99 protein-coding genes and 2 pseudogenes are annotated in these 105,854 nt (G+C 65.9%); 50 read left to right on the top strand and 51 right to left on the bottom strand.

Features of this window, described 5'->3' with window-relative positions:
* The 9 genes from AWB66_RS23425 to AWB66_RS33760 form a co-directional block, all read right to left on the bottom strand.
* The coding region (locus AWB66_RS23425) for an electron transfer flavoprotein subunit beta/FixA family protein (RefSeq protein ID WP_143328358.1) at positions 1-477 on the bottom strand (477 nt) is incomplete at its 3' end.
* Positions 474-1,307 (bottom strand): HpcH/HpaI aldolase/citrate lyase family protein, encoded by an 834-nt coding sequence (locus tag AWB66_RS23420; RefSeq protein WP_087632490.1) that lies wholly within the window; start codon positions 1,305-1,307, stop codon positions 474-476. The genes AWB66_RS23425 and AWB66_RS23420, both read right to left, overlap by 4 nt.
* A gap of 18 nt (positions 1,308-1,325) precedes the next feature.
* On the bottom strand, positions 1,326-2,075 hold the full coding sequence (locus tag AWB66_RS23415; RefSeq protein WP_062639881.1) for a GntR family transcriptional regulator: 750 nt from the start codon (positions 2,073-2,075) through the stop codon (positions 1,326-1,328).
* A gap of 85 nt (positions 2,076-2,160) precedes the next feature.
* Entirely contained in the window at positions 2,161-3,351 is a 1,191-nt protein-coding gene (locus AWB66_RS23410; protein WP_087632489.1) for a CaiB/BaiF CoA transferase family protein, read from the bottom strand.
* Positions 3,348-4,523, bottom strand: a complete 1,176-nt coding sequence (locus tag AWB66_RS23405) for an acyl-CoA dehydrogenase family protein (RefSeq protein WP_087632488.1) — start codon at positions 4,521-4,523, stop codon at positions 3,348-3,350. Before AWB66_RS23405 ends, AWB66_RS23410 begins: the two co-directional genes overlap by 4 nt.
* Positions 4,524-4,535: 12 nt before the next feature.
* Positions 4,536-5,930, bottom strand: coding sequence for an MmgE/PrpD family protein (locus AWB66_RS23400; protein ID WP_087632487.1), 1,395 nt, complete (start codon positions 5,928-5,930; stop codon positions 4,536-4,538).
* Positions 5,927-7,273 carry an MFS transporter gene (locus AWB66_RS23395; RefSeq protein WP_200819050.1) on the bottom strand — a complete coding sequence of 449 codons (1,347 nt, stop codon included), beginning with the start codon at positions 7,271-7,273 and terminating at the stop codon, positions 5,927-5,929. Before AWB66_RS23395 ends, AWB66_RS23400 begins: the two co-directional genes overlap by 4 nt.
* A gap of 141 nt (positions 7,274-7,414) precedes the next feature.
* Positions 7,415-7,918: a MaoC family dehydratase gene (locus tag AWB66_RS23390; protein WP_087632485.1), complete on the bottom strand. Its 504-nt coding sequence runs from the start codon at positions 7,916-7,918 to the stop codon at positions 7,415-7,417.
* A gap of 119 nt (positions 7,919-8,037) precedes the next feature.
* On the bottom strand, positions 8,038-8,202 hold the full coding sequence (locus AWB66_RS33760) for a hypothetical protein (RefSeq protein ID WP_159462932.1): 165 nt from the start codon (positions 8,200-8,202) through the stop codon (positions 8,038-8,040).
* A gap of 285 nt (positions 8,203-8,487) precedes the next feature.
* On the opposite strand from AWB66_RS33760, the gene AWB66_RS23385 reads away from it, so the two are divergent.
* From AWB66_RS23385 to AWB66_RS23360, 6 genes are all read left to right on the top strand, one after another.
* Positions 8,488-8,856 carry an H-NS histone family protein gene (locus tag AWB66_RS23385; RefSeq protein WP_235021210.1) on the top strand — a complete coding sequence of 123 codons (369 nt, stop codon included), beginning with the start codon at positions 8,488-8,490 and terminating at the stop codon, positions 8,854-8,856.
* Positions 8,857-8,900: 44 nt separating this feature from the next.
* Complete coding sequence (locus AWB66_RS23380; RefSeq protein WP_087632483.1) at positions 8,901-9,161, top strand: hypothetical protein; 261 nt, start codon at positions 8,901-8,903, stop codon at positions 9,159-9,161.
* Positions 9,162-9,323: 162 nt separating this feature from the next.
* A complete protein-coding gene (locus AWB66_RS23375; protein ID WP_087632482.1) occupies positions 9,324-10,013 on the top strand; it encodes a DUF3348 domain-containing protein in 690 nt (229 codons plus the stop codon).
* A gap of 10 nt (positions 10,014-10,023) precedes the next feature.
* Complete coding sequence (locus tag AWB66_RS23370; protein WP_087632481.1) at positions 10,024-12,381, top strand: DUF802 domain-containing protein; 2,358 nt, start codon at positions 10,024-10,026, stop codon at positions 12,379-12,381.
* Positions 12,378-13,025 carry an OmpA family protein gene (locus tag AWB66_RS23365; protein WP_087632480.1) on the top strand — a complete coding sequence of 216 codons (648 nt, stop codon included), beginning with the start codon at positions 12,378-12,380 and terminating at the stop codon, positions 13,023-13,025. Before AWB66_RS23370 ends, AWB66_RS23365 begins: the two co-directional genes overlap by 4 nt.
* Positions 13,018-13,626, top strand: a complete 609-nt coding sequence (locus AWB66_RS23360; RefSeq protein WP_087632479.1) for a DUF2894 domain-containing protein — start codon at positions 13,018-13,020, stop codon at positions 13,624-13,626. The genes AWB66_RS23365 and AWB66_RS23360 overlap by 8 nt, the downstream gene beginning before the upstream one ends.
* A 12-nt stretch (positions 13,627-13,638) precedes the next feature.
* Here AWB66_RS23360 and AWB66_RS23355 read toward each other — a convergent pair whose 3' ends face one another.
* The gene (locus AWB66_RS23355; protein ID WP_087632478.1) at positions 13,639-14,097 is read right to left on the bottom strand and encodes a type II 3-dehydroquinate dehydratase; all 459 of its coding nucleotides are present in this window, start codon (positions 14,095-14,097) and stop codon (positions 13,639-13,641) included.
* Between the two features lie 33 nt (positions 14,098-14,130).
* Entirely contained in the window at positions 14,131-15,498 is a 1,368-nt protein-coding gene (locus AWB66_RS23350; RefSeq protein ID WP_087632477.1) for an MFS transporter, read from the bottom strand.
* A 148-nt stretch (positions 15,499-15,646) separates the two neighbouring features.
* On the opposite strand from AWB66_RS23350, the gene AWB66_RS23345 reads away from it, so the two are divergent.
* On the top strand, positions 15,647-16,429 hold the full coding sequence (locus AWB66_RS23345; RefSeq protein ID WP_087632476.1) for an IclR family transcriptional regulator: 783 nt from the start codon (positions 15,647-15,649) through the stop codon (positions 16,427-16,429).
* A 127-nt stretch (positions 16,430-16,556) separates the two neighbouring features.
* On the opposite strand, the gene AWB66_RS23340 is transcribed toward AWB66_RS23345, so the two are convergent.
* The 3 genes from AWB66_RS23340 to AWB66_RS23330 all read right to left on the bottom strand — a co-directional run bounded on the left by AWB66_RS23340 (position 16,557) and on the right by AWB66_RS23330 (position 19,267).
* Positions 16,557-17,855 (bottom strand): SUMF1/EgtB/PvdO family nonheme iron enzyme, encoded by a 1,299-nt coding sequence (locus AWB66_RS23340; RefSeq protein WP_087632504.1) that lies wholly within the window; start codon positions 17,853-17,855, stop codon positions 16,557-16,559.
* 143 nt (positions 17,856-17,998) lie between these two features.
* Positions 17,999-18,709 (bottom strand): helix-turn-helix domain-containing protein, encoded by a 711-nt coding sequence (locus AWB66_RS23335; RefSeq protein WP_235021209.1) that lies wholly within the window; start codon positions 18,707-18,709, stop codon positions 17,999-18,001.
* A 93-nt stretch (positions 18,710-18,802) separates the two neighbouring features.
* Entirely contained in the window at positions 18,803-19,267 is a 465-nt protein-coding gene (locus AWB66_RS23330; RefSeq protein WP_087632474.1) for a universal stress protein, read from the bottom strand.
* Positions 19,268-19,514: 247 nt separating this feature from the next.
* Here AWB66_RS23330 and AWB66_RS23325 point away from each other — a divergent pair, with 247 nt between their 5' ends.
* The 3 genes from AWB66_RS23325 to AWB66_RS23315 all read left to right on the top strand — a co-directional run bounded on the left by AWB66_RS23325 (position 19,515) and on the right by AWB66_RS23315 (position 23,940).
* The gene (locus AWB66_RS23325; protein ID WP_087632473.1) at positions 19,515-21,047 is read left to right on the top strand and encodes an MFS transporter; all 1,533 of its coding nucleotides are present in this window, start codon (positions 19,515-19,517) and stop codon (positions 21,045-21,047) included.
* A gap of 316 nt (positions 21,048-21,363) precedes the next feature.
* Complete coding sequence (locus AWB66_RS23320; RefSeq protein ID WP_087632472.1) at positions 21,364-22,941, top strand: aldehyde dehydrogenase (NADP(+)); 1,578 nt, start codon at positions 21,364-21,366, stop codon at positions 22,939-22,941.
* Between the two features lie 60 nt (positions 22,942-23,001).
* Positions 23,002-23,940: an SMP-30/gluconolactonase/LRE family protein gene (locus AWB66_RS23315; protein WP_087632471.1), complete on the top strand. Its 939-nt coding sequence runs from the start codon at positions 23,002-23,004 to the stop codon at positions 23,938-23,940.
* A gap of 6 nt (positions 23,941-23,946) precedes the next feature.
* Here AWB66_RS23315 and AWB66_RS23310 read toward each other — a convergent pair whose 3' ends face one another.
* Complete coding sequence (locus AWB66_RS23310) at positions 23,947-24,969, bottom strand: DUF2891 domain-containing protein (protein ID WP_087632470.1); 1,023 nt, start codon at positions 24,967-24,969, stop codon at positions 23,947-23,949.
* 262 nt (positions 24,970-25,231) lie between these two features.
* On the opposite strand from AWB66_RS23310, the gene AWB66_RS23305 reads away from it, so the two are divergent.
* Both AWB66_RS23305 and AWB66_RS23295 read left to right on the top strand, forming a co-directional pair.
* Positions 25,232-26,527 (top strand): MFS family transporter, encoded by a 1,296-nt coding sequence (locus tag AWB66_RS23305; protein WP_087632469.1) that lies wholly within the window; start codon positions 25,232-25,234, stop codon positions 26,525-26,527.
* A 287-nt stretch (positions 26,528-26,814) separates the two neighbouring features.
* Positions 26,815-27,474 (top strand): hypothetical protein, encoded by a 660-nt coding sequence (locus AWB66_RS23295; protein ID WP_087632467.1) that lies wholly within the window; start codon positions 26,815-26,817, stop codon positions 27,472-27,474.
* A 7-nt stretch (positions 27,475-27,481) separates the two neighbouring features.
* On the opposite strand, the gene AWB66_RS34075 is transcribed toward AWB66_RS23295, so the two are convergent.
* Positions 27,482-27,643: a hypothetical protein gene (locus tag AWB66_RS34075; RefSeq protein WP_200819047.1), complete on the bottom strand. Its 162-nt coding sequence runs from the start codon at positions 27,641-27,643 to the stop codon at positions 27,482-27,484.
* A 73-nt stretch (positions 27,644-27,716) separates the two neighbouring features.
* On the bottom strand, positions 27,717-28,739 hold the full coding sequence (locus AWB66_RS23290; protein WP_087632466.1) for an AraC family transcriptional regulator: 1,023 nt from the start codon (positions 28,737-28,739) through the stop codon (positions 27,717-27,719).
* 179 nt (positions 28,740-28,918) lie between these two features.
* On the opposite strand from AWB66_RS23290, the gene AWB66_RS23285 reads away from it, so the two are divergent.
* The 4 genes from AWB66_RS23285 (at position 28,919) to AWB66_RS23270 (ending at position 33,747) form a co-directional block, all read left to right on the top strand.
* On the top strand, positions 28,919-30,052 hold the full coding sequence (locus AWB66_RS23285; protein ID WP_087632503.1) for an acyl-CoA dehydrogenase family protein: 1,134 nt from the start codon (positions 28,919-28,921) through the stop codon (positions 30,050-30,052).
* 31 nt (positions 30,053-30,083) lie between these two features.
* Positions 30,084-31,790, top strand: coding sequence for an AMP-binding protein (locus AWB66_RS23280; RefSeq protein ID WP_087632465.1), 1,707 nt, complete (start codon positions 30,084-30,086; stop codon positions 31,788-31,790).
* A 14-nt stretch (positions 31,791-31,804) separates the two neighbouring features.
* Complete coding sequence (locus AWB66_RS23275) at positions 31,805-32,926, top strand: enoyl-CoA hydratase/isomerase family protein (protein ID WP_087632464.1); 1,122 nt, start codon at positions 31,805-31,807, stop codon at positions 32,924-32,926.
* A 101-nt stretch (positions 32,927-33,027) separates the two neighbouring features.
* A complete protein-coding gene (locus AWB66_RS23270; RefSeq protein WP_087632463.1) occupies positions 33,028-33,747 on the top strand; it encodes a hypothetical protein in 720 nt (239 codons plus the stop codon).
* 97 nt (positions 33,748-33,844) lie between these two features.
* Here AWB66_RS23270 and AWB66_RS23265 read toward each other — a convergent pair whose 3' ends face one another.
* Positions 33,845-34,390, bottom strand: coding sequence for a DUF6572 domain-containing protein (locus tag AWB66_RS23265; protein WP_087632462.1), 546 nt, complete (start codon positions 34,388-34,390; stop codon positions 33,845-33,847).
* A 237-nt stretch (positions 34,391-34,627) separates the two neighbouring features.
* Positions 34,628-35,782 carry an AI-2E family transporter YdiK gene (ydiK, locus tag AWB66_RS23260; protein WP_087632502.1) on the bottom strand — a complete coding sequence of 385 codons (1,155 nt, stop codon included), beginning with the start codon at positions 35,780-35,782 and terminating at the stop codon, positions 34,628-34,630.
* Positions 35,783-36,121: 339 nt separating this feature from the next.
* Between ydiK and AWB66_RS23255 the strand changes: the two genes are divergently transcribed.
* From AWB66_RS23255 to AWB66_RS23245, 3 genes are all read left to right on the top strand, one after another.
* Positions 36,122-37,867, top strand: coding sequence for a pyrroloquinoline quinone-dependent dehydrogenase (locus tag AWB66_RS23255; protein ID WP_087632461.1), 1,746 nt, complete (start codon positions 36,122-36,124; stop codon positions 37,865-37,867).
* A 61-nt stretch (positions 37,868-37,928) separates the two neighbouring features.
* Positions 37,929-38,498: a c-type cytochrome gene (locus AWB66_RS23250; RefSeq protein WP_087632460.1), complete on the top strand. Its 570-nt coding sequence runs from the start codon at positions 37,929-37,931 to the stop codon at positions 38,496-38,498.
* Between the two features lie 7 nt (positions 38,499-38,505).
* Complete coding sequence (locus AWB66_RS23245; RefSeq protein WP_087632459.1) at positions 38,506-39,162, top strand: ankyrin repeat domain-containing protein; 657 nt, start codon at positions 38,506-38,508, stop codon at positions 39,160-39,162.
* A 7-nt stretch (positions 39,163-39,169) separates the two neighbouring features.
* On the opposite strand, the gene AWB66_RS23240 is transcribed toward AWB66_RS23245, so the two are convergent.
* A complete protein-coding gene (locus AWB66_RS23240; RefSeq protein ID WP_087632458.1) occupies positions 39,170-40,075 on the bottom strand; it encodes a DMT family transporter in 906 nt (301 codons plus the stop codon).
* 275 nt (positions 40,076-40,350) lie between these two features.
* Here AWB66_RS23240 and AWB66_RS23235 point away from each other — a divergent pair, with 275 nt between their 5' ends.
* Positions 40,351-40,593 (top strand): hypothetical protein, encoded by a 243-nt coding sequence (locus AWB66_RS23235; RefSeq protein ID WP_087632501.1) that lies wholly within the window; start codon positions 40,351-40,353, stop codon positions 40,591-40,593.
* Positions 40,594-40,606: 13 nt separating this feature from the next.
* Here the strand turns inward: AWB66_RS23235 and AWB66_RS23230 are convergent, their stop codons facing one another.
* From AWB66_RS23230 to AWB66_RS23215, 4 genes are all read right to left on the bottom strand, one after another.
* On the bottom strand, positions 40,607-41,524 hold the full coding sequence (locus AWB66_RS23230) for a LysR family transcriptional regulator (RefSeq protein WP_087632457.1): 918 nt from the start codon (positions 41,522-41,524) through the stop codon (positions 40,607-40,609).
* A gap of 90 nt (positions 41,525-41,614) precedes the next feature.
* The gene (locus tag AWB66_RS23225; protein ID WP_087632456.1) at positions 41,615-42,907 is read right to left on the bottom strand and encodes an NAD(P)/FAD-dependent oxidoreductase; all 1,293 of its coding nucleotides are present in this window, start codon (positions 42,905-42,907) and stop codon (positions 41,615-41,617) included.
* Positions 42,908-42,913: 6 nt separating this feature from the next.
* A complete protein-coding gene (locus AWB66_RS23220) occupies positions 42,914-43,822 on the bottom strand; it encodes a 3-hydroxybutyryl-CoA dehydrogenase (RefSeq protein ID WP_268811161.1) in 909 nt (302 codons plus the stop codon).
* Positions 43,823-43,836: 14 nt separating this feature from the next.
* Positions 43,837-45,627 (bottom strand): acyl-CoA dehydrogenase, encoded by a 1,791-nt coding sequence (locus tag AWB66_RS23215; RefSeq protein WP_087632454.1) that lies wholly within the window; start codon positions 45,625-45,627, stop codon positions 43,837-43,839.
* 305 nt (positions 45,628-45,932) lie between these two features.
* On the opposite strand from AWB66_RS23215, the gene AWB66_RS23210 reads away from it, so the two are divergent.
* Positions 45,933-47,552 carry a 3-(methylthio)propionyl-CoA ligase gene (locus AWB66_RS23210; protein ID WP_087632453.1) on the top strand — a complete coding sequence of 540 codons (1,620 nt, stop codon included), beginning with the start codon at positions 45,933-45,935 and terminating at the stop codon, positions 47,550-47,552.
* Between the two features lie 18 nt (positions 47,553-47,570).
* Here the strand turns inward: AWB66_RS23210 and AWB66_RS23205 are convergent, their stop codons facing one another.
* Together AWB66_RS23205 and AWB66_RS23200 are read right to left on the bottom strand one after the other, a co-directional pair.
* Positions 47,571-48,542, bottom strand: coding sequence for an AraC family transcriptional regulator (locus AWB66_RS23205; RefSeq protein WP_087632500.1), 972 nt, complete (start codon positions 48,540-48,542; stop codon positions 47,571-47,573).
* 91 nt (positions 48,543-48,633) lie between these two features.
* A complete protein-coding gene (locus AWB66_RS23200; RefSeq protein WP_087632452.1) occupies positions 48,634-49,104 on the bottom strand; it encodes a 2,4'-dihydroxyacetophenone dioxygenase family protein in 471 nt (156 codons plus the stop codon).
* Between the two features lie 106 nt (positions 49,105-49,210).
* Here AWB66_RS23200 and AWB66_RS23195 point away from each other — a divergent pair, with 106 nt between their 5' ends.
* From AWB66_RS23195 to AWB66_RS23180, 4 genes are all read left to right on the top strand, one after another.
* Positions 49,211-50,137 (top strand): ABC transporter ATP-binding protein, encoded by a 927-nt coding sequence (locus AWB66_RS23195; protein WP_087632451.1) that lies wholly within the window; start codon positions 49,211-49,213, stop codon positions 50,135-50,137.
* On the top strand, positions 50,134-50,895 hold the full coding sequence (locus AWB66_RS23190; RefSeq protein WP_087632450.1) for an ABC transporter permease: 762 nt from the start codon (positions 50,134-50,136) through the stop codon (positions 50,893-50,895). Before AWB66_RS23195 ends, AWB66_RS23190 begins: the two co-directional genes overlap by 4 nt.
* Before the next feature lie 76 nt (positions 50,896-50,971).
* Positions 50,972-51,484 carry a peptide-methionine (R)-S-oxide reductase MsrB gene (gene msrB / locus AWB66_RS23185; RefSeq protein ID WP_087632499.1) on the top strand — a complete coding sequence of 171 codons (513 nt, stop codon included), beginning with the start codon at positions 50,972-50,974 and terminating at the stop codon, positions 51,482-51,484.
* A gap of 38 nt (positions 51,485-51,522) precedes the next feature.
* Positions 51,523-52,104, top strand: coding sequence for a hydrolase (locus AWB66_RS23180; RefSeq protein WP_087632449.1), 582 nt, complete (start codon positions 51,523-51,525; stop codon positions 52,102-52,104).
* Positions 52,105-52,116: 12 nt separating this feature from the next.
* On the opposite strand, the gene AWB66_RS23175 is transcribed toward AWB66_RS23180, so the two are convergent.
* From AWB66_RS23175 to AWB66_RS23160, 4 genes are all read right to left on the bottom strand, one after another.
* Entirely contained in the window at positions 52,117-53,460 is a 1,344-nt protein-coding gene (locus AWB66_RS23175) for an MFS transporter (protein WP_087632448.1), read from the bottom strand.
* A 123-nt stretch (positions 53,461-53,583) separates the two neighbouring features.
* On the bottom strand, positions 53,584-54,516 hold the full coding sequence (locus AWB66_RS23170) for a 3,5-dioxohexanoate:acetyl-CoA acetone transferase (protein ID WP_087632447.1): 933 nt from the start codon (positions 54,514-54,516) through the stop codon (positions 53,584-53,586).
* Between the two features lie 20 nt (positions 54,517-54,536).
* On the bottom strand, positions 54,537-55,328 hold the full coding sequence (locus AWB66_RS23165; protein ID WP_087632446.1) for an SDR family oxidoreductase: 792 nt from the start codon (positions 55,326-55,328) through the stop codon (positions 54,537-54,539).
* Positions 55,329-55,409: 81 nt separating this feature from the next.
* A complete protein-coding gene (locus tag AWB66_RS23160) occupies positions 55,410-56,129 on the bottom strand; it encodes a GntR family transcriptional regulator (protein WP_235021208.1) in 720 nt (239 codons plus the stop codon).
* Between the two features lie 307 nt (positions 56,130-56,436).
* Between AWB66_RS23160 and AWB66_RS23155 the strand changes: the two genes are divergently transcribed.
* A complete protein-coding gene (locus AWB66_RS23155; protein ID WP_125469773.1) occupies positions 56,437-56,910 on the top strand; it encodes a hypothetical protein in 474 nt (157 codons plus the stop codon).
* A 265-nt stretch (positions 56,911-57,175) separates the two neighbouring features.
* On the opposite strand, the gene AWB66_RS23150 is transcribed toward AWB66_RS23155, so the two are convergent.
* The gene (locus AWB66_RS23150) at positions 57,176-58,342 is read right to left on the bottom strand and encodes a metallophosphoesterase (protein ID WP_087632444.1); all 1,167 of its coding nucleotides are present in this window, start codon (positions 58,340-58,342) and stop codon (positions 57,176-57,178) included.
* Positions 58,343-58,612: 270 nt separating this feature from the next.
* Here AWB66_RS23150 and AWB66_RS23145 point away from each other — a divergent pair, with 270 nt between their 5' ends.
* Positions 58,613-59,203 (top strand): hypothetical protein, encoded by a 591-nt coding sequence (locus tag AWB66_RS23145; RefSeq protein WP_087632443.1) that lies wholly within the window; start codon positions 58,613-58,615, stop codon positions 59,201-59,203.
* 52 nt (positions 59,204-59,255) lie between these two features.
* Here the strand turns inward: AWB66_RS23145 and AWB66_RS23140 are convergent, their stop codons facing one another.
* Both AWB66_RS23140 and AWB66_RS23135 read right to left on the bottom strand, forming a co-directional pair.
* A complete protein-coding gene (locus tag AWB66_RS23140; RefSeq protein WP_087632442.1) occupies positions 59,256-60,704 on the bottom strand; it encodes an NAD-dependent succinate-semialdehyde dehydrogenase in 1,449 nt (482 codons plus the stop codon).
* A gap of 16 nt (positions 60,705-60,720) precedes the next feature.
* Positions 60,721-62,004, bottom strand: a complete 1,284-nt coding sequence (locus AWB66_RS23135) for a 4-aminobutyrate--2-oxoglutarate transaminase (RefSeq protein ID WP_087632497.1) — start codon at positions 62,002-62,004, stop codon at positions 60,721-60,723.
* 129 nt (positions 62,005-62,133) lie between these two features.
* Between AWB66_RS23135 and pdxR the strand changes: the two are divergent.
* Both pdxR and AWB66_RS23125 read left to right on the top strand, forming a co-directional pair.
* A pseudogene (pdxR, locus tag AWB66_RS23130) lies at positions 62,134-63,605 on the top strand (MocR-like pyridoxine biosynthesis transcription factor PdxR).
* Positions 63,606-63,701: 96 nt separating this feature from the next.
* Complete coding sequence (locus AWB66_RS23125) at positions 63,702-64,892, top strand: M20 aminoacylase family protein (protein WP_087632496.1); 1,191 nt, start codon at positions 63,702-63,704, stop codon at positions 64,890-64,892.
* Between the two features lie 60 nt (positions 64,893-64,952).
* On the opposite strand, the gene AWB66_RS23120 is transcribed toward AWB66_RS23125, so the two are convergent.
* From AWB66_RS23120 to AWB66_RS23100, 6 genes are all read right to left on the bottom strand, one after another.
* Positions 64,953-66,494, bottom strand: a complete 1,542-nt coding sequence (locus tag AWB66_RS23120; protein ID WP_087632495.1) for a methyl-accepting chemotaxis protein — start codon at positions 66,492-66,494, stop codon at positions 64,953-64,955.
* Between the two features lie 162 nt (positions 66,495-66,656).
* Positions 66,657-66,809, bottom strand: a complete 153-nt coding sequence (locus AWB66_RS34070) for a hypothetical protein (protein ID WP_200819044.1) — start codon at positions 66,807-66,809, stop codon at positions 66,657-66,659.
* 39 nt (positions 66,810-66,848) lie between these two features.
* Positions 66,849-67,439 (bottom strand): glycosyltransferase family 9 protein, encoded by a 591-nt coding sequence (locus AWB66_RS23115; RefSeq protein ID WP_087632441.1) that lies wholly within the window; start codon positions 67,437-67,439, stop codon positions 66,849-66,851.
* A 123-nt stretch (positions 67,440-67,562) separates the two neighbouring features.
* Complete coding sequence (locus AWB66_RS23110) at positions 67,563-69,866, bottom strand: FdhF/YdeP family oxidoreductase (protein ID WP_087632440.1); 2,304 nt, start codon at positions 69,864-69,866, stop codon at positions 67,563-67,565.
* Positions 69,867-70,023: 157 nt separating this feature from the next.
* Positions 70,024-70,518 carry a hypothetical protein gene (locus AWB66_RS23105; RefSeq protein ID WP_087632439.1) on the bottom strand — a complete coding sequence of 165 codons (495 nt, stop codon included), beginning with the start codon at positions 70,516-70,518 and terminating at the stop codon, positions 70,024-70,026.
* Positions 70,519-70,626: 108 nt separating this feature from the next.
* Positions 70,627-72,093: a UdgX family uracil-DNA binding protein gene (locus tag AWB66_RS23100; RefSeq protein WP_087632438.1), complete on the bottom strand. Its 1,467-nt coding sequence runs from the start codon at positions 72,091-72,093 to the stop codon at positions 70,627-70,629.
* 232 nt (positions 72,094-72,325) lie between these two features.
* Here AWB66_RS23100 and AWB66_RS23095 point away from each other — a divergent pair, with 232 nt between their 5' ends.
* Positions 72,326-73,033 (top strand): glycosyltransferase family 2 protein, encoded by a 708-nt coding sequence (locus AWB66_RS23095; protein ID WP_087632437.1) that lies wholly within the window; start codon positions 72,326-72,328, stop codon positions 73,031-73,033.
* Between the two features lie 5 nt (positions 73,034-73,038).
* On the opposite strand, the gene AWB66_RS23090 is transcribed toward AWB66_RS23095, so the two are convergent.
* The 8 genes from AWB66_RS23090 to AWB66_RS23050 form a co-directional block, all read right to left on the bottom strand.
* On the bottom strand, positions 73,039-73,626 hold the full coding sequence (locus tag AWB66_RS23090) for a nucleotidyltransferase family protein (protein ID WP_087632436.1): 588 nt from the start codon (positions 73,624-73,626) through the stop codon (positions 73,039-73,041).
* Positions 73,627-73,707: 81 nt separating this feature from the next.
* Entirely contained in the window at positions 73,708-75,930 is a 2,223-nt protein-coding gene (locus AWB66_RS23085; RefSeq protein WP_087632435.1) for a xanthine dehydrogenase family protein molybdopterin-binding subunit, read from the bottom strand.
* On the bottom strand, positions 75,927-76,925 hold the full coding sequence (locus AWB66_RS23080) for an FAD binding domain-containing protein (RefSeq protein WP_087632434.1): 999 nt from the start codon (positions 76,923-76,925) through the stop codon (positions 75,927-75,929). The genes AWB66_RS23085 and AWB66_RS23080 overlap by 4 nt, the downstream gene beginning before the upstream one ends.
* 8 nt (positions 76,926-76,933) lie before the next feature.
* Entirely contained in the window at positions 76,934-77,632 is a 699-nt protein-coding gene (locus AWB66_RS23075) for a 2Fe-2S iron-sulfur cluster-binding protein (protein ID WP_087632433.1), read from the bottom strand.
* 352 nt (positions 77,633-77,984) lie between these two features.
* The gene (locus tag AWB66_RS23065; protein WP_087632431.1) at positions 77,985-78,278 is read right to left on the bottom strand and encodes a DUF4148 domain-containing protein; all 294 of its coding nucleotides are present in this window, start codon (positions 78,276-78,278) and stop codon (positions 77,985-77,987) included.
* 222 nt (positions 78,279-78,500) lie between these two features.
* A complete protein-coding gene (locus tag AWB66_RS23060) occupies positions 78,501-79,301 on the bottom strand; it encodes a transporter substrate-binding domain-containing protein (RefSeq protein WP_087632430.1) in 801 nt (266 codons plus the stop codon).
* 111 nt (positions 79,302-79,412) lie between these two features.
* Complete coding sequence (locus AWB66_RS23055; protein WP_235021207.1) at positions 79,413-79,940, bottom strand: isochorismatase family protein; 528 nt, start codon at positions 79,938-79,940, stop codon at positions 79,413-79,415.
* Complete coding sequence (locus AWB66_RS23050; RefSeq protein WP_235021206.1) at positions 79,930-81,219, bottom strand: inositol monophosphatase; 1,290 nt, start codon at positions 81,217-81,219, stop codon at positions 79,930-79,932. Before AWB66_RS23050 ends, AWB66_RS23055 begins: the two co-directional genes overlap by 11 nt.
* A 148-nt stretch (positions 81,220-81,367) precedes the next feature.
* On the opposite strand from AWB66_RS23050, the gene AWB66_RS23045 reads away from it, so the two are divergent.
* From AWB66_RS23045 to AWB66_RS23000, 11 genes are all read left to right on the top strand, one after another.
* Complete coding sequence (locus AWB66_RS23045; RefSeq protein WP_087632427.1) at positions 81,368-81,760, top strand: GFA family protein; 393 nt, start codon at positions 81,368-81,370, stop codon at positions 81,758-81,760.
* Between the two features lie 16 nt (positions 81,761-81,776).
* A complete protein-coding gene (locus AWB66_RS23040) occupies positions 81,777-82,655 on the top strand; it encodes a DUF72 domain-containing protein (RefSeq protein ID WP_087632426.1) in 879 nt (292 codons plus the stop codon).
* 251 nt (positions 82,656-82,906) lie between these two features.
* The gene (locus tag AWB66_RS23035) at positions 82,907-84,466 is read left to right on the top strand and encodes a S53 family peptidase (RefSeq protein WP_087632425.1); all 1,560 of its coding nucleotides are present in this window, start codon (positions 82,907-82,909) and stop codon (positions 84,464-84,466) included.
* Positions 84,467-84,545: 79 nt separating this feature from the next.
* Positions 84,546-86,243, top strand: coding sequence for a S10 family peptidase (locus AWB66_RS23030; RefSeq protein WP_087632424.1), 1,698 nt, complete (start codon positions 84,546-84,548; stop codon positions 86,241-86,243).
* A gap of 83 nt (positions 86,244-86,326) precedes the next feature.
* Positions 86,327-88,450: a catalase HPII gene (gene katE, locus AWB66_RS23025; RefSeq protein WP_087632423.1), complete on the top strand. Its 2,124-nt coding sequence runs from the start codon at positions 86,327-86,329 to the stop codon at positions 88,448-88,450.
* Between the two features lie 562 nt (positions 88,451-89,012).
* The gene (locus AWB66_RS23020; RefSeq protein WP_159462931.1) at positions 89,013-89,855 is read left to right on the top strand and encodes a fimbrial protein; all 843 of its coding nucleotides are present in this window, start codon (positions 89,013-89,015) and stop codon (positions 89,853-89,855) included.
* 79 nt (positions 89,856-89,934) lie between these two features.
* On the top strand, positions 89,935-93,192 hold the full coding sequence (locus AWB66_RS23015; protein ID WP_087632421.1) for an ATP-binding protein: 3,258 nt from the start codon (positions 89,935-89,937) through the stop codon (positions 93,190-93,192).
* A gap of 106 nt (positions 93,193-93,298) precedes the next feature.
* Complete coding sequence (locus AWB66_RS23010) at positions 93,299-93,814, top strand: hypothetical protein (protein ID WP_235021205.1); 516 nt, start codon at positions 93,299-93,301, stop codon at positions 93,812-93,814.
* Between the two features lie 28 nt (positions 93,815-93,842).
* Positions 93,843-94,250: a hypothetical protein gene (locus AWB66_RS23005; RefSeq protein WP_235021204.1), complete on the top strand. Its 408-nt coding sequence runs from the start codon at positions 93,843-93,845 to the stop codon at positions 94,248-94,250.
* 128 nt (positions 94,251-94,378) lie between these two features.
* Complete coding sequence (locus AWB66_RS34920; protein ID WP_268811160.1) at positions 94,379-94,504, top strand: hypothetical protein; 126 nt, start codon at positions 94,379-94,381, stop codon at positions 94,502-94,504.
* Between the two features lie 5 nt (positions 94,505-94,509).
* Positions 94,510-94,776: a hypothetical protein gene (locus tag AWB66_RS23000; RefSeq protein WP_087632492.1), complete on the top strand. Its 267-nt coding sequence runs from the start codon at positions 94,510-94,512 to the stop codon at positions 94,774-94,776.
* A gap of 193 nt (positions 94,777-94,969) precedes the next feature.
* Here AWB66_RS23000 and AWB66_RS22995 read toward each other — a convergent pair whose 3' ends face one another.
* Positions 94,970-95,155: a hypothetical protein gene (locus AWB66_RS22995; RefSeq protein WP_087632420.1), complete on the bottom strand. Its 186-nt coding sequence runs from the start codon at positions 95,153-95,155 to the stop codon at positions 94,970-94,972.
* 224 nt (positions 95,156-95,379) lie between these two features.
* Between AWB66_RS22995 and phnS the strand changes: the two genes are divergently transcribed.
* From phnS to AWB66_RS22970, 5 genes are all read left to right on the top strand, one after another.
* A complete protein-coding gene (phnS, locus tag AWB66_RS22990) occupies positions 95,380-96,453 on the top strand; it encodes a 2-aminoethylphosphonate ABC transporter substrate-binding protein (protein WP_087632419.1) in 1,074 nt (357 codons plus the stop codon).
* 68 nt (positions 96,454-96,521) lie between these two features.
* Positions 96,522-97,535, top strand: a complete 1,014-nt coding sequence (locus tag AWB66_RS22985; RefSeq protein WP_235021211.1) for an ATP-binding cassette domain-containing protein — start codon at positions 96,522-96,524, stop codon at positions 97,533-97,535.
* The gene (phnU, locus tag AWB66_RS22980) at positions 97,513-98,433 is read left to right on the top strand and encodes a 2-aminoethylphosphonate ABC transporter permease subunit (RefSeq protein WP_087632417.1); all 921 of its coding nucleotides are present in this window, start codon (positions 97,513-97,515) and stop codon (positions 98,431-98,433) included. The genes AWB66_RS22985 and phnU overlap by 23 nt, the downstream gene beginning before the upstream one ends.
* Positions 98,423-99,244, top strand: coding sequence for a 2-aminoethylphosphonate ABC transport system, membrane component PhnV (gene phnV / locus AWB66_RS22975; protein WP_235021203.1), 822 nt, complete (start codon positions 98,423-98,425; stop codon positions 99,242-99,244). The genes phnU and phnV overlap by 11 nt, the downstream gene beginning before the upstream one ends.
* 278 nt (positions 99,245-99,522) lie before the next feature.
* Complete coding sequence (locus AWB66_RS22970; protein WP_087632416.1) at positions 99,523-101,976, top strand: glycogen/starch/alpha-glucan phosphorylase; 2,454 nt, start codon at positions 99,523-99,525, stop codon at positions 101,974-101,976.
* A gap of 27 nt (positions 101,977-102,003) precedes the next feature.
* Here the strand turns inward: AWB66_RS22970 and AWB66_RS22965 are convergent, their stop codons facing one another.
* On the bottom strand, positions 102,004-102,411 hold the full coding sequence (locus AWB66_RS22965; RefSeq protein ID WP_087632415.1) for a DUF6232 family protein: 408 nt from the start codon (positions 102,409-102,411) through the stop codon (positions 102,004-102,006).
* A gap of 185 nt (positions 102,412-102,596) precedes the next feature.
* On the opposite strand from AWB66_RS22965, the gene AWB66_RS22960 reads away from it, so the two are divergent.
* On the top strand, positions 102,597-102,965 hold the full coding sequence (locus AWB66_RS22960; RefSeq protein WP_087632414.1) for a YciI family protein: 369 nt from the start codon (positions 102,597-102,599) through the stop codon (positions 102,963-102,965).
* A 13-nt stretch (positions 102,966-102,978) separates the two neighbouring features.
* Entirely contained in the window at positions 102,979-103,407 is a 429-nt protein-coding gene (locus AWB66_RS22955; protein ID WP_235021202.1) for a VOC family protein, read from the top strand.
* A 66-nt stretch (positions 103,408-103,473) separates the two neighbouring features.
* Here the strand turns inward: AWB66_RS22955 and AWB66_RS22950 are convergent, their stop codons facing one another.
* The gene (locus AWB66_RS22950) at positions 103,474-103,731 is read right to left on the bottom strand and encodes a hypothetical protein (RefSeq protein WP_143328357.1); all 258 of its coding nucleotides are present in this window, start codon (positions 103,729-103,731) and stop codon (positions 103,474-103,476) included.
* Between the two features lie 444 nt (positions 103,732-104,175).
* Here AWB66_RS22950 and AWB66_RS22945 point away from each other — a divergent pair, with 444 nt between their 5' ends.
* Positions 104,176-104,472, top strand: coding sequence for an ArsR/SmtB family transcription factor (locus AWB66_RS22945; RefSeq protein WP_087632411.1), 297 nt, complete (start codon positions 104,176-104,178; stop codon positions 104,470-104,472).
* Between the two features lie 71 nt (positions 104,473-104,543).
* Positions 104,544-105,605 carry an alkene reductase gene (locus AWB66_RS22940; protein WP_087632410.1) on the top strand — a complete coding sequence of 354 codons (1,062 nt, stop codon included), beginning with the start codon at positions 104,544-104,546 and terminating at the stop codon, positions 105,603-105,605.
* A gap of 40 nt (positions 105,606-105,645) precedes the next feature.
* On the opposite strand, the pseudogene AWB66_RS34465 reads toward AWB66_RS22940, so the two are convergent.
* Positions 105,646-105,854, bottom strand: a pseudogene (locus tag AWB66_RS34465) (IS4 family transposase); the annotation flags it as partial.

The following is a 105,854-nucleotide window of genomic DNA, read 5'->3' as shown; positions in this document are numbered from 1 at the left end:
GACTTCACGCGACACGGTCGCTTTGCCATTGGCTACAACGACCTTCGATGCGAACGTCGCCTGCGGCAATCCCGTCAGCGCGGCCAGCATCTGACCGGTCTGATTCGAATCGTCGTCGATGGCCTGCTTGCCGAGGATTACCAACTGAGGCTGCTCCTTGTCGACCAGCGCCTTGAGAATCTTCGCCACCGCCAGCGGCTGCAATTCATCAGCCGATTCGACCAGAATCCCGCGATCCGCGCCGATCGCCATTGCCGTGCGCAGCGTCTCCTGACATTGCGTCACGCCGCACGACACGGCCACGACTTCCGTCGCAATGCCCGCTTCGCGCAGACGTATCGCTTCTTCCACCGCGATCTCATCGAACGGATTCATCGACATCTTCACGTTCGCGATATCGACGCCGCTTCCGTCCGACTTCACGCGAACCTTGACGTTGTAGTCGACCACACGCTTGACCGGTACAAGAATCTTCACACTGACACTCCCTGAATGGATGTATCCGCAGCAATGCGCTTCGCCCGGTCGATGACCGGCTTGTCGACGAGCTTGCCGTCGACGGCGAACGCACCCTTCGGGTTCTCGGCGAGCCGCGCGAGCACGCGTTCGGCCCAGGCGCGATCCGCGTCGCTCGGCGCGTATCCGCGGTTCACGGCATCGACCTGCTTAGGATGAATGCACAGCTTCGCGCCGAAGCCGAAGCGGCGTCCAAGCGCGACGTCTTCCGCGATCAACGCGGCGTCGTCGATGGCGAGCGTCACGCCATCGACCGGCGCGGGCAGCCCGGCATAACGCGACTCGATGACGAAGGCCGAGCGCACCGCATCGAGTTCACGGTCCATGCCTTCGACCCCCGCATCGACGCAATAGTCGAACGAACCGAACGCGAGCCGCGCGACCGCCTGCGCCTTCGCGACCTCGCGCATGCGCACGACGCCCGCCACCGTCTCGACCAGCGCGACGAGCGCCGCGTCCGCGCCGAGCCGCGACGCGATATCGCCCAGCTGTTCCGGGCATTCGGACTTCGGCACCATCACGTCGCGTACTGGCGAGTCGTGCAGCATCGCGACATCGTCGGCATGCCACGGCGTGCCGGACGCATTGACCCGCACCATCACACGGCGACGGTCCACGCCGGACAACGACGAACGCAGCCATTGGGACAATTGCTCGCGTGCTGCGATCTTGGCGTCGGGGGCGACGGCGTCTTCGAGGTCGATCACCACCTGATGCGCGGCGCTCGCGAGCGCCTTCGCAAAGCGCTCGGGGCGGTCGCCGGGAACGAACAGATAACTGCGCAAGGTCATGCTGGTTTCCTCGTCAATTCATGCGGAGTTCCAGCCGCGCTGGAACGTTTCGGAATAGCTGTAGCGGTCGGCGGGATGAATGATGATCGCGCCTTCGACCACATCGCCGCGCCGGTTCAGATAGCGGCGGCACATCCACAACGCGGGCGAGCGCGCCTTCGCGTTGATGAGCCGCGCGATGTCGGCGGGCAGCGCGATCGCGCGAATCTCCTGCTGCACTTCTGCGATCTGCTCGCCGAACTGACGCTCGATCATCGTGAAGAGCGGCGTGTGCAACTCGCCCTCGTCGATCACGAGCGAGCGGAACGCAGGATGAATGTAGGCATCGGTGTGGCAGATCGGATCGGGGCTGCCCGGCGAGCGGCGCAGGCTCTTCACATGCAGCCACGTCTCGCCGGGATTCGCGCGCAGCAGGTCGCAGACCGCGGGGTCGTCGAGCGGCTCGGTCTCCTTCGAGAGAATTTCGAGCACCGTGTCCGCCGTATAGCGCTGCAGGTCGCTCAGTTGCTGCATCACTTGCCGGTAAGCGCCCTCGGTCCTGAGCGCCTTGACCGTCGTGCCGACGCCCGGCTGCCGTACGACCATGCCCAGTTGCACGAGCTGCTTGACCGCTTCGCGCACCGTGGAGCGGCTTGCGCCGAACTGCTCGCAAAGCTCGAATTCGGTCGGGATCGTCGAGCCGACGGGATAACGCCCGCTCTGGATCTCGTTGACGAGTGTCTGCGCCAGTTGCATGTAACGCGGCTGCTGACCGAGTACTGTGACCATCGATGTGCCTGCACGTGAAGAGGTGGACGGACGCGCGCGTCCGTCGACCTCTTGTGCGCGACTCATTGCATCCTGCATGCGAGCCTCATTGCACCACGGCCTGGTCACGAAGCGCGGCGATTCTGCCAGCATCGTAACCGAGTTCGGCAAGCAGCCGATCCGTGTCGCGGCCCAGTTCGGGCGCGGCCTGCTTCGGCAACGGATCGCTTACGCGCACCGGCGCCGCGACGCCGCGAATCGCGCCGAACTGCGGATGCTCGGCCGCGACGACGCCCTCGCGTTCCGCGACGAACGGGTTGTCGAGCGCCTGCTTCACGTCGTACACCGGCGCGGCGGGCACGCGGCCGCCGAGGCGCTTGAGCCATTCGTCGGTGGTCGCAACCGAGAGCGCGGCATCGAGTTCCTTTTCCAGCACGTCGCGATTCGCGAGCCGCGCCTTGAAGTTGCAGAAGCGCTCGTCGGTGATCCACGACGGCTTGTCGAGCACTTCCGCGAGCACGCCCCAGAACTTTTCCTTGTTGCACATCAGGAAGATCCAGCCGTCCTGGGTCTTGTACAACTGGCTCGGCGTCAGCGACGGATGCGACGAGCGGCGGTCGCGCCCGGTCACGACGTCGCCGTTCAGATACCACGTCGCGACATACGCGAGGTTATGCAGCGCGACATCGAAGAGGCTCACGTCGACGTCGCGTCCCTTGCCGGTCGCGCGCGCCTCGACAATGCCCGCGAGCAGCGCCATTGCGGCCGTGGTGCCCGTCATCAGGTCGATGATGGAAAGACCGAAGCGCGCGGGCGGGCTGTCGGGCTCGCCCGTCATCGAGAGATAGCCGGCCTCCGCCTGCATCAGATAGTCGTAGCCGGGCCACGACGCGCGGCTGCCGGTGCGCCCGTAAGCCGACAGATGGCCGCATACGATCGCCGGGTTCGCCTGGCTCAACTGCTCGTAGGTGAGGCCGAGCTTCGCGGGCAGATCGCCGCGCAGGTTGTTGAAGACGGCATCGCTCGTGGCGACGAGATCGAGCAGCACCTGCCGCGCGTCTTCCTTTTTCAGATCGAGCGTGAAGCTCGACTTGTTGCGGTTGAACGCTTCGAAGAAGTGGCTGTCGCCTTCGCCGAAGAAGTGCGGGCCGACCAGGCGCCCCACGTCGCCGCCTTCGCGGAAGTTTTCGATCTTGATGATCTCGGCACCGAGATCGGCGAGATGCTGGGTCGCGAACGGGCCGGCGCCGTATTGTTCGACGGCGACGATGCGAACGCCTGAAAGCGGCAGACTCATACGGGGTTCCTCTCGATCAGTTGCTTGGCGATGATGATGCGCTGCATCTCGTTGGTGCCTTCGCCGATGACGAGCAGCGGCGCGTCCCGATAGAGACGCTCGACGTTGAATTCCTTCGAGTAGCCATAGGCGCCATGAATACGCATCGCTTCGATGCTGTTTTCGAGGCCGGCTTCCGTGGCGAAATACTTAGCCATGCCGGCTTCCATGTCGCAGCGCTCGCCGCGATCGAACGCACGCGCGGCGGCGTCGGTGAGCAGGCGCGCGGCCTGAACGCGCGTCGCCATCTCGCCGAGCTTGAGCGCGATCGCCTGATGCTTGCAGATCGGCTTGCCGAAGGTCTTGCGCTGCTGCGAGTACGACACGGCTTCATCGAGCGCCGCCTGCGCGATGCCGACGCCGCGCGCCGCCACGTTGATGCGCCCGAGTTCCAGCCCGTTGAGAATCTGCTTGAAGCCACGGCCTTCTACACCGCCGATGAGTCGCGAAACCGGCACGCGAAAATCGGTGAACGTCAGTTCGCACGTATCGATGCCCTTGTAGCCGAGCTTGGGCAGCTTGCGGCTCACTTCGAAGCCCGGTCCCTTCTCGATCAGTAGCAGGCTCATGCCGCGATGGCGCGGCTCGGCCTTCGGATCGGTCTTGACCAGCAGGGCGAGCGTATTGCCGTACATGCTGTTGGTGATCCAGGTCTTGTTGCCGTTGACCACATACTCGTCGCCTTCGCGGCGCGCCGTCGTGCGGATGGCTTGCAAGTCAGTGCCGCAGTCCGGCTCGGTGAGGCCGATTCCGCCGCGCAGTTCGCCCGTCGCCATGCGCGGCAGGTACTCGCGTTTCTGTTCCTCGGTGCCGTTGCGCTGCACGGTCATCGCCATGATGACGTGCGAATTGATGATGCCGCTCACCGACATCCACACCGCCGACATGCGGTCGATGATCTTCGCGTAGGTTGAGGTGGAAAGACCGAGGCCGCCGTATTCCGGCGCGATCAGGCAGCCGAACAGCCCCATCTCCTTCATCTTCTCGACGATCTCGTGCGGATACTCGTCGGCGGCTTCGAGCGCGTGCACGTACGGTTTGACTTCGGTCTTCAGGAAGCGCTCCAGCATGTCGAGGATCAGCGCCTCGTTTTCCTGCGCTTCCTGCGCGTGATCTGTTTCGATGGTTGCCATTTGAACCTCTCTTTAAGCGGGCTGACGCAGGATGCCGGCGAGTTGCTCGACGCTCGCGCGTTCGAGCCCGAGCACGGCTTCGCGAATCTGATCGGCGCGATCGCGCGACACCACGCGCTGCGCGTTGTCGTAGAACTTTTCGACGATGCCTTCGTTGGTCATCGGCCGGTCCGACGAACCGCGGTTGATCGCTTCGCGATGCGCGAGGCGGCGGCTGTCGCGCGTCGTCACGATCACCTCGCCCGTGTAGTGGCGAGGGAAGGTCGATTCCGGATCGACTTCGTATTCGACGCGTTGCGCGAGCGCGAGCACGGCGGGATCGGCGAGGGCACCTGCGTCGAGGTCGTCGAGCGTGAAGCGGCCTTTCAGCAGGCCGGTCGCGACGATGTACGGAATGCTGAACTGCGCGTCGTAGCTGTTGGCCGGGCGCTTCTTGTTCGCGACCGGCTCGCACACCACGTCGACGACCGGACCCGGCACGCGCACGACGACCTTTTCGATCGCATCGCCCGCGAGACGGTGTTCGCGATGAAGCGCGATGGCGGCATCGGACGACGCGTGCGTGAAGTGGCACGCGGGAATCGGCTTCAACGCGACCTGCTCGATTTCCCATGTTTCGCCGAGGCCGGCGGTCGCGATCGACAGATCGGGCGTCGCGTGGTCGGACAGATACAGTGCGTAGAGTCCGTAGCGGCCTTCGTAGGCGGAGCCCGGGCCGATGTAGCCGTGCTTCGCGAGCGTCGCGGCGGTGGTCGCGCTCGCGGCGGCCCAGCCCGGATGCAGGCGCTTGGTCCACGCGCCGTCTTCGAGGAACTCCATGCTGCCCGACGCCATCGAGAGCACGATGCCTTGCGCCTCAACGGCGGCGTCCTTCGAAAGCCCCATCAGTTTCGATGCCGCGAGCGCACAGCCGAACGCGCCGACGAGTCCCGTCGGATGAAAGCCGACCTTGTGAAAGCCGCCTTGCGCGACGGCGCCGACGCGCGTCGAGACTTCCATCGCGGCGATGTACGCGGCGAGCATCTGCGCGCCGCTCGCGCCTTCGCGCTCGGCAAGGCCGAAGGCGCACGGCAGGGCGCTCGCGGTCGAATGGATCACGCCGCGCGAGTGCGTGTCGTCGAAGTCGAGGCCGTGCACGAGCAGGCCGTTGGCGAGCATCGCATCGCGCAGGGCGAGCCTGCCGGACTTGCCGAACACCGTCGACGGGCCCGTCCCCAGTTCGCGCATCGCGGCGAGCGTCATGTCCGCGTAGCCGAAGGCGGTGGTCGCGAAGGCGAGACCGATGCCGTCGAGGATCAGATGCTTGGCCCGCTCACGGACCGCCGAAGGAATGGCATCGACGGTCAGGTCCAGCGCGAAGCCGGCGAGCCGGGTCGAGATGCGGGGCGTGTCGTTGGGTGCGTTCATCGTGCTACGTCTCCGTTTTGAAGCCCGAACGGTTCGTCGAGGATCACCGTGTCGGGCGAAACCGCTTCGAGGGAATATTGATTGGCATCGACGCCGAGCGAGAGGATCGCGATCACGAGCAGGAGCAGCACGCCCGACACCATCACGAGCACGCCCAGCACGCCGAACTGTGCGTACAGCAGCACCGCGCCGTACGACGTGATGATCGAAGCGAGCCGTCCGCACACGCCCGCCGTGCCGGTGCCGCGCAGGCGCAGCGCCGTCGGGAAGAGTTCGGGCACGTAGCTGAAGAGGCCGAGCGTCACGACCACATAGATGCAGGTGACGAGCGTGAAGCCCACGCACGCGATCGCCGCGTTCGCGACCATGTGCGGATAGATGAAGCCGAGCACGATCGTCGCGAGGCTGAAGGCGACGAGACCCTTCGCCCGTCCGAGCCGGTCCGCGCAGAAGAAGCCGAGCAGGGCGCCCGCCGGTGCGCCGAACGACATCAGGAGCGTGAAGCCGAGCGAGGTCACGACGTCGCGTCCTTCGCGGACAAAGAACGTCGGCAGCCAGGCGACGAAGCCGTACACCGCCACGTTCACCGCGATCACCGTGAGCGCCGCCGTGACCGTGCGTCCGATCATGCCCCGGCGCAGCAGGGCGCGAAACGGCTGCGGCGGCACTTCGAGATTCTGCGTGCGCGAGCAGGGCGGAAGCGGCCCGCGCTGCGCTTCGACTTCGCGCTCGATCGCGCTCACCGTGTCTTCCGCTTCCTTCAGGCGCCCGACCGATTCCAGCCAGCGCGGTGATTCCGGCATCGAATGGCGCAGCACCCAGACGACCACCGCGCCGATGCCCGCGATGCCGAACATCCAGCGCCAGCCGAGCGCGGGGATCACGACATAGCCGACGCTGGTTGCGATGAGCAGCCCAGAGTTGATCATCAGCGCGAGGAGGGCGGTCCAGCGTCCGCGATGCGCGGGCGGGATGAATTCGCAGAGCGTGCCCGCCGCGACCACGAGTTCCGCGCCAAGTCCGATGCCCATCACGAAGCGCAGCCCGATCAGCCAGTAGATCGACGGCGCGAAGGCCGCGGCGATCGACGTGAGGCCGAAGAGCGCGAGGTTGATCTGATACGAGGAACGGCGTCCGAAGCGGTCGCCGAGATAGCCCGAAAAGCCCGCGCCGATCAGCATGCCGAAGAAGCCCGCCGAGACGAAGATGCCGTTCAGTTGCAGCGTCGAGAAGCCTTGCTTCACCATCGCAGCAGAGACGCCGGCGGCGAGATACACGTCGAATGCATCGAGTGCCGCGCCCGCGCCGATCAGGCCGAGGATCTTCCAGTGAAAGCGCGCCATCGGCAGTCTGTCCAGCCGCGCGCCTGCGCTTACGTTTTGGTTCACAGATGTCTCCAATACTGTGAGAAGGGATCGGATCGCAGCCCGTTTCTGTGCCGGGTCGGGATCTGTTGCGAGCGTCGTGCTGGCGGATGCCTGCGCTCAGTCGCCCGTGCCGTAGCCGCGCTTCGCGATCAGCGCCGTGCGCACGAAATCCATCACCGGCGTGCCGTCCTGCTTGAACGCGCGCGTGTGGACGGTGACGATGCCCTGCGTCGGACGCGACTTCGATTCGCGCTTTTCGAGCACTTCCGATTCAGCGTAGAGCGTATCGCCGCAGAAAACCGGCCCGGTCAGCCTGATCTCCTTCCAGCCGAGATTGGCGATCGCCTTGCCGCTGACATCGTTGACCGACATGCCGAGCACGATCGCCACCGTGAGGCCGCTGTTCACCAGCAGGCGGCCGAACTCGCTCTTGGCGGCATGCGCGGCGTCGCAGTGCATCGGGTGGAAGTTCATGGTCAGCAGCGAGAACTGGATGTTGTCCGACTCGGTGATCGTGCGCCCTGGCCGATGTTCGTAGATGTCACCGACCGTGAAATCCTCCAGATAGCGGCCGTAGCTCGCGCGGTAACGCTGGCTGCCCAGTTCTTGTGCCTGCATCATCCCTGCCTCCTGTATCGCTTGGTTGTTTGTACGTACAAAGTATCCGGCGCGGGCGTGCGGCATGTCAAGCGGGAAAAGGGTAAACCACGGGAGGTTTTTTAAGGGCTTGCTGGCAGCCTTCAGCCGGGCCGCTTCGTCGCTTGCGCGCGGGCGATGCCGTGCGACGCGCCTTCGTCGGCTTCCTCGGCGCGGTTGCGGCCGAGCGCTTTCGCGCGATAGAGCGCGGCGAGCGCCGCCGGTTCCGCTGGCGTGCGCGCAGTCGAAGACGCGCAGCCGATCGACATGGTGACGAGCGACGCTTCGTCGAGCGGCCCGCGCAGCTTCGTCGGCAGACTTTAATCGCGTAAAATCAAATGTATTAAGATCGCAGTCGACGGTCGCCTGCTTTTTCAGCACGCGCAGCCCCGAATCGAGCCAGTTCGCATTTCTCCGGCAAGCCCGTCGCCCCGACCTCATCGTTATCCGCCCGCGCGAACCCGTCGCGGGGGCTTCGACTCAAATTCGAAAACTTCCAAAATCGTCCACTCCTTCGATATCCAATGGCATATACCAGTCCGCAAGTCTCCGAGTTGCTCGCGCAACGCAACGCACTCGAGAAGCAGCTGTCAGAAGCACGCGAAAAAGAAGCGCGGCTCGCCCTGATCGAAATCGTTCAGAAAATGCGCGAGTACGGGATCAGCCTGCATGACCTGATCGGCCGCAAGCCCGCGCCCGAGCCCGTGCAGCCGCAGGAAGGCGCGGCGAAATATCGCGACCCGCTCACCGGCGCGACGTGGAGCGGCCGCGGACGCGCGCCGCACTGGATCGCCGGGAAGGACCGCGAGGCGTATCGGATATCCGAGCGCGCCGATGCCGATGCCGAGGCCGAGGCCGAGGCCGAGGCCGATGCCGAGGCCATGGCGGGCGCGCAGGCGTCGCTTTTCCCCGACGCCGGCTGAACGCGCACCGGGCGACTGCCACCGCCTCCAGAGCGATCAGCACCATGGAAAAGTGCCGATACTGCGCCAAAATCCGCGACGAATGGGATTGTCACGGCGACGAGTGCCGAAGCGCCATCGCCCGTGCGTTGCGACGCGAGCGCGCGGGTCTGCCGATGGTGCCCGAAAAGATCCGCAACGAAGTCCCGCCCGGCGCGACGACCAACGAGGTCATCACGGTCCTGTCGCGGCAACGTCTGCGCGCGCGGCGTGCGAACGAAGATCGCCGCAAGCTCAAGCAAATGAACGACGAGGACGTCGGCTAGTTTTCCGGTGTGCGCGTCCATCGCGCTTTCGGCCGGGGACCGCCACCGGTCGTGGCCGACACGGATTTTCGTCGTTTGTTCGCGCAAAGCGCGTCTCGAAAACCGGCGGCCCGCCCTCCGCGACCGTGTAAACTGCTGACTTTTTTTAACATTGGTGGCACGGTGCAAGCCTCCCAGCGCACGGTTCACGGCGGTCCGGCCCTCATCCGCTTGCTTGCGCGCCTGACGGACGTCGACGTTCCCGATCCCGGACAGTCGCTTTCGGACCGGCTGAGCCAATGGCTCGGCTGGACGGACGCCATCGCGCTCTCGACGGCGCTGAACGGCGCGTTGCCCGCCGGTGCGCCCGGCGCGCACACGGACGGCAGCGCCGAAGAGCGCGAATGCGCGCGTTTGCGCGCGTCGCTGGCGAAGTCGATTGCGGGTGACAGCGCCTTTGCGACGACCCGCCGGCGCGAAGAAGCGCCCACGGACTACGCGGTTTTCCGTCAACGCTATCTCTCCCTGCAACAGACGATGGAGACGGGCATCGGCAGCCTGCGCGTCCGTCTGCGCGCGAAGCTGGCAGCCGGGACGCCCGGCATGACGCGCCTCGCGATGGTCGATGCCGTGATGGAGCAGGCGCTGGCCGCGCGTGAGCACAACGTGCTGGCGACCGTGCCGTCGTTGCTCGGCAAGCATTTCGAGCGTCTGCGCCAGGCCGCGCTCGCGGACGCCTCCGCAATCGACGATAAGGCGCCCGTCGCGTGGCTCGACGTGTTCCGCAAGGATATGCAGAGCGTTTTGCTCGCCGAACTGGATGTTCGTATACAACCGGTCGAAGGGCTGCTTGCCGCCCTTCGTACCCGCTGACTGAGACGCCATGTCCAGAAATCTGATCAATCTCGCTGTTTTTGTCGTCGGTCTGGCCGCCGTGTGCTGGATCGGTGCCGGTTACGTCGGTTCGAACCTGCTCGCGCTAGCCGTCACGATGCTGGTCGGCGCCTGCTATCTCGCGGGCGCGCTCGAATTGCAGCGCTACCAGCAGGCCACCGCGACCCTCACGCGCGCCGTCGCGAGCCTGAGCGCGCCGCCGCCGAGGCTCGGCGTCTGGCTCGACACCTTGCATCCCGGCTTGCGCAATGCGGTCCGTCTGCGTATCGAGGGCGAGCGCGTGGCGTTGCCCGGCCCGTCGCTGACGCCGTATCTGGTCGGTCTGCTCGTGCTGCTCGGCATGCTGGGCACGCTGCTCGGCATGGTGGCGACGCTCCGGGGCACCGGGCTCGCGTTGCAAAGTGCCACCGATCTCCAGGCGATCCGCGAGTCGCTCGCCGCGCCGGTCAAGGGACTCGGCTTCGCATTCGGCACTTCGATTGCGGGCGTCGCGACATCCGCGATGCTCGGGCTGCTGTCCGCGTTGTGCCGCCGCGAGCGGATCGAGGCGGCGCACCTGCTCGACGCGAAAATCGCGACGACCCTGCGCGTCTACTCGCAAAGCCATCAGCGCGAGGAAAGTTTCAGGCTCCTGCAACGGCAGGCCGATCTGATGCCGACGCTCGTCGACCGGCTGCAAGCGATGATGGGCGCCATTGAGCAGCAAAGCGTCGCGCTGAACGAACGTCAGCTCGCGAGTCAGGAGGCCTTTCATGGCAGGACCGAAGCGGTGTACGGACTACTCGCTTCGTCGGTGGAGCAGTCGTTGAGACGGAGCGTCGCGGAAAGCGCGCGAGCGGCCGGCGCGGCGCTGCAACCGGTGATGGAAGCCACGATGGCCGGTCTCGCGCGCGAGACGGCCTCGCTGCACGAGAGCGTCTCCGAGGCGGTGCAGAAGCATCTTGATGGCGTGTCCACCGGCTTCGAGTCGACGACCACGACCGTCGCGGACCTCTGGAAAGAAGCGCTGGCGGGGCATCGGCAAACCAGCGAGACGCTCGCGGGCGATTTGCGCGCGTCGCTGGATCGATACACGCAGACGTTCGAGCAACGCTCGGCAGCGCTCCTCGACGGCGTTTCGACGCGCCTGGAAGCGTCGACGCAAAGCGTGTCGGACGCGTGGAATCTGGCCGTGTCGCGGCAGGAACGCGCGAGCGAGAAACTCGCGGGCGACAGCCAGCAGGCCTTGGCGGCCGCCGCCGCGACCTTCGAACGGCATTCGGCGTCGCTGCTGCACGGCGTGGGGCAGTCGCATGCGGCGTTGCAGGGCGAACTCGCATCGCGCGACGAGGAGCGCCTCGCCGTCTGGGCCGGGACGCTCGGCGCGATGGCCGCGAAACTGAGCGACGATTGGCAGCAGGCAAGCGGCGAAACCGCGAACCGCCAGCAGCAGATCTGCGACGCGCTCGCGCAGACCGCGCGCGACATCTCGACCGGAATGAAGACGCACGCGGACGAAACCATCGCGGAAATCGACCGGCTGGTGCAGGCGGCGGCGCAGGCGCCCAAGGCCGCGGCGGACCTTCAGGCGCAACTGGCGGCGCGGGATCAGGAGCGGCTGACGGCGTGGACGGAGGCGCTCGCCGCGATGGCGGCCAACCTGAGCCACGAGTTCCAGCAGACCAGCGCGTCGACGGCGAGCCGCCAACAGGAAATCTGCGACGCGCTCGCGCAAACCGCGCGCGACGTATCCGACGAGACGCGCTCGCACGCCAGCGACACGATCGCCGAGATTGGGCGGCTCGTGCAGGCCGCGTCGGAAGCGCCGAAGGCCGCGGCGGAAGTCGTCGCGGAACTGCGGCAGAAGCTCTCCGACAGCATGGTCCGCGACACCGCGATGCTGGAAGAACGCAGCCGCTTGCTGGCGACGCTGGAAACGCTGCTCGACGCCGTGAACCACGCCTCGACCGAGCAGCGCTCGGCCGTCGATGCGCTGGTTTCGACGTCGGCGGATTTGCTGGATCGCGTCGGCACGCGCTTCGCCGACAAGATCGAAGCCGAAACGGACAGGATGGGCGCGGTGGCCGCGCAGGTCACCGGCAGCGCGGTCGAAGTGGCGAGTCTGGGCGAGGCGTTCGGCGCGGCGGTGCAGGCGTTCGGCGAGTCGAACGACAAGCTCGTGACGCACCTTGAGCGCATCGAAGGCGCGCTCGACAAGTCGCTCGCCCGCAGTGACGAACAGCTTGCCTATTACGTGGCGCAGGCGCGGGAGGTCATCGACCTGAGCATGCTGTCGCAGAAACAGATCGTCGAAGATTTGCAGCAGCTTGCCGGGCGGCGGGCGTCGGCGGGAGCCAAGGCAGCATGAACGAGGAAATCGACGGCGGCGTCGAGCCCACGGCACCGATCTGGGCCGCTTTCGGCGACCTGATGTCGGTGCTGATCGGCGCCTTCGTGCTGATTCTGGTCGGTGTGATCGGCGTGCAACTGGAGCTTTCGACCCGGCTGGAGCACGAAGTCAAGCAGCGCCAGATGGAAAGCCAGCGCCGCAAGACGCTGGAGCAGGCGCTCGCGGGGCCGCTGGCGGCGGGGCGCGTGACGCTCGTCAACGGGCGCATCGGCATCAGCGGCAGCGTGCTGTTCGCGCTGAATTCCGATCAGTTGCGGCCCGAGGGCAGGGAAATCCTGAAGAGTCTTGCCGGGCCGCTCTCCGTGTATCTGCGGTCGCACGACGAGATTCTGATGGTCAGCGGCTTCACCGACGACCGGCAGGTCCGCGACGGCAACAAGCGTTTCGCCGACAACTGGGAGCTGTCCGCCGAACGCGCGCTGACCGTGACGCGCGCGCTGATCGCGGAGGGCATGCCGTCGTCGTCGGTTTTTGCGGCGGCGTTCGGTTCCGAGCAGCCGGTCAGTTCTAACGCCGACGACGGCGGACGCGCGAAGAACCGCCGCGTGGAAATCGCACCGATCCCGCGGCCATCGAATGCAACGGTGAAAGCCCGTGACTGACGCCGAAACCCGCGCCCGGACGATGCTCGACGCGTGGCGCGAACGCGGCGCCGATCGGCTGGATTCCGTGCGTTTTCGGTTCATCGAGGCGCTGGAACGGCGGGCGGCCGCGCAGAACGGCGAGGCGCGGCGCGTGCTCGACGCGCGGCTGGCGGGGCTGGTGGAAGCGTATGCGGCCGAGGTGGCAAAGGCCGAGGCAAGCGCCGACGCGAACGCCGGGGCGAAACCGTCGCGCGGACCGTTGGGCGACTTACTGGATCACATCGAAAATGAAGCGCCGGCAGGCAGCCGGGCCTCGTATCCGGAACTGGAACTGCTCGAATACTTCCGGCAAACCTGGTCCAGCGTCAGCGCCGACAAACAAGTGCGGCAATCGCTGGAACAGGTACCCGGGAACGCGGGACCGCTCAATTCCAGCAGCCTCGTGCACCGGTCGCTCTCGCTGATGCGCGAGCTTTCGCCGGGCTATCTCCAGCAGTTCCTGTCTTATGTCGACGCGCTGTCGTGGATGGAGCAGTTGAACGGCGCGGGCGCCCCGGCGACGAAGGACACGCCGCGCGCGGCAAGCGCCCGCAAGAACGCGCGGCCCAAGCCGCGCTAAATGCGCAGCCGCTCAGCCGGCGAACGGCGAATTCTTCCTGAGCGCCGTCGCCATCGCTTGCAGGGCGACGAGATAGCCGTCGACGCCCAGTCCGCAGATCACCGCCATCGCCGCCTTCGACACCAGCGAGTGCCGGTACGTCTCGTCGCGCTTGTGAATATTAGTGATGTGCAATTCGATCAGCGGTTTCTGCACGAGCTTGACGGCATCGAGCACCGGCACCGACGCGAACGAAAAGCCTGCCGGATTGATGATCACGCCGGCGTCGCGTTCGAACGCTTCCTGAAGCCAGTCGACCATCGTCGCTTCGCTGTTGGTCTGCCGGAATTCGCACGCGAGTTCCAGCCGCCCGGCGAGCGCCTCGACTTCCTGTTGCACGCGCGCGAGCGTCGTGGTGCCGTACAGATGCGGTTCGCGCTTGCCCAGCATGTTCAGGTTCGAGCCGTTCAAGACATAGACGAGTTCATTCATTGCCATACTCACTTTAAAAGATCGGGTGCGGGCTCAGTGGCTGTTGCTCATGCTCGCCGGCGCGTAGTCGTCGTCGCCGACGATCCGCGCCGCCGAATCCGTGCGGTTCATGTCGATGCCGAGCGTTTCGGGCGCGGTCAGGATCGCGATCAGCGAGATCACGTTGAACGCGACGCACACGGCCACGACGCCCCACGGCGATCCGTTGCACAGAGCGAAGAGCCACACGGCGAGCACCGGCATCGGGCCGCCCGCGACGAGATTCGCGCCGGTGTAGGCGAGCGCCGAGCCGGAATAACGCACGTTGGTGGGAAAGGCTTCCGCGAACGCAACCGGCTGAATGCCGCTCTGGAACTGCGTGAAACCGAGGAAGAAGCCCATCGCGGCGAGCATCGGCAGGAAGCTCTTCGTATCGAGAATCTGGAAGTAGAAGAAGAGCATGACGAGCGTCGCGGTCGAACCGATCGCGAGCGCCTTGCGGCGGCCGATCTTGTCGCTCAACATGCCGCCCGCCAGCGCGCCGACGATCGCGCACACGTTCGCGCCCATCAGGAGCAGGAAGCCAGTTTGCTTCGGCACGGCGAGCGTCTTCGTGATGTAGCTGAGCGAGAACACCACGATCAGGTAGAAGATTGCGGCCGGTCCGCAGAAGAACAGCATCCAGCGCAGCACGGTGCGCCAGTGCAGGCGCAGCGCGTCGCGCAGCGGGCTCGCGACCTGCACGACCTGCGTCTTGCGAAGCTCGACGAACGCGGGCGTCTCGCTGACCTTCAGCCGGATATACACGCCGACCACGATCAGCACGAAACTCAGCACGAACGGAATGCGCCAGCCGTAGGCATCGAACGCGTCGGCCGACATCAGCGAGGACAGCAATAGCAGGGCGCCGTTCGCCATGATCTGGCTGAGCGGCGAGCACAGTCCGAGCAGACCCGAATACTTGCCGCGCCGGTCGGGGCTCGCGTGTTCGATCGCCATCAACTGGGCGCCCGTCGATTCGCCGCCGAGCGCGAAGCCCTGAAGAATGCGCAGGACGACGAGCAGCACCGGCGCCCACAAGCCGATGCTCGCGTAGGTCGGCAGAATGCCCATCAGCATCGACGAAAGCCCCATCACCGAGACCGTGCCGAGCATCAGGTTGCGTCGGCCGAGCTTGTCGCCGAGGTGCCCGCAGATGATCGCGCCGAGCGGCCGCGCCGCCAGTCCGACGCCGAACGTCGCGAGCGATGCCAGAAGCGCGGTCGTCGGGTCCATCGCGGGGAAGAAAAGCTTCGGCAAAACCGTGGCGGCGAGCGCGCCGTAAAGCGTGAAATCGAACCATTCGAGCGCCGTGCCGACCGCCGCGGCGGTGACGGCGCGCGTACGCATCGCGGCGTGGGCGTCTGCTGTGTCGTGAACCATGTTGTCTCCTCTCTTTAGCCATGTCGTCGGCGCGCATGTGTTTTCGCACCGTGCGGCAAGACTATCACCGGTGCCTGGGATGTCGTTCCAGGGTGGAATTTCATCTCATAATGTGCAAGGATTCGCGGATAAATCCACGGAGACAGACATGCCCGGCGTTACCGAGCGCACGCTCGCCGTTCTCGAATATCTCGCGACGCAGATGGAAGGCACGCCGCTCGCGCTCATTTCCGCCGAACTCGATATTCCGCGCAGCGCGTGTCACCGGCTGCTCGTCGATCTCAAGCAGTGCGGCTACGTCCGGCAGTTGCGCGAGCACGGCGACTACGTGCTCACCACCAAGCTCGTCGGCCTGGGGCTGGGCTTTCTAGCGACGTCCGGCATCGTCGATATCGCGCAGACGATGCTCGACCGGCTCGCGGAAAAATCGGGCGAACTGGTGCGGCTGGCGATCGTCGATGGCGACCGCATCACGTGGGTCGCGAAGGCGCAGGGCGCGCTGAAAGGGCTGCGCTACGACCCCGACATGGGCATGGACACCGTGCTTTCGTGCAGCGCGACCGGCCACGCGTGGATGATGACGATGTCCGACGAACGCGCGCTCGAACTCGTGTCGCGACAGGGTTTTGGGCAGCCGAAACAATACGGGCCGAAGGCGCCGACGACGGTGCAGGGCTTGCTCGAATTCATCCACGCGGCGAGGCAGCGCGGCTATGCGACCATCAACCAGGTCTTCGCGCCGGGCATGACCGCGATGGCGGCGCCCGTGCAGCGGCGCGGCTATCCGGCGATCGGCGTGATCAGCATCGCGGGGCCGCTCGTGCGGCTCGACGAGAAGCGCATGGAAAGCCTCGGGCCGACGCTCCTGGCGGCAGCATTGGAACTGGCCGCGGCGAGCCTTGCGTCGCCGCTATTCAATGGAAGTCGTTAGTTCCGAGGTGGCGCAGCGTGCCGACGAGCAGATGCATCTCGGCGACAAGGAAAGCGCCCGCGCGCCTCGACAGCGCGATGCGGGAACGGCGCGGGCAACGCGTGCCGTCGACGTGTGAACGACTGTTTCACTCGCCGCGTTCCACGCACCGAAACCCCGCGTACACGTACTGATAGTGCGCCTGAAACCAGTTGCGAAAGCTCGGCCGCAGCATGCACGCGGCCGTGCGCGGCGATCCGCCTTTCAGCACGAAGTGCTTGTCGTCGTAGAAATTCGCGGAATAGCCGAGATAAAACGGAAACGGTTCGAAGCCCGGCAGCGGTCCGAACGTCGTCGACGTCCATTCCCAGCCGTTGCCGTATTGCCCCTGCACGCCGAACACGCTGCGATTGCCGGGATGCGCGCGCACCGACGAGGGCTCCCAGCGACGGAAGTCGAAATTTCCGTCCGCGGCGAGCGGCGCGCCCTCGGCGGCGCGCTGCCACTGCGCTTCGCTCGGCAGCGCCTTGCCCGCCCAACGCGCGTACGCGCTGGCTTCCGCGTGGCTCACGTACACCGGCCAGTCGAGCGGCAGCGCAACTTCGTCGAACATCGTGCGCAACGTCCAGGCGCCGCGCGCTTCGTCGCGCACCCAAAACGCCGGGTGCGCGATGCCTTCGCTTTCCTTCCACGCCCAGTCGGCGTCGTTCCAGTACGCGCGATTCGCATAGCCGCCCGCATCGACGAACGCGAGGTAATCGCCGTTCGTCACCATGTAGCGGTCGATGGCGCACGCGGGCACTTCGATGCGCTGTTCGCCGAACTCGTTGTCCCAGCCGAACGCGCCGGACGCGCGATCGAGCCCGAGCGTCACGGTTCCGGCGGGCACACGCACCATGTCCGGCTCGGGCGCGGCCTGCGGCACGGGTTCCTCGGTCGGCGACGGCCCGGTCTTATGGTCGAGTGGCAACTGATGCAGCATGTAGGCGAGCGTTTCGGCGTGCATCAGCCGATGTTCGATCGCGACTTCGAGCAGCGTCGCCGGATCGGCTTCCGCGCTCGACACCGCGTTTTTCGCAAGTTCCGCAGGATCGAGCCGCGCGTCAATGCCGTCGCGGATGCGCTTCGTGTACGCGCGCACCTCATCGAGCGACGGCCACTCGTGCGGCTGATCGGTCGGCAGGCCGCCGTCGACCGGGTCGATCCCGAACGCGAACAGCCGGTCGTACTCGGGATTCGCGCTCGGCAGATCGAACAGGCGCTGGTCGAAGAGATTCTGGTCGAACGCTTCGAGATGCCCGATGTAGAACACGATCCGATGCCGCTCGGCAATCGGACGCTCGTAGAGATACTCGGGCTTGACGGTATCGAAGAGGGAATCGGTGATGCGGCGCGCGTCGGCGAGGCGGGCCAGCAGCGGATGGCGCGGGGCGGGGTCGCGATTCATGTCGCCTTGTCTCCGTGGCGGGACGATCGAAAGATTGTCGAGTAGCAGACGCTGTGCCAGCGACAATCCGAACATCCCGCCATGATCCCACGCTCCGGCGAATTCGTCAGAACGCGCCGCGATTCCCGCGGCGCGCGTGGGGATCAGACCGCGCGCAGGCCGTCGAAGTCGCGGATTCGGATCAACTTGCCGTGGGCGTCGATCAGGCCGCGTTGCTGGAAGCGCGAGAGCGTGCGGCTCACGGTTTCGAGCGTGATGCCGAGATAGCTGCCGATGTCGTCGCGCGTCATGCGCAGCGTGAATTCCGCCGCCGCGTAGCCGCGCCGCGTGTAGCGCGCAGACAAATCGAGCAACAGGCGCGCGACGCGCTCGTCGGCGCGCAGCGTGCCGAGCGTCGTCAGCTGATTGGTTTCGCGGATGATTTCCCGGCTCATCATCTGATGCAGACGCCGCTGGATCGAACTGGTTTCGCGGCACACACGCTCGAAACGCGCGTACGGCACGATGCACACGGAACTGTCTTCGAGCGCGATCGCCGTGGACATGTGCCGGTTTTCGCCGATGCCGTCGAGTCCGAGCGCATCGCCGCCGAGATAGAGGCCCGTGACCTGCTCGCGTCCGCCGTCGCGCGACACGACCGACTTGATCGAGCCCGAGCGGATCGCATAGAGCGAGTCGAACGGGTCGCCGGTGCGAAAGAGCGCCTCGCCGCGACGCACGGCGCGCGTGGCGGAGATGACGTCTTCGACTTTCTCCGTCTCCTCGGGCGTGAGGCCTTCGGGCATGCACAAGTGACGCATTGCGCAGTTCGAGCAATGGGCGGCGTGGCGTCGGGGGTGAATGGCGGTTTGCATGGCGCGCTCGGTTTGACGAATGACAAAGGATTGTCCCATCGAACGCGCGCGAGGCGGGGTGACATAATGTCACATCTACCGATTCGATCAGCTTTAGGTCATTTTTTCCTGGCGAGCGGCCGAAGGAATCAGCAGCACCGGTAGCGTCGCCTGCCTGAGACAGCGTTCCGCGACGCTGCCGAGGATCAGCCGCTGAAAACCCTTGCGGCCGTGCGTGCCCATCACCAGCAGGTCGGCGTTGAACGCGCGGGCGGCGTCGAGCACGAGCGAGGAGACGTCGTCGAGCGACGACGCCTCGGCGGTCGCCACCTCGCCCTTCACGCCGCGCGCCTTCATTGCGTCGAGCGCGTCGCGGCCGAGCGTCGCGCCTTCCTCGACGAGCTTCGTGCGCAGCGACGACGGATCGTAGCCCGGCACGTCGAAGTAGAGCGGCGTGCTTTCCACCACGTAGAACGGCTGAAGGTCGGCGCCGTGAGTCGCGGCGAGTTCGAGCGCGGCTTCGAACGCGCGGCGAGACGTCTGGCTTCCGTCAATCGCGACGACGATTCGTTGGAACATGCGAACCTCCTTTTTGCGGCGTGGAAATAAGAACAAGTTGAATCAATCTGACCGGTGCCGTATTGACGAGTGCCATGTTTCGGAGATTTTGGCGCGGACCGGCGCGCGGAAAAGTTGCCTTACAATTCAGGCTGAGTCATTTGCGGCGAGCGCTTAAAACGTGCGGCCGCAAGCGGCGCCCACAGCCTCCGTCCCGACCGTGACCCAGCCCAATCCCGCCCTGCCGTTCCGGAACGCCCTTCTCGCGATGCTCGGCATCGGTCTCGTCAATATGCTGGTCGCGCTCGATCAGACGGTCGTCAGCACGGCGCTGCCGTCGATCGTCGCGGAACTGCACGGATTCGAGTACTACGCGTGGATCGCGAGCGCCTATCTGCTGGCGTCGGTGGTCACGGTGCCGGTGTTCGGACGGCTCGGCGATTACTTCGGCCGCAAGCGCTTCGTGATCGCGGCCGTGATCACGTTCACGGTGGCGTCGGTGCTGTGCGGGGTCGCGAACGACATGCTCTTTCTCGTGATTGCGCGCGGCCTGCAGGGCGTCGGCGGCGGCATGATGGTCGGCACCGCGTTCGCGTCGATTCCCGATCTCTTTCCCGATCCGCGCGCCCGCGTGCGCTGGCAGGTCGTGATGGCGGCGGCCTACGGCATCGGCACGGCGGCGGGGCCGTCGCTCGGCGGCTGGATGAGCCAGCACTGGGGCTGGCGCTCGACGTTTCTCGTGAACCTGCCGGTCGGCGTCGCGGCGTTGTATTTCATCTGGGCGCATCTGCCGACTTTTCACCGGCCGCGTCAGGGCGAGGTACGCATCGACTGGCTCGGCGCCGCGCTCGTCGCTGTCACGCTCGGTTGTCTTCAGGCGCTGATCGAAGCGGTGCCGAAGGACGGCCTGACGACGGGCAATCTCGCGCTCGGCGCGTGCGTGATCGCGGGCGCGGCGGCGCTCCTCGTCTGCGAAAAGCGCGCCACGCACCCGATCATCCCGCTCGACATCTTCCGCGACCCGCAGCTCGTGACGCTCTTCACGCTGTCATTCCTCGCGGGCTTCGTGATGTTTTCTCTGATTTTCTTCGCGCCGCTCTTGCTGCAAGGCGGTTTCGGCCTGACGCCGCAGGAGGCCGGCCTCCTCGCGACGCCGATCGCCGCGTGCATCGCGCTCGGCAGCGTGATCAATACGCGCATCGTGATCCATTTGCCGAAACCGACGCTGATCCTGTCGATCGGTTTCACGTTGCTGCTCGCGGCCTCGGTCGCGCTGTCGTTCGCGCGCGCCTCGACGCCGCATGTCTGGATCGAGATTCCGATGGCGGGCATCGGCATTGGGCTCGGCTTCATCCTGAACAATCTGAACGTGTTCGGGCAGGAAATCGCGGGCCGTGAGCGCTTCGGCATCACGACCGCGCTGCTGCAATCGACGCGCATGGTCGGCGGCATGCTCGGCACGAGCATCGTCGCGACGATCGTGGCGCATCATTATGCGAGTGTCGTCGCGCGCACGATCCGCGTGATCGGCGAACCGGCGGCCTCGACCTGGCTGCCGCGCGTGGCCGACCCGCGCATCCTGATCGACGACGGCCTGCGGCAACGCCTTATCGCCGATCTGCGTCCGACCGGGCTCGACGCCCAGGCGATCGTCGATGCCGCCCGCGACGCGCTCGTGCAGTCGATCCACATCGGCGTGATGCTGACGGCGGTCGCCGCGCTCGCCGCCGCGCTGATCGTGCGGCGGATCGCCCATATCACCTTCCGCCGGGCGGGAACCGTGCCGGCCGCGGCCGAATGAAGTTGCCTGACGATCGCACTCGTTTGAGCAAAAGCTGTCTGACAATCGATCCCGGCGCATGCTTCGATCTGTGCCCTTGTCCGACACCGCGCATCGACCTTGCTTGCGTTCGCGGATCGGCTCGCCGGGCCTGCCGATCGCGACGCCGCATGAAAGCGAGCGGAACGCTTCGGCGCCGGGCGGGTCATTCGAAGGGACGGCGGCCTCGAAACATCCGGCCGCACCATGCCGAGGCGGCGGGCAAACGGTCCGGCCATCCACTCATAGAAGCTCGCGGGCGCTTTAGCGTCACGCCGGCGCCTTGAAGGAGCAAGAGATGAAGATCACCGGAGAAATGCTGATCGGCGCGAGCGCGCTGCGAGGCTCGGACGCCACGCTCCGGGCGTTCGACCCGGCCCGCAACACCGAACTGGAGCCCGCGTTCGGCGGCGGCGGAGCGGCGGAAGTGGCGCGCGCCTGCGAACTGGCGGAGGAAGCGTTCGACCCGTTTCGCCGCGCGTCGCTCGAAACCCGCGCGGAGTTTCTCGAAGCCATCGCGGACAACCTCCTCGCGCTCGGCGACGCGCTCATCGAGCGCGCGAGCGTCGAGTCCGCGCTGCCGAAGGCGCGCATCGAAGGCGAGCGCGCCCGCACGATCGGCCAGTTGAAGCTGTTTGCGTCGCTCGTGCGCGAGGGGCGCTGGATCGGCGCGACGCTCGATTCCGCGCAACCGGATCGCAAGCCGCTGCCGCGTCCGGATCTGCGTCTGCAAAAGATTCCGGTCGGGCCGGTCGCCGTGTTCGGCGCGAGCAACTTTCCGCTCGCGTTTTCGGTGGCGGGCGGCGACACGGCGTCGGCGTTCGCGGCGGGCTGTCCCGTCGTCGTGAAGGCGCATCCGGCGCATCTCGGCACCTCGGAACTCGTCGGGCGCGCCATCCAGAAAGCGGTCGCCGACAGTGGCCTGCCCGAAGGTGTGTTCTCGCTCGTCGTCGGCGCGGGCAACGCGATCGGCGAGGCGCTCGTCGCGCATCCGGCGATCCGCGCGGTCGGTTTCACCGGCTCGCGGCGCGGCGGCCTCGCGCTCATCGACATCGCCGCGAAACGCGCCGAGCCGATTCCCGTGTTCGCCGAAATGAGCAGTGTCAATCCGCTCTTCGCGCTGCCGGGCGCGCTCGCCGCGCGCGCGGACACGCTCGCCACCGGTTTCGTCGATTCCGTGACGCTCGGCGTCGGCCAGTTCTGCACGAATCCGGGTCTCGTGATCGCGCTGGAAGGGCCGCACCTGCAGGAGTTCATCGACGCCGCGTCGGCCGCGCTGGAGAAAAAGGGCGCGCAGACGATGCTGACGGCGGGCATCGCCGCCGCTTACGCGGACGGCGTGAAAGCGCGCGACAAGACCGGCATCGAGCGCGTGGCGACGGGCGCCAAGACCGACGCGTCGTGCGGCGCGCTGCCCGCGCTCTATCAGGCGAGCGCCGAGCAGTTTCTCGCGACGCCGCCGCTCGAAGACGAGATCTTCGGACCGACTTCGCTGATCGTCGTGTGCGCCGACGAGGACGAAATGCTCGCGGTCGCGCGTCATCTCGAAGGCCAGTTGACGGCGACGCTGCATCTCGAAAGCGACGACTTCGAGTTCGCGAAGCGCCTTTTGCCGATCCTCGAACGCAAGGTAGGGCGGATTCTCGCGAACGGCTTTCCGACGGGCGTCGAGGTGTCGTACGCGATGGTCCACGGCGGACCGTTCCCGGCGACCTCCGACAGCCGCTCGACCTCGGTCGGCGCGCTGGCGATCGAGCGGTTCCTGCGGCCGGTCTGCTATCAGGACCTGCCGGCGGCCTTGCTGCCGCAAGCGCTTTCCGACGACAATCCGCTCAACCTGTGGCGTCTGCGGGACGGCGAACTCGGGCCGAACTGACTTTCATAACCGCAAAGAGCGGGCGCCCGGCGCCCGCTTTTCATTTGAGGAGACGACATCATGATGGGCCAGGAACGCCGCTATCCCGATCCCGCCGTGCGCGTGCTCGATCCGCGCTTCAAGGCGCTCACGATCGCGTCGGCGTCGGTGGAGTGTCTTTATCAGGGCGCGCGCTGGTCGGAGGGGCCGGTCTGGTTCGGCGACGGCCGCTATCTCTTGTGGAGCGACATCCCGAACAACCGCATCCTGCGCTGGGACGAAGCGACGGGCGAAACCGGCACGTTCCGTCAGCCGTCGAACAATGCGAACGGCCACACGCGCGACCGCGAAGGACGGCTCGTCTCCTGCGAGCATCTGACGCGGCGCGTAACGCGCACCGAATACGACGGGTCGATCACCGTGCTCGCCGACCGCTTCGACGGCAAGCCGCTCAATTCACCGAACGACGTGGTCGTGAAATCCGACGGCTCGATCTGGTTCAGCGATCCGACCTTTGGCATCGACGGCTTCTACGAAGGCGAACGGGCCGAGCCGCAACTGAAGCCGGGCGTGTATCGCGTCGACGGGCAGAACGGCGAGGTGAGTTTGATGATCGACGACTTCGTCGGGCCGAACGGCCTCGCGTTTTCGCCGGACGAGTCGGTGCTGTATGTGGTCGAGTCGCGTTCGGTGCCGCGCAAGATCTACGCGTTCGATGTTGTCGACGGCGGACGGCGGCTCGCGAACCGGCGCGAGGCGATCGATGCCGGGCCGGGCACGCCGGACGGCTTTCGCGTCGACGTGCACGGCAATCTCTGGTGCGGCTGGGGCATGGGCACCGAGGAACTCGACGGCGTTCGGGTCTTCACGCCGCAAGGCGAGCCGATCGGACATATTGCGCTGCCCGAGCGGTGCGCGAACGTGTGCTTCGGCGGGCGGCATCGGAATCGGTTGTTCATGGCCGCGAGCCACGGGCTTTATGCGCTCTATGTCAATACGCAGGGCGTTCGGGGCGCGTAAGACGCTTCACGCTTCCAGCGCAAGCAGCGCAAACGTCGCGAGCCAATGCTCGCCCATGTAGTCCCCCGCGACGTGCGCGATGCCTAAAGCGAGATGCTCGTCGGCGGCGGCGTCGAGCAGCGCGATGCGCGCATCGCCCGCCGGCAGCGCCCGCGCGATCGACCGCTGGCACCACGCGCGGCTCAGGTTCAGCCCGTCGAGATGCGCGAGCTTGCCGTCGCTGCGGTCCGTGACGGTGGCCGGCACAAAGAGCGTCGCGGGCTCGCGCGCGGCGAGCTCCGGCAGGAACCGGTCGAACCAGCCGACGAATTCGTCCGCCGGCAGCACGCGCCGCATCAGTTCCGCCTCCATCAGCGCGGGCGACAGGAATTCGTCGCCGGCCGGCTCCCACGCCTGGCATGCCTCGTCGTGCAGATACCAGCGCTTCGCCGTATCGACGAGCAGCGTTTCGAACGCGCTATCGCGCATCTGCCGCGCATAGCCGATCGCCAGCGACAGCGCAAACGCCATGTTGAAGTGCGTCCCGACCCGCAGCGGATACGTCGATTTCGGCAGGAATTCGGTGAAGCGCGCGACGAACGCGTCGGCGAGCGGCTGCATCGTCGATGCCCAGCGCTTGCCCTCCGCGGACGACATCGACTGCAACTGGCGGGCAAGCGCAAGCAGCCACGCCCAGCCGTAGGGCCGCTCGAAGCCGCGCGCGGCCGGGCGCTCCAGATACGCGACTTCCCGCGCGACGTTCGCCTCGGTGAAGTGTTCGTCGATGACCGCGCGGATCGACGGCGCCTCGGGCAAGTGCGCAAAGCGCGCATAAAGCCGGGCGATCAGCCAGTAGCCGTGCACGCAGGAATGCCAGTCGTAGCTGCCATAGAAGACGGGATGCAGCGCGCGCGGGCTCTCTACGTCGGCGGCGCTCGCCATCACGTGATCGAGCTTGTTCGGATATTCGCGCGTCAGGTGTCCGAGCGCGACGCGCGCGAACTTCGACGCGAGCGCTTCGTCCAGTGCGATGGGGGATCGGGTGTTCATGGGCGTGTCGTCGTTCCGGAGAGAAGGAAGTGTCGCGCAAAATCTGAAGCCGACACTTTATCGACAAGAAGTCGATAAATAAGCAATAAATCGCCCGAATAGGGGTAATCACCTACCAATGGTTTCAATGCCCTTTGCCGCTATCGTCGTAAACTTCCGCCCGAACGCCAGCAGAGCGCCGACCCGGTCCTTTTCCGTCGACGACCGGCAACGACCGCGGCCCGTACCGCTATTCCAACATGCGACAAGGAACGAATACAGCATGACCGACCTTACCGTTTCACAGGCAGCAGACACCCGGCGGCGCGTCTTCGCGATCGTCGGCGCTTCGTCCGGGAATCTCGTCGAATGGTTCGACTTCTATATCTACTCGTTCCTCGCGCTGTACTTCTCGGCCGCGTTCTTCCCGAGCGGCAACGCCACCACCCAGTTGCTCAATACCGCCGGCGTGTTCGCGGCGGGCTTCCTGATGCGCCCGATCGGCGGCTGGCTCTTCGGCCGCATCGCCGACAAGCACGGCCGCCGCAACGCGATGATGATCTCCGTGCTGATGATGTGCGGCGGCTCGCTCGTGATCTGTTTCCTGCCGACCTACGCGACGATCGGCGCATGGGCGCCGTTCTTCCTGCTGCTCGCGCGTCTGTTCCAGGGTCTTTCGGTCGGCGGCGAATACGGCACGAGCGCGACCTATATGAGTGAAGTCGCGCTCAAGGGCCGGCGCGGCTTCTTCGCGTCGTTCCAGTATGTGACGCTGATCGGCGGACAGCTCGCCGCGCTGCTGGTTCTGGTCGTGCTGCAACTGTTCCTCTCGACGGAAGAGCTGAAGGCGTGGGGCTGGCGCATTCCGTTCTTCATCGGCGCGTGCGCGGCCCTGGTCTCGCTCTACCTGCGCAAGTCGCTCGACGAGACGACGACCGCCGAGACGCGCCAGCGCAAGGAAGCCGGCACGCTGCGCGGCCTGATGTTGCACAAGCGCGCGTTCCTGACGGTGGTCGGCTTCACGGCGGGCGGCTCGCTCATCTTCTACACGTTCACGACCTACATGCAGAAGTACCTCGTGAACACGGCCGGCATGCCCGCGAAGACCGCCAGCAACGTGATGACCGCGGCGCTCTTCGTCTACATGATCATGCAGCCGCTCTTCGGCGCGCTGTCGGACCGCATTGGGCGCCGCACCTCGATGCTCTTCTTCGGCGGCCTGGCGACCATCGGCACGGTGCCGCTCCTGCACGCGCTCAAGGACGTGAAGAGCCCGGTGACGGCGTTCGTGCTCGTGATCGTCGCGCTCGCGATCGTCAGCTTCTATACGTCGATCAGCGGCCTCATCAAGGCGGAAATGTTCCCGCCGGAAGTGCGCGCGCTGGGCGTCGGGCTCTCGTATGCGGTGGCGAACGCGGTGTTCGGCGGATCGGCGGAATACGTGGCGCTCTACATGAAATCGATCGGCAGCGAATCGACGTTCTACTGGTACGTCACGGTCCTGTGCTTCATCTCGTTCCTCGTGTCGTTCTGGATGCGCGATCCGAGCAAGGAAGGGTATTTGCGTAACGAACCCTGATGGCGGATTCGTCCGCTTGCATCGACAACGCACGGCCTTCGCGCCGTGCGTTGTCGTTTTTATGCGGTGCGCACGGGGCTTCGCGCAACGCGGACGTTGTTGCCGCGACAGGAAAGGCGGATGATCTCCGCAACATCGTGAGCGGGCGCGTGCGCGATGACGGTAAGATTGTGCTGTAAACGCCAGCGGCGCGCGGGCCCGACCTGGACACGGATGTGCGCGGCTTCGCCCATCGGGCGATCCCGCGGATTGCACCTGCAAGTGTCCGTCTGCTTGGAGACTAGCCCATGGAAGATTTCGACGAATCGCTGTATCACGTGTGGAAGGCGAACCTGGACATGCTGACCGGATCGGCGGGCGGTGCGTCGCGGCTTGCGCGGATGATGACCTTTTCGCCGTCGCACATGAAGCTGATCGTGGCGGGCCGGCGCGATTTCAGCGAGGAATTCGTGCGCGGCGTGGAAACGGTGATGGGCCTGCCGCCGCACTGGATGGACCAGCGCCACGGCCCCGCCGACGTTCCCGCCGCCGCCCAGCGCGCCATGGACGAGGAAACGCCCGTCGCGGTGTTTCGCGGCACCGCTCACCCGGCGCCGAAGCGCCCGGTGCTGCGCGGCCCGGAACCGCTCCTGTCGCAGACGGAAGCGACGCGCCGTATCGCCGATCAGGCGTTGCAACAGGCGGAAACGCATCGAAGGGATCTGGTGTTCCGGCGCAACCGCGAACTGCTCGTGCAGGATTTGCGGCGCGTGGAGCGGCAACTGACGCTCGTCCAGCTCGACAACATGACGCCCAAGGCGGAAGAACTGCTCGCCTCCGAACGCCTTTCCGATGCCGCCCGCGCCGATCTCTCCGGCCGTCTCGAACAGATCGACAAGCACAAGAAACTGCTGCTTCAGCACGTCGAGAAACTGGCGGCGCTGCTGTCCGGTCTCGACGACGGCTGAAAGCGGCTTATCGCTCGGCGGGTTTGTCTTTGCGCTCCGGATGAACCGCGATCGGATCGCTTGCCGGAAAGGTTTCTTCCAGCGCTTCGTCCAGAAGATCGTCGTCGGTGGGCGGCGCGTCGGATGCGGGCGCCTCGTTCGGTGGACCAGCGTGATTCGGCTTCGTCATGATGCGCTCCTCTGAAGATCCGGAACTTTCACTATAGCAGCGCCTTCTCGCGCCCGCAGTCGACGTGCGGGCGCTATCCCGCGCGCCGGTAGTCGGCGGGCCGCACGCCCGTCCACTTGCGAAACGCGCGGCGAAACGCGCTCGGTTCGGCAAAGCCGAGCGCATCGGCGATCTCGGCGATGGTTTCGCTCGTATCCGCGAGACGCGAGATCGCGAGGTCCCGCCGCAAGTCGTCCTTGATCGCCTGATAGGTCACGCCTTCCTGCTTCAGATGACGCCTGAGCGTGGCCTCGGCCATGTTCAGCGCGGCCGCGACGCGGTCGCTGTCGGGCCAGTCGGCTGGCGGAAGCTGGCGCAGGCGGCGCCGCACGCGGGCCGCGAGCGAATCGGGATTGCGGTACTTGACGAGGAAGTTCGCGGGCGCTTCGCGCAGGAACGTCTTCAGCGACGCCACCGTCTGCACGACCGGCAGCCGGGCGCATTCCGGCGCGAGGTCGACATAGGATCGCGGCTCGTCGAAGACGAGGTCGTCGCAGAACATCAGGCGGTATTCGTCGCTCGCGGCCGGCTCCGGGCAGCGCAGATGCGCCGAAAGCACCGGAATGCGCCGCCCGACCAGCCAGCACAACAAACCGTAGATCAGGATGAACGCGGTCGCATACGCGAACATGCTTTTCGGCTCGTCGCGGTCGATCAGGCGAATGCGCACGCGAGTCGCGTCGATGTCGAGTTCGAAGGCGAGGTCGTCGAGCACGAGGCGCAGGAAGTTCGCGATGCGCGAAAGCGCCTGCGCACCGTCGCGCGAACTGAGCGACGCGTGGCTCAGCAGCACGAAACTGCCGCGCCGCATCGGGTGGCGGTCCTGGCCGAAGAATTCGTCGTCGAGCGCATCGGCGATGGCGTTCCACAGCTTGCCGTATTGTGCCGGCGACACGCGCGCGCGCGGCGACGCCAGCGTGGCCGGCGCAATGTCGGCGGCGGCGAGCAGCGACTCGCGCTCTACACCGCGCGCCTCGGCGCATCGCAACGCCTCGGCGACGAGGCGCACCGAAATCGATCCGCGTTCACGCGCGGGCTTGTGGGTTGGGGTTGTCACTAGGTGGCGAAAGGGTGGCGAAAGCGCTCAGATAGCATGATCGTTTTGGGCATCGGCTAACGCGCCGCGATTGCCTAGACTCGTTCGCACGAGCGTCGCCGCGCGGTCCCGCCGACAGTGGGGCAAAAGTGTAAACCATCGACCTCCGGCGCCTTCACCTCTTTAGCGAGCCCTCCATGATCGACAGTTTTCTCACCGAAGAGCAGCGCATGATCCGCGACGCCGCTCGCGAATTCGCAAGCGAAGTGCTCGCGCCAAACGCGGCTCAATGGGACCGCGACAAGAAGATTCCCGATTCGGTCGTCCGCCAGATGGGCGAACTCGGCCTGCTCGGCATGATCGTGCCGGCGGAACTCGGCGGCACCTACAGCGACTACACCGCCTACGCGCTCGCGATGGAAGAGATCGCGGCGGGCTGCGCCTCGTGCGCGACGCTGATGAGCGTGCACAACTCGGTCGGCTGCGGGCCGATCCTCAAATTCGGCACCGACGCGCAAAAAGCCGAGTATCTGCCGACGCTCGCGAGCGGCGAGGTGATCGGCGCGTTCTGCCTGACGGAGCCGCAGGCGGGATCGGAGGCGAACAACCTGCGCACGCGCGCGATCGAGCGCGACGGCAAGTGGGTCATCTCCGGCAGCAAGCAGTTCGTGACGAACGGCGCGCGCGCGGGGCTGGCAATCGTGTTCGCCGTCACGGACCCGGAACTCGGCAAGAAGGGCATTTCAGCGTTCATCGTGCCGACCGGCACGCCCGGCTTCAACGTCGGTCCGCCGGAGCACAAACTCGGCATCCGCGCGTCGGATACGTGCCCGATCACCTTCGACGACTGCGCGATCCCCGCCGCGAACCTGCTTGGCGCGCGCGGCGAGGGCTTAAAGATCGCGCTGTCGAATCTGGAGGGCGGACGCATCGGCATCGCGGCGCAGGCGCTCGGCATCGCGCGCGCGGCGTTCGATGCGGCGCGCGCCTATTCGCACGAGCGCGTGCAGTTCGGCCGGCCGATCCACGAGCATCAGTCTGTCGCGAACATGCTCGCCGACATGCACACGCAACTGAACGCCGCGCGCTTGCTCGTGCTGCACGCGGCGCGCATGCGCACCGAGGGCATTGCGTGTCTGTCGGAGGCGTCGCAGGCGAAGCTCTATGCGTCGGAGATGGCCGAGCGCGTCTGTTCGGACGCGATCCAGATCCACGGCGGCTATGGGTTCCTGGAGGACTATCCGGTCGCGCGGCATTATCGCGATGCGCGCATCACGCAGATTTATGAGGGCACGAGCGAAGTGCAAAGGATGGTGATCGCGCGGCAACTGTAGGCATGAATTTATACAAAAAACTGGAGACAAGATGACCTCGGCCGACGCCTTTATCGACGCAAGAGACTTCCTGCTGCGCCACCGCACCGACTACGACACCGCCTACCGCGACTTCCGATGGCCGGTGCTCGATCGATTCAACTGGGCACTCGATTATTTCGATCCGATGGCAGAAGGCAACGACGCGCCGGCGCTCGCGATCGTCGACGAAAGCGGTGATGAGACGCGCTATTCGTTCGCGCAGATGAGCGAGCGCTCGGCGCGCGTCGCGAATCATCTGCGCGGTCTGGGCGTCGCGCGCGGCGACCGGATTCTGCTGATGCTGCCCAATCGCGTCGAACTGTGGGACACGATGCTCGGCGCGATGAAGCTCGGCGCGGTCGTGCTGCCCGCGACCACGCAACTCGCCAGCGCCGATCTGCGTGACCGTATCGCACTAGGACGCGTGCAGCACGTGATCGTCGATGGCAACGAATTGCCGAAGTTCGACGACGTCGACGTGCCGTCGCTACGCATCGCCGTGGGCGGAATACGCGGAGGCTGGCTCGACTTCGATGCAGCGTATAAAGCGTCGCCGGCGTTTGTTGCGGATGCCGAAACGAACGCCGTCGATCCGTACTTGCTGTACTTCACCTCGGGCACGACGTCGAAGCCGAAGCTCGTCGCGCATACGCATCAGAGCTACCCGGTCGGCCACCTGTCGACGATGTACTGGATCGGCCTGCAACCCGGCGACGTCCACTGGAATATCAGTTCGCCCGGCTGGGCGAAGCACGCGTGGAGCTGCTTTTTCGCGCCGTGGAACGCGCGCGCGTGCGTGTTCATCTACAACTTCAGCCGCTTCGACGCCGCGAAGACGCTCGACATCCTCGTGCGCCACGAAGTCAGCACGCTCTGCGCGCCGCCGACCGTCTGGCGCATGCTCGTGCAGGAACCGCTCGCGTCGTATGAGGTGAAGCTGCGCGAGATCGTCGGCGCGGGCGAGCCGTTGAATCCCGAAGTGGTCGAGCGCGTGCAGGCGGCGTGGGGCGTGCCGATCCGCGATGGCTACGGCCAGACCGAAACCACCGCGCAGATCGCGAACACGCCGGGACAGCGCGTCGTGCCCGGATCGATGGGCCGGCCGCTGCCCGGTTATCGCGTGACGCTGCTCGATCCCGACGGCCATCCCGCCGACGAGGGCGAGATCGCGCTGCCCGTCGACGAGCCGCCGCTCGGCCTGATGACGGGTTACGCCGACAATCCCGCCGCCACCGCGAACGCGATGCGCGACGGCCACTACCGCACGTCGGACGTTGCCGCGCGCACGCCGGACGGCTATTTCACCTACATCGGCCGCGCGGACGACGTGTTCAAGTCGTCCGACTACCGGTTGAGCCCGTTCGAACTCGAAAGCGTGCTGATCGAGCATGAAGCGATCGCGGAAGCGGCGGTCGTGCCGAGTCCCGACGCGCTGCGGCTGTCGGTGCCGAAGGCGTTCGTCACGGTGCGGCACGGCTTCACGATCGGACCGGACGTCGCGCGCAGCGTCTTCGCGTTTTCGCGCGAACGGCTCGCGCCCTACAAGCGCATCCGGCGCATCGAGTTCGCGGAATTGCCCAAGACGATTTCCGGGAAAATCCGCCGCGTGGAACTGCGGCGCCAGGAAGCGGCGCGCGTCGAAGGCGCGGCGCGGGGCGAATTCGAATTCTGGGAAGAAGACTTCCCCGAACTGCGTCAGAACGCAAAAGCCGAATAAGGAATCTTGAACGAATGAGCACACAGAACGTGGTGCAGGACGAGCCGGAAATCGGCTTCGAGATCGTCAATCGCGTGGCCGTCGTCACGCTGAACCGGCCGCGCGCGCTGAACGCGCTGTCGCACGACATGATCCGTTTGCTGACCGAAGCCTTCGAACGCTGCCAGAGCGACGACGCGATCGCCGCCGTCGTGCTGCGCGGCGCGGGCGAAAAGGCGTTTTGCGCGGGCGGCGACATCCGCGCGCTCTACGATTCGGCGCGCAACGACACCGCGCGCGAGACGCCGTGGCTGCGCTTTTTCGTCGACGAATACCGGCTCGACTACGCGATCCATCATTTTCCGAAGCCGGTCGTCGCGCTGATGGACGGCATCGTGATGGGCGGCGGCATGGGGCTCGCGCAGGGCGCTGCGTTGCGCGTCGTCACCGAGCGCACGAAGATGGCGATGCCCGAGACGCGCATCGGCATGCTGCCCGACGTCGGCGCGACGCATTTCATGCGCCGGATGCCGCTCGACGTCGAACTGTACGCGGGGCTGACGGGCGCGATGCTCTCGGGCGCGGATGCGCTCGCGTACGGTCTCGCGGATGTCTGCGTGCCGTCGGCGTGGCTGCACGGTTTCGCCGCGCGGCTCGACGCGCTGCGCTGGGACGCATCGGAAAGCGCGCTCGACGGATTGCGCCGCGTGTTCGTGCCGCCCGCGAACGTCGAACGCGACGCGCCGCTCGAAGCGCATCGCGCGCAGATCAGGCGCTATTTCGGCGCGGCGGGCGGCGTCGAGCGCATCGTCGAGGGGTTGCGGCAGGCGAGCGCGTCGGAATGGATAGACGCTACGCTCGGCGCGCTCACGAGTCACTCGCCGACGATGCTCGAAGTCACGTATCACGCGCTGTTGCGCGGCCGCCAGATGACGCTCGCCGACTGCTTCCGGATGGAACTCGGCATCGTGTACCGCACGATCCGCGACGGCGATTTTTGCGAAGGCGTGCGCGCGCTGATCGTCGACCGTGACCAGCGGCCGCGCTGGGCGCCCGCGACGCTCGCGGAAGTGCGCGCGGAACGCTTGCAGCACGTCCTCGCTTCACCGTGGCGGCGCGACACGCATCCGCTCGCGGACTTAGGCGCAATCGACTGAAGAAATTCGCAAGCAAATGTAAACGGGACGAACCGCGGATTGGTCCTCCGGTCGAACGGGCATTCGATCGTTCAACGGACAAATCAAGGGAGATTCCTACTATGGCGAAGCGTTCATCCTGGATCGCAATGCTGATTGCGGGCGCGCTGATCGCGCCCGCGGCCTCGCAGGCGCAACTCAACCTCCAGCAGTTCGGCTTCGGCGGCAACAAGGCGGAGCCGGCAGCGAACGGGGCGAACGGGACGGCGCAGCCGTCCGCGCTCAATTCGCTCGTGCAGAACTATCTGGGCGCGAACCAGCAGGTGCTCGCGGGCCAGTCGGGCCTTGCTTCGTCGATGGGCATGACGGGCGTCGCGAGCCAGGCGCAATCGGCGGCGGGAATGCTCGCGAACGCGGCGGGCGGTTCAGGCGCGACGGGCGCGCTGCCGAGCGCGAGCATGCTGTCGCAACTCGGCGGGACGCAGCAGACCGTGTCGCAGTCGCTGATGCAGGCGTTCGCGGGCGGATCGGCGGCGCCTGCGGCCGGCAGCGTGAACAAGCAGGCGTTCAGCGACGGCCTCGCGTCGCTCGGCAAGGGCGTGAGCCAGTATGCGGGGCTGCAATCCGATCTCGGCGCGGTGAGCAATACGATGAGCCTGACGTCGCTCGTGCAGGCGGGTTCGAATCCGGCGACGGCGCAGGCCGCGACCTATATCGCGCAATCGGCGCCGGGGCAGTTTCAGTCGCTCGTCGCGACGCTGTCGCAGGCCGTGCAGTACGCGAAGGCGAATGGCATCGCGGTGCCGGGCAGCGCGGCTTCGGCGCTTAGCATGGTGCGATAAGCGCCCGACGCGGGGCGTCGACTGTGCGCGGACGTAAAAAAACGGCGAAACCCGCAGGGTTTCGCCGTTTTTCGTGTGCTTCGCGTCCCGGAAACGCTCACCGACGCATCGATGCCAGCAGAGGCAGCGACATGGGCGCGCGGCCGAGCCCGGTGGGCGCGCCAATCGCCGGCGCCGGCAACGACAGCAACGGCGCAATGCGCGGCATCGCGGTGACTTCGGCGTCGGCTTTGGCTACATAAAGCGATTCGGCCGTCTCCTCGTCCGCGTCCGGCTGCGCCGCCGTGTCGCGCGACGCTTCGCCGCGCAGCACCGGCCGGACGTCGACGGTGCGGCTGCGCACCTCGTAACCGGCGCTGCGAATGATCTGTTCGCGCGATTTCCAGAACCGCCTGGCCGATGCCGTCATGGGCCACGTCGCGACGTATTCGAACACGATGCCGTAGCCGCGCACCTCCGGGTAGGCGGCCAGCAGCTGGCCGGAGCGAATGTACTGTGTGTACCGATCGATTTTCTTCGTCAGCAAGGCGAAATGCGTGCTTTCGTCGTCCCAGTCAAGATCGTCGAAGATCCCGACGTAGACGTGCCTGAAAAGAATATTGACGCCGATGTAATCGATGGAGTCCACGTCGTGCAAAGACATGGCGATTCTCCCGCGCCCGCGAACGGGCAAATAAGCAAGGCGCGTATTGTAATGGACTACGCCATCCTAAATATGCCGCGCGGGCGTGAATGCAACATCTCGTTAAGCGCTTGAATCGATTCGGGAAACGATCCATGGGATAACTCTTAAATCCGCTCGGTAGATTGCAAAACTTGACGTCGAGTTTGCGATTCGATCCCTTGTTCCGAGCCGATTCGCCTGTTAGGGATCGGCGCTTCATGCGTCACGCGGATGGCGGGGCGGACTCGCGGCGTCGTTCGCCCCGAGCGCCGCCGGGGAAGAAACCGGCTGGCCGATCGCCGGCTCGACTTGCGGGAGCGGCGGCTGCTCGTTGATCCACGCGTTGAGGATCGTCGAGGTGACCGCGAGGATCACCGGCCCGATGAACAGCCCGACGATGCCGAACGCGAACATGCCGCCGAGCACGCCCGAGAGGATCAGCAGCATCGAGAGGTTCACGCCGCGCTTGATGAGCAGCGGGCGCAGCACGTTGTCGAGCATCGCGATCATGATCGACCAGATCAGCAGCAGGATCGCGGCCACGTGCGCGTCGTGCCAGAAGAGCCACGCGACGCTGCCGAGCAGCGGCAGGAGCGGCCCGATCTGCGCGAGGCAGAACATCAGCATCAAGGCCGTGAGAATGCCCGCCGCCGGCACGCCCGCGATCCACAGCCCGATGCCGCCGAGCGCCGACTGCGTCACCGCCGTCACGACGATGCCGAGCGCCACCGCGCGGATCGACAGCCCGGCGAGCTTGACGGCTTCGGCGCCGCGCTGCGCGGCAATGCGCGTGGCGAAACGCGTGATGAAGTGGCCGGCGTGTTCGCCCTGCATATACAGAATGCCCGCGATGATCACGGTAATGAACATGTGAATGACGAACACGCCGACGACGGCCGCATGCTGCAGCATCCAGCGCGCGGCGATCGTCACGTAGGGTTCAATCTTGGCGAGCAGGCCGCCGGGGCCGGCGTCGGAGAGCGTCTGCCATTCGTGCGCGATGCGCGCGCCGGCGAGCGGCACTTCGTGGATCCAGCCCGGCGGCGGCGGCAGCGCGTAGGCGGGCAGGCCCTTGATGGCCGCCATGATCTCGCCGCCATGCAGCGCGAGCGTCGAGATCGCCTGATAGAGCGGCAGCACGATCACGATCAGCAGCATGAGCAGCATGATCGTGGTGGCGATCCAGCGGCGGTTGCCGCAGCGGCGCTGGATCGCTTTCATCATCGGCCAGGTGGCGACGACGATGGTGGTCGCCCAGATGAGGCCCGGCAGGAACGGCCGCAGGACGTAGAGGCTGCCGATCGTCAGCGCGGAGAGAATCACGATGACGAGCAGGATGCGGGCGATGTCGACGGGCTGGCGGGGATTCAATTTGGATACCTTCAAGGACGGCGCTGCATTGTGCCGTACCCGATGCGCGCTTTGCGTGAAATGCGGCGAATCAGGCGTCGGCGCTTCCAATCCATACTACTAAAAATCGGGGGAAATGCATGGCAACCAACAGGTGCCTTACGCTTGCGCGTTTTTGTGCGCCTATCGGTCCGAGTATTAACTACGTCTGGAAAAGCTGGTTCAAATTGCCTATTCTCTAACGCGAGTCTCGCGCGATCCTGGAAAATTGCCGCGCACTCGACACACCGCCGCACCGCCGCACCGCCGTCGCATACCGTCGTCAGACCGAAGTAAAACAATAGCGATCGGGAGACTGTCATGGCCGGGTTCCGCACTACACTTTTCCCCCTGTTCCTCTGCGGCGCCTGCGCCGGCGCCGGCAGCCTGATCTGGACCACGCCCGCGCGGGCCGCCGACGAAATACAGAACACGGCGACCACGCAAGCCGCGCCGATGCCCGACATGCTACGCCCGATCACGCAGCGGCAACTCGATGCCGCCGCGAGCGACGCGTCGTCGTGGCTGCACTCGAACGGCTCCTACGCCGAGACGCGCTACGCGCCCGCCTCGCAGATCAACACAACCAACGTCGCGAAGCTGCGGCCCGCGTTCATCTTCCAGACCGCGGTGATGGAATCGATGGAGACGGCGCCGATCGTCTCGAATGGCGTGATGTTCCTGACGACGTCGTACAACCACGTCTACGCGATCGACGCCGTCACCGGCAAGGAATTCTGGCATTACAAGCACAAGATGGGGCCCGTCACGACCTTCTGCTGCGGCCCGAACAACCGCGGCGTCGCGATTCTCGGCGACCGGCTCTACATGGGCACGCTCGATTCGAAGCTCGTCGCGCTCGATGCGAAGACGGGGAAGGTCCTCTGGCAGACGCAGATCGCGGACCCCGAACTCGGCTACTCGGAGACGATGGCGCCCGTCGTCGTCGACGACAAGGTGCTGATCGGCACGAACGGCGGCGAGTACGGCATTCGCGGTTTCGTGAAGGCGTTCGATGCGAACTCCGGCCAGTTGCTCTGGACCTTCTACACGATTCCCGAAACGGGCCACGAAGGCGTCTGGGCCGAAAACGACGCCGCCGGCCGCAACATGAAGCGCGACATCGCGGCGGAGAAACAGCAGCTCGCCTCGAAGGGCGGCGACTTCTACAAGACGCTCGGCGGCGGCGTATGGATGGCGCCCGCGGTCGACCGGCAGACGCATACCGTGTACTTCGTGGTCGGCAATCCGTCGCCGGACCTGCATGGCGCGATTCGTCCCGGCGACAATCTCTATACCGATTCGCTCGTCGCCATCGATCTCGACAGCGGCAAGTACAAGTGGCACTACCAGTACGTCGCGCACGACGTGTGGGATCTCGACGCGGTGAGCCCGCCGATCTTGGTCGACGTGCGCGACAAGAACGGCCAGACGATTCCCGGCATCATTCACGGCGGCAAGACGGGCTTCGTCTACGTGCACGACCGCCGCGACGGGCGGCTGATCCGCGTGTCGGAGGCGATGATCCCGCAGGAGGGCGTCTGGACCCTGCCGACGGCGAACGGCGCGCGGATGCTGCCGGGCGCGAACGGCGGCGTCGAATGGTCGCCGATGGCGTTCAGCCCGAAGACGCGCATGGCCTATGCGGCGAACCTGCATCAGCCGATGACGTATCAGGTCGAAAGCGTCGACTATCCCGGCGGCAAGCTGTGGCTCGGCGGCGCGTTCAAGACGATTCCGTCCGAAGAGCAGTGGGGCCGGCTCGTCGCCGTGAACGTCGATACGGGCAAGATCGCGTGGGGCGTCAAGACGGAACAGCCGCTGATCGGCGGCGTCCTCGCGACCGCGGGCGGGCTCGTGTTCAACGGCGAGGGCAACGGCCTCTTTCGCGCCTTCGATGCCGCGACCGGCAAGACGCTCTGGGAGTACCAGTGCGGCGCGGGCGTGAATGCGCCAGCGGTGTCCTACACGGTGCGCGGCAAGCAGTACATCGCGGTGGCGGCGGGCGGCAACACCCAGCTCGACTTCAAGCGCGGCAACGCGCTCGTCGTGTTTGCGCTGCCCTGAGCCAGCGTTGACCTTGCGTCCGAAGCGATTGCCTTCTGCCGGTGCGCGCGCGCTCGCGTGCATGTTTGCGTGCGTGCTCGCCGCCGCGTGCCTCGCGCTGCCTGCCGCCGCGCGCGCCGACGCCGAGGCGGGCAAGGCGAAGGCCGTGGTCTGCGCGGCGTGCCACGGTCCCGAGGGTCATTCGACGAATCCCGAGTATCCGGTCCTCGCCGGGCAGACCGCGCGCTATCTCTACCTCGAATTGCGCGACTTCAAGGCCGGACGGCGCAGCGATCCGCGCATGAGCCCGATGGCCGCGAACCTCTCGCCCGACGACATGCACGATCTCGCCGACTACTTCGCCGCGCAACCGCCCGCAACGATCGCGTTCAAGGCCGATTCGGTGAAAGTCGACGCGGGTCGCAAGAAGTCGGAGGAAGTGCTGTGCACGATGTGTCATCTCGGCGGCTTCTCGGGGCAGAACGAGATTCCGCGTATCGCAGGCCAGCACTATCAGTACATCGTGAAGCAACTGGAGGACTTCCGCGCGCGGCGGCGCACCAACGACGCGGGCAGCATGACGAGCGTCACCAAGACGCTTTCGGACAGCGACATCGAAAACCTGGCGAACTACATTGCCAATATCCAGTGACTTCGACATGAGCCTTCGACATAGCGGGTGCGTCGCTGTTTTGCTGCTGGCGGCGTGGAGCGCGAGCGGCGCGTCGGCGGCGCAGGATGCGTACAGCCTGAACGAGCAGTTGCTCGGCGCGGTCCGCGCGGGCGACCAGACGGGCGTCGCGCGGACGCTGGAGCAGGGCGCGTCGATCGATTCGCGTAACCGCATCGGCGATACGGCGCTCATCAGCGCGTGCAAGAAGGGGCTCACGCCGATGGCGCGGATGCTGATCGAACGCGGCGCGAACGTGAACCATGCCGACGTGCAGGGCATCACGCCGCTGATGGCCGCCGCCTTCGACGGCAACGAGGAAATCGTCGGCTTGCTGCTCGCGCGTCACGCGGAAGTGAGCGCGACTGACCGGGTCGGCAAGACGGCGATCGAATATGCGTCGGGGAAAGGGCATACCGCGGTGGTGCAGCAACTGCTCGATGCGGGCATCGACGTGAACGCGGCCTATCACAATCATCTGACCGCGCTGATGTGGGCCGCGGGTTACGACCAGGCGCAGACGGTGTCGCTGCTGCTCGCGCGCGGTGCCAATCGCGACCTGCGGGACGATCGCGGGATGACGGCGAAGGACATCGCCGTGCAGACGGGATCGGCGCATGCGGCGGTGGTCCTGTCCGACAGATGATGCTCGCTCACTTACGCCTGACGCCGCTTCGCATCACGAGCAAAATCCCGAGCGCCGCGAGCGCCATGCCGGCCCACGCGAGCGGAGGAATTGGCTCGCCGAGCACGAGAAACGCAATGACAGCCGTCGAAGGCGGCACGAGAAAGAACAGCGCCGACACGCGCGACGCCTCGCCGTGACGGATCATCGCGAGAAAGAGCGTGATCGCGACGATCGAATTCGCCAGCACGAGATACGCCAGCGAGCCGAACAGTCCCGGGCTCCACGCGATACGCATCGGTTCGAGCAAAAAGGCGAGCGGCGCCGACACCGCCAGCCCGACCGAATACTGCACGAGGTTGGCCGTCACCGGATGCGTCGCCTGGCCGAAGCGCTTTTCGTAGAGCGTGCCGGCGGCCATCGAAAGCAGGGCCAGCACGGCGAACAGGACGCCGAGCGGCGCGCTCGCATGCACCGACGAGCGCGAGAGAATCACGATGGCCGCGCCCGCAACGCCCAGCGCGAGCCCCGTCCAGCGCACCGCATCGACGCGCTCGCCGGCGATCGCCGGCGCCAGCAGACCGATCAGGATCGGCTGCTGCGACGTGATGAGCGCCGCTTCGGCGGCCGAACTGCCTGCCTTCAGGCTCAGGTACGTGAACGCAAAATAGCCCGCCTGGATCAGCAGTCCGACCATCGCCAGATGCAGCCACGCCGCGCGGGTGGCGGGCAGCGGCGCCTTCATCGCGATGAACGGCACGACGAGAATCGCGACCACGCACGCGTAGCGCAGCGCGAGAAACGTCAGCGGATCGGCGTAGGCGAGTCCGAGCTTGAGGAAGACGAACCCGCTCGACCACAGCAGCAGGAACAGGGCGGGCGCGATCTTCAGCCACGGCGGGGCGGCGCTGGCGGGCGCGGTGCTCGGAGACATGTCGGCGGCGGAAAGGAACGGACGTCTACTATAAGGGCCACGGCGAGCGCGTGTCTGGTGCGCGCAGACATCGGCCCGGTGGACTGTCGTTGGCCGGGCGGCGGCGAAGGGACGTCTGCACGTTGGAATCGCCTTATGAAGCGTGCATCGCGCACGAAAATTCGATGAAGCGCCGCAAGCAACGCATTTTCGACAGGATGGCACGCGACATGCAAACGATCGCTCAGGCGGCGCGCCCGTGCGTCACCAGTCAACCCCTCTCGAGGAGACCTGTCATGAAAACGCTGACGATCGCTGATTTGCCCGTCGTCGAAACGATGGATCGCGATGCGATGTCCGCCATGCGCGGCGGCATCGCTTATCTGACCCGGCCGGACACGCCCGGCGACTCGCCGTTCCCGGGCCTCGCGCCGTCGTCCTCGCTGCCTTATCCGGGCGGCTCGTTTTTCAAGGACCTGTATTTGCCGGGCTGGCCGGTGTCGCCGGCCCATCCGGCACAGGACCCGCGTCTGCTGTGAGCGTCGGCGCGGTTCAGGCAAACATGTCGAGGCCCTGCACGAGCCGCTTCGCGAGCCGCGGCTGCCGCAACTGTTCAAGCCACCATTGGAGCGCGCGGCCTTCGTGGTCGCCGCGCCACGCGACGTACAGCACGTTGGGCTCGCGCGGATCGGCCGTCGTTTTTTCGACGAGTTCGCCGCTTGCAAGAAGCGACGCCACGCGCTGTCTCGGCAACCACCCGACGCCAAGTCCGTTGCGCTGCGCAAGCGCCTTCGCGCGCATGCTCGGCACGGCGAGCGTCGCCTGTCCGCCGAGCAGGCCGTAGGCGCGCCCGGCCGACAGACGCGACGAATCCGCGACCACGACCGCCCGGTGCGCCGAAATCTGCTCGCGCCTCAGTGCGCCATCGGCCTTGGCGAGCGGATGACGCGGCGACACCGCGAACACCCATTCCATCACGCCGAGTTCGAACCAGCGCAGCCCGGGAATGGCGGGCGGCTCGTTGGTTGCGCCGACGATCAGGTCCGCGCGGCCGTCGCGCAACGCTTCCCAGGTGCCGCTCAGGACTTCGTGCGTGAAGCGCAGCGTGACGCCCGAATCGAGCGCGTCGAACGCGCGGATCACGGGCAGCAGCGAGTCGAATTCGAGAATTTCGTCGGAGACGATCCACAGCCGGTCTTCCCAGCCGCTCGCGATCTGGCGCACGCGCTGCGTCATCCGCGACACGTCGAGCATCAGCCGCGACGCCTCGTCCGCGAGCAGTTGCCCGGCTGGCGTCAGTTGCAGACGGTAGCGGCGACGGTCGAAGAGCAGCGCGTCGAAGCGGGTTTCCAGTTGCCGCGCGGCATGGGAAATCGTCGAGGGCGCCTTGCCGAGACGCGCCGCCGCGCGCGACAGGCTCCCGGTTTCGCGGATGGCATCGAGTAACGCGAGTTCGTCCTCGGACAACATGTTCGACTCCATCGAACGAGATAACCCGGCGATCGTATCGCAAGCCGGAGCTTCGTCGATGTGACAAATACGAAGTCGCGCGCGTTGCGCTCAAAAGATCGCTTCGATGAACTCGCTGTAGCGGTCCTTCAGTTGCGCGCGCGTATAGCTCAACTGCGCCGCGATCAATCCGGCCGGCTTGAACGCGGATACCAGGCCGTAGCGGCTGAACGCTTTCCAGCCGGCATCGCCTTGTGCGATGGCCGAGGCGAGCGCTTCGCCCGCGAGGGTCGTCGGCGCGACGCCGTGTCCGCCGAAGCCCTGAGCGAACCAGAGGTTCGTGTCGGTCTGGCCGATCTGCGGCATCTGATGCCGTGCGTAGCTCATGAGGCCGGACCACGCGTAGTCGATGCGCACGTCGCGTAGCGCCGGAAATACCTTGAGCAGGTCCGCCGTCAGCAGCGATTTGACCTGCGCCGGCGAGCGGTCTCGCACCGAGATGCGTCCGCCCCAGAGAATGCGCGTGTCGGCGAGCGGGCGATAGTAGTCGAAGGCGAAGCGCGTGTCGTACACCGCCGCGCGCGTGCCGAAGCAGTCATGCAGACGGTCGCCGAGCGGCTCCGTGACGAGGATGTAGGTGGCGATCGGCAGGATGCTCGCGTCGATCTCGCGGCGCAGTCCGGCGAGATAGCCGCCGCACGACAGCACCACGTGTTCCGCGCGGACGCTGCCGCCCGCCGTGCGCACGATCCAGCCGGCGCCGTCGCGCGCGAGCGAAACGACCGGCGACGTATCGTGCAATCGCACGCCGCGCGCTTCGGCGACGCGCGCCAGTCCGCGCAGATAATCGAGCGGATGAAAATGCAGCGCGTTCGGTTCGAAAAGGCCCGAGTGATAGCGTTCGCTGCGAATGCGTTCGCGCATCTCGCCGCGGCTCAGATAGTCCCACTCGACGCCGAAGTGTTCTTTCAGCACGCGCTGACGGCGCAGCATCGCGGATTCGTCGCGAAACCAGTTCGCGAGGATCACGCCGCTGTCCTCCACGCCGCATTCGATGCCGTAGCGCGCGATCCGCTCGCGGATCAGTTCGACCGATGCCACCGTGCCCGCGTAGAGCGCTCGCGCTTGGTCAGCGCCGAGTTCGTCGATCAGCGTCTCCTCGCCGAGCGAAAAGCCGCCGAACACGAAGCCGCCGTTCCTGCCCGACGCGCCGCGTCCCATGTCATGCGATTCCAGCAGCACGACATCGCCGACGCCGCGTTCGGCCAGTCCGAGCGCCGTGTTGATGCCCGCGAACCCGCCGCCGACGATGCACACTTTCGCATCGGCATGGCCCGAAAGCGGCGGCCGCGCGGTCCGGTCGCGCGCGGTGGCGTGATAGTAGTTGTGCGGCTCGGCGAGCATCGGTCGTTAGTCGTACTGATACACGCCGCGCTTGGTCTTGCGTCCGAGATGTCCCGCCGCGACGAGTTCGCGCAGCAACGGACACGCGCGATATTTCGAATCGCCGAAGTCCTTGAGGAACACGTCCATCACCGAGAGACACACGTCCAGTCCGATCAGATCCGCTAGCGCGAGCGGCCCGATCGGATGATTGGCGCCGAGACGCATGCCCGCGTCGATTTCCTCGGGCGTCGCGATGCCTTCGGCTAGCACGAAGAACGCTTCGTTGATCATCGGCACGAGAATGCGGTTGACGACGAAGCCCGGCGCGTTCTTCACGCCGATGGGCGACTTGCCGAGTTGCTCGGTCAGTTCGCGCACGGCATGGGCGGTGGCTTCGCTCGTCTGCACGCCGCGAATCACTTCGACGAGCGGCAAAAGGGGCACCGGATTGAAGAAGTGCATGCCAATGAAGCGCTCGGGATGGTCGAGCGTCGCGCCGAGCGTCGTGATCGAAATCGACGACGTGTTCGACGCAATGATCGCACCGGGCCGGGCGACGTCCTGAATCTGGCGAAGTATGCGGATCTTCAGATCGGTGTTTTCGGTGGCCGCTTCGATCACGATGTCGGCGGCGGCGAGGCGCTGATAGTCCGTCGACGTTTCGATGCGCGCGAGCGCGGCGTCGCGCGTCGCGGCATCGAGCTTGTCCTTCGAGACGAGGCGATCGAGGCTGCCGGTCAGCGTGGCGACACCCTTGGCGAGCGCCGCATCGGTGACGTCGATCATGATGGTCTTCATGCCCGCGACGGCCGCGATCTGCGCGATGCCGTTGCCCATCGTCCCGGCGCCGACGATGCCGACTGTTTCGATTTTCATGCGTTGCTCCTTTGCGGATGCCTGTGAATGTGGCTGGTCATTGTACCCAGCGAAAATCACGCAGCGCGGCTTCAGAACTGGTCGATGTCGAGCGCGAGCACGCCCTCATTGCCCTTCGCGCTGACGATCGACGCTTCGAGCGCGACGGCTTGCGGCAGGATGTGGTCGGCGAAGAAATGCGCGGTCGCGATCTTGGCGCCGTAGAAGGCTTCGTCCTCGCTGCGCTTTTCATTCGCGACGAGCAACGCACGCGCCATCTGCCAGCCCGACAGCACGATGCCCGCGAGCTTCAGGTACGGCACGCTGCCGGCGAACACGGCGTTAGGATCGCGCTTCGTATTCTGGACCATGAACTCGACCACGTTCGCGAACGCTTCGCGGCCCGCTTTCAGGTGGCGGTGCATCGCATCGAATGCTGCGCCGTCGTGGTGTTCGAGCGCCGCGATGGTCTGATCGACCTGCGTGAGCAACGTCTGCGCGGTCGCGCCGCCGTCGCGAACCGTCTTGCGGCCGATCAGGTCGTTGGCCTGGATCGCCGTCGTGCCTTCGTAGATTGTCAGGATGCGCGCGTCGCGGTAGTACTGCGCGGCGCCCGTTTCCTCGATGAAGCCCATGCCGCCGTGCACCTGCACGCCGAGGCTCGCGACGTCGATCGACATTTCCGTGCTCCAGCCCTTCACGATCGGCACCAGGAATTCGTAGATCGCCTGATGGCTCGCGCGAACTTGCTCGTCGGGATGATGGTGGGCGAAGTCGCTGTGCGCGGCGGCGACGTAGGCGAGCGCGCGGGCGCCTTCGGTCAGCGAGCGCATCGTGGCGAGCATGCGGCGCACGTCCGGATGCTGGATGATCGCGACCGACTGCTTCGCGGAGCCATCAACGGGGCGGCTCTGCACGCGATCCTTCGCGTAAGCGACCGCCTTCTGATACGCCTGATCCGCGATCGCGACGCCCTGCATGCCGACCGCGAACCGCGCCGCGTTCATCATGATGAACATGTATTCGAGGCCGCGATTCTCCTCGCCGATCAGGTAGCCGATCGCGCCGCCGTGATCGCCGTATTGCAGCACGGCGGTCGGGCTCGCCTTGATGCCGAGCTTGTGCTCGATCGACACGCAGCGCACGTCGTTGCGTTCGCCGAGCGAGCCGTCTTCGTTCACCATGAACTTCGGCACGAGGAAGAGCGAAATGCCCTTGACGCCTTCCGGCGCGCTCGGCGTGCGCGCGAGCACGAGATGGACGATGTTGTCCGCCATGTCGTGTTCGCCGTAGGTGATGAAGATCTTCGTGCCGAAGACCTTGAACGTGCCGTCGCCCTGCGGCTCGGCGCGCGTGCGCACGAGCGCGAGATCGGAGCCTGCTTGCGGCTCGGTGAGGTTCATCGTGCCGGTCCATTCGCCTGAAATCAGCTTGGGCACGTAGAGCTGCTTTTGCGCATCCGTGCCGGCCGTCAGCAGCGCTTCGATCGCGCCATCGGTCAGCAGCGGACACAGCGCAAACGACATGTTCGCGGCATTCATCATCTCGATGCAAGGCGTCGCGATCAGCTTCGGCAGGCCTTGTCCGTCGTATTCGACCGGATGCATCACGCCTTGCCAGCCGCCTTCACCGAACTGGCGAAACGCGTCCTTGAAACCGGGCGTCGTCGTGACTTCGCCGTTCGCCCAGGTGCTCGGATGCCTGTCGCCTTCGATGTTGAGCGGTGCCAGCACTTCGCCGTTGAACTTCGCGGCTTCGTCGAGGACGGCCTGGGCGGTGTCGAGGTTTGCGTCTTCGAAACCGGGAAGCGTGGCGACTTTTGTCATGTCGGCGAGGTCGCGCATGACGAACAACATTTCTTTCAGCGGTGCGGTATAGCTCATCCTGTGTCTCCAATTGGGGGCTGCCCGCACGACTCTGACCCATGCCATGCGATGCGGTTGCCTCATCCTAGCTTCATACGCCGCAATCGCCGATATCCGAACCTGCCCATTGATTGACAAAACCTGCCGCGCACCGTTTCCCTAAGGGATCACCCGTAGGTGCCAACGGCGCGCGGCGTCGCTTGGCTGGTTTTGTCAATCAATCGGCCGGGACTGCAACTTCGGTTTGCGCTCGCGTTCCTTAGAATCGGGACGCACATGCCATACACACCAGGGCGACCGCCGCCCGAGAACGGAGACGAGCCATGGAACTGCTGGGCCAGATGATGAACACGCCGATGCTGCTGTCGTCGATACTCGAACAGGCGGCGCGCCACTCCGCCGACGTGGAGATCGTGTCGCGGCGTGTCGAAGGCGACATTCACCGCTATACGTACCGCGACTGCCATGCGCGCTCGATGCAGCTCGCGCAGGCGCTGATCGCAAGCGGCATCGACGCAGGCGACCGTATCGGCACGCTGGCCTGGAACGGCTATCGGCACATGGAGCTGTACTACGGCGCAAGCGGGATCGGCGCGGTGTGCCACACGATCAACCCGCGGCTCTTTCCCGAGCAGATCGTCTTCATCGTCAATCATGCGCGCGACCGCTTCGTGTTCTTCGATGCGTCGTTCCTGCCGCTCGTCGAGCAGATCGCCGCGCTTTGTCCGCATGTCGAGAAGTGGATCATGCTGTGCGACGAAACGGCGCTGCCGCGCGACGGTGCCGTGCCGCTCGCGAGCTACGAGACGCTGATCGCGCCCGCTGCGGACGGCTTCGCGTGGCCGCGTTTCAGCGAAGATCGCGCTGCGCTCCTGTGCTACACGTCGGGCACGACGGGCGAGCCGAAAGGCGTGCTCTACTCGCACCGTTCGATCACGCTGATGTGCTACGGGTCGGCGCTGCCCGATTCGCTCGCGCTCTCGGCGATCGAAACCATCTCGCCCGTCGTGCCGATGTTCCATGTGAACGCGTGGGGCATTCCGTTCTCGGCGACGCTCGTCGGCGCGAAGCTCGTGCTGCCCGGCGCGAAGCTCGACGGCGAGTCGCTGGCGACGCTCTTCGAAGAGGAAGGCGTGACGATGTCGGCGGGCGTTCCGACGGTATGGCTCGGCTTCGTCGACTACATGCGGCGCGTGGGCAGGACGAGCACGACGTTCAGGCGCGCGGTCGTCGGCGGCGCGGCGTGTCCGCCGCATCTCGCGGGGGCGCTGCGCGAAGTCGGCGTCCAGGCGGTGCATGCGTGGGGCATGACGGAACTGTCGCCGCTCGGCACCGTGTGCTCGCCGTCGCGTGGCTACGCCGCGAAGAGCGAGGCGGCGCGCGCGGCGATCGACATCAAGCAGGGCCGCGCGGTGCCCGGCATCGACCTGAAGATCGTCGGCGGCGACGGCGCCGAGTTGCCGTGGGACGGCACGTCGGCGGGCGATCTGATGGCGCGCGGCCACTGGGTCGCCGAGCGCTATTTCGGCCGCGACGAGTCGCCGCTCGTGGACGGCTGGTTCCCGACCGGCGACGTCGCCACCATCGACCCCGACGGCTACATGCACATCACGGACCGCAGCAAGGACGTGATCAAGTCGGGCGGCGAATGGATCTCGTCGATCGAACTGGAGAACATCGCGATGTCGCATCCGGAGATCGCGAAGGCGGCGTGCATCGCGTGCGCGCATCCGAAGTGGGACGAGCGGCCGCTGATCGTCGCGGTGCGCCGCGAGGGCAGCGCGGTGGATGTTCGGCAGTTGCTCGACTTCTATGCCGGGAAGGTGGCGAAGTGGTGCATTCCGGACGATGTCGTGTTCGTCGATGACCTGCCGCTCACCGCAACCGGCAAGCTGCAAAAGATGGCGCTGCGACAGCGCTTCGGCAGACATTTCACGGCGTGATGGGCCGGCGCGCCGCGCTCACGCCGTCCGGCGATACGTATTCGGCGTGCTTCCGGTCCAGTGCCGGAACGCGCGATGAAACGCAGTCGGGTTGTCGAACCCGACGTCGTAGGCGATCTCCGCGATGGCGTCGCCCGAGCGCGTGAGCCGCTGGATCGCGATGTCGCGCCGCACTTCGTCCTTGATCGCCTGAAAGGTCGTGGCTTCGGCAGCCAGCCGCCGGCACAGCGTGCGCACCGAGAAGTGCAGATGCTGCGCGACGTCGTCGATGGCAGGCGTCCCCGGCAGGCAGTCCGCCACATATTGCCGCACGCGATGGCAGACGAGCTGCTCCGCGAACGACACGAAGATCCAGTCCTCCGGCGCGCGCGCGAGGAACTTCTTCAGATCGGGCTTGCGCTGCCGGATCGGCATGTCGAGCCAGGCGGCGTCGAAGCCGATGCGCGTCGCCGCGCAGCCGAAGCGGATCGGCCCGGGAAAGAGATAGAGGTGATCACTCGCCTGCGCCGGCCGCGCGAAATGGAAGTTCACTTCGACGAGCGGAATCTTCTGCCCGATGAGCCACGACGCGACGCCATGCACGAGTTTGAGCATCAGTTCGTGCCCGAGCGCGCTGACGGCCGGACCCTGCGGATTCGCCGCCATCTCCACGTAGCCGAGCGCGCCGTCGCGATCCGACTGCAGCCGGAAGTCGTCGAGAATCAGATGGAAGAACTGGCCGAAGCGGTGCAGCGCGATCTCCAGCTTCGATGCGTCGAGCAGGCTCAGGCACAGATATTTCAGCGTGCCGTTGCGCAAAGGGCGGCTGAAGATGCCGGGCATTTCGTCGTCGAGTTCCATCGCGAGCAGGCGATAGAGCGTGGAGAACTGCTCCTGCGTCACGCGCGCGGCCGGCTCGCGCAGCAACTCGTGCGCAATGCCCGAGCGCTCGGCGAGCCGCGCGATGGCGTTGGGGTCGGCGCCGGACAAAAAGCCGTTGACGACCGAGATCGGGACAGTGGCGGATAGCGGGTTCAAGCGCGCGACAAGGGTGGCCGAAGGTGGCCTATTTTGTCACAGTCGCAGGGAGAGAAACGCGCGTTCAGGCAAACGCCGTCAGGTCGCGCGGCCCGATGCCGTTCGCCTCGCAATACGCGGCATAGCGATCCCAGCCGCTTTTCCAGCTTTCGATGGCGATCACCTGCGCGCGCTCGTTCATGAACAGCAGGTCGCCCTGGATGATGTTGAGCGTCACGATGTCCTCGTTGCCGGGAAGCGCCTGCGGCGTATGCGTCGATCCCGCCGTCTCGTAGACGACGCTTCCGCGCTCGGCGATCCAGTCGTGCTCGCGGTATTTCCATCGCCCCTGAACCGTATAGACGATCACCGTGCCCGTGTGGCGATGGATCGGCATCTGTCCGGCGGCGGGCGCCTTCAGGAGCGCGATGACCTCGCCGCGCACCGGATCGAGCTTGAAATACTTGACGAGCACCTTCTCGCTATACGGCGTGAACGGCACCCAGGGAACGTCGGCATCGTTGATGCAGGCGGTTTCGATCTGTTCGAACAGCATGGCTCTGACTCCTTGTAGGGCCGGTTTGCGATGTTGCAATGCGTCATTGTGCGACAGGCACGGGTGGCTTGAGCCGGTTTCGGCGGTATCTGATATTGTCCACGCCATGCAAACAATCATCACCGTATCGAAGCTCGGCAAGACCTATGAGGGCGGCTTTCAGGCGCTGAAAGGGATTGATCTGGAAATCCGCCGTGGCGAAATCTTCGCGCTGCTCGGCCCGAACGGAGCGGGCAAGACGACGCTCATCAGCACGATCTGCGGCATCGTCAATCCGAGCGAGGGCAGCATCCACGTCGACGGACACGACATCATTACCGATTACCGCGCGGCACGCTCGCGCATCGGGCTCGTGCCGCAGGAGCTGACCACCGACGCCTTCGAAACCGTCTGGGCGACCGTCTCCTTCAGCCGCGGCCTCTTCGGCAAGCCGCCGAATCCGGCGCGCATCGAAAAGGTTCTGAAGTCGCTCTCGCTCTGGAGCAAGAAGGACAACAAGATCATTACGCTGTCGGGCGGCATGAAGCGGCGCGTGCTGATCGCGAAGGCGCTCTCGCACGAGCCGGACATCCTCTTTCTCGACGAACCCACCGCCGGCGTCGACGTCGAATTGCGGCGCGACATGTGGCAACTCGTGCGCTCGCTGAAGGCGAACGGCGTGACCATCATCCTGACGACGCACTATATCGACGAAGCCGAGGAGATGGCCGACCGCATCGGCGTGATCAGCCGTGGCGAGATCATTCTCGTCGAGGAGAAAGCGGAACTGATGAGGAAGCTCGGCAAGAAAAAGCTCACGCTGCAACTCGATCATCCGCTGGACCGCGTGCCCGACGCGCTCGAACGTTATGGCATGGAACTGTCGGCGCAGAAGTCGGAGCTGATCTATACCTACGACGCGCACGACGAACCCGGCCGCATCATCGCGCTCCTGCGCCACATCGACGAGGCGGGCGTCAAGTTCAAGGACCTTCAGACGACGCAGAGTTCGCTCGAAGATATTTTTGTGAGCCTGGTCAAGGAAACACGATGAACCTCCACGCAGTGCGCGCGATCTACCGCTTCGAAATGGCCCGCACGGCGCGCACGCTGATGCAAAGCATCGTGTCGCCGGTCATTTCGACATCGCTTTACTTCGTCGTCTTCGGCGCCGCAATCGGCTCGCGCATTCCGCAGGTCGACGGCATCAGCTACGGCGCGTTCATCGTGCCGGGGCTCGTGATGCTGTCGCTGCTCACGCAGAGCATTTCGAACGCGTCGTTCGGCATCTATTTCCCGAAATTCACCGGGACCATCTACGAGCTGTTGTCCGCGCCCATTTCCTATCTGGAGATCGTCGTGAGCTACGTCGGCGCGGCGGCGACCAAATCGGTCATTCTCGGTCTAATCATCCTCGTGACCGCGCGGCTTTTCGTGCCGCTCAGGATAGATCATCCGGTCTGGATGATCGTGTTCCTGCTGCTGACTTCCGTGACGTTCAGCCTGCTCGGGTTCATCATCGGCATCTGGGCCGACGGCTTCGAGAAACTTCAGGTGATTCCGCTTCTGATCGTGACGCCGCTCACGTTCCTCGGCGGCAGCTTCTATTCGATCGAGATCCTGCCGCCGTTCTGGAAGGCAGTCGCGCTGTTCAATCCGGTCGTGTATCTCATCAGCGGCTTCCGGTGGAGCTTCTATGGACTCGCGGACGTCTCCGTCGGCGTGAGCCTTGCGATGACGCTCGTATTCCTCGGATTATTCACGGTGATCGTCGCGTGGATCTTTCGCACGGGCTATCGACTCAAAACGTAGGCGCGGCCGCTCTCAGGCAGATATCGTGCGAGCGGCACGAACGACAGCAGCCGGCCGGCATAGCGGGGTGGACATCATGAAAGGCACAAAACGCAGTTTTCTCGGCGCCCTGGCCGCGACGGTCGCGGGCGGCGTCGACGCGTGGCGCGGGATCGGCGCAGGCAGCGCGCGGGCGGCGGACGCCGCGCCGCCTGTCTACGAGGTGAGCCGCAGCGACGCCGAATGGCGCAAGCTGCTGACGCCCGCGCAGTTCAAGGTGATGCGCCAGGAAAGCACGGAGCGGCCGTTCACGAGTGCGCTCAACGACGAGCATCGTGCGGGCGTGTTTGCCTGCGCCGGTTGCCGGCTCGATCTTTTTTCATCCAAGACGAAATTCGACAGCGGGACCGGCTGGCCGAGCTTCTGGCAGCCGCTCGACGGCGCCGTTTCCACGCGCACGGACACCTCGTTTGGCATGGAGCGCAACGAGGTGCACTGCCGGCGCTGCGGCGGCCATCTAGGCCATGTTTTCGACGACGGCCCCAAACCCACCGGACTGCGTTACTGCATGAACGGCGTCGCGCTGGTCTTTACGCCGACGGCGGTCTGAGCGGCGCCGCCACGGCTCAAACGCGAGACAGTTTCCCAATGACCATCGACGAATTCAAGCTGCAAAGTCATTCCACCGCGCTCGTGCTGATCGATTTGCAGGCGGGCATCGCCGCGCTGCCGGTGCAGCCGAACAGCGCCGCCGACGTGCTCGCCAACGCGCGCCTGCTCGCCGATCGCTTTCGCGCGCTCGACGCGCCCGTGGTGCTCGTGAAGGTCGCGTTCCCGGCGGCGCCCGGCGGTCTGCGCCCGATCACCGATTCGGGTCAGGCCGCGCCCGCCGCCGAACCCGCCGGATGGAGCGAGTTGTGTCCCGAGGTCGGCGTGGCGGCGTCGGATATCGTCATCACGAAGCGGCAATGGGGCGCGTTCTACGGCACCGAACTCGATCTGCAACTGCGCCGGCGCGGTATCGACACGATCGTGCTCGGCGGCATCGCGACGCACGTCGGGGTGGAGTCGACGGCGCGGTCCGCGTTCGAGCACGGCTATCAGCAAATCTTCGTCGAGGATGCGATGAGCGATCTGCACGCCGACACGCACGAATCCACCTTCCGTTACGTGTTTCCGCGGATCGGGCGGATTCGTTCGACCGAAGAAGTGCTGGCGGCGCTCGCCTGACGCCGCCCGCGCTCACACCGTCTTGTGAGCCGGCGACGCGACGGTCCGCGCGCGCTCTTCCGCGCCGTGCCGCAAACGCACGCTGACGAGCGCCGCGACCAGCAGCGCGGCGGCGAGCAGGATCAGGCCGTTCATCGCGCGGCCGGTCGACTGCTCGATCATGCCCATGACCGTCGGTCCGACGAATCCGCCGAGCAGCCCGCACGAATTGACGAGGCCGAGCCCGCCCGCGAGCGCGCTGCCCGAAAGCCGCGACGACGGAAACGTGAAGATGATCGACTGCACGACGAAGAACATCGACGCCGACAGGCACACGCCGAGCAATCCGATCGCGGGCGTCGCATAGGCGGCGAGCAAAAGGCCCGAGGCCATCACCACCAGTCCGCCGATCAGGATGCGCCGGCTTCGCGCCGAGTTGCTCGCGAAGCGCGGCAGCGTCGCGGCGCCGGCCGCTGCGGCGAGCCAGGGCGTCGCGGAAAGCAGGCCGATCGTGAACGGCGAGAATTTCCCCGACGCGCCGATGATCCCCGGCAAGAAGAAGATCACCGTGTAGATCGTGAGCTGGTGGCAAAAGTACACGAAGATCGCGAGCCAGACCTGCCGGTCGCGCAGGCAGGCGCCAAACGAATGCGCACCACGGCCGGGCGCGTGGCTGTCCTGTTCGGCGGCAAGACGCCGTTCGAGCGCCTCGGCTTCGTCGCGCGCGAGCCACGGCGCCTTGGTCGGCCGGTCGGGCAGCTTCTTCCAGACGACCCACGCGAGCAGCACCGCCGGCAGTCCTTCGATCACGAAGAGCCACTGCCAGCCGTGAAAGCCGAGCGCGCCGTCGAGTTCGAGCAGCGCGCCGCCGAGCGGTCCGCCGACGATATTCGCGATACACACGCCGAGCAGGAAATAGCCCGTCGCCCGCGCGCGCTCCTCACGGCCGAACCAGTACGTGAGATACAGCATCACGCCCGGAAAGAGCCCCGCCTCGGCCGCGCCGAGCAGCAACCGCATCACGTAGAACGAGGTCTCGCCGCGCACGAACGCCATGCCGATCGACAACAATCCCCACGTGATCATGATGCGCGTGATCCAGAATCGCGCGCCCACCTTGTGCATCACGAGGTTGCTCGGAATCTCGAAGGCGGCGTAGGTCAGGAAGAAGAGGCCCGCGCCGAGGCCATAGGCCGCCGCGGACATGCCGAGGTCGATGCCCATCGAATGCTTCGCGAGCGCGATGTTCGTTCGGTCGAGAAAGCTGATCACGTAGACGATCACGAGCAGCGGCATCAGCTTGCGGATCAGCAGCTTGTTGAGCGACGACTGCGCCGGCGACGACGCGCGTGGCGCGGATGAATGATGATTCGACATGGATACTCCCGAATTGGATCGGCGATGCGGTTCTTGAGCGAAAGCCGTAACGATGGGCCGGCAGCCGGTCGGCGAGGGCGGGCGCGGCGGCCCGCCCGTGCGGTTCATCGCGCCTGCGGCTGATCAGAACGCGACGTTGTCGCCGCCCTTCAACTTCAGCATCGCGCGGGCTTCCTGCGGCGTCGCGACGTCGAGCGAAAGTCCTTCGATCACCTGCCGGATCTTCCGGACCTGCGCCGCGCTCGATTCCGCCAGCTGGCCCGGCGCAATCCACAGCGAGTCTTCGAGCCCGACGCGCACGTTGGAACCCTGTGCGGCGCCCATCGTCGCGAGCGGAATCTGGTGGCGGCCGGCGCCGAGGATCGACCAGACATAGTCGTTGCCGAACAGGCGGTCGGCGGTGCGCTTCATGTGCGCGAGATCCTCGGGATGCGGCCCGATCCCGCCGAGCAGCCCGAACACGCTCTGCACGAAGAACGGCGCCTTGGCGAGCCCGCGATCGACGAAATGCGCGAGGTTGTACAGATGCGAGATGTCGTAGCACTCGAATTCGAAGCGCGTGCCGTTCGCTCCGCACGAAGTCAGGATGTACTCGATGTCGGCGAACGTGTTCTTGAAGACCAGATCGCGGCTCTTCGCGAGATGCTCACGTTCCCAGTCGTGCTTGAGGTCCTTGAAGCGGTCGAGCATCGGATAGAGACCGAAGTTCATCGACCCCATGTTGAGCGACGCCACTTCCGGCTGAAAGCGATGCGCGGGCTTTAGCCGCTCCGCGACCGTCATGTGCGGGCTGCCGCCCGTCGTCAGGTTGATGACGGCGTCGGTTTGTTCCTTCACGCGCGGCAGGAAGCGCTCGAAGACCGCGGGGTCCTGCGTCGGGCGGCCGTCCTCGGGATCGCGCGCGTGCAGGTGCAGGATCGCCGCGCCTTCGCGGGCGGCCGCAAGCGCGGCGTTCGCGATTTCGTCGGGCGTCACGGGCAGATGCGGCGACATAGAAGGCGTATGGATCGCGCCCGTCGGCGCGCAGGTGATGATGACTTTGCGAGTGGTAGCCATGTCGTGTTTCCGAGTGGTGATCAGAGTGTTTCGACGTTGCGGCAGACGGACAGCGCCTGCCCCGAGATCGCGCTGCCGGCGGGAGAACTGAGGAAGAGCACGCTCGCCGCGATTTCTTCCTGCGTCACCATGCGGCGCAGCGAAATCTTCTCCAGATAGCGCGCTTCCATCTCTTCGTAGCTCAGGCCAAGTTGCTTCGCGCGCGCGGCGATCACGCCTTCCATGCGCGGCCCCTTCACGATGCCGGGCTGCACGGCATTCACGCGGATATTGTCCGGACCGAGTTCGATCGCGAGGCTCTTCGCCAGGCCGACGAGCGCCCATTTGGTCGCGGAATAGGGCGTGCGAAAGCCGTACCCGAGCCGTCCCGCCACCGACGACATGAACACCATCACGCCGCCGTCCGGCGCTTGACGCAACAGGGGCACGGCACGGCGGGCGAACTGGAAATGGCTGTTGAGATTGACGTCGACGGTCTTCTCCCAGTCCGCCGGATCGATCTCGTCGATGCCGCCCGTCGGGCCCGCGATACCCGCGTTGTTGATCAGCACGTCGAGGCCGCCGAGTTCGCGTTCCACGTCGTCGAAGACGCGCGCGACATCGGCGGCTTCGGCGACGTTCGCCCGCGTGCCGGTGACGGCGGGCAGGGCGCTCGCGAGAGCATCGACAGCTTTGCCGTCGATATCGCAGACGTGCACGCGCGCACCCGTCGACACGAACGCCTTTGCAATCGCGAGACCGATACCCGACGCGCCGCCCGTGATCAGCACGCGCAAGCCGGCGCGCGGCGTGAGCAGTTGAAGTGCTTCCATCGATGTTTCTCCTTTCCTAGGATAATTAGCAATGCAAATCGTGTGTTCAAAAGCACGGCGCCTTGGGGCGCGTGCTTTGGGCTAGCGGACCGCGTGCCGGGGCATGTCGGCGGATTGCGCGCGCAGGCGTTCGCTGAGGTTGTCGGCTGCATCGCCGATATCGCGCGCGATGCCCGCCCGCGCCAGCGCGCCGTCGCGCTGCCAGAGCGCTTCGATGATCTGGCGGTGTGCGGCCATCGAACGGCGCATGTGCGCAATGTCCGGCGCGACCATGTTCAGGAACGGCCCGATGCGCATCCACATGTTCTGGATCGTCGCGAGCGTGATGTCGCTCGCGCCATGCCGGTAGATGCTCGTATGGAACGCGAAATTGCTGCGCAGGTACGCGGCGGCGTCGCCGGCCTCGACGTGTGCGTCCATGGAGTCGAAGATCGCCTGGACGGCGGCGAGATGCGCGTCGTTCATGCGCGAAGCGGCGCGCTCGGCGACGCAGCCTTCCAGCGCGATGCGCACGTCGCGCAATTCGTCGATCAACTCGAAGGTCATCGGCGGGACCGTCATCGCGCGGCCGGGACCGTCGACGAGCGCACCTTCGGCCCGCAGCCGCGTGAGCGCGCCGCGCACCGGCATCGTCGACGAACCGACGGCTTCCGCGACGCCGCGCAGGCTGAGCGGCTGGCCGGGCGCGAAGCGGCCGCTCATGATCGCTTCACGGAGTTGCTGATACACCTTGCCCGCCATCGTTTCATGCGCGATGGCTTCGAGCGCCGGGACGGACTGCGGGACGGAACGGGTTGCCACTGCCAAAATGCCTCCAGGTTCTGCGATATGTGACCTGTGATCACACTTCTGCGAAGTTTGAGCGGGCAGCGTCGCCAAGTCAATGCGCGTGGGCTAGGGGAAAACACGGGGGCACGGGATCAAGGCATTCAATTCGCCGTCGCCGCGCGGTGATTTATCTCGAAATTAAAAATCGCTGTGAATCGGATTTCTCGCGTTGACAGGAAACATCCCGAAAAACAGACTCGTGGCCTTTTCTTCGCTTTCCTTCGTTTGCTGGCCGAATGGATTCGCCATGCAAACCATCTTCCAGTCAACGGAGCCATTCATGAAACCCACACTCCCCTCGATTATTACTGCCGCTTGTCTCGCCTCCGCATCCGTCGCCTCGGTGGCGGCGCCCGGCGCCGCGACGCTCGACGGCGTTGCTTCGATGCAGGTCGCGGGCAACGTGAAGGCGGTCAATCTGGCGACGCGCGTCGTGACCGTCGTCGATGCGCAAGGCAACGCGTCGGCGTTGCAGGTCGGGCCCGGCGTGCAGAACCTCGACGCGCTCAAGGCCGGTACGCCCGTCACGGGCACGACGCCGCGTCGCATCGTGCTGACGGCGCTCGCGAGCGGCGAGCAGGCGCCGCGCATGGCGCAGGTCGTGAGCGCCGACAGCCACTCGGGCGTGGTCGTGCTGAAAGACGCGCAGGGCGCGCAGCTGGCGGTGCAGGCGCGCGAGCCGGCGCGCGCGGCGTCGTTTGCCGCCGGATCGCACGTGGCCGTCGACGTGCAAGGCGCCGCGCCGGTCAACTAAGCTGCGCTTCAATCGGATTTGTCGGAGTTTTCCAGTATCGAACGGCATCGCGCGTCGGTAACGTAGCGGTTCCGTCGCACGGCGAGTCCCCGCTTGGCGTCCGACGGCCGTCGTTCAGTCCCGAGGCCTCGGGGCCGCTCGGCGAGGCGCTCTCCTCGAGCGCAAAGACGCGGGAGCAAGTCGTACCTCGGCGCTTTCCCGTCGTCGTTCTCCGTCCATCCGGCGCGAGCCGGATGGACTCTTTTTTCTCCTTGTACTTCCCGGCCTACGCGCGCGCTACGCCCGCGACGAGCCGCAGACGCGTGATCTCCGAAGGCGCGCCCAGCCGCTTCGGCGGTCCCCAGTAGCCGGTGCCGCGGCTCGTGTAGACCCACAGTCCGTCGAGTCGGGCGAGACCCGAAACGAACGGCTGCTGCAAGCGCACGAAGAAATTCCATGGGAAAAACTGTCCGCCGTGCGTGTGTCCCGATAACTGCAGCGTATAGCCCGCCGCCGCGGCCGCCGGCGCGCTGCGCGGCTGGTGCGCGAGCAGTAGCCGCACCGTGGCGTCCGTTGGCGCACCGCGCAACGCCGCAGCCGGATCGCTCTTGTGCGCCGGGTCGAAACTGCCCGCGTTGTAGTCGGTCACGCCGGCCACCACCGCACGCGCGCCGTCGTGGTTCAGCACGACGTGCTGGTTCATCAGCACGGTCAGGCCGAGCCGGCGGAATTCGGCGACCCATTTGTCCGCGCCCGAGTAGTACTCGTGATTGCCAGTGACGAGAAACGCCCCGTGCCGCGCGCTCAACTCGCCGAGCGGACGCGTGTGGTCGGCGAGATGCGACACGGCGCCATCGACGACATCGCCCGTCACCGCGATCAGGTCCGGCTTGAGCCCGTTGACCGCCGCGACGATCCGCTCGACGTAATGCCGCTTGATGGTCGGCCCGACGTGGATGTCGCTGATCTGCACGATCGTGAAGCCGTTGAGCGCGGGCGGCAGGCCGTCGATGGGGACATCGACCGTGACGATGGGCGCGCGCCGCCGCGCGTTGTAGAACCCCACCGCCGACGACAGCACCGCCAGCGCGGGCACGGCGAGCGCGCTCTCCGCGGTGAAGGCGGGCGAGCCGATCGGCACGCCGCGCGCCCAGTCGACGAGATGGATCGCGAGCAGCACGACGTCGCGCGCAAAGGTCAGCACGAGCAGCGACGAGAAAAATCCCATCGTGATGAGACCGATCCACGCGAGGCGATCGGAAAGTGGCTGCTGCTCGATCGTGCGCGCGGCCATGCCGAGCGGAATCAGCAGCACGGAAGCCACGAGCACGAGCGCCGCGAGCCAGCGCAACGGCGCGCCGACGGGCGCCGCCGGAATCAGCCGCACGCCGACATAGAGATGAAACAGGATGCCGATACCGATGACGCGAAGAAAGAACGCTGAGCGTCGCATAGAGCGCCTAAGGGGAGGAAAACGGGCGACGGCCGGTCGTGCCCCGAATGGAACCGATTCTACCGGTTCGCCCAAAACCTTGGCGGCACCGCGAGTGCGCCCATTCGAAACGCGTACTGCAATCCATTGAACGCGCATCGTGAAACGATTTATTCGGAATTTGAAATTCCATGTATCAATAGACATTCGCACGGCGCGCGCTGTATAAATACCGATCGTTCAACGTGCCGGATATATTTCGATGCGCGTCATTTCAATGGAGAAAGCCGAATGAATGCAAAATGGAATATGGCCTGGATTATCGCGGCCGCGTCGATTGCCGCGCCGGCTTATGCGCAGGACACGTCGCTTGCCAATGCCGCGCAACAAGTCGTGAGCGCGGCAAAGCCGGGTCACAGGCAGGCGGAAATCATCGGCATCGACGCCGCCACGCGCACGCTCACATTGCGCGGCTCGAAAGGCGCGACGACCACGGCGGTCGTGAGCGATCAGGTCAAGAATTTCGACCAGCTGAAAATCGGCGATCAGGTCGACGTGCTTTATAAAAATGCGCTGCTCATCACGGCCACCAAGGCGACGGGCGCGGACAAAGGTGTTCGAAAGCGCGTCGATACCGCGGTTTATGCGCCGGCGTCCGGTGCGAACGGATTCGCGTCATCGCGCCAAGTGGAAATTCTCGCGACGGTCGAAAGCATCAATCGAAAAAACGGAACGATTACGCTGCGCGGCCCGTGGCGCACGGATACTTTCGATATTCCGCACGATCTGGATACCAAAGACCTTAAACCCGGCGATTCCGTGCATGCGGTTTTCGTTTCGGCCACAGCGGTGGACGTCACACCGAAAAACGCCGCGAAATAACAAAAAGGCCTGGCAAAAACGCCAGGCCTTTTTTCACCGCTTCAGCGATAAATCAAACCGCGATGCACAAATACTTGATTACGACATAATCGTCGATGCCGTAATGCGAGCCTTCGCGGCCGAGTCCCGATTGCTTCACGCCGCCGAATGGCGCGACTTCGTTTGAAATCAGCCCCGTATTGATGCCGACCATGCCGTACTCCAGCGCTTCCGCGACGCGCCACACCCGGCCGATATCGCGGCTGTAGAAATACGCCGCCAGGCCGAATTCGGTGTCGTTTGCCATGCGCACGACTTCTTCGTCGGACGAAAACCGGAAGATCGGCGCGAGCGGACCGAACGTCTCTTCCTTCGCGACCTTCATGTCCGGCGTGACGCCGGTCAGCACGGTCGGCTCGAAAAAGCCGTGGCCGAGCGCATGACGCTTGCCGCCGGTGACGATCGACGCGCCTTTCGTCAGCGCGTCCTCGATGTGCGATTCCACCTTCAGCACGGCCGCCTCGTTGATCAGCGGCCCGAGCGCGACGCCGCTTTCCGTGCCGCGTCCGACCTTGAGCTTGCCGACCGCGTCGGCGAGCTTGGCGGCGAACGCATCGTAGACGCGCTCGTGCACATAAAACCGGTTCGTGCAGACACAAGTCTGCCCGCTGTTCCGATACTTCGACGCAATCGCGCCTTCCACGGCGGCGTCGATATCCGCATCGTCGAACACGATGAAGGGCGCGTTGCCGCCGAGTTCCAGCGAGACTTTCTTGATCGTCGGCGCGCTTTGGGCCGCGAGCAAGCGGCCGACCGCCGTCGATCCCGTGAACGAGAGCTTCCTCACGATCGGGTTGGCCGTCATCTCGCCGCCGATCGCTTTCGGGTCGCCGGTGACGATGTTCAGCACGCCCTTCGGCACGCCCGCGCGCTCGGCGAGCACGGCCATCGCGAACGCGGAGAACGGCGTCGCTTCCGCCGGCTTCACGACGATCGGACAGCCCGCCGCGAGCGCCGGACCGACCTTGCGCGTGATCATCGCGGCCGGGAAGTTCCACGGCGTGATCGCGGCACACACGCCGATCGGCTCCTTCGTCACGACGATGCGCTTGTCGGCGGCGGGCGTGGCGAGCGTGTCGCCCGCGACGCGCTTGCCTTCCTCCGCGAACCATTCGATGAACGACGCCGCGTACAGGATCTCGCCCTTCGCCTCGGCAAGCGGCTTGCCTTGCTCGGTCGTGAGGATGAGCGCGAGGTCGTCGGCGTGGGCGAGCATCAGGTCGTACCAGCGGCGCATGATCGCCGCGCGTTCCTTCGCCGTCTTCTTGCGCCAGGCGGGCCACGCGGCATTGGCGGCGTCGATGGCGCGACGCGTTTCCGCCGCGCCCATCATCGGCACGCGGCCGAGCGACGCGCCGTTCGACGGATCGACGACTTCGAAGGTCGCGCCGCTGTCTGCGCCTTGCCATTCACCGTCGATATAGGCTTCGTGGCGCAGCAGTGTCGGATCTTTCAGATTCATCAGGAATGCTCCGAGATCAAACCGTTGCACCGATCGTTTCGGTCAGCACGTCTTCGAGGATGGCGAGTGCTTCGTCGAACACGGAATCCTGAATGGTGAGCGGGAACAGGAAGCGCACGACGTTGCCGTACACGCCGCACACGAGCAGCAGCAGGCCGCGTTCGAGCGCGCGCGTCTGGACGCGTTTCGTGAAATCCTGATCGGGCTCGTCCGAGCCGGGCTGGCAGAACTCCACGGCGATCATGCCGCCGGGGCCGCGCACGTCGGCGATCTGCGGCACGTCTTTCTTTAGCGCGTTGAGTTTCGCCTTCAGCTTGTCGCCGAGAACCGTCGCGCGCTCGCACAGCTTTTCATCGTCGATGATGTCGAGCACCGCATGCGCCGACGCCACCGCGAGCGGATTGCCCGCATACGTGCCGCCGAGTCCGCCGGGCGCGGCGGCGTCCATGATGTCCGCGCGTCCGACGACGCCCGACAGCGGCATGCCGCCCGCGAGGCTCTTCGCCATCGTCATGAGATCGGGCACGACGTCGTAATGCTGCATCGCGAACAGCTTCCCGGTACGCGCGAAGCCGGTCTGAACTTCGTCCGCGATCAGAAGAATGCCGTGCTCGTTACAGATTTTTCTCAACGCGCGCACGAAATCGAGCGGCGCCTGATAGAAACCGCCTTCGCCCTGAACCGGTTCGAAGATGATCGCCGCGACGCGCTTCGCTTCGACATCGGCCTTGAACAGATGCTCGATTGCGCGCAGCGAATCCGCGACGGAGACGCCGTGCAGCGGATTCGGGAACGGCACATGGAACACGTCCGACGGGAACGGCCCGAAGCCGATCTTGTACGGCGCGACCTTGCCGGTCAGCGCCATGCCCATCAGCGTGCGGCCGTGAAAGCCGCCCGTGAACGCGATCACGCCCGGACGGCCGGTCGCGACGCGCGCGATCTTGACCGCGTTTTCGACGGCTTCGGCGCCCGTCGTGAAGAACGCCGTCTTTTTCGGATAATCGCCGGGCGCGCGGGCGCTGATTTTCTCGGCGAGAGAAACGTAAGACTCGTACGGAACAATCTGATAAGCCGTGTGCATGAAGCAGTCGAGCTGTGCGCGGATTGCCTCGACGATCTTCGGATGACGATGGCCCGTGTTACACACCGCGATGCCGGCCGCGAAGTCGATGAAACGGCGGCCTTCGACGTCCCACAGCTCGGCGTTTTCGGCGCGCGCCGCGTAGAAATCGCACATCACGCCGACGCCGCGCGGCGTCGCGGCGTTCTTGCGGGCTTGCAGGTCGGCGTTTTTCAGAGTGTTGCTCACGGTGTGGTTCTCCTTCGCGCGGCGCGCGTTGTGGTCAGTCGAGTCGATGTGTGGACTATAGTAAGATTTGGCTCTCAAGTTCAGAGCCATTTCAATAAATCTATAGGAGCCAATTCGATGCGGGCGAGCGTGCTGTCCGACTGGCTGGCGCAGCGGCTCGATCGAGGCAACGGTCAGCCGATTTATCGGCAACTGCACCGGCTGTTGCAGCAGGCGATCCTGTCGCGCGAACTGCCGGCCGGGACCAAGGTGCCGTCGTCGCGATTGCTCGCGACGGAATTGGGCGTCGGGCGCAATACGGTTACGCAGGTGTACGAGCAACTGGCGCTCGAAGGCTATGTGTCGTCGGCGACGGGGCGCGGCACGTTCGTCGCCGACAGCGCGCCCGACGAGATCGTCTTCGATGAAAGGCCGTCGCGCATCGAGATCGCGCCGGCCGTGCTCTCGACGCGCGGCGAGCGGCTGATCGCGGGCGCGGGCGTCTCGAAGCGTCAGGGCGGCGCGTTCATGCCGGGCGTGCCCGACGTGTCGCGCTTTCCGGCGCGCGTCTGGAACCGGCTGCACGCGAAATACTGGCGGCGGCCGCGCCCCGATCTGCTGACTTACGCGCCGGGCGGCGGGCTCGCTTCGTTGCGCCACGCGCTAGCGGACTACCTGCGCACGTCGCGCTCGGTGCAATGCTCGCCCGAGCAAATCATCGTGACGACGGGCATCCATCAGTCGATCGACCTCGCGGTGCGCCTGCTGTCCGACGCCGGCGACATCATCTGGACCGAGGACCCGTGCTACTGGGGCGTGAGAAGCGTCTTGCAGGTGTCCGGCCTCGATCTGAGAGCGATCCGCGTGGATTCCGAAGGCATCGACCCGTCGCCGGAAGATCTTGCGAATCCGCCTAAGCTGATGCTCGTGACGCCGTCGCATCAATATCCGCTCGGCATGGTGATAAGCCTCGCGCGGCGCCGGATGCTGCTCGAATTCGCGCGCCAGCACCGCTGCTGGATCATTGAAGACGATTACGACAGCGAGTTCCGCTACGGCAGCCGGCCGCTCGCGTCGCTGCAAGACTCGACACGGCGGGGCAGGTGATCTATGTCGGCAGCTTCGGCAAGACGCTGTTTCCGGGCTTGCGGATCGGCTATATCGTCGTGCCGGAGGCGCTCGCGGCGAGTTTCGCGACGGCGTCGGCCGAGTTGTATCGCGAAGGGCAACTGCTACAGCAGGCGGTGCTCGCCGAGTTCATCGCGGAAGGGCATTTCACCTCGCATATCCGGCGCATGCGCGCGCTCTACGGCCAGCGTCGCGAACTGATGCTCGCGACGATCGCGAAGCGTTACGGCGGAACGCTCGATATCGTCGGCGGCGATGCGGGGCTGCATCTCGTGCTGCGCTTGCCCGATCACGTCGACGACCGCGCGGTCGCGGCCCGGGCGCTGGCGGAGAACATCGTCGTGCGGCCGCTGTCGGGGTATTTCGCGCGGCGCGACAATGCGCAATCGGGGCTTCTGATTGGCTATGCGTGCGTGCCGGACGAAGAGATCGAGCGGGCGTTCGAGACGCTGGCGGGGGTGATCGACGGGTTTATCGGCTGAGTATGACGACTGGCGCGGAAATTCCGTCTGTTGGATCATGTGCGCTTCGCGCCGACAATCCGCCGCACCGACTCCGACAAAAAAGGTTTCCTCCCGATGACTCTTGCTTCCCGCTTCACCGAAATCGCCGACCTCGCCGACGACGTCCCCGCCCTGCGCGACATCCGCCACCACATCCACCAGCATCCCGAACTCGCCTACGAAGAACTGCAAACCGCCGCGCTCGTCGCGGAAAAGCTCGAGCAATGGGGCTGGCAGGTGACGCGCGGCGTCGGCGAGACGGGCGTCGTCGGCACGCTGAAAGTGGGCGAGGGCACGCGCAGCATCGGCCTGCGCGCGGACATGGACGCGCTGCCGATCGTCGAGCAGACGGGCAAGCCGTACGCCAGCGCGACGCACGGCAAGATGCACGCGTGCGGCCACGACGGCCACACGACGATGCTGCTCGGCGCCGCCCGCCACCTCGCGCGCACGCGGCGTTTCAGCGGCACGGTGCATCTGTATTTCCAGCCCGCCGAGGAATACGGCGTGCCGAGCGGCGCGCAGAAGATGATCGCGGACGGCCTCTTCGACCGCTTCCCGTGCGACTCCGTGTTCGGCGTGCACAACCATCCGGGCATGCCGCCGGGCACGTTCCTGTTCCGCAAGGGCGCGTTCATGGCCGCGGGCGACAAGGTGACGATCACGATCGAAGGCGTCGGCGGCCATGCGGCGCGTCCGCATCTGACGGTCGATCCGGTCGTGGTGGCGTCGAGCGTCGTGATGGCGTTGCAGACGATCGTCGCGCGCAATGTCGATCCGTCGCAGCCGGCCGTGGTGACGGTCGGCTCGATGCACGCGGGCACGGCGAACAACGTCATCTCGAATTCGGCGAAGCTGGAACTGAGTGTGCGCTCGTTCAGCGAGGACGTCCGCGCGCTGCTCAAGCGCCGCATCGCGGAACTGGTGCAGGCGCAGGTCGCGAGCTACGGCGCGACGGCGGTGGTGGCTTACGAAGAGGGCTATCCGGTCGTCGTGAACACGGACGCGGAAACCGAGTTCGCGACGCAAGTGGCGCGCGAACTGGTCGGGGAGGAGAACGTCCTCGCGAACGCGGACATCCTGATGGGCAGCGAAGACTTCGCGTTCATGCTGCACGAGCGTCCGGGCTCGTTCCTGCGCATCGGTAACGGCGCGGGCGAGGACGGCTGCATGGTCCACAACCCGCACTACGATTTCAACGATGCCAACCTGCCGATCGGCGCGGCCTACTGGACGCGCCTCGTCGAAAAGTTTCTCGCGCAATAACTTTTATAAACTTTATGCGCATAACGCTCGAAGGCGTCATGCGCATGTCCCGCGCAGCGCTCAGGCCGGCAGCGAGAAACTTTCGATCGCGTCGCGCAGCACGTCGACCTGATCCTTCAGCGAATGGGCGGCGGCCGCCGCTTCTTCGACGAGCGCGGCGTTCTGCTGCGTGACCTGATCCATCTCGACGACCGCGCGGTTCACCTGCTCGATGCCGGCGCTCTGCTCGCGCGACGCATGGCTGATCTCGTCGAGGATTTCGTTGACGCGGCGCACCGACTGCACGATTTCGCCCATCGTCGATCCGGCGTTCGTCACGAGCGAGGCGCCTTCTTCGACCGTCTGGGTGGATGTTTCGATCAACGCCTTGATTTCCTTCGCCGCCGTCGCCGAACGTTGCGCGAGGCTGCGCACTTCCGCCGCGACGACCGCGAAGCCGCGTCCTTGTTCACCGGCGCGCGCCGCTTCGACCGCCGCGTTGAGCGCCAGGATGTTCGTCTGGAACGCAATGCCGTCGATCACGCCGATAATATCGCCGATCTGTTTCGAACTGTCGGTAATGCGCGTCATCGTGTGGATCACGTCGGCGACCACGCTGCTGCCGCGCGTTGCGACGTCCGCCGCCTGCTCGGCGAGGCGCGCGGCCTGCGTGGCGCTGTCGGCGTTCTGCTTCACGTTCGCCGTCATCTCGTCCATGCTCGACGCGGTTTCGACCAGCGCGGCGGCCTGCTGCTCGGTGCGCTGCGACAGGTCCGTGTTGCCCGCCGCGATTTCCGACGCGCCGACGTTGATGTTCTCCGTGCCGTTGCGAACGCGCGAAACCGTCTCGACCAGACCGCTTTGCATCGACGAAAGCGCGTAGAGCAGGCTCGACGTGTCCTTCTCGTGGACATGAACCGGCGTCGTCAGGTCGCCGCGCGCGATGCGGTGCGCCGCGCTCACCGCGAGTTCGAGATCGCCGCCGAGATTGCGCTTGATGCTCTTCAGCACCAGCAGCATCGCGACGGTCGCGAGCACGCCGAGCAGCGCCGTGATCCCGAGCCAGCGCAGCGCGCTCGCGTAGAACGCGGCCTGCACGTCGTCCATGTACATGCCGGTGACGAGATACCAGTCCCACGGCGCGAAGCGCTGCGAGTAGCTCATCTTCGCGACCGGTTGGTCGTAGCCCGGCTTCGGCCAGAGGTAATTCACGAAGCCGCCTTTCTCGTGATTGCCCGCCTTCACGATCTCGACGAAGAGCTTCGTGCCTTGCGGATCGGCGAAATTCGAGACGTCCTGGCCGTTCATCGCCGATTTGATCGGATGCATCACGATGGTCGGATGCGAATCGTTGATCGAGATGTAGCCGTCGGCGCCGTAGCGCATCGAGGCGATCACTTCGAGGGCCTTCTTCTTCGCTTCGTCCTCGGTGATCGCGCGGTTCGCCGCGAGCGTCTGGAAATGCGAGGCCACGCTGTGCGCCTGGCCGATCAGTGTCGTCAGCTGGTCGCGCCGGTCTTCGATCATCGACGCGCGGTTCTGCCACGCGCCGATGATCCCGATGGCGATCAGGCCGATCCACAGCACGGCGATCATCGAGCTGAGCTTTTGATTCAACGTCAGTTTGTTCATGTTCCGCGAGCCGCCTCATTGTCCGGGGCGCGGCGAAATGCCGCCGCGCATGAGGGCATTACGGCAAACGGCGGCGCGGATGTAGGGGCGGGGAAACCCCTAGCGGGCGTTGCGGCGGGATATCTTCGTCCGATTTGGCGCGAAATCGCGCGGTTAGATCGGGTCCTTGTCGGGCGGGGCGTCGGGGTGCTGCGGCTCGTCCGGGCGATGGCCGGGCGAAGACGGCGTGAGCGGGTCGGCTTCAGGGTCGCGGTTCGGATCGGCGATCGGGTCCGGAACGGGAGTAGTCTGCATCTCGAAGGTCATGGTCTCGCACTCGTTGGGTGGAAAAGGCGCTGGCCGGCGCTAGGCCGCGTCGTGCAGCGCCGGGGTGTGCAGCGTGAAAGGGTCGCCCGGGTGCGCGCTGTCCTCGCGCGCGAGCGCGGCGCGGGCTTCGATCGCGACCGCTTCGCTCGTCGCCTCGCCGTGATGTTCTTCCAGCGCGATCAGCGGCGTGCCGAGCGCGCGTGCCGCCGCCACGGGCGAGGGCGTCGCGGCGTCGTCGGAGAGAACGAGGCGCGCATCGCCGATCAGCCGCGTCAGCGTTTGCGGGGACATCGTGCCGGCCAGAAAGAGCGCCGCCGTCTGCATCGCGCCGAGCACGGCGCCGGTACGCTCGGGTTCGAGCGTATCGCCGACGATCGCGATCTGCCAGCCGTCGGCGCCCAGCTGGTCCGCAACTTCCGCATAACGCTCGACGGGCCACGCGGGCGTGGCGCCGTGGCTGCCGGGATGGATCAGCACGAGCCGCTCTCGTTCGAGGCCGTGGAACGTCACGAGTTCGTCGTAATCGACGTCGGGCCGCGCGGGCGAGCGCGCGCGGGCGCGGGGGGCGGCGGGGGCGTCGGGCATCAGGGCGAGATTGTCGGACAGCGCGTTGAGGGAACGGGATCGCATCGTGGCTCCTGCTCTGGAGTGACGGTTGGGACCGCCCGGGGACGTCGCGCGTCGCCTCGGGCAGCCGATTGCCTCAGCACGTGTCGTGCCCGCCGCCTGCTTCGGGCGCGCACGGCGTCCGGCTCACGATGACGACCGCGCCATCGCCCGGACGGTCACCGGAACCGCCTTGCCCGCCGGCACCTTGGCGCGCTTCGCGTGATGCGCGAGCGGAATCAGCGGGTTGCACTCGGGGTAATAGCTCATCGCACAGCCCGCCGGGATGTCGAATGCGTGAACCCGCAAACCGTCGACCTTTCGCTCGACGCCGTCGTTCGAGACCGTCGCGACCGTCACGGCTTCGTCTTCCGTGAGGCCGAGGCGCGTCATGTCGGCGCGATTCATCAGCAACACCTGTCGGGTATTGAAGACACCGCGAAAGCGATCGTCAAGGGAATAAACCGTCGTGTTGAACTGGCTGTCGCCGCGCGTGGTCATGAGGCGCAGCGTGCGCTCGCCCTCGAACGACATGTCGGGGTCCTCGCTCGCGTCCGGCGGCGTGATGAAATTCGCCTTGCCGGTCTTGGTCTTCCATTCGCGCTTCGCCGCGGCGAGCGGCCGGTGGAAGCCGCCCGGCTGCGACATGCGCTGGTTGAAGTCCTTGAACTGATCGGGATAAGTGCGCTCGATGGCATCGCGCACGAGCGAATAGTCGCCGACCCATGCGTCCCAGTCGACGGAACCGCTTTGCGGCGTGAGCGTCGCTTTCGCGAGGCCCGCGACGATCGCCGGCTCCGACAGCAAATGCTCGCTCGCGGGCGCCGCGAAACCGCGCGACGCGTGGATGCACGCGGTGCTGTCCTCGACGGTGACGATCTGCGCGCCGCCCGCCTGCCGGTCGACTTCGATGCGCCCGAGACACGGCAGCAGATAGGCCGCGCGCCCGTGCAGCAGATGGCTGCGGTTAAGGTGCGTCGCGATCTGCACCGTGAGCGGCAGCTTTTTCCACGCGGGTTCGAGCACGCCGTGGTCGGGCGTCGCGCGCGCGAAGTTGCCGCCGAGGCCGATGAACGCGTCGACGGTGCCGTCGCGCACGCCTTCGCACGCATCGACGGTCGTCATGCCGACATCGCGCGGCGGGTTGAAGCGGTACATCTCGGCGAGCTTGTCGAGCGGCACGAGCGACGGCTTTTCCGTGATGCCGACCGTGCGCTGTCCCTGCACGTTCGAGTGTCCGCGAATCGGGCAGATGCCCGCGCCCGGCTTGCCGATGTTGCCGCCAAGCAGCATCAGGTTGGTGAGCATCTGCACGGCGAGCACGCCTTCGCGATGCTGCGTGATGCCCATGCCGTACAGGATCATGACGGCTTTCGACTTCGCGTAGTCCGTGGCGGCCGCTTCGAGCGCGGAGCGCGTGAGGCCGCTTTCCACTTCGATGTCGCGCCAGTTCGCGGCGCGCATCGCGTCGGCGAACGTGTCGAAGCCGTGCGTGTGCTCAGCGATGAACGCGGCGTCGAGCACGCGCGGCGCGCCTTCTTTTTGCGCGCGGTCGTCGGCGTCGATCAGCGCCTTGCAGATGCCGGTGACCGCCGCGATGTCGCCGCCGATTTTCACCTGATGGTATTGCGTGCTGATGCAGGTTTCGTCGGGCGTGAGCATCTGTCCGGGCGACTGCGGATTCGCGAACGACACGAGCCCGCGCTCCTTGATCGGATTGAACGTAACGATGCGCGCGTGGCGTTGCCGCGCCTCCTGAAGCGGGTGCAGCATGCGCGGCGCGTTGGTGCCGGTGTTGTGGCCGAAGAAGAAAAAGCAGTCGGTATGCTGGAAGTCGTCGAGCGTGACGGTGCCGACCGGCACGCCGATCGTCTCCGGAAGCGCCACCGACGTGCTCTCGTGGCACATGTTCGAGCTGTCCGGCAGGTTGTTGGTACCGTACATGCGCGCGAAGAGCTGGTACATGTACGACGTTTCGAGCGACGCGCGACCCGACGCGTAGAACACGACGCGCTTCGGATCGAAGCCGCGCAACTGCGCGCCGATTTCGTCGAAGGCCTGCTGCCAGGGGATCGGCAGATAGCGGTCGGTGGCGGCGTCGTAGCGCATCGGTTCGGTGAGACGCCCTTGCGATTCGAGTTCGAAGTCGGTCCAGGCTTCGAGTGCGGCGAGCGTGTGATGCTGGAAGAATTCCGGCGTTACCCGCTTGCTCGTGACTTCCCAGGCGGTCGCCTTCGCGCCGTTTTCGCAGAACTCGAAGAGATGGGGATCGGCGGGCTTGGCCCACGAGCAACTGACGCACGCGAAGCCGTCGGGCTTGTTCTGATGCATCAGGATGCGCGAGCCGTTCACGGCGACGTGCTCCTTCAACAGGATCGACGCAACCGCTTTCGCGGAGCCCCAGCCGCCGGCCGGATGACTGTATTTCTCGATGCGCGGGAGCTTGCTCATTGCGGTTTTCTCCACGTGGATGCGGGGTTATTCGTGGATTAGCAATAAACAGGCTCGCCGGGCGGCAAGTGGCGTGGTCAGGAAAACGAAAGCCGCCGGCCCGCGAGAGCGGGGCGGCGGCTTTCAGTGGGTGAAAGGTCGGCGTCCGATTCGGCGCTCAGGTCTCCCCATTCCCCTCATCCACCGGCAACATCTTCGGCACGAACGCTTCGGCGCGCTCGCGGATCGCGTCGATTTCGCCGGTCACGAAAGTTCGGTTGTCGGCGGCGAGCGCGCTCTGGTACGACGCGCCTTCCGGCACGCGATGCAGCAGCGCGCGCAGTTCGCCTTGCGTCGTCTGCTCGACGGGTTCGAAGTTGTAGAGCTTGAGCATCAGTTCGGCGCGCTCGTGGAGCACGAACAGGCACCCGGCGAACACCGCGACGCCCAGCACTTCCTGCGCGCCGAAGCGGAAATCGCCCGGCACCGGCGAGAACGGCAGCCACAGGATCACGGCGAGGCCGACGAGCGCCAGCGCGATCGTCGCGTTGAGCAGGAAACCGGTGCGCGCGACGATGCGCTCGCGTTCCAGACGGAGTTGTCCGGCCGATTTCGGCACGAGCGCGGCGCGGGGTTTCTGTTGACGGAGTTCGGAGAACGGAAGGGCGGCCATGTGAGCGGTATGCCTCGGGTAGCGGACGGTAACGATCGTATTAACGCCTCGCTTACAAGAACGTTGACGCAGGTTACGTCCTGTTGCACCTGAAGCATCCGGACAAGCTCACGCCTTGAACGGCGTGCGCACGCTGGCCGTGCCCTCGGCGATCTGGCTCGCGAACACGAGCGCCTCGACGATCGTCCCGATCACTTCGTCGCGCATCTTCGGGTCCATCACGCGCAGCGCGTAGGTCGGATGATAGGTCGGCACGATGAGCCGTCCGCGATGCTCGATCGTCTTGCCGAGATACTCCGAGAGCGCCGTGCGATGGCCCGTCAGCGACTTGAGCGCCGTCGCCCCGAGCGCGACGACGACCTTCGGCGCGATCCGCGTCAGTTCTTCGTCGAGCCAGTAGCGACAGGCTTCGCGCTCGCGCTGGGCGGGCTGCTGCGGCAAGCGCTCCTTGCCCTGCGATTCCCACTTGAAGTGCTTGAGCGCGTTGGTCAGATAAAGCGACTCGCGGGCAAGCCCCGCTTCCTCGATCGCCTGATCGAGCAGCTTGCCCGCCGGCCCGACGAACGGCCGGCCCGCCAGGTCTTCCTGATCGCCCGGCTGCTCGCCGACCAGCATGATGCGCGCGTCGGCGGGACCGGCGCCCGGCACCGGCTGCGTCGCGTTGCGCCAGAGCGCGCAGCGCTTGCAGCCGTCGAGCGAGGCGGGTTTCGTCTTCAGCGACGGCCCGTCGAGCGGCTCCATGTCGATCGCGACTTCCATCTCCGGCGGCACGTTGCGCGCGCGGCGATCGCGGCGCGTGGCGGGATCGGCGCGCGCGATCAGCGTGGGATCGCTCTTCGCGTCCGGCCGGCTCTTCCAGTAGCGCACCGGCATGTGCGACGCCATTTCCGCTGCGTGGGCGACGGCCGGCGCGAACGTGCTCTCGTAGTACGCGAGCCAGAGCGCTTCGATCGCGTCGCCGCTGACCGCCTCGCCCGGCGACGCCAGCTCGGTCGGTTTCGGCTCCGGCTCGCTCGTGCGGTCGACGCGTAAGAGCGCGCCGTCCCAGAACGCGGCGCCGTGCGGGGTCGCGATCATCCAGGTGGCGCTGCCCATGCGCGTCGCGAAACCGAGCGCGGCGTGCTCCAGCAGGTCGTTCACCGGCTCGAACCAGCTGATGAACTCGGGCGGCCCGAGCGACGGATCGCGATGCCGGAAGCGCAGGAACTTGTGCATGCGCTCTTCTTCGGCGCGCACGTCTTCGATCATCCGGTTGAGACGGCGGCCGTCGGGATCGTCGGGGGAAATGACCGCGCGATCGCCCTGCGTCCAGCGCCAGAGTACCTTGTAGAGAAACGGCCAGCGGTCGCGCACGCGAGCGCACGCGGCCGTTTCCAGCCGCTCCAGAAAGCCGCGCGCGATTTTCACGGGCGGCGGCGCGCCCGGTTCGGCGGACTCGTCGAGCGTGCCGAACACCGTCGCCGATTCCGACGCCTCCCGCCACAGCAGCCCTTCCGGCGACACGCCGCGCGCGAGGAGATCGCGCGCGGCGCTGCGCCAGGAGGCAAACGAAGGTTCGATGACGACGCTGTTCATCGGCGGGTCACAGGCGGGTTGTTCGGATCGAGATACTGTATATACATACAGTGATTCTAGCGATGGCAGCCCCGTCGCCGCAACTTTTTTGAGATGATCCGGCCCCGTTGACGCTTTTGTCCGCGCGCTGTCCAGACTATTTTGCGACAGGAAACGGTGGGAATGGCCTTTGCTGTAAGCCGTGCATCGCGGCCGCCGGGGCGGCTCGCCGAACCATACAACGGAGTCAACAATGCTCGGCATCATCATTCCCGCCCACGACGAGGCGGCGCACATCGGGGAATGCGTGACAAGCGCACGGCGGGCCGCGAACCACCATCAACTGCTCGGGGAGGAAGTGCGCGTGATCGTCGTGCTCGACACCTGCACCGACGACACGGGCGCCATTGCCCGGTCGCTCGGCGCGGACGTGACGCACATCGAGGCGCGTAACGTCGGCATCGCGCGGGCGCACGGGGCGGAGCGGGCGCTCGCGCTTGGCGCGCGCTGGCTCGCGTTCACCGACGCCGACAGCGTCGTCGCGGACGACTGGCTCGTGCAGCAGCTCGATTGCTGCGCCGACGCGGTGTGCGGTGTGATCGGCGTGCGCGACTGGTCGCCGCATATCGCCGCGGTGCGCGAGCATTTCGGCAAGACCTATACCGACGCGGACGGGCATCGGCATATTCACGGCGCGAATCTCGGCGTGTCGGCGCATGCGTATGTGCGCGCGGGCGGATTTCCGCCGCTGGAATCCAGCGAGGATGTCGCGCTGGTGGAGGCGCTGATCGCGAGCGGGGCGTGCATCGAATGGAGCGCCGCGCCGCGCGTGGTCACGAGCGCGCGCACGGACTTCCGGGCGAAGAAGGGCTTTGGCGCGACGCTGGTGGAAGTCGGCCGGCGATATTTTGGCGCGGCGCCCGCGCCGGTTGTGGATGATTCGGAGGTGCTGGCGGCTTAGGGCCTTTATCCCGCCGACAAATCGCCCGGCACATCCACGTCCCGCAGAATGTCCGGATCGTCGACATCGATCCGCCGCACCGGGTTGAGCGCAAGCAGCGAGCGCGCGCCCGCGTCGCCGTCGAGCGTACTCAGCGCCTCGCGGTGCGCGCGGCCAAAACCGACCGGATGCCCGCGCTCGCCGCGATGATACGGCGCGACAAGCGTTGTCCCGCCATCGAGCGCGCGCGCGACCGCTTCGATCGTCTGCGGCGCGATCCACGGCATGTCGCCCAGCGCGACAATCCAGCCTTCCGAGTCGGACCGCGCCCTGACGCCGGCCGCGAGCGTCGCGCCCATGCCGCGCTCGGCGTCGATCACGAAGATCACGGCGCAGCCGGCATCGTTGAGCACATCGGCGAGTTTTTCCGCGCCCGGCCGCACCACCGCGACCACCTGTTCGACCACCGAAAGCAGGCGCCGCGCGGACTGGAACACGACCGGCGTGCCGTCGGGAAGCGGCGCGAGCAACTTGTTCTGGACGCCGGACGGATCGAAGCGCGTGCCGAGACCGGCGGCGAGCAGGATGCCGGTCGCGTTCGATGAATAAGTCATGGCCGGTCGTCCGCGTGGAGGGATGCGTCGATTGTGCAGTGCGTCGAAGGGCCTCGCAAGGGGGCGCGCGCCCCCTCGCGGTTACGCCATCGGCTTGCGCAGGACCTTGTCGAGCGTCACCGGCAGATCGCGCACGCGCACGCCGGTCGCGTGATAGACCGCGTTCGCGATCGCCCCAGACACGCCCGTGATCCCGATCTCGCCGATCCCCCGCGCGCCGAGCGGATTGATGTGCGGATCGGGCGGCCCGACGAACGAGATGTCCAGCTCGCCGATATCGGCATTCACCGGCACGTGATATTCGGCGAGGTTCGCGTTCGTATAGCGGCCGTAGCGCGCATCGAGATCGCTTTTTTCCAGCAGCGCCGAGCCGATGCCCCACACAATGCCGCCCATCAACTGGCTGTGCGCCGTCTTCGCGTTGAGCAGCGTGCCGACGTCGTACACGCCGACGATGCGCGCCACGCGGATCGTGCCGAGGTCTTCGTCGACGTGCACTTCCGCGAACACCGCGCCGAACGAGTGAAACGAGTACTGCTGTTTCTCGCTGCCCGGCTTGACGGTCGCCGTCGCCTCGATCGGCCGGCCGCCGTTGCGCGCGATGACCGCCGCGGCCGGATCGCGCTTCGAAGGCGCCGAGCGGCTGACGACCCAGCCGTTGTCGACCGTCACGTCGTCGCGCGGCACGCCCGCGAGCGGCGAACCGGCATCCGCGATCGCCATCGCGATCAACTGGTCGCGCGCCTGCGTCGCCGCCGCCTGCACCGCCGGCGACACGCTTGCGGCCGACTGCGATCCGCCCGACACCGGCGCCTTCGGCAACGACGAATCGCCGAGCGCGAAGCGCACGTTCTCGGGCGCGAAGCCGAGCGAGTCGGCGGCGACCTGCGTCATGATCGTGTAGGTGCCGGTGCCGAGATCCTGCGTGCCGGACGCGACCATCGCGGTGCCGTCGGGCAGGATGCGCGCGATCGCGGACGCCTCGCTGCGGTTTGCCGGATAGGTCGCGCTGGCGACGCCCATGCCGATCAGCGTGTGGCCGTCGCGCATCGAACGCGGCTTCGGATTGCGCCGCGCCCAGCCGAATTTCCCGGCGCCCGTCTCGTAGCACTCGCGCAGCGCCTTGCTCGACCACGGCTTCTTTTCCTGCGGCTCGTTTTCCGCGTAGTTCTTCAGCCGAAACGCGAGCGGGTCCATGCGCAGTTGATACGCCATCTCGTCCATCGCGGATTCGAGCGCGAACGAACCGCTCGTCTCGCCGGGCGCGCGCGTGAAGGTCGGCGTGCCGATGTCGAGCTTGACGAGCTTATGCGAGGTCGACTGGTTCGGCACCGCGTACATCATCCGCGTGACGATCGCCGAGGTTTCGGTCCAGTCCTCGAAGGTCGAGGTGGTCGAGATCACGTCGTGGCGCATGCCGGTGAGCGTGCCGTCCTCGCGCGCGGCCACCTGGATGCGCTGCTCGGTGAACGGCCGGTTGCCGACGATGCCCCACATCTGCGGACGTTCGAGCACGAGCCGCACGGGGCGCCCGGTTTGCTTCGCGGCCATCGCGGCGAGCACGACGTGCGACCACACCGAGCCCTTGCAACCGAACCCGCCGCCGACGAACGGGCAGATCACGCGCACGTTCGCCTCGGGAATGCCGAGGATCTTCGACACCGCGCCCTTCGCGCCCGACACGCCTTGCGTGGCGTCGTAGAGCGTGAGATTCGGGCCGTCCCAGCGGGCGAGCGTCGCGTGCGGCTCCATCGGATTGTGATGCTCGTAGGGCGTCGTATAGACGGCATCCAGCCGCGTCGGACCTTGCCGCAAACCGGCTTCGGCGTCGCCGCGCGCGGTGTTCACCGGACGGTTGTTCATCTTCTGCGGCGGATAGGCGGACGCCTTCGCGCGCTGGAAGTCCGCGTTCGGCGCGGCGGCTTCGTAGCGCACCTGCACCTGGCGCGCGGCATCGACGGCGCGTTCCAGCGTATCCGCGACCACGACCGCCACGGGCTCGCCGCTGTAGCGCACCTCGTTGGTCTGCAACAGCGTGAGCTTGCGCACGGCGGGCGGTTGCGCGTCGGGGTTGCCGCCGTTCGGCAGGCGCATCGCCGTCTGGTAGGTCATGACGAGCAGCACGCCGGGCAGCGCCTCGGCGCCCGCGGTCTGGATCGACGCGATCCGGCCTTTCGCGATCGTGCTCGTCACGATGACGGCGTGCGCGAGCATCGACTCGGGATTGTCGGCCGAATAGCGTGCCTGGCCGGTGACCTTGAGCACGCCGTCGGTGCGATCGAGCGGTTTTCCGATGACGCTCATGCCACACCTCCCTGCGCTGCGGCTTGTTCGACCGCGCGCACGATCGCGCGCTGCGCGAGTTCGACCTTGAACGCGTTGTCGCGATACGGCTTCGCCTCGCGCACCGCGAGCGCGGCCGCGCTTTGCAGCGTCGCGCGCGAAAGCGGCTTGCCGGCGAGCATCTGTTCCGTCTCGCTCGCGCGCCACGGCTTGTGCGCGACGCCGCCGAGCGCGATGCGCGCCGTTTTCACGGTGTCGCCGTCCATGTCGAGCGCGGCCGCGACGGAAACCAGCGCGAACGCGTAGCTCGCGCGGTCGCGTAATTTCAGGTATTTCGCGTGCTGCGCGAAGCGCGGCGGCGGCAAATCGACGGCGGTGATGAGTTCGCCGGGTTGCAGCGTCGTGTCGAGATCGGGCCGCTCGCCCGGCAGACGATGGAATTCGGCGATCGGAATCGCGCGTTCGCCTCGCGGACCGGACACGCGCACGACGGCTTCGAGCGCCGCGAGCGCGACGCTCATGTCGGAAGGATTCGTCGCGATGCACTGCGCGCTCGCGCCGAGGATCGCGTGGATGCGGTTGTTGCCTTCCAGCGCCGCGCAGCCGCTGCCCGGCGTGCGCTTGTTGCACTGGGGAAAACCGGTGTCGTAGAAGTAATGGCAGCGCGTGCGCTGCATCAGGTTGCCGCCGACCGTCGCCATGTTGCGCAGTTGCGCCGACGCGCCCGCCAGAAACGCCTGCGAAAGGAGCGGATAGCGCTCGCGCACCCAGGCGTGGTTGGCGGCGTCGCTGTTGCGGGCGAGCGCGCCGATGCGCAGTCCGCCGTCGGGCAGCGGCGTGACGCGGTCCAGGCCGTCGATATGCGTGATGTCGACGAGCTTCACCGGCCGCGCGACGCCGCCTTTCATCAGGTCGAGCAGGTTGGTGCCGCCGCCGATGAACACGACGCCCGGCTGACTCGCCGAGCGGATTGCCGCGGCCGCGTCGGGCGCGCGTTCGTAGGAGATCGCGTCCATGTCGTCTCCTAGGCTTTGTTCGACGCCACGGCCGAGACCGCCGCGACGATATTGGTGTACGCGCCGCAGCGGCAGAGGTTGCCGCTCATGCGCTCGCGGATTTCGTCGGCGGAAAGCTGCGGCGGACGCGCCCGGACGTTCGCCGTGACCGCGCTTGCATCGCCCGCGCGGTATTCGTCGAGGAGAGCGGTTGCTGAACACAACTGCCCGGGCGTACAGAAGCCGCACTGGAACGCGTCGTGTTCGATGAAGGCGCGCTGGACGGCGCTCAGGTTCTCGCCGGATGCGAGGCCTTCGACCGTCGTCACCGATTCGCCGCCGTGCATCACCGCGAGCGTCAAGCACGAGTTGATCCGCTTGCCGTTTGCGATCACCGTGCACGCGCCGCACTGGCCCCGGTCGCAGCCTTTTTTCGTGCCGGTGAGGCCGGCGTATTCGCGCAGGGCGTCGAGGAGCGTCGTGCGCGCTTCGAGCTGCAACGCGTAAGGACGGCCGTTGATCGTGAGATGCACCGGCATCAGCGGCGCGGCGGCGGGCGGCGGCGCGACAGCCGGCGTCGACGTCGCGACCGCCGGCTGTTGCGCGCGCGCGAGCGGCGCGGCGCTGATCGCTACCGTCGCGGCCGCGGATTGCAGAAAGCGTCGGCGGGACGGCTTCTGCGCGTGTTCGTCATCGTGTGGGGGATGTTTCGCTTTGCTGTCGGACATGGCGATACGGCGCTCCTCGCTCGGTCGAATGGGCGCTGCGCTGGCTGGCTCGTCGGGCGCGAATGCGGAGCGTGCGTCGGGCGCGCTGGCTGATGGCGGCGATGATGCGGCGCGCCTCGAAGACGGGTGCGCCGCGACTTACGGCAGCGAGCAAGTCCGATGCCATGCGCACACACGCAGCCCGCGCCTCGACGGCGACAATTTGTTCGCAGGTAAATGCTGCATCGAGCGGTAGATTCGCACAACGGGCGAACGATTTGCATGACGGCGGCGAAAGTGGCGCGACCGGCTGTTGTTGTTCTATTGCCGGGCGGCTGTTTGCTAGGCGTCAGATTCGCGTCATTCTCGTCGGTTAGTTCATCTGACGGTACACCGGCGCGCCGCGCGCCATGCGCGCCGGTCCGTATGGATCGGGATTGCCGTAGCGCGGAATGGTGCCGTCGGAGCGGGCGCGCGCGAGGTCTGCGCGAACCTGCGCACGAGTGGCCGGCGCGTTGGCGGTCATCGTGTCGGCGGTCGCCGGTGTGCCGACCATGTCTTCGTAAGTGGTCATCTGGGCGTAGCGCTTCGGGTCCTGGTTCTGCGCGGCCGCAGTCGTCGAACCGGCGGCGAGCGCGCAGACCGCGAGCCATGTCGTCAACTTCATGATCGTCCTCCTTCGATGGCGGCGGGGGTCGTCGCTCCTTCGTTATACGCGCCTGGAAGACAAACGGATGTGTCTAATATCGCAACTAACGGTCATGTGCGCTGGCATCCACGAATGGGTCGAGGTGCAAAGCGTTTGGGGTGAAACGGGTCGAGCAGCGAGGGCTACAGAAGAACGGGGCGACCTGCGCCCCGTCATAAATCGTCTACGCGCCGGAAAACCTCAAAGATCCGCCGGATAAGGCGCCTTCAGCCATTTCGTCGACAGCGTGTTCAGCGTGCCGTCCTTCTTCGCCTGCGCGATGGCCGCGTCGACTTCCTTCAGCAGGCGCGGCTCGTTCTTGTTCAGGCCGACGTGATCCGGCGAGCTGAACAGCGAGAACTTCTGCTCCGGCTGGATCGGCGGATTGCGCGCGATGATCGTCGCGCCGACGTCGTTGCCGACCACCATCAGTTGCGCCTGTCCCGACAGGAACGCGGAGATCGCGCCGTTCGGATCGTCGAAGCGCTTGATCGTCGCGCTCGGCGGCGCGACCTTGCTCACGCTCAGGTCCTCCAGCGTGCCGCGCGCGACCGCGATCGTCTTGCCCGCGAGATCGGCCGTGCTCTTGACCGGCAGCGACTTCGGCCCGAACACCGCGAGGTAGTAAGGCGCATACGGCCGCGAAAAATCGAGGATCTTCTCGCGCTCGGGCGTCTGGCCGACGGAGAGCAGCATGTCGGCCTTGTGCGTCGCGAGATACGCCATACGATTTTCGCCCGTGATCGCCACCAGTTCGACCTTCGCCTTCAGCGCGCGGCCGAGGTAGTCGGCCATTTCGATGTCGTAGCCTTGCGGCTTCATGTCCGGTCCGATCGAGCCGAACGGCGGATAGTCCATGAACACGCCGATCCGCACGACGCCGTTCTTCTGGATCGTATCGAGCGCGTCGGCGTGAGCGGGCGACGTGAACGCGGCGAACGAGGCGGCAAGGGCGAGCGTCGCGCACAACTGGGCGGCGAGGCGGGAAACGCGTTTCGTCATGGTGAAGGCCTGAAGTGTGAGCGAGAGGGGAAGGTCGATGCACTCTAGGCACGCAAAAATCGCGTCACAATCGAATTGTGCGCATGCCAGCCATGCGTCGCACGCATGGCTTTACTTGATGAGGCCGAGCGCCTCGCGGAACTCCGGACGCCGGCAGGTGCCGAGCCAGTTGAAGATCGCGGTTTCGGTCGTCGTCAGGCGCGCGCCTTCCTGCGCCGCGCGCGTCAGCGCGATCGCGCGGTTGGCCGGATCGCGCGAGCCGATGGCATCCGCGACGAGTTCCACGCGGTAGTCGAGCCGCAGCAGGCCGAGCGTCGTGAGCAGCACGCAGACGTGCGCCTCCGCGCCCGCGACGACGATCACGCCGTCGCCCGGCGACGGCAACGCGGCGACGAAGGCGTCGTTGAGCGTGGCGTCGAAGGTATGTTTTTCGATCACGCGCTGATTGGGCACGAAGAGTCCCTCGACGCTCGCGCCGAGCCCGCGCGGATTCTGCTCGGTCGCGAGCACCGGCACGCCGAGCAGGCCGGCGGCGCGCACGAGCGCGTGGCAATGGCGCGACAGCGTCTCGCCGGCGTCGATATGCGGCAGCAGGCGCTGCTGCATATCGATCACGAGGAGCATCGCTTCAGGTTTCACTTTCCATGATCCGGTCGATGAGCCTCGCATTTTCGCCCGCCGAGCCGATGCCCGCGTGCTTCGCCATCGGCACGAAGAAATGCATCGCGACCGGCAGCTTCGAGCGTTCGAGCCAGTCCGTCAGATGCGCGTTCAGCCGACGCGCCGGCGCCTTCAGTTCCTCGCGCAGCACGGCGGGCAGCGTTTCGAAGTGCTTCATTTCCGTCTGGTACGGCTCGGGCGCGACGCAGAGCGCATTGGGCCGGCCGTCGACATCGACGGGAAGTCGCTCCAGCGCCTGATGCAAGAGCGCCACGCCGAGCCCTTCGCCGCGCCAGGGCTTCCTCACTTCCCACATGCTGATATAGACCACACGATGCTCGTTGAACACGCGGCACAGGTCCGGCCCGAGCGCTTCGGCCGAGGCGAGCGCGAGCGAGAGCATCTCGCCGGAATAGGTGTCGAGCACGTAGACGAGGTCTGCGCTGCTGTGGATCGGCGGCACTTTCACGAGCTTCAGTTCGACCGCCGCCGCGACGATGTCGGTGCCCGCCTCGTGGAACACGGCGAACGCGGTGCCGAGCCGTTCGTCGTCGACTTGCGGATATTCGTGGCGATAGGTCATCGTGAAGAGGAACGGGCCGATCTTCTCCCGGTACGCGAGCGGCCGATCGACGTCGTAATCGCTCGTGCCTTCGAGGCCGTAGGGATCGTAGTCGCGCTTCTCGCGGTTTTCGCCGGGCTCGCCCGACTTCAGCGCCACCAGCGGCCGCCGCGATTCCGGCACGAGGTCTTCCGGCAAGCCTTCCCAGGCGAGGCGCAGGAACTCGCGGCCGCCGCGATAATGCGTTTCGAAAAGCGCGATGACCTGCTGGGCCGCCACCGGATCGACGATTTTTTGCACGCAGTCGAGCGCGCGGTCGAGCAATTGGTCGGCTTCTTCCGGATCGGGTGCGGGATGCGGCTCGCCGGGCCCGGGCGTCGCCGGCAGTCCTTGCGCCGCGCGCGCCCGGCGCGTGAGGTCGAGCCATTCGTCGGCGGCGCGTTCGGCGAGAAAGCCCGCCGCGATGCGGTAGCCCGCGAGCACGATCGACTGGCCGGTGTCGCCGAGAGGGAAGACGTACTCATCGGAGAGCGCATCGTCGACGGTGACCGCGCGGAAGGTTTCGCGCGGCGATACCGCGTTCGCCGCGGAATCGAAGCGGTCGTGCGACAGCACATGGGCGACGAGGTCAGACGCCGTCGGACCGAAATCGGACTCTACGCCGGGAAGCAGCTTCAGCAAGGACAGGTTGCTCATGTAGGCCATCTCCGTGACGTGGGTGTACATCGTAACAAACCGTCAGGCGGACCGCCGCGCAACGTTCAGCGGCATTCAGGCGCCCCGGTCGCGGGTCGCGGCGCGCGGGTTGCTGGCGGAACAGTCGATCCTGCATGGGGGACGAGGCATGGCTACGGTTCAGGAAGGAGGGTGCGCCTGCGGCGCGGTACGGTTTCGCGTCGGCGCGGCGCCGCGGCGCGTCGGCATGTGCCACTGCATGACGTGCCGCCGGATTCACGGCTCGGCGTTTGGAGTCTATGCGGTTTTCGCGCGCGGCGACGTGGAGTTTTTCGGCCGCACCGAAGCCTGGCGAAGTTCCGGCGAGGCGCGGCGGCATTTTTGCCCCGTCTGCGGATCGGTGGCGTACATGGAGTATCTGGCGACGCCGGAAATCGACTTGCCGCTCGGCGCCTTCGATGAAACCGGTCTCTACGAGCCCGGCTACGAACTCTGGTGCCGCCGTCGCGAGCCGTGGCTGCCGCAAGGCGTGCGCACGGAATTCGAAGAGGACCGGCCGTGACCCGGTGCCGTCCGCGATGACCGCCGGGCGCGTGCGGATCGGCCTCTCGGGCTGGCGTTACGATGGCTGGCGCGGCGTGTTCTATCCGCCGAAGCTTGCGCAGGCGCGAGAACTGGAATTCGCGTCGCGACAGGTGCAAACCGTGGAGATCAACGGCTCGCACTATTCGCTGCAAAGCGTGAAGAGCTATCGCGCGTGGCACGACGCGACGCCGGACGACTTTCTCTTCAGCGTCAAGGGGCCGCGCTATCTCACCCACATGCTGCGATTTCGCGACGAAACCGCGACGCCCGCGCTAGCGAACTTCCTCGCGTCCGGCGTGCTGGCGCTCGAACGCAAGCTCGGTCCGTTTCTCTGGCAGTTTCCGCCGAATTTCGCATTCGAGCCCGATGCGTTCGCACGCTTCCTCGACCTGCTTCCGAAAGACACGCTGGCGGCCGCGCAATTCGCGGCTCGGCACGATGCCCGCGTGAAAGCGCCGTGGTTCGACGTCCGCACGAAGCGCGCGCTGCGTCACGCCATCGAAATACGCCATCCGAGCTTTTGCTGCGAAGCATTCGTGCGCCTCTTGCGCCGGCACCGGGCGGCGCTCGTGGTCTCGGATTCGGTCGCCGACTGGCCCTACGCGGAAGATCTGACTACCGACTTCGTCTATGTGCGGCTGCACGGCACCGAAACGCTCTACGGCGGCGCCTATACCGACGCCGCGCTCGACGGCTGGGCGTCGCGCATCGAATGTTGGGCGAGCGGCGGCCAGCGCGCCGACGCCCGGCTGATTTCGTCGGTGGCGCCTCGCCGCCGCGCGGGCCGCGACGTATTCTGCTACTTCGACAACGACAAGAAAGTCCAGGCGCCTTTCGACGCCCGCCGGCTGATCGAGCGGCTGCAAGCGTGACGCGTCCGGCATCGGTATGAAAGGGCCGTGTTCTTTATCGCGCGCGGCCGTAACGCCCCGTGATGAAACCGCGGCGGGCGCGCAGGAACCGGCCTCGTCGTGAAGAGTCCGAAGAATTGCATTCGGCGCGGGAAAATACGACGATACATCCGCGCGGTCGCTAAGCGCGTTGCCTTCGCGGGCAATCTGAATGCGTGGCATGGCAACTCGGGCAGCCTTTCTACTCCAGTACCAGCGAGGAGCATCGAACTATGGCGAAGCAACCGGTGAGCGGCAGCGACAAGAACCATCCCGAAGGCGCGACCTGCGTGGGCGCGTGCAATCCGGCCGACGAAATCGAAGTGGTCGTGATGCTGCGGCGTCAGGACGAAGACGGCTTCAAACAGTTGATGGCGAAGATCGACGCGGGCGAGGCCGAGCCCGTCGCGCGCGATGCGTTCGAAAAACGCTTCGGCGCATCGAAGGAAGACGTCGAGAAGGTCGAGAAATTCGCCGCGCAGTACGGTCTGAAAGTGGCGCGCTCCGATCCGGGCTCGCGCAGCGTCGTGCTCAAGGGCACGATCGAGCAGTTCCAGAAGGCGTTCGACGTGAAGCTCGAACGCTTCGAACATCACAATATCGGCGAATTTCGCGGGCGCACGGGGCCCGTCAACGTGCCCGAGGACATGCACGACGCCGTCACCGCCGTGCTCGGGCTCGACAGCCGTCCGCAGGCGCGTCCGCACTTTCGCTTTCGCCCGCCTTTCAAGCCCGCGCGCGGCCTTGCGCCCGCGTCGTTCACGCCAGTCGACCTCGCGCGCCTCTACGACTTCCCCGACGGCGACGGCGCCGGCCAGTGCATCGCGATCATCGAACTCGGCGGCGGCTACCGCACGAGCGACCTCACCGCGTATTTCTCGAAGCTCGGCCTGAAGGCGCCGAAGGTCGTCGCGGTCAGCGTCGACGAGGCGAAGAACGCGCCCACTGGCAATCCGAACGGGCCGGACAGCGAAGTGACGCTCGACATCGAGATCGCCGGGTCTGTCGCGCCGGGCGCCGTGATCGCCGTCTACTTCGCGCCGAACAGCGACTCCGGTTTCGTCGATGCCGTGAACCGCGCGATCCACGATGCGACGCACAAGCCGTCGGTCGTTTCGATCAGCTGGGGCGGCCCGGAGTCGATGTGGACCTCGCAATCGCTCAGCGCCTTCAACGACGTGCTGCAAACGGCCGCCGCGCTCGGCGTGACCGTCTGCGCGGCGTCGGGCGACAGCGGGTCGAGCGACGGCATCGGCGACGGCCAGGATCACGTCGATTTCCCCGCGTCGAGCCCGTACACGCTCGCGTGCGGCGGCACGGGCCTGTCGGCGTCGGCGAGCGGCATCCAGCAGGAAGTCGTCTGGAACGACGGCGATCAGGGCGGCGCGGGCGGCGGCGGCGTGAGCGGCGCGTTCGCGCTGCCGGTTTGGCAGAAAGGGCTCACGGTCGCGCGCACGGGCGGCGGCCACACGGCGCTCGCGAAACGCGGCGTGCCCGATGTCGCCGGCGACGCCTCGCCGCAGACCGGCTACGAAGTGCTGATCGGCGGCAACGAGACGGTGGTCGGCGGCACCAGCGCCGTCGCGCCGCTGTGGGCCGCGCTCCTCGCGCGCATCAACGCGATCAACGGGAAACCGGCCGGCTTCGTCAATCCGAAGCTGTATCGCGCGAAGACGGCGTGCCGCGACATCACGGAGGGCAACAACGGCAGTTTCGCGGCTGCGGCGGGCTGGGATGCCTGCACGGGACTCGGCAGCCCGGACGGGGCAAAAGTGGCGGCCGCGCTGAAATGACCACGCTGGATTAACGGCAGCGTTACGAGCACGATTCATCCACGGCAATAACAACGACGACGAACCAGGAGCGACGACGATGAACTCCGATCCAACAATAGAGAAACCCGCCGACGGGGCGCCGGAAACCGCCGCACAGGCACCCGCCGCGAAGACGCCTGCCGCGAAGACGCCGAAAAAACCTGCAAAGCCAACGGCGAAGCGCGATCAGCCGTACTTCGATCCGATTGCCTACGGCAACGGTCCCGACGATTCGGTCGCCGCAACCGAAGCCGACGAGAACGCCGCCGTCACGCATCACACGGTCACGATCGGCGGCGCGAAGATCGCCTACACGGCGACGGTCGGGCATCTCGTCACGGTCGATCCGAGCAGTTCGAAGCCGGACGCAAAGATGTTCTACGTCGCGTTCACGAAGGACAACCAGACCGAGGAACAGCGCCCGCTCACGTTCTTCTATAACGGCGGGCCGGGGTCGTCGTCGGTGTTCGTGCTGCTCGGCTCGTTCGCGCCGCGCCGCATCAAGACCGCGATGCCGAGCTTCACGCCGCCCGCGCCGTACCAGATAGAGGACAACCCGGACAGCCTCATCGATAAGAGCGATCTCATCTTCATCAATCCGGTCGGCACGGGCTATTCGGCGGCCATCGCGCCGAACAAGAACCGCGATTTCTGGGGCGTCGATCAGGACGCGGATTCCATCAAGCAGTTCATCAAGCGCTATCTGACGAAGAACAATCGCTGGAATTCGCCGAAATTCCTGTTCGGCGAGTCGTACGGCACCGCGCGCAGCTGCGTGCTCGCGTACAAGCTGCACGAGGATGGCGTCGACTTGAACGGGATCACGCTGCAATCGTCGATTCTCGATTACCGGCAGGCGGGCAATCCAGTGGGCGCGCTGCCGACCGCCGCCGCCGATGCCTGGTATCACAAGAAGCTCGGCGTGCATCCGACGCCGACCAATCTGGAGGCGTTCGCGGAAGAAGTCGCGGAATTCGCGCGCTCGGATTATCTGAACGCGTTGCGCAAATTCCCGCAAACCGACGACGAAGTCGTGCAGAAGCTCGCCGAATACACCGGCATCGACAAGGTGACGCTGCTCGCGTGGAGCCTCGACATCGCCGCCTACGACAGCCGCGGCAATTCGCTCTTTCTCACGACGCTGTTGAAATCGAAGGGACAGTCGCTCGGTTCCTACGACGGGCGCGTGACGGGCGTGTCGAGCGGTATCGCGGGCAAGATCGATCCGAATTCCGGCGGCAACGATCCGACGATGACGGCGGTGAGCGGCGTCTACACGTCGATGTGGAACAGCTATCTCAACGAGCAGTTGAAATTTACCTCGACGTCCTCGTTCACCGATCTCAACGACCAGGCGTTTCTGAACTGGGATTTCAAGCACACGGACCCGACCGGCGAGGAGAAAGGCGTCGATTCCAAGGGCAACATCATCCTTTACACGGCGGGCGATCTGGCGGCGGTGATGGCGCTGAACGTCGACCTGAAGGTGCTCTCCGCGAACGGCATGTACGATTTCGTGACGCCGTTTTATCAGACCGTGATCGACTTGCAGCAAATGCCGCTCATCGACAAGACCGTGCGCCAGAATCTTTCGGCGACGTTCTATCCGTCGGGACACATGGTCTATCTCGACGGCGGTTCGCGCACGCAGTTGAAAAAAGATCTGGCGACGATGTACGACGCGGCAACGTCGAACCATGTGGCGATGAGCCGGATCATCACGCTGCAGCGCACGACGGCCTCGAAGATCGCGTAGCTTCTTCCGGGAACGCCGTTTGCAGCAGGAAAGGCCCGGTGCTATCGAAAGTGCCGGGCCAATTGTCAAACGGAGTCCACCCAATGCCGACCCAGAAGAAGACGGCAAGCGCCGTCGCTCGTACCCCGTCGCAAAGCAACACGAACCAGAAAGTCGAGAGCCTGGAGAAATTCCGCTCCGACGCCACCGATCAGGCGTTGACGACCAACCAGGGCGTCAAGGTCGCGGACAACCAGAACACGCTGAGCGCCGGCCCGCGCGGCCCGTCGCTGCTCGAAGATTTCATCATGCGTGAAAAGATCACGCATTTCGACCATGAGCGCATCCCGGAGCGGATCGTGCATGCGCGCGGGTCCGCCGCGCATGGCGTCTTCAAGGTCTACGAATCGCAGGCCGCGCTGACCAAGGCCGCGTTCCTGCAAGATCCGTCGAAGGAAACGCCGGTCTACGTGCGCTTCTCCACCGTGCAGGGCTCGCGCGGCTCCGCCGACACCGTGCGTGACGTGCGCGGCTTCGCCGTCAAGTTCTACACCGAGGAAGGCAATTTCGACCTGGTCGGCAACAACATGCCGGTCTTCTTCATCCAGGACGCGATCAAGTTCCCCGACTTCGTCCACGCCGTGAAGCCCGAACCGCACAACGAGATGCCGCAAGGCGGTTCGGCGCACGACACCTTCTGGGACTTCGTCTCGCTCGTGCCGGAATCGGCGCATATGGTACTCTGGACGATGTCCGACCGCGCGATCCCGAAAAGCCTGCGCACGATGGAAGGCTTCGGCATCCACACGTTCCGCTTCGTCAACGCCGAGGGCAAAGGGCGCTTCGTGAAGTTCCACTGGCGTCCGACGATCGGTTCGGCGTCACTCCTGTGGGACGAAGCGCAGAAGCTCGCGGGCAAGGACAGCGACTACCATCGACGCGACCTGTGGGACGCAATCGACATGGGCGACTATCCGGAGTGGGAACTGGGCGTGCAGATCGTCGAGGAAGAGGATGAGCACAAGTTCCCGTTCGACCTGCTCGATCCGACCAAGATCATTCCCGAGGAGCTCGTGCCGCTGAAGATGATCGGCAAGCTCACGCTCAATCGCAATCCGGACAACTTCTTCGCGGAAACGGAGCAGGTCGCGTTTTGTCCTGGACATATCGTGCCGGGCCTCGATTTCACGAACGATCCGCTGTTGCAGGGACGCCTCTTTTCCTACACCGACACGCAGATCAGCCGGCTCGGCGGCCCGAATTTCCACGAGATTCCGATCAACCGGCCGCTCGCGCCGCTGCACAACGGCCAGCGTGACGCGATGCATCGTCAGACGATCGACAAGGGTCAAGCGTCCTACGAGCCGAATTCCATCGACGGCGGATGGCCGAAGGAAACGCCGCCGGCCGCGGCGGGCGGCGGGTTCGAGAGCTACACGGAGCGCGTCGAGGGCTCGAAGATCCGCGTGCGCAGCCCGTCGTTCATCGACCACTATTCGCAGGCGACGCTCTTCTGGAACAGCGTGACGCCGCCGGAAAAGGATCACATCGTCGGCGCGTATTCGTTCGAACTGAGCAAGGTGGAAAGGAAGCCGATCCGCGAGCGGCAACTCGGCATTCTCGCGAATATCGACGGCGAACTGGCCTCGCGCGTCGCCGCGAATCTCGGCTTGCCGGTGCCGAACAAGAGCGCGAGCGCGGAGGAACTCGGCAAGCCGTCCGTGGCGGAATCGCCGGCGCTGTCGATCATCGCGAAAACGCCGCCTTCGGTGAAAACACGCAAGGTCGCGATTCTGGTCGCCAAGGGCGCCGACGCGGCGAGCATCAAGGCCGTCAAGGACGCGCTCGCCGCCGAGGGCGCGCACGCGAAGGTGATCGCGCCCGTGCTCGGCACGCTCGACGGCGGCATCGAAGTCGACGCGACGATCCTCGCGATGCCGTCGATCATGTTCGACGGCGTCGTGGTCGCGGGCGGCAAGGAGAGCGCGAAGGCGCTCTCGGAATCCGGCGACGCGCGGCATTACGTGCTGGAGGCGTTCAAGCACCTGAAGGCGATCGGCGCGGTCGGCGACGGCGAGGACGTGCTCGCGGCCGCGCATCTGCCGACGGGCGATGACGGCGTGTCCGTCGGCGGCGACGCGAAGGCGGTGATGAAGGCGTTCATCGAGGCGCTCGGCAAGCATCGCGTATGGGCGAGGGCGCAGAAGGCGGAGAGCGTGCCGGCTTGATGTATCGACCGAGAATGCGGCGCTGAGGTCGAGCGCTGGTAGTGCGGAAATCCCCTGGCCACGCCGGGGGATTTTTCATTTGGGACGCGCAAAGCCCATCGTGAAGGCCTTCGAGTTATTTTTGAGACTCGGATGCGTCTTATGTGAGTCTCATTCTCGCAACCTTAGACTTCTGTCTGTCTGTCGACGCGCCTGACTCGCTCGTTCCGGTGCATAAGACGAATCTTATTTAACCACCGACGCACGCTACGCGCCAGATGCGCGACGAAGGAGATACATGGATTCATCTGCATTGCGGCTGGGCGCGATTGACTTACGAAACCCAGCCACTGGTCCCGCCGCGGCAGGGCCGCGACATGCTGCATGCGGCTCGCACATTTTGAAGGCGGGTTTCATGTTGATCGCGGGATTGATCATCGCGTGCTTCAGCACATCCGCTCACGCCCTTCTGGCGTGCAATATTACGAACGGGAACCAGACGTTCGCTGCGGGTTACATTTCGATACCGAGGAATGCAAGCCCGGGACAAGGCGTCGCCACGCTGCCTCCCGCGTCGTTTGTGATGGACTGCAATTTCAACGGCTATGCGCCGCTGACGAACACGGGCGTCCTCATCTCAATATTCAAGGCCGGCACGCCTGTCGCAGGAATGACCGATGTCTATCCGACGAACATCTCGGGGCTCGGCGTTCGCTACACCGTAACGGCGAACCAATGCAATGAAAAAACGGTGATCGTAACCAATGGAACCGGCACCCTCCATTGCACAATGAACGGCGCGCAGGGTGTCGATCTGCCGATCCCCGCAACGGTCACGACACAGTTGGTCGTGACCGGCGCCGTCACCGCCGGCGTATTGGCGCTGACTTCCATTCCCAAGCTCAATGTCGATTATCAGACATCTGTGGAGCCGGGCAATACATGGAGCCAGACTCCCGTCTACTCCGGCACTGCCACCGGCACGATCCGCCAGCAATCCTGCTCCGTCGTGAATTCCGCGCAGGCGATCACACTCCCGACCGTCACCACGCGCTCGCTCGCGGGCAGCGCGGGCACGGTCGCGGGATCGAAGGAATTTTCGGTCGATCTGTCGTGCGCGGCCGGCGCACAGGTCTCGATCACCTTCACCGACGCGACCAACCCCGCCAACACCAGCACCGTGCTCGGCCTCGCGGCCGGTTCGACGGCGACGGGCGTCGGCATCGAACTGCGCCGCGTGAACGACGCGAAAGTCGCATACGGTCCGGACTCGGCCGCGCCCGGCACGACCAGTCAATGGCTCGTCGGCGCGGCGCCAAATGGGGCACTGAGCATTCCGCTCTCCGCGCGCTACGTACGTACGACCGGTACGCTCGCCTCCGGCCTGGTCAAAGCGCTCGCCACGTTCACGATGTCCTATAACTGACCCTTCGGCGTCCACATCTGACCATTCCCTACGCCCCGCGTTTTTGAGACACTCGCGGATTGTTATCCGGGTATACGACGTGTCTCGTTTCACAATAGAAGCATGGCGCACGGCGCGTTTCATTTTTTGCGCGCTGCTGCTGACGACTCCCCTCCCGGCGACGGCCGCCGCCCAACCCGGCCAGTTCGTCGTGGGCGCGGTACTCGGAATCGTTCCGCCGCTGGAACTGAGCGGACCGGCGACGACGTTGCCGGATCCGACCCTCCCGAGCGTCGTGCAGGGCGTCTCGGCCGATTACGCCCGCGAAGTCGCGCGGGCAATGGGTAGCGCGCTGCAATGGCGCGTGTATCCGGACCGCGCCGCGATGATCCAGGCGCTCGCGCGCGGCGAGATCGACGCCGCCACCAGCGCCACGGGCAACGACACCGGCACGCCGCTCCTGCTGAGCCGCCCATACATACCGACCAAGCAGGTCTACGTCGCGCTGCGCATGGCACGCCCGAGCACGGGCCGCATCGCGTATGTCGAGGCACAGACCGCGCCAGCCCGGATCCTGTCGGCTTACCCGCATGCCACGCCGGTCGGTTATCGCGACACCTGCGCCGCGCTCGTGGCCGTGTCGCTCGGCGACGCCGATGCCTTTGTCGGCGACTTCGTTTCCACGGCCTACACGATCGATCACCTCGACCTGACCCAACTCGGGATCACGAATTTCGCGTCATTCGACGAAGGCGGTTACAGCTTCGCGTTCGCCGCCGCCCGCCCGGGCGCGGCGCAGTTGCGCGAACGCGTCGACGCGGCGCTGGCCGCGCTGCCGCCGGGTTTCCTGCTCGAAGTTCGTGCGCGCTGGGGCGCGACGACCAACTCGATCAGCTTCGACGAGCCGATCGAGCTCACCGAAGCCGACCGCGCCTGGATCGCGACGCATCCCGTCGTGCATTATTCGATGCTCGGCCGCGCCGCGCCGCTCGCTTTCCGCGACGCGAACGGACATCTTGCAGGATTCGCGGTCGACATCCTCGCGGCTATCGCGCGCGTCACGGGTCTGCGCTTCGAGGCGCGCGTGCGCGATTCGATGGGCGAGATCGACCGGGACCTGCACAGCGGCACGGCGGCGCTGACGCCGTTCCGCCACGCACCGGAAAAAAGCGACGGCTTCCTGCGCAGCCGGCCCTATGGCGAGGGTCTCCTCGTGATCGTCACCCGCGTCGGCACCGCGCCGCGCCGCAACGCAGAGGCGCTGGCCGGCGCGCGCGTCGCCGTGACGGCCAACGACTTCGTCAGCTCGATCGTGCAGAGGCACGCGCCATCGGCGCGGCGGATCGAGGTCGCCGACTACAACGCGCTCTTCGAAATGCTCGCGAGCGGCCGCGCCGATGCGGCCGTCGCCGACATGGGCTTCGCGAATTACGCGGTCGCGAACCCGTATCGGGGCAGGCTCGAAACCACCGGCGTGCTGTCGAGTGAGCCGGTACCGTACCGCTTCGTCGTTTCGTCGCGCGACCCGGAGCTCGCTGACATCATGAGCCGCGCGCTCGATCACCTGCAGCCCGCCGAACTCGACACGATTCGCCGGCGCTGGTCGCTCGGCGAACATCCCGAGGCGGTCTGGGAGCGGCGCCGCCCGCAGGTTGCGCTCGGCGCGACGCTCGGGCTGGGCGGACTGCTGCTGCTCGGGGCCTGGGCGGTGTCGCTGCGCGCGCAGATCGCGCGCCGGATCGCGGCGGAGGCGGCGATGCGCGCGGCCAAGGAAGAGGCCGAGACCGCGAATCGCGCCAAGTCGACGTTCCTCGCGACGATGAGCCACGAAATCCGCACGCCGATGAGCGCCGTGCTCGGCCTGATCGAACTCGAATTGCGCAACCCGGGCGACCGCGCGTCGAGGGAACGGTCGCTCGCGACGGCGCATCAGGCGGCGCGCGACCTGCTCGGCCTGATCGACGATATTCTCGATGTCGCGAAGATGGAGGCGGAGCGGCTCGTGCTCGCGCCCGCGCCGCTGGAACTGAACGCGTGGGCGGCGAGCGTCGCGGCGATCTACGATCAGGCGGCGCGCAGCAAGGGCGTGGCGCTCGCGCTCGAGAACGGCGACGTGCCAGGTTCCGCGTGGGTCGAGGCCGATGCGCTGCGTCTGCGGCAGGTCGTCGGCAACCTGCTGTCGAACGCGATCAAGTTCACCGCGCAAGGCCGCGTGACGCTCGCCTACCGTGCGGGCGAGATCGCGGACGGCAGCCGCGAGGTGGTGCTGGCCGTGTCCGATAGCGGCATCGGCATGACGCCGCAGCAGCAGGCGAAGCTCTTCGCGCCGTTCGTGCAGGTGCACGACGTCCGCACAGAGCGCTTCGGCGGCACGGGGCTCGGGCTCTCGATCTGCCGGCGCCTCGTCACGATGATGGGCGGAACCATCGAGGTCGCGAGCGAGCCGGGGCGCGGCAGCCGGTTCACGGTGCGGCTCGTCCTTCCCGCGGCCGAACCCGCGGAGCAGCCCGGCGCCGCGGCGGGTGCAGCGGCGGCGGGCTCGCAGGCGGACGCGGAGCGCGCGCGGCTCGCGGGCCTGCACGTGCTCGTCATCGACGATCACCTGGCGAACCGCATCGTCCTCGGCAGCCAGCTCGCGGAACTGGGCTGCACGGTCGAATGCGCCAGCGACGGCGGCGCGGGCCTGTCGCTATGGCAGGCGAATCCCGCATCATTCGACCTGATCCTGCTCGACTGTTCGATGCCGGTGATGCGCGGCGAGGAAGTCGCGCGCAGGATCCGCGCGCGGGAAGCGCAGACGAAGGCGGGCGGCGCGGTGCCGATCGTCGGCGTGACGGCCGACGCGCAGGCCGAGGCGGCCGCGCTGGCGATCGAGTCGGGCATGACCTTGTGCCTGGTCAAGCCCGTCGGACTGGACGACCTGCGCTCGGCGCTGGCATCGATCGTAGGCAGCGAGGCGTCGCGGCGGGAGCCGGCAGCGGAACCCGCGCCGACGCCCGCCCCGGCTCATCGGGAGGCCTACGACCGCGCAGCGATCGACGCTTTCGGCGCGCAGTCCGCCTCGCTCGTCGACGCGCTTCAGGAGGCGAACGCGCTCGACTTCGACCTGGCCCGCGAGGCGATGGAAGCCTGCGACTACGCGCGCCTCTACGAGACGGCGCACCGCATGAAGGGCGCGGCCGTGATCGTCGGCGCGAAGCCTTTCTCCGAGGCTTGTCTCGCGCTGCAACTCGCCTGCGAGCGCGCGCTCGACGAGGACCGCAATGGCGAGGACGACGAAGACATCGCGGCGGCATTTCGCGCGTTCGTCGACGCAGGCGACGCGCTCGGCGCGGCGCTGGCGCTCCGCGTTGCGTGACGACGGCGCGGCGCCCGCCGATCAGCGTGTGTTTTAATGGACCTTTCACTTGTCTCAATAATAGGTCCGCGCATTTGCCGCGCATCGCACGCGCCCCAACCGACGCATGAATCGAAGGCATATCCTGGCTTGCTCGCAGCGCCCGGGCCGCGCGTTGCGCGCGGCGGCGGCGCTCGCGCTCCTCGCGCCCGCGCTCGGCGCCGCGCCGTCGTTCGCGCAGCGGGGCGACTGGCTCGATCCGCACGTCACGCAGACGACCATCGTCGACACGATTTGTGTGCCGGGCTATGCCGACCGGGTGTCGCCGTCCTTCGACGTGCAGATGCGCCAGAAGCAGCGTCTCCTGAAGCAGCGCGGCATCGACGACGCTTTCGCGTCCGAATACGCGCTCGATCACCGGATTCCGGTGCTGCTCGGCGGCCTCGCGAGCGCGCCGGCGAATCTCGATCTGCGGCCCTGGGAAGGACGCAGCGGCCAGCGCCGCAAGGAACGGCTCGCGGTGTTCCTGAAACGCTGCGTCTGCACCGGCGACATCACGCTCGCCGTGGCGCAGGCGGCCATCGCGGGCGACTGGTCGAATCGCTACCCGAATCTCTCGAGCCTGACGTGTGCGGGCTCATGAACGAAACCACCGAACCCGGAGAAATTTCATGCAGGCAATGCTCGATCACGCGCACAAGCGCATCGCGGCCGTCCGGTTCACGCTGACCGCGCTCGGCGTGGCGGCGCTCGCCATCGCGAGCCACGGCGCGGCGGCGCAGCCCGGCGTCAAACACGGCACGGCGTCGTCCGAGTGCGGAAAAGGACAGGCGATGACGATCGTCGGCGATACGCCCGGCGCGATCAGCTTCGACGTCTACCGTCAGTTGCATCCGGTGACGGCGCAGCATCTCGCGCTGTTCGCCGACAGCGGGCAGGTCAAACTGCTGCGCGACGGCCTGCGCGTGTGCACGGTCCGCGACGACGGCGTCGACGATCCGAGCGCCGTTCTCGTGCGCCCGCCGAGCGACAGGATGAGCTACTGGGTCAGCGCGGGCGACCTCGCGAAAGCGCGCTGAATCCGGCGGCACCGGCGATGTCCGCTTGACGCGGCTTTCCGACGACTAAAAAGTCGAAATGTCGCACGGCAACACGCGTTCCCGTGACTAACATGTATTTGTCTTGAAAATAGTCCCGTGGAGCCCCGATGATCGTTCTGTCCTTCTGCGTCGTGCTCGCTGGCGCGAGCCTTTTCCATGCCGCGATGAGCCGCCGCGCGCGCCTGCAGCCGGTGCGCATCGCGCCGCGCTCGGGCGCGTACCGCGAACGGTGAGCGCCATGCATCTGTTGATCTGGAATCTTCCGCCACGGTGCGCCGCTTCCGAGGTCCGGCGCTTTCTGGAAAACGAGTTGGGCAACTATGTGTCGGCGATCGAGGTCTACGGCGCGGGTACGCCCGACGCCTACGCCGATGCCACGCTCACGACCGACCTGCCGTATATCGGCGAAGTGATCGCGCAGCGTCTGTCCCGGCGGCGTCTGCGCGACACGCCGTTGCGCGCCCGGGCGTCCGCATCCGGCGACGCATCGACGCGGCTGCATTAGCGCGCGTCGACGGCCGATGAACCGGATGTGCGTGCGTCGAACCACTCCGATTCTTCGATTCGTTTCGTTTCAGGAAACCGGTGCAGTCGAATGCACCGGTTTTTTTGTGACCGCGCGTCGCGCGCGAAAAAGGCGCGACAGGTCGACCCGAACGGAAGGCACCCGGACTCGGCAGACTGACGCGCCGCGCGCGTCACTCGATGGAGAACGTGTCGAGCGGCTGGTTCGCGCGCGCGTCGCGGGCGAAGCGCGCGGCGAGCTGGTCGTGGAGCCTGCGCGCTTCGTCGAGCGTCAGGTCGATCCAGTACGGGTCGCCGGCCGCGTCGTTCAGACGCCCGGGCGGAAACTGAATCTCGATGACGACGCCTTTTTTATACATCTTAAAGCCCTGTCTGGAAGTGGAACGTCAGGCGTCCAGTCTAGCAACCGAACGCGCACCGATTGGTCACGCTCCGGAAAGAATGCGTTGAACGCGCGCGGGTTGACGCGGCGTTCCGATGAACGTCACGGCGATGTCACGAAGTTCGGCGATGCTTCCGTCGATCGACATCCGGCGCCACGCCGGTGTCCGTTTTCATCGACCCCGCTTCGACCAGAGAGACCATGACCCGGATCCCATCCTTCGCGCGCGGCCTGTTGCCGGCGCTCGCCGTCACTGCGCTGTCGGCAGCCGCCATGCCCGTTCAAGCCGCAGACGCCGTCGTCCTGTATACCGCCGACGGCCTCGAAAATCTGTACAAGAACGTGCTGCCCGCGTTCGAGAAGAAGGAGGGCGTCAAGGTCAACATCGTCACGGCGGGCAGCGGGGAAGTCGTGAACCGCGCGACGGTCGAGAAGGATTCGCCGAAGGCCGATGTGATCGTCACGCTGCCGCCGTTCATCCAGCAGGCGTCGCAGTCGGGGCTTTTGCAGCCGTATCAGAGCGTGAACTACAAGAACGTGCCGGCGATCGCGAAGGCGCCCGACGGCGCGTGGGCGACCTTCGTCAACAACTATTTCTCGTTTGCGATCAATCCCGAAGTCACGAAGACGGCGCCGAAAACCTTCGCCGATCTGCTGCATCCGGATTACGGCGGCAAGATCGCGTATTCGAATCCGGCGACGGCCGGCGACGGCATGGCGGTCATCATCCTGACCTCGGCGCTGATGGGCGAGGAGAAGGCGTTCGACTACCTGAAGACGCTGGAGCAGAGCGCCAAATTCCACACGAAGGGCACGGGCTACCTCGACGTGCTGCTTTCGCGCAACGAGATCGCGTTCGCGAACGGCGACCTGCAAATGGACCTCGACGATGCCGCCAACGGCGGTCTGTCGATCAAGCCGCTGTTCCTTTCGCACAAGGCCGGCGAAGCGCCGACCACGTTCCAGTTGCCGTACGGCATCGGCCTCGTCAAGAGCGGGCCGAACCAGGCGGCGGGCAAGAAGCTGATCGACTATCTGATGTCGACGGACGTGCAATCGAAGGTGCCGGACATCTACGGCATTCCGGGCCGTAACGACGTGCCGCTCGCCGGCAAGAACGGCGAGGCCGTCAAGCAGGCGATCGCGGGCGTGAAGCTGATTCCGGTCGACTGGAATCAGGTGATGGAGAAGAAAGCGGGCTGGACGGCGCGCTGGAAGAACGAGGTGATCGGCAATTCCGGCAAGCAGGTCGAAGTCGTCAAGCCGAAGTCGTGAACACGCTCGCTCTTGCGCCGGTCGTCCGCGAGGACGGCGCGGCGAGCCGCACGCACGGCGCCGCGGGCGTGCACATCGACCGGCTGACCGTGCGTTTCGATACGCGCACCGTGCTCGACGACCTGTCGCTCACGATCCAGCGCGGCGAACTGCTGACCGTGCTCGGCAAGAGCGGCTGCGGCAAGACCACGCTCTTGCGCTTCATCGCGGGTTTCGTCGCCGCCGACGGTCTCGCGGGCACGCTGACCGTCGCGGGCCGCGATCTGACGCACGTCGCGCCGCATCAGCGCAATCTCGGGCTGCTGTTCCAGAGCTATGCGCTCTTTCCGCATCTGTCCGTGTTCGAGAACGTCGCGTTCGGACTGCGCGCGCGGCGCCTGAAGGCGGGCGAGGTCGCGCGGCGCGTCGCCGATGCGCTCAAGCTCGTGCAACTCGGCGACGCCGGTCACGTGATGCCCGCGCAACTGTCGGGCGGCATGCAGCAGCGCGTGGCGCTGGCGCGCGCGCTCGTGATCGAGCCGGACGTGCTGCTGCTCGACGAGCCGCTTTCCGCGCTCGATGCCAACCTGCGCGCCTCAGTGCGCTCCGAGTTGAAGGCGCTGCACGAACGTCTGCCGAACCTGACGATCGTCTGCGTGACGCACGATCAGGACGACGCGCTCGTTCTCTCCGACCGCACGCTTCTGATGCGCGACGGCCGCATCGCGCAACTGGGCACGCCGCGCGAGTTGTACGACGCGCCCGTCGACGGCTTCGTCGCGCGCTATCTCGGTGCGGCGAATTTGCTGCCGCCGCGCGTGGTGTTCCCGGTCGGCGACGCGCGGCATGCGGAACGCGAGCGCGTCGCGTGCGTGCGGCCCGAGCGGCTCGCGATCGTGCCGCTCGGCGCCGGGGCACTGCATGGCGCGATTGTGTCGGTCGAATGGTACGGCGCGGTGCTTTCGGTGTCCGTCGCGCTCGACGCTTATCCCGAAGAGCCCGTGCTCGTCACGATGCAGCGCAATCACGCCGCGATGCCCGAAAAGGGCGCGCGGGTTTCCCTTCGCTACGAGGCAGACGATGTCGTCCTTGTTCGTCCCTGACGACGTCGCCGCCGACCCGCGTCTTGCCGCGCAGTTCGCCGCGCACGCGTCCGAAGCAAAGCGCCGCGAGCGCTACGCGCAGTGGCAACTGCTTTTCATCCTGATCGTGATTCTGGGGCCGCTCGTCGCGTATCCGCTCGCGCGGCTCGTGATCCTGAGCGTGAGCGCGCCCGGTGGCTTCAGTCTGCACGCGTACGCGGCGTTCTTCGCGAATCCGGAGACGCGCGGCGTGATCGGCACGACGCTCGGCATTCTGTTCGCGAGCGCGGGCCTCGCGTCGCTGCTGGGCGTCGCGCTCGCGTCGATGCTGTTCTTCCGGCCGTTTCCCGGCACCCGGCTCCTGACGCGCTTTCTCGAACTGTTCGTGGCGTTTCCGTCGTTTCTGGTCGCGTTCACGCTGATTTTTCTGTATGGATCGCAGGGATCGGTGAGTATCGGCTTGCAGCGCATCTTTCATCTCGATGCGCCGCCGCTCGACTTCCTGTTCGGCATCGGCGGCGTGATTCTCGCGGAAGTCGTGTTCTACGCGCCGTTCGTCGTCCGGCCGACGCTCGCCTCTTACGCGACGCTCGACATGCGGCTCGTCGAGGCCGCGAAAAGTCTCGGCGCGAACGGCTGGCGGGTGGCGTTCAAGGTGGTGCTGCCGCTCGCGTGGCCGGGCATCGCGGCGGGCACGATCCTCTGCTTCCTCTTGACGCTCAACGAGTTTGGCATCCTGCTCGTGCTCGGCAGCGCGCATCTGATCACGCTGCCGATCGCGATCTACAGCGCCGCCACCGTTGATCTCGACCTCGCGACGGCCGCCGCCGGCTCGGTCGTGATGCTGGCGATGTCGTTGTCGCTCTATGCGTTGTATCGCCGGGTGAATCGTCGCACGGGAGGCCGCAATGGCCGCTGAATGGCCGCTCGTTGCAGTGAAGCCGCGCAAGCTGGCGGGCGCATTGTTCACGATTTTCGTCGCGCTGCTGTGTTTCTGGCTCTTCGTGCTGCCGGTGCTGGTGGTGGCGATGTCGAGCGTGGCGGCGCACTGGTCCGGCACGATCCTGCCCGACGGTTTCAGCATGCGCTGGTTCGAGCGTCTCGGATCAAGCGACTTCGACGCGCTGACGACGAGCCTCGAAATCGGGTTCGGCGTCGCGGTGCTCGGCACGCTGCTCGGATTGTGGCTCGCGCTCGCGCTGGAGGGCCGCGACCGGCGCGGTCTCGGCGCGCTCGTCGATGCCGTCGCGATGATGCCGAACGGCGTGCCGAGCGTCGTGCTCGGGCTGTCGGTGCTGATCGCCTATCACAAGAAGCCGGTGGACTTGTCGGGATCGGCGGCAATCGTCGTGTTGGTGCAACTCGCGCTCGTGCTGCCATTCTGTTATCGAAGCGCCGCCGCCGCGCTGCGCCCCGAACTGACCGTGCTGCGCGAAGCGGCGGCGAGCCTCGGCGCACCGCCGCGCATGGTGCTCGCGCGGATCGTCTTGCCGCAACTCGTTCCCGCGATCCGCGCGAGTCTCGCGCTCGGCTTCGCGCTCTCGCTCGGCGAACTCGGCGCGACGCTGACCGTCTATCCGCCGGGTTTCGCGACGGTGCCGATCGTCGTGGTCGGGCAGGTGAATCGCGGGTATTACTTGCCGGCTTCGGCGTTGTCGCTGATTTTGCTGGCCGTGTCGCTGGCGGCGCTTCTGTTGATCGCCGCGCGCGTGCCACGGCGACGCGGCTGAGCGCATCGTGCATGGAAGAAAGAACATCAGGATAGCGAATCATTTTGACGCGGCAACGGGCGCTCGCTTGACGTTGAAAATGTTACAGAATCCAGCACGTATCGCGTGAGCGGTGCCGAAAATCATCAATCGTGCGGTCATACCAAAAAAAATAAAACTAGCGTAACCTGCACCTTCACCCATGCCACGGGCGCCTGGCGTCGACCGGCTGCCTTTCGTTTCGGATGCGCGGCACGCGCCTTGCCCCGTTGCATACGCTGCAAACACCGGAGGCTTCGATGACATCCGTCGATCTGGAATTCGACCAGCTCAACAGTACTGTCGACGCGCTGCGGCGCTCCATTTCAAACCGCCTGATGTACGGCGTCGGCAAGGATGCGGTGACCGCGCAACCGCGCGACTGGCTGCACGCGGTCGAACTGGCGGTGCGCGACCGGCTCGTCGCGCGCTGGATGCGCACCACGCGCCAGCAATACGAACAGGACGTCAAGCGCGTCTATTACCTGTCGATGGAGTTCCTGATCGGCAGAACCTTCACGAACGCGCTGTTCGCGCTCGGCATCCACGACGAGGTGCGCGACGCGCTCTCGGGTCTGGGCGTCGACATCAACACGCTGGAGGATCTGGAACCCGATGCCGCGCTCGGCAACGGCGGCCTCGGGCGGCTGGCGGCGTGTTTCCTCGATTCGATGGCGACGGTCGGCATTCCGGGCTTCGGCTACGGAATCCGGTACGAATACGGCATGTTCCGGCAGACGATCGTCGACGGCAATCAGGTCGAGACGCCCGATTACTGGCTGCGCGCGGGCAATCCGTGGGAGTTTCCGCGTCCCGAAGTGGTCTATCTGGTTCATTTCGGCGGCCGCACGGTGCAGTACGACGACCGCACCGAGTGGATCGAGACCGAGCATGTGAACGCGATGGCGTACGACACCGTCATCCCCGGATTCGCGACCACCGCGACCAACACGCTGCGGCTCTGGTCGGCGCGCGCCACCGACGAATTCGATCTCTCCGCGTTCAATCAGGGCGACTACCGGCGCGCGGTGGAGGCGAAGAACACGTCGGAGCACGTGTCGCGCCTGCTCTATCCGGACGACTCCACGCAGGCCGGCCGCGAACTGCGTCTGCGTCAGGAATATTTCTTCGTCTCGGCGACGATGCAGGACCTGATCCGCCGCTATCAGCGCACGCATTCGCACTTCGGGCGCCTCGCGGAGAAGGTGGCCGTGCACCTGAACGACACGCATCCGGTGCTGGCGATCCCCGAGCTGATGCGGCTTCTGGTCGACACGCATCACGTGCCGTGGGACAAGGCGTGGAAGCTCGTGCAGCAGATGTTCTCGTACACGAATCACACGCTGATGCCCGAGGCGCTCGAAACGTGGGACGTCGAGATGCTTGCGCGCCTCTTGCCGCGCCATCTCGAAATAATTTTCGACATCAACGCGCAGTTCTTGAAGCAGGTCACCGAGAAATTCGGCCGCGACGTCGATCTGATCCGCCGCATCTCGCTCGTCGACGAATACGGCCAGCGCCGCGTGCGCATGGCGCATCTCGCCATCGTCGCGAGCCATAAGGTGAATGGCGTGTCGAAGCTGCATTCGCAGTTGATGACGCAGAACATTTTCTCCGACTTCGCGCGCATGTATCCCGAGCGCTTCACCAACGTGACGAACGGCATCACGCCGCGCCGCTGGCTGGCGCAGGCGAGTCCGTCGCTGTCGTCGCTGATTGATCAGCGGCTCGGGCCGCGCTGGCGCACCGATCTCTTCGAACTTGGACGCCTGCGCGAATGGCGCGACGATCCCGACTTCCGCCGCGCCTTCCACGAAGCGAAGTTTGCGAACAAATTGCGGCTCGTCGAGCGCGCGAAGCGCGAGACCGGCGCGATCATCGACCCGAACGCGCTCTTCGATCTGCAGGTCAAGCGCATCCACGAATACAAGCGGCAGTTGCTCAACATCCTGCATGTGATCGTGCGCTACAACCGTATCCGCGAGGAGCCGGAGCGCGACTGGACGCCGCGCGTCGTGATGTTCGCGGGCAAGGCGGCGTCCGCGTACAAGATGGCGAAGAACATCATCAAGCTCATCAACGACGTCGCGAAGAAGATCAACGCCGACCCGCTCATCGGCGACCGACTGAAGGTGGGCTTCATTCCGAACTACGGCGTGAGCGTCGCGGAACTGATCATTCCGGCGGCCGATCTGTCGGAGCAGATCTCGATGGCGGGCACGGAAGCGTCGGGCACCGGCAACATGAAGCTCGCGCTGAACGGCGCGCTGACCATCGGCACGCTGGATGGCGCGAACATCGAGATCTGCGACGCCGTCGGCCGCGAAAACATGTTCGTGTTCGGCCATTCGACCGACGAGATCGAGTCGCTGCGCGCGGCGGGTTATCGGCCACGACAGATCTACGAGAGCAATCCGGAGTTGAAGGTCGCGCTCGACCAGATCCGGCTCGGGCATTTTTCGCCCGACGAGCCGCATCGTTTCTACGACATCTTCCACACGCTCGTGGACTGGGGCGACCACTACATGGTGCTCGCCGATTTCGACAGCTTCGACAAGACGCAGGCCGAAGTCGACGCGAAATTTCTCGACAAGGACGCGTGGACGAGAAGTGCGATCGAGAACGTCGCCGGGATGGGCATTTTCTCGTCGGACCGGACGATTGCGGAATACGCGCATGAAATCTGGCACGTCGAGCCGCTCGACCTCGGCTGACGACGCACGGCGCGGCCAACCCGCGCGTCAGCTTGCAGACGGCGTTGCGCTCTGCGCGTGTTTCTCGATCGCCTGATGGACGAGCGCGGCGACGCGCTCGGCGAACGCCTGGTCGGTCGTGATGAGCACTTCGCGCTCGCCATCGGGCGTCGTCACGAGCAACTGATAGATGACGTCCTGCGTGATCCACGACAGATAACCGACCACGGCAATCATCACGCCGAGCACGAGCGCGGGCCCCGAGCCCGTGATCGCGCCGGCGACGAGCGATGCGAATCCGATCGCCGCGATGACGATCGGCAGCGGCTTTTTGCGTGCAATGCGCACGACGCGTGCCGAACGCAGGTCGCGCAGTGGAAACATCTGACCGGCTGCGGAAAGACCGGCGCGCGAGAGCGTGACGCCGCGTTCGTTGAAGGGAGGTTCCGTTTGCATCGAATGAGAAAAAGCGGCTGAAGGAAGCGCGCAGGTTACCAGACGCCGCGCCGCTCTGTATTGCGCGGGTTGCCACAGGCGGCGTGCGGAACGTTCACGCCGAAATTATTCTGCGCGGCGTGTCGATTTTCGCGCTCCTCAAACGACGATCCAGTGAGCCCCTTCCTGGAGACCCGGAGACCCCGATGAGATACCTTTGTCTGATCTATTACGACGAACGCAAGCTCGACGCGATGTCGCCGCCGGAATTCGACGCGCTTGTCAGGGAGTCGGTCGCCTACGACGAAACGATGCGCGCAAGCGGCCATTACGTCACGTCGAACGCGCTTCAGCCGGCTCAGACGGCGAAGTCGCTGCGTGCGCGGGACGGCCGCGTTTCCGTGACGGATGGGCCTTTCGCCGAAACGAAGGAGCAGCTCGGCGGTTTCATATTGATCGAAGCGAAGGATCTGGACGACGCAATTCGCGTGGCATCGGATATTCCGCCGGCGCGCCTCGGTTGCGTGGAAGTGCGGCCAATCAGGGACTTGAGCGGCTGGGGCGGACCGGCTTGAGCGGAATGGCGCCTTGGCGAAGGAAACCTTTTTGTGCAGGAGACAAACCATGCAACATGATCTTCTAAAAGCCAGCCGTGCCTTCAGTGGCTATTCGGTGAACGACATTTCGAAGGCGCGGGCCTTCTACGGCGATACGCTCGGACTGACGGTTTCCGAGTCGAACGGGCTGCTGACGCTGAGGCTCGCGGGCGGCAACAATGTGCTGCTTTACCCGAAGCCCAACCACACGCCTGCGACGTTTACAGTGCTCAACTTCCCGGTGGAGAGTGTCGACGATGCCGTCGATACGCTCACGCAGCGCGGCGTGCAGTTCGAGCACTACGACGAGCCCGGTTTGAAGACGGACGCCAGCGGCATCTGTCGCGCGAGCGGCGGCCCGGTGATCGCGTGGTTCAAGGATCCGGCGGGAAACGTGCTTTCGGTGCTGGAAGCGGATTGACCGGGCCGGTCGGCGAGCCGATATGCGCCACCTTGGCGGCAACGGTGGAGCATCACCGACTATCCATCAAAGACCGAATTTCTTGAGAAAGCCGGGGAGCAGTTGCGCGATGAAAACAGCGGAAACGACCCAGACGATGACCGAGTTTTTGGCTTCGAGTACGTCCGCCCTGGTGGCGTAGTCGGACTTCACGACGGCCATATCAATTGTCAAGGCGGCCACACCGGTCTTCAAGACGGACATATCCGTTTTCAAGACAGACACATCGGATCTCATTGCTGTGAGATCCGACTCGAGATGCGATACGCGTTCTACCAGTTTCATATTCGATTGCTCCTGCCATGATCCGTCGAACGAGGCGCCTACAGCGCGAGCGTTAATTCTTTGCAGCATTCCCATTTCCGACCTCATTCAACGTTTCTCATCATAGCAAGTTTGCGGCGTCTCACAACGCGATTCGACGCAATATTCGTTCGGACTGCTGTCTCTTTCCGACGCCCGGATTCAACTCTGTATCGTGTCCCGCCGACGTCTCATTCGCGAGCACGCGAGACTCGGAAATTTGCAGCAGACGGCGCTCCGATGTGCGACAAATCCGTTTCCTCTTTTATACCTCCGGTGAGCATTCCAGCGACACTCCACCAAGTGGCCAATATGGCTTTCGGTCCGGGAATACCCTTACGTCGAACAGTGTCAATTCTTGCATATCGGACTTTGTCGATATATAGTTCGATCCAAGACGATTCATAAGGTCCCATCGGCAAATACATGGACATCGACGCGATTCACAAAGCCCTGGCCAATCCGGTCCGGCGGGAGATTCTCGCCTGGCTGAAGGAGCCGGAGGTGTATTTCAGCCAGCAGGAACTGCCGCTGTCTAATGGCGTCTGCGCGGGTCAGATCGACGAGCGCTGTGCGATGTCCCAATCGACCGTTTCGGCGCATCTCGCCACGCTCCACAAGGCGGGGCTCGTGACCTCGAAGCGGATCGGCCAGTGGGTCTTTTTTAAACGCGACGAGGCCGTGATCCAGGCGTTCCTCGATCACATCAACAAGGGTCTGTAGGACGTTCGTGCAGGCGCTGAAAGTCGTCGAAGCCTTCCAGGTTCTTTCAAATTCATTAAGGATCACTATTCATGGCAACTCTTTTTGACCCGCTCAAAGTAGGCGCTCTCACCCTGCGCAACCGCATCGTCATGGCTCCGCTCACGCGTCAGCGCGCGGGCGTCGAGCGTGTGCCGAACGCGCTGATGGCGAAGTACTACGCCGACCGCGCCGCAGCCGGCCTGATCCTGAGCGAGGCGACGTCGGTCACGCCGCAGGGCGTCGGCTACGCGGATACGCCGGGCATCTGGTCCGACGAGCAAGTTGAAGGCTGGAAGCTCGTGACGAAGGCCGTGCACGACGCGGGCGGCACGATCTTCCTGCAGTTGTGGCACGTCGGCCGCGTCTCCGACCCGGTCTTCCTCGACGGCGAACTGCCCGTCGCGCCGAGCGCGATCGCTGCGGGCGGTCACGTGAGCCTCGTGCGTCCGAAGCGCGAATACGTGACGCCGCGCGCACTCGAACTCGACGAAATTCCGGGCATCGTCGCGGCCTATCGCAAGGGCGCGGAGAACGCGAAGCGCGCGGGCTTCGACGGCGTCGAAGTGCACGGCGCGAACGGCTATCTGCTCGACCAGTTCCTGCAGGACAGCACGAACAAGCGCACCGACATCTACGGCGGCCCGATCGAAAATCGTGCGCGTTTGCTGCTCGAAGTGACTGACGCGTGTATCGACGTGTGGGGAGCGGATCGCGTCGGCGTGCATCTCGCGCCGCGTGCGGACTCGCACACGATGGGCGACAGCGACCGCGCGGCGACCTTCGGCTACGTGGCGCGCGAGCTGGGCAGGCGCAAGATCGCGTTCATCGCGGCGCGCGAGCACGAAGCCGCCGACAGCCTCGGACCGCAACTGAAGAAGGCATTCGGCGGCGTGTACATCGCGAACGAGAAGTTCACGAAGGAAAGCGCGCAGGCGGCCATCGCGCGCGGCGACGCCGATGCGGTGGCATGGGGCCAGACCTTCATCGCGAACCCGGACCTCGTGCGCCGCTTCGAGGTGGACGCGTCGCTCAACGCGCCGGACGCCTCGACGTTCTACGCGCCGGGCCCGGAAGGCTATACCGACTATCCGATGCTGGAAACGGCAGAGTAAGCGGAGTGGGAGAAAACAGCGGCTTCGGCCGTAATGCCGTTCAGTTAAGGTCTCGTTTGAGGACACGAACGGTATAACGAAACGGTCGCGATTTGACGGCTCGAGCGCAACTGCGCCCGGGCCGTTTCTCATTGAGGAGCTGCTTGAGCCGCTCGCGCAAGCGGATGAGCAGCGCAGGCAGTTTGCCGTACGAGCGGGTCACGGCTGCCCATGTCAGTTCGTACTGAATGGTATGGAACGCGCGGATGA

The sequence above is a fragment of the Caballeronia telluris genome (genome assembly GCF_001544495.1).
Taxonomy (GTDB): domain Bacteria; phylum Pseudomonadota; class Gammaproteobacteria; order Burkholderiales; family Burkholderiaceae; genus Caballeronia; species Caballeronia telluris.
The sequence above is the reverse complement of the archived record's forward strand: the minus strand, read 5'-3'. Positions and strand labels throughout refer to the sequence as shown.

Coding starts and splice junctions, on each gene's coding strand:
- AWB66_RS23420 (WP_087632490.1), bottom strand. CDS start 1,307: ATGACCTTGCGCAGTTATCTGTTCGTTCCCGGCGACCGCCCCGAGCGC.
- AWB66_RS23415 (WP_062639881.1), bottom strand. CDS start 2,075: ATGGTCACAGTACTCGGTCAGCAGCCGCGTTACATGCAACTGGCGCAG.
- AWB66_RS23410 (WP_087632489.1), bottom strand. CDS start 3,351: ATGAGTCTGCCGCTTTCAGGCGTTCGCATCGTCGCCGTCGAACAATAC.
- AWB66_RS23405 (WP_087632488.1), bottom strand. CDS start 4,523: ATGGCAACCATCGAAACAGATCACGCGCAGGAAGCGCAGGAAAACGAG.
- AWB66_RS23400 (WP_087632487.1), bottom strand. CDS start 5,930: ATGAACGCACCCAACGACACGCCCCGCATCTCGACCCGGCTCGCCGGC.
- AWB66_RS23395 (WP_200819050.1), bottom strand. CDS start 7,273: ATGGCGCGCTTTCACTGGAAGATCCTCGGCCTGATCGGCGCGGGCGCG.
- AWB66_RS23390 (WP_087632485.1), bottom strand. CDS start 7,918: ATGATGCAGGCACAAGAACTGGGCAGCCAGCGTTACCGCGCGAGCTAC.
- AWB66_RS33760 (WP_159462932.1), bottom strand. CDS start 8,202: ATGTCGATCGGCTGCGCGTCTTCGACTGCGCGCACGCCAGCGGAACCG.
- AWB66_RS23380 (WP_087632483.1), top strand. CDS start 8,901: ATGGAAAAGTGCCGATACTGCGCCAAAATCCGCGACGAATGGGATTGT.
- AWB66_RS23370 (WP_087632481.1), top strand. CDS start 10,024: ATGTCCAGAAATCTGATCAATCTCGCTGTTTTTGTCGTCGGTCTGGCC.
- AWB66_RS23365 (WP_087632480.1), top strand. CDS start 12,378: ATGAACGAGGAAATCGACGGCGGCGTCGAGCCCACGGCACCGATCTGG.
- AWB66_RS23355 (WP_087632478.1), bottom strand. CDS start 14,097: ATGAATGAACTCGTCTATGTCTTGAACGGCTCGAACCTGAACATGCTG.
- AWB66_RS23350 (WP_087632477.1), bottom strand. CDS start 15,498: ATGGTTCACGACACAGCAGACGCCCACGCCGCGATGCGTACGCGCGCC.
- AWB66_RS23345 (WP_087632476.1), top strand. CDS start 15,647: ATGCCCGGCGTTACCGAGCGCACGCTCGCCGTTCTCGAATATCTCGCG.
- AWB66_RS23340 (WP_087632504.1), bottom strand. CDS start 17,855: ATGAATCGCGACCCCGCCCCGCGCCATCCGCTGCTGGCCCGCCTCGCC.
- AWB66_RS23335 (WP_235021209.1), bottom strand. CDS start 18,709: ATGCAAACCGCCATTCACCCCCGACGCCACGCCGCCCATTGCTCGAAC.
- AWB66_RS23330 (WP_087632474.1), bottom strand. CDS start 19,267: ATGTTCCAACGAATCGTCGTCGCGATTGACGGAAGCCAGACGTCTCGC.
- AWB66_RS23325 (WP_087632473.1), top strand. CDS start 19,515: ATGCTCGGCATCGGTCTCGTCAATATGCTGGTCGCGCTCGATCAGACG.
- AWB66_RS23320 (WP_087632472.1), top strand. CDS start 21,364: ATGAAGATCACCGGAGAAATGCTGATCGGCGCGAGCGCGCTGCGAGGC.
- AWB66_RS23315 (WP_087632471.1), top strand. CDS start 23,002: ATGATGGGCCAGGAACGCCGCTATCCCGATCCCGCCGTGCGCGTGCTC.
- AWB66_RS23310 (WP_087632470.1), bottom strand. CDS start 24,969: ATGAACACCCGATCCCCCATCGCACTGGACGAAGCGCTCGCGTCGAAG.
- AWB66_RS23305 (WP_087632469.1), top strand. CDS start 25,232: ATGACCGACCTTACCGTTTCACAGGCAGCAGACACCCGGCGGCGCGTC.
- AWB66_RS23295 (WP_087632467.1), top strand. CDS start 26,815: ATGGAAGATTTCGACGAATCGCTGTATCACGTGTGGAAGGCGAACCTG.
- AWB66_RS34075 (WP_200819047.1), bottom strand. CDS start 27,643: ATGACGAAGCCGAATCACGCTGGTCCACCGAACGAGGCGCCCGCATCC.
- AWB66_RS23280 (WP_087632465.1), top strand. CDS start 30,084: ATGACCTCGGCCGACGCCTTTATCGACGCAAGAGACTTCCTGCTGCGC.
- AWB66_RS23275 (WP_087632464.1), top strand. CDS start 31,805: ATGAGCACACAGAACGTGGTGCAGGACGAGCCGGAAATCGGCTTCGAG.
- AWB66_RS23270 (WP_087632463.1), top strand. CDS start 33,028: ATGGCGAAGCGTTCATCCTGGATCGCAATGCTGATTGCGGGCGCGCTG.
- AWB66_RS23265 (WP_087632462.1), bottom strand. CDS start 34,390: ATGTCTTTGCACGACGTGGACTCCATCGATTACATCGGCGTCAATATT.
- AWB66_RS23255 (WP_087632461.1), top strand. CDS start 36,122: ATGGCCGGGTTCCGCACTACACTTTTCCCCCTGTTCCTCTGCGGCGCC.
- AWB66_RS23250 (WP_087632460.1), top strand. CDS start 37,929: ATGTTTGCGTGCGTGCTCGCCGCCGCGTGCCTCGCGCTGCCTGCCGCC.
- AWB66_RS23245 (WP_087632459.1), top strand. CDS start 38,506: ATGAGCCTTCGACATAGCGGGTGCGTCGCTGTTTTGCTGCTGGCGGCG.
- AWB66_RS23240 (WP_087632458.1), bottom strand. CDS start 40,075: ATGTCTCCGAGCACCGCGCCCGCCAGCGCCGCCCCGCCGTGGCTGAAG.
- AWB66_RS23235 (WP_087632501.1), top strand. CDS start 40,351: ATGAAAACGCTGACGATCGCTGATTTGCCCGTCGTCGAAACGATGGAT.
- AWB66_RS23230 (WP_087632457.1), bottom strand. CDS start 41,524: ATGTTGTCCGAGGACGAACTCGCGTTACTCGATGCCATCCGCGAAACC.
- AWB66_RS23225 (WP_087632456.1), bottom strand. CDS start 42,907: ATGCTCGCCGAGCCGCACAACTACTATCACGCCACCGCGCGCGACCGG.
- AWB66_RS23215 (WP_087632454.1), bottom strand. CDS start 45,627: ATGAGCTATACCGCACCGCTGAAAGAAATGTTGTTCGTCATGCGCGAC.
- AWB66_RS23210 (WP_087632453.1), top strand. CDS start 45,933: ATGGAACTGCTGGGCCAGATGATGAACACGCCGATGCTGCTGTCGTCG.
- AWB66_RS23200 (WP_087632452.1), bottom strand. CDS start 49,104: ATGCTGTTCGAACAGATCGAAACCGCCTGCATCAACGATGCCGACGTT.
- AWB66_RS23195 (WP_087632451.1), top strand. CDS start 49,211: ATGCAAACAATCATCACCGTATCGAAGCTCGGCAAGACCTATGAGGGC.
- AWB66_RS23190 (WP_087632450.1), top strand. CDS start 50,134: ATGAACCTCCACGCAGTGCGCGCGATCTACCGCTTCGAAATGGCCCGC.
- msrB (WP_087632499.1), top strand. CDS start 50,972: ATGAAAGGCACAAAACGCAGTTTTCTCGGCGCCCTGGCCGCGACGGTC.
- AWB66_RS23180 (WP_087632449.1), top strand. CDS start 51,523: ATGACCATCGACGAATTCAAGCTGCAAAGTCATTCCACCGCGCTCGTG.
- AWB66_RS23175 (WP_087632448.1), bottom strand. CDS start 53,460: ATGTCGAATCATCATTCATCCGCGCCACGCGCGTCGTCGCCGGCGCAG.
- AWB66_RS23170 (WP_087632447.1), bottom strand. CDS start 54,516: ATGGCTACCACTCGCAAAGTCATCATCACCTGCGCGCCGACGGGCGCG.
- AWB66_RS23165 (WP_087632446.1), bottom strand. CDS start 55,328: ATGGAAGCACTTCAACTGCTCACGCCGCGCGCCGGCTTGCGCGTGCTG.
- AWB66_RS23155 (WP_125469773.1), top strand. CDS start 56,437: ATGAAACCCACACTCCCCTCGATTATTACTGCCGCTTGTCTCGCCTCC.
- AWB66_RS23150 (WP_087632444.1), bottom strand. CDS start 58,342: ATGCGACGCTCAGCGTTCTTTCTTCGCGTCATCGGTATCGGCATCCTG.
- AWB66_RS23145 (WP_087632443.1), top strand. CDS start 58,613: ATGAATGCAAAATGGAATATGGCCTGGATTATCGCGGCCGCGTCGATT.
- AWB66_RS23140 (WP_087632442.1), bottom strand. CDS start 60,704: ATGAATCTGAAAGATCCGACACTGCTGCGCCACGAAGCCTATATCGAC.
- AWB66_RS23125 (WP_087632496.1), top strand. CDS start 63,702: ATGACTCTTGCTTCCCGCTTCACCGAAATCGCCGACCTCGCCGACGAC.
- AWB66_RS34070 (WP_200819044.1), bottom strand. CDS start 66,809: ATGACCTTCGAGATGCAGACTACTCCCGTTCCGGACCCGATCGCCGAT.
- AWB66_RS23115 (WP_087632441.1), bottom strand. CDS start 67,439: ATGCGATCCCGTTCCCTCAACGCGCTGTCCGACAATCTCGCCCTGATG.
- AWB66_RS23110 (WP_087632440.1), bottom strand. CDS start 69,866: ATGAGCAAGCTCCCGCGCATCGAGAAATACAGTCATCCGGCCGGCGGC.
- AWB66_RS23105 (WP_087632439.1), bottom strand. CDS start 70,518: ATGGCCGCCCTTCCGTTCTCCGAACTCCGTCAACAGAAACCCCGCGCC.
- AWB66_RS23100 (WP_087632438.1), bottom strand. CDS start 72,093: ATGAACAGCGTCGTCATCGAACCTTCGTTTGCCTCCTGGCGCAGCGCC.
- AWB66_RS23095 (WP_087632437.1), top strand. CDS start 72,326: ATGCTCGGCATCATCATTCCCGCCCACGACGAGGCGGCGCACATCGGG.
- AWB66_RS23090 (WP_087632436.1), bottom strand. CDS start 73,626: ATGACTTATTCATCGAACGCGACCGGCATCCTGCTCGCCGCCGGTCTC.
- AWB66_RS23085 (WP_087632435.1), bottom strand. CDS start 75,930: ATGAGCGTCATCGGAAAACCGCTCGATCGCACCGACGGCGTGCTCAAG.
- AWB66_RS23080 (WP_087632434.1), bottom strand. CDS start 76,925: ATGGACGCGATCTCCTACGAACGCGCGCCCGACGCGGCCGCGGCAATC.
- AWB66_RS23075 (WP_087632433.1), bottom strand. CDS start 77,632: ATGTCCGACAGCAAAGCGAAACATCCCCCACACGATGACGAACACGCG.
- AWB66_RS23065 (WP_087632431.1), bottom strand. CDS start 78,278: ATGAAGTTGACGACATGGCTCGCGGTCTGCGCGCTCGCCGCCGGTTCG.
- AWB66_RS23060 (WP_087632430.1), bottom strand. CDS start 79,301: ATGACGAAACGCGTTTCCCGCCTCGCCGCCCAGTTGTGCGCGACGCTC.
- AWB66_RS23050 (WP_235021206.1), bottom strand. CDS start 81,219: ATGAGCAACCTGTCCTTGCTGAAGCTGCTTCCCGGCGTAGAGTCCGAT.
- AWB66_RS23045 (WP_087632427.1), top strand. CDS start 81,368: ATGGCTACGGTTCAGGAAGGAGGGTGCGCCTGCGGCGCGGTACGGTTT.
- AWB66_RS23040 (WP_087632426.1), top strand. CDS start 81,777: ATGACCGCCGGGCGCGTGCGGATCGGCCTCTCGGGCTGGCGTTACGAT.
- AWB66_RS23035 (WP_087632425.1), top strand. CDS start 82,907: ATGGCGAAGCAACCGGTGAGCGGCAGCGACAAGAACCATCCCGAAGGC.
- AWB66_RS23030 (WP_087632424.1), top strand. CDS start 84,546: ATGAACTCCGATCCAACAATAGAGAAACCCGCCGACGGGGCGCCGGAA.
- katE (WP_087632423.1), top strand. CDS start 86,327: ATGCCGACCCAGAAGAAGACGGCAAGCGCCGTCGCTCGTACCCCGTCG.
- AWB66_RS23020 (WP_159462931.1), top strand. CDS start 89,013: ATGGACTGCAATTTCAACGGCTATGCGCCGCTGACGAACACGGGCGTC.
- AWB66_RS23010 (WP_235021205.1), top strand. CDS start 93,299: ATGAATCGAAGGCATATCCTGGCTTGCTCGCAGCGCCCGGGCCGCGCG.
- AWB66_RS23005 (WP_235021204.1), top strand. CDS start 93,843: ATGCAGGCAATGCTCGATCACGCGCACAAGCGCATCGCGGCCGTCCGG.
- AWB66_RS34920 (WP_268811160.1), top strand. CDS start 94,379: ATGATCGTTCTGTCCTTCTGCGTCGTGCTCGCTGGCGCGAGCCTTTTC.
- AWB66_RS23000 (WP_087632492.1), top strand. CDS start 94,510: ATGCATCTGTTGATCTGGAATCTTCCGCCACGGTGCGCCGCTTCCGAG.
- AWB66_RS22995 (WP_087632420.1), bottom strand. CDS start 95,155: ATGTATAAAAAAGGCGTCGTCATCGAGATTCAGTTTCCGCCCGGGCGT.
- phnS (WP_087632419.1), top strand. CDS start 95,380: ATGACCCGGATCCCATCCTTCGCGCGCGGCCTGTTGCCGGCGCTCGCC.
- phnU (WP_087632417.1), top strand. CDS start 97,513: ATGTCGTCCTTGTTCGTCCCTGACGACGTCGCCGCCGACCCGCGTCTT.
- phnV (WP_235021203.1), top strand. CDS start 98,423: ATGGCCGCTGAATGGCCGCTCGTTGCAGTGAAGCCGCGCAAGCTGGCG.
- AWB66_RS22970 (WP_087632416.1), top strand. CDS start 99,523: ATGACATCCGTCGATCTGGAATTCGACCAGCTCAACAGTACTGTCGAC.
- AWB66_RS22965 (WP_087632415.1), bottom strand. CDS start 102,411: ATGCAAACGGAACCTCCCTTCAACGAACGCGGCGTCACGCTCTCGCGC.
- AWB66_RS22960 (WP_087632414.1), top strand. CDS start 102,597: ATGAGATACCTTTGTCTGATCTATTACGACGAACGCAAGCTCGACGCG.
- AWB66_RS22950 (WP_143328357.1), bottom strand. CDS start 103,731: ATGAAACTGGTAGAACGCGTATCGCATCTCGAGTCGGATCTCACAGCA.
- AWB66_RS22945 (WP_087632411.1), top strand. CDS start 104,176: ATGGACATCGACGCGATTCACAAAGCCCTGGCCAATCCGGTCCGGCGG.
- AWB66_RS22940 (WP_087632410.1), top strand. CDS start 104,544: ATGGCAACTCTTTTTGACCCGCTCAAAGTAGGCGCTCTCACCCTGCGC.